The following is a 113592-nucleotide window of genomic DNA, read 5'->3' on the forward strand; positions in this document are numbered from 1 at the left end:
GTCTTCAACGTCTTCATCGACAACGGCTTCCTGCTGGTCGTCGCGGTCGGCATGACGTTCGTGATCCTCACCGGCGGCATCGACCTGTCCGTCGGCTCGGTGGTCGCGATGACGGCGATGATGTCGGCGTCGCTGCTGCGAAGTGGCATGCATCCCGCGGCGGTACTGGTGATCGCGCTGCTCGTCGGGCCGACGCTCGGCTTGCTGATGGGCTGCGTCATCCACTTCTTCGACATCCAGCCGTTCATCGTGACCCTGGCCGGCATGTTCTTCGCCCGCGGCATGTGCACGTTCATCAGCGACTCGTCGATCCCGATCACGGATCCGTTCTGGACCACCATGGCCCAGGAGCGCATCGGCGACCCGAAGGGCACCTTCGTGTCGACCAGCGTGCTCATCGCGCTGGTCGTCGTGCTGGTCGGGGCGTTCGTGCTGGCGTACACCCGGCTGGGCCGCAACGTCTACGCCCTGGGCGGCAACCAGCAGTCGGCGCTGCTGATGGGCCTGCCCGTCGGCCGCACGAAGGTCGCGGTGTACGTGATCAGCGGCCTGTGCTCGGCGATCGGCGGCATCCTGCTGTCGTTCTACACGCTGTCCGGCGCCCCGCTGATCGCCGTCGGCATGGAGCTCGACGTCATCGCCGCGGTCGTCATCGGCGGCACGGTGCTCACCGGCGGCTCCGGGTACGTCTTCGGGACCGTGCTCGGGGTGCTCGTCCTCGGCGTGATCAAGACCCTCATCACCTTCGACGGCAGCCTCAACTCGTGGTGGACCAAGATCGTGATCGGTGGGTTGCTGTTCGCGTTCATCCTGCTCCAACGCCTCATCGGCATCCGCAAGAAGTAACCCCGACCCGTATCGCGGAAGGCACGCACATGACAACGCATCCCCAGCCCGAGGTCTGGTTCCTCACCGGCAGCCAGGGCATGTACGGCGAAGAGACCCTGCGCCAGGTCGCCGGCCAGTCCCGGGAGATCGCCCGCATCCTCGACGAGTCGCCGGGCATCCCGGCGCGGGTGGTCTGGAAGCCCGTCCTGACCTCCAGCGGCGAGATCCTGCAGGTGTGCCGGGAGGCCGCCGCACAGGGCGCCGTCGGGGTGATCGCCTGGATGCACACGTTCTCCCCGGCGAAGATGTGGATCTCCGGGCTGGATGCGTTGACCACGCCGCTGCTGCACCTGCACACCCAGGCGAACGTGCTGCTGCCCTGGGACGAGATCGACATGGACTTCATGAATCTCAACCAGGCCGCGCACGGCGACCGCGAGTTCGGGTACATCCAGACCCGGCTCGGGGTCGCCCGCAAGACCGTCGCCGGCCACGTGTCCGACCCGCGGGTGGTTGCCCGGGTCGGCGCGTGGACCCGCGCGGCGATCGGCTGGTCGGCGATGCGCTCGCTGCGCCTGGCCCGCTTCGGCGACAACATGCGCGACGTGGCGGTGACCGAGGGCGACAAGGTCGAGGCCGAGCTGCGCTTCGGCGTCTCGGTCAACACCTACGGCGTCAACGACCTGGTCGACGCCGTCGGGGCGGTCGCCGACGCGCAGATCGACGAGCTGGTCAAGGTGTACGACGACACCTTCCGCGTCGCCGCCGAGCTGCGTCCGGGCGGCGAGCGCCACGACTCGCTGCGCTACGCCGCCCGCATCGAGGCCGGCCTGCGCAACTTCCTGGAGGCCGGCGGCTTCCGCGCGTTCACCACCAACTTCGAGGATCTCGGCGGCCTGCGCCAGCTACCCGGCATCGCGGTGCAGCGGCTGATGGCCGACGGCTACGGCTTCGGCGGTGAGGGCGACTGGAAGACGTCGGTCCTGGTCCGCACGCTGAAGGCGATGTCGGTCGGCACCAGCGGCGGCACCTCGTTCATGGAGGACTACACCTACGACCTCACCCCTGGCCAGGAACTGGTGCTCGGCGCGCACATGCTGGAGGTCTGCCCGACCATCGCGGCCGACACCCCGAACGTGGAGATCCACCCGCTGAGCATCGGCGGCCGGGAGGACCCGGTCCGGCTGGTCTTCGACGCCCAGCCCGGCCCGGCTGTGGTGATGGGCCTGGCCGACATGGGCGAGCGGTTCCGCCTGGTCGCCAACGAGATCGACGTCGTGGCCCCGCCGCAGCCGCTGCCGAAGCTGCCGGTCGCCCGTGCGGTCTGGCGTCCGCGGCCGTCGCTGGCGGGCTCCGCGGAGGCGTGGATCACCGCGGGCGCCCCGCACCACACGGTGCTGTCCCAGGCCGTGGGCGTCGAGGAGCTGCACGACCTGGCCGAGATGGCGCGCACCGAACTCGTCGTGATCGACGCGGACACCACCACCCGCCGTTTCGCCGACGAGATCCGCTGGAACCAGGCCTACTACCGGCTGGCCCGAGGATTCTGACCCCGCCCCGCAGACGACGGATGCGCCCGCCCATCTCGGTGTGCGCATCCGTCGACCTGTCGGCCGTCCGCGACGAAAGATGATCAACATGCGATACGATGTGCCGTCAGGGGAGCAGCAGCCATGAGCCAGCAGCCGGCCGCCCGCGCGGCGGTGATGAACGACGTCGCCCGCCTCGCCGGGGTGTCGCACCAGACCGTGTCCCGGGTGCTCAACAACCACCCGAGCGTGCGCGACGAGACCCGCGAACGGGTGCTGGTGGCCGTCCGGCAGCTCAACTACCGGCCCAACGCGCTGGCCCGCGGCCTGGCCGGGCGGCGCTCGCGGGTCATCGGCGTGGTCAGCTTCGACACCATCCTGTACGGCCCCGCCGCCACCCTGCTCGGCGTCGAACGGGCGGCCCGCCACGCCGGATACGGCATCAGCATCGTCGCCTTGGAGAAACTCGACCGGGCGGGCGTCACCGAGGCGGTCAACCGGCTCACCGAGCAGTCCGTGGCGGGAGTCGTCATCATCGCGCCGCTGCTGACGGCGGCCGCGGCGGCGCACAGCCTGCCGACCGGCGTACCCGCCGTGGTCGTCGAATCCGACACCGCAGGGGATCTGCCGACCATCTCCGTCGACCAGGTCGCCGGGGCGCGGCTGGCCGTGGAGCACCTGCTCGCACTCGGCCACGAGACCGTCTGGCACCTGACCGGGCCGAAGGACTGGCTGGAGGCACGCGACCGCGTCGACGGCTGGCGGCAGGCCCTGGAGGCCGCGGGCCGCCGTGTCCCGGCGGCGATCGTGGGCGACTGGAGCCCGCGCTCGGGCTACGAGGCCGGGCACCGGATCGGCTCCGACGTCACCGCCGTGTTCTGCGCCAACGACCAGCAGGCCCTGGGCATGCTGCGGGCCCTGCACGAACGCGGCATCCGGGTGCCGGAGGACGTCAGCGTCGTCGGCTTCGACGACATTCCTGAGGCGGAGTACCTGTCCCCGCCGCTGACCACGGTGCGGCAGGACTTCGACGAGGTCGGCCGCCGCTGCCTGGCCGCCCTGTTGGACCTGCTCGACCCCCAGGACACCCCCGACGCGCCCCCGCACCCCCGCGTCGCCCCCACCCTCATGGTCCGCGCCAGCAGCGGCCCACCCGCCTGACCCCGCCCCGCCACCCGCCCCCGCCCGCCGCCCCAGCCGCCGGCCGCGCGATGGCGGCCCCGCCAGGGGGTGGGGCGGGCGGGTGGGTGGGTCAGAGGAAGCGCCAGAGGCGGTCGGTGGCGGTGGAGTCGTCGGCGGTGACGATCTGGGCGCCCTGGGACGTTGAGCTGCCGGTGACGGCGAGGACCTTGCCGCCGTTGGCGCACTGGATGCGGAAGGTGCCGTTCGACGCGTGGCGCAGGCGCCAGCGATGGTCGGCGGTGCCGTTGTCGGCCCACTGCATGATCCGCGCGCCGGTCGCGGTGGACATGTTCTCCACGCCGAGCACCTTGGCGCTGTTGCCGTTGCGCAGGCGCAGGTAGCCGCCGGTGTCGACGATCGCGGTCCAGAGGTGGTCGGCGGTGCCGGTGTCGCCCCACTGCAGCACCAGGCCGCCGTCGGCGGTGGACATGTTCTGTACGCCGAGGACCAACCCGGAGGCGACGTTCTGGATGCGCCGCGCGCCCTCGGGTACGAAGCGCCAGAGGTTGTCGGCGGTGCCGTTGTCGGGGTCCTGCACCGCCTGCGCACCCTGGGCGGTGGAGCCGTTGAGGATCGCCAGCAGCTTGCCGGTGTGCACGTTGCGCAGCTTGTGGGAGCCGTCGCCGTTGTCGACGACCGTCCAGCGGTGGTCGGCGGTGCCGTTGTCGGCCCACTGCATGACGCGGGCGTTGTCGGCGGTGGACATGTTCTCGACGCCGAGGACCTTGCCGCTGTTGGCGTTGCGCAGCCGCAGCGCCGAGCCGTCGACGATCAGCTCCCAGTTGTGGTCGGCGGTGCCGTTGTCGGCCCACTGCACGGCGAGCCCGCCGTCGGCGGTGGACATGTTCTGCACCCCGAGGACCAGCCCGCTGGCCGCGTTGGCCAGCCGGAACACGGCGCCGCCGGTGCCGCCGCCCTGGCCGGAGGCGTTCCAGTAGACGGTGTAGTTGTAGCCGTGGGCGTCGTGGAAGGGCGCGAGGTTGACCGTGGCCCCGTTGGCGGTGGCGGTGAACGCCAGCGAGCTGGTGCTGGTGCGGGTCACCGTGCTGGTGGTCAGGCTGGGCAGCGCGGACAGGCTGGTGTTGCCGTAGTTGCCGGCGAGCACGACCGGGCCGTAGGTGACCGCGGAGACGTTGGCGTTGTCGTTGGCCGCCCGCATGACCACCCGCATGGGCAGCTTGACGGTCACGACGTCGCCGGAGGTCCAGGACCGGGTCAGGGTGGCGTACGTGCCCGGTGTCGCGGTGATGCTCTGGACCGTGCCGTTGACGCTGACGGTGGCCCCGGTGGTCCAGGACGGGATGCGCAGCCGCATCGACCACGATCCGCTCACGCTGCCGGTCACCGTGAGCGTCGTGGTGTCGCTGACCGGGTACGTGGTGGACTGGGTGACCGTGATGCCGCGGGAGGCCCACGTCAGCACCGACGGCGTGTACAGGTTCACGGTCAGCGTGGTGCCGTTGTAGAAGTAGATCGAGTCGGCCAGTTTCGTATTGGTCTCGATGCCGGTGCCCTGGCAGCACCAGAACGTGCCGTAGTCGGTGCTCCAGGTGCCGCCGCCCCAGGCCGGGCCCACGCCGCGGCGGCCGCCCGGCTTCAGCGGGGTGAAGTACGTGAAGTGCCCGTGGCTGTCGGCCGGGTTCTGCTGGCCGATGAGGTGGTTGAGCAGCGCGCGCTCGTAGAAGTCGAAGTATGCGGCGTTGTCGGGGTTCAGCAGCCACAGCTCGCGGGTCAGCTTGAGCATGTTGTACGTGTTGCAGGCCTCGGCCGTGTCGCTGTTCAGGTATGCGGCGATGGCGTTGGGGGCGCGGAAGTGCTCGGCCTGGCTGTTGCCGCCGATGACGTAGGTGTGCGCGTTGACGGTGATGTTCCAGGCGTTGGTGGCGATGTCGCGGTAGCGGGTGGTGCCGGTCGCCTTGTACTCGCGGGCCGCGCCGATCCACTTGGGCACCTGGGTGTTGGCGTGCAGGCCGTTCAACGAATCCTGATTGGCGGCCAGCGGGTTGAAGACCGCGGCGTGGTCGAAGCGCTGCGCGACGGTGAGCCAGCGCGAATCGCCGGTCTGCTGGTAGAGGTCGGCCAGCACGGCGTTCATGCCGCCGAACTCCCTGCCCAGCACGGACTGCATCTGCGAGCTGCTCAGCCGGCCGGTGCGCCAGTCGACCCAACCCGCGAAGCTCAGCAGCACGTCGCGGGCCTGGGTGCTGCCGATCAGGCGCCACACGTCGAGCAGTCCGGCGAGGGTCTTGTGCAGGGCGTAGTAGGGCACGTTGCCGTTGTTCAGATTGCCCGCTTCCAGGGCGGTGAAGTCGGACTCGGGAAAGCCGGACAGGTATCCGGAGGTGAACCCGGCGGCCGAGTTGTTGGCCTGGCAGGCGGCCAGTGCGGCGACCATCTGGGTGGCCTTGTCACGGCACGTGCTGTCGCCGAGCACGGCCCAGGCCTGCGCCCATGCGGTGAGGAAGTGGCCTTGGCTGTGGCTGCGGAACGGGAAGTCGGGGGCCTCCCAGCCGCCGGTGGCCGCGGCTCCGTTGGTCGACAGCCGATGGTTGGCGCGGAACACGTAGAGCAACCGGTCGACGCTGACGTCCCGGAGGTAACTGAGCGTGCGGTTCTGGTTGTCGAGCCAGCGGCCGGTGGTGAGCCGCACCTCGGAGAGATCGAAGGGGTAGGCCGAGACGCCGAGGTCGGCGCGAGCAGGGGGTATCGCCGCGGCGGCGGCCTCGGTGGCGGTGAGGGCGGGTGCGGCCGCGGCCGCGGTGGCGACGCCGGCGGCCTGCAGCAGCCGCCGGCGGGACAGGGACGGTGACCACATAGGAGCTCCTTGACGTGGAGGAAGGGACCTGGGCGGCGTGACCGATCACATGGGTGTCCTGTGGGGCGTTGCCGGGACGGCAGGACGGTGCCATGCAGTGCAGGTTGAAGCGGTCATATCGCGTGCCTTCGATCCCGCCCCATGAATGTGACCGATAACAATCGAGGCGTCAAGACGTTCCGAAAATGTTTCCGTCGGGTTGCTGGTGGGCGTGGGGTTCGAGGATGAAGCCGAAGATCGTGCGTGGGGTACGATGCGCCGACAGGGGGTCACGATGAGTCAGCAGCCGGCCGCCCGGGCAGCGGTGATCAAGGATGTCGCGCGCCTCGCGGGCGTGTCGCACCAGACCGTGTCCCGGGTGCTGAACGATCACCCGAGCGTGCGCGACGAGACCCGCGAGCGGGTGCTGCGCGCCGTGAAACAGCTCAACTACCGCCCGAACGCGCTGGCGCGAGGGCTGGCGGGGCGGCGGTCGCGGGTCATCGGGGTGGTCAGTTTCGACACCATTCTCTACGGCCCCGCCGCGACCCTGCTCGGCATCGAGCGGGCGGCCCGGCATGCCGGATACGGGATCAGCATCGTGGCCCTGGAGCGGCTCGACCGCAGCGGCGTCGTCGACGCCGTGAACCGGCTGGCTGAGCAGTCCGTGGCCGGCGTTGTGATCATCGCGCCGCTGCTGACCGCGGCAGCGGCGGCGGGCAGCCTGCCCAGCGGCGTGCCGGCGGTCGTGGTCGAGTCGGACATGGCCGGCGACCTGCCGACCGTCTCCGTGGACCAGGTCGCGGGCGCCCGGCTGGCCGTCGAGCACCTGCTGGACCTGGGACACGAGACGGTGTGGCACCTGTCCGGCCCCAAGGACTGGCTGGAGGCCCGCGACCGGATCGACGGCTGGCGGGCGGCCCTGGAAGCGGCGGGCCGCCGCGTTCCGCCGGTGCTCGCCGGAGACTGGAGCCCGCGCTCGGGCTACGAGGCGGGTCGGCAGCTGGCCGATCGCGGCGACGTGACCGCGGTGTTCTGCGCCAACGATCAGCAGGCGCTGGGCATGCTGCGGGCGCTGCACGAGCGCGGCGTGCGGGTTCCGGAGGACGTCAGCGTCGTCGGCTTCGACGACATCCCCGAGGCCGCGTACCTGTCGCCGCCGCTGACCACCGTGCGGCAGGACTTCGACGAGGTCGGCCGCCGCTGCCTGGCGGCGCTGCTGGAACTGCTCGGTGTCGACCGGCCGTTGGGGGTCGCGCGCCACCCGCGGGTGCCTCCGTCGCTGGTCGTGCGGGCCAGCAGCGGCCCGCCGCCGGTGAACTGACGGCGCTCAGCGCCGGTCGACCAGCCGAACCTCGGCGACGCCGATCGCATCCGCGTCGTCCAGGCGGGTGGTGCCGTCGAGGGAGAAACCGGCGCGCTCGTAGAAACGCACCGCGTTCGCGTTGGGCCGGTAGGCGTACACGCACACGGGTCGCCGGCCCCGGGCTCGCAGATCCTCGACGGCATGGCTGAACAGCTGCCTGCCGAGCCCCGTGCCGATGTGGCCGGGATCGACATACAGCCCGTACACCTCACCGGCGCCCGTACCGAGATCCGGATCGTGGTCGGCCGGCCCCGTGCGGCAGAAGCCGACGACGGCGCCGTCGCCTTCGGCCACCCACAACCTGTGCCCACCCGGCATGGTCGTCACGTACTCGGCCCAGTCGGCGGCTTCCTGGACCGGATCGAGCGCGCCGAGCAGCGGCGCGGCCATGAACTCCGCGTACGCCGATCTCCATGAGCGGACCTTGATCCGGCCGATGGCGGCGGCATCCTCGACAGTGGCAGAACGGATCACCACCACAGGGTACGGATCGTCGGGTGGGCGGGCGCGCGAGTTGTCTTCGCCATATTCATGCACTGGGGGTGCTGAAACATCGGCCGATCCGCTACGGTGACGCCGTGACGGATTCGTGGACCCTGGCCCTCGCACGTGACGACCTGTCCCGCACCGAACTGGTGCGGCACCCGGTGCCCGCACTCGCCGACGGCGAGGCCTTGCTGCGGGTGGATCGGGTCGGCATGACCGCGAACAACGTGACCTACGCCGTGCTCGGCGACGCCTACCGCTACTGGGACTTCTTTCCGGCCGCCACCGCCGGACTCGACGAACGGTGGGGCCTGGGCCCGCTGTGGGGGTTCAGCGAGGTGGTCGACTCGCGAGTGGACGGCGTCCCGGTCGGGCAGCGGCTGTACGGATACCTGCCGCCCGCCGGGCACCTGATCGTCCGGCCCGGCCGTGTCGACGAGCGCGGGTTTCGCGACGCCAGTCCACACCGCGCGCAGCTGCCGTCGCCGTACAACGCCTACGCCGCGACCACCGGCGACCCGTCCTACGACGCCGACCGGGAGGACCTGCTGATCCTGTTCCGGCCCCTGTTCGTGACCTCGGCGATGCTCGCCGACCGTCTGCAGGACAACGACTTCTACGGGGCCGCGACGCTGGTGCTGTCGTCCGCGTCGAGCAAGACGGCGTACGCCGCCGCGTTCGAGCTGCGCGGCAAGGGGCCGCGCCTGATCGGCCTCACCTCACCCGGCAACGTGGCCTTCACCCGCGAGCTGGGCTGCTACGACGACGTGCTGCCGTACGACGGCATCGGCGAACTCGACCCGGCGACCCCGACCGCGTACCTCGACCTCTCGGCGAACCCGGCCACCCGCGCGGCGCTGCGCGCCCACCTTAGCGACCGCCTCGTGCACGACGTCGCGGTGGGCCTGACCCACCAGGAGCGCGCGACCGAGGCGACCGCCGTGTTCTTCGCCCCGGACCAGATCCGCAAACGCACCCTCGACTGGGGCCGCCCGGAGCTGGATCGGCGGCTCGCCGAATCCTGGCGCCGCTTCGCCGCGGTCGCCGAGCAATGGGTCGACATCACGGTCAGCCACGGCCCGGACGGGCTCCGCGAGGCCTGGCTCGGCATGCTCGCGGGCACGACCCCGCCGCGCGTCGGCCACGTCATCGCCTGCTGACGGCGGCGTGCGGCTATGGCCTCTTGCCGGAGGCGAGGTCGGTGATCGCCTTGCCGAGACGGGCCGCACGGGTCTCGGGGTTCACGGCCTTCAGCAGCGGAAGCATCACCAGGTACTGGTCGGTCTTGCCGAGCTGCGCGAAGAAGTCGCCTGCGGCTGCGTTCGCGGCCAGTGCCGAGGCGAGGTCCGGGGGCACGGTCGCTTCGCTCTGCTTGACGTATGCGGCGTCCCAGCGCCCGTCGGCCTTGGCCGCCTCGACCTCGGCCAGGCCCGGCGCGCGCATGCGCTCCTGCGCCATGAGCGCTTCCACGCGCTGCACGTTGACCCGCGACCACGAGCCCTTGGGCCGGCGGCGGGAGTAGCGCTGCAGGAAGTGGTCGGCGTCGAGGGACTTGCGGACGCTGTCGATCCAGCCGTAGCAGTGGGCCACGTCGGCTGCCTCGGCCACGCTGATCGCGGGCTGCCGCGAGTTCTTCTTGCGGACCTTCAGCCACGCGCCGTCGGGGCTGCCGTGGTGCTCGGCCAGCCATGCCTCCCACTGATCGGGGTGTTCGAAACTCAGGATCTCCACACCGGCGACTCTATGCACCACCACTGACAGTGATCGAGATCGCCGCCGCTGCCGGGGACCCGTCCGGCCGGCCATACACAGGGCCGACCGGACGGTGCGTGTTAACAAGGTGCCCTTCCTCTACGTAATCCGTTAAGAAGGTGCCCTTCCTTGCATCAGCGGGTGGTGCAGAGGTTGCCGTTGAGTTTGAACAGTGGGGGGAGGATGTTGGGGCCCTGGTAGTTGCCGACGTAGCCGACGTTCACCGTGGCCCCCGGCGCGATGACCTTGTTGAAGTCGGCGTTGGACACGGTGACCGACGACCCGGTCTGCGTCCAGGTGCCGTTCCAGCCGCTGCCGAGCTGCTGCCAGGCGGTCGGCCAGCTGAACGCCAGGGTCCACGTGTCCACCGGGTTGGCGCCGGTGTTCGTGATGTCGATGCTGCCGACGTAACCGTTGCCCCAGTTGCTCGCGTCGGTCAGCGTGACCGCACACGGCGCGGCCGTGGGCGTGCCGGTCTGGAACGTCACCGGCGGCGACGCCCAGGAGACCCGGCCGGAGCCGTCCCGCGCGATGATGTTGGCCGTGTAGCGGGTGCCCGGGGTGAGGTTGTGCACGGTGAATGTGGTCCCCGTGGTCTCGCCCCACTGCTCGCTGATCGTGCCGAGCTGCCGGTGGATCTCGTACTTGAGCCCGGCGGCCCCGGCCGGCCAGGTGAGCGTGCTGCTGGTGGCCGTGACGGCGGACGCGACCGGGCGACCGGGCGTCGCCGGGCGGGTGCTCGCCGCCGCCGGGCGCAGGACCAGCGTCGTGAGCGAGTTCGGCGCGAGCGTCACCGAGGTGGCGCTGCCGGTGCCGGTCGTGATGGCGGTGTCGCCGTTGCCGAAGGTGTGCACCTGGGCGGTCGCGGCGGGGGAGTATCCGGCGTAGTTCAGGCTGACCTGCTTGCTCGCGGCCTCGTCGGTGTTGACGAGCAGCACCGCGAGGTCGCCGTTGGCGCGGCGGGCGGCATGCGCCCTGATCGCCGGGTCGGACGCGCCCGCGCGGATCAGCTGGTCGCCCGCCTTGACGAAGCGTGAGGTCATGGCCAGCCCGAAGTACGGCGCGAACGGGGTGTTCAGCGCGGGCTCGCAGACGCTGCCGTCGGCGGTGCAGGTGCCGCTGGAGAGCAGGCCGAAGTCGCCGTAGTCGGTGTGGCCGCCCACCGTGGACACGGTGCCGATGCCGTTGTGCACGTTCCACCAGTCGATGTTGAACACGCCCGCCGCGATCAGGCTCGCGTAGGCGTCGGCGGCGAACAGCGCACCGGGCTGGGTGTTCTGGCCGTACCCGGTGTTGATCTCGGTGAGCGCGATGCCGAGGTTCTTGCCCGCGTACCGGTCGATCTGCCGCCGGGCCAGCCACACCGCGTCGGTCACCTGCGCGGTCTTGGACAGCGCCTCGGCCGACGAGGAGCCGCCCGGATACCAGTGCAGGATCGCGAAGTCGACGGACGGGCCCGCGATGGAGAGCACGACCTGGTTCCAGGTCCCGGCGTCACCGGAGCCGACGATGCCGTCGGGCCAGTTGCCGGGCGTGGTCAGCACGATGCCGATCTTGATGGTGGGGTCGACGGCCTTCATCGCCTCGGCGTACTGCTTGGCGACCGTGGCGTAGCCGGCCGGGCTCTTGTCGGCGTGGTCGTCGGCCTCCCAGTTCGCGCCGTAGTGGCCGTTGCCGTACAGCTCGTTGCCGATCTCCCAGTACTTCACGCCGTAGCTCTTCTCGATGTTGGCGTAGCGCACCCAGCCGGCGGCCTCCTCCGGCGTGCCGGTGCCGTAGTTGGCGATCACCATGGCCTGCGCGCCGGCCCGTTGAACACCGCCCATGAAGGTGTCGAAGTCGGTGTCGGGGGCGACGTAGCCGCCGGGCGCGGTGTGGGTCTCCCAGTGGTAGATGTCGGAGTAGGACCCGCCGGGGTAGCGCATGGTCTGCACGCCGGCGTTCTTCATCAGGTCGGCGACGGCGTCGGTGCCCAGCTGCGAGTCCCAGACGGCGTGGTTGACGCCGATGGCGGCGTCGCCGGCGGATTCCAGGCCGGCGCGGGCGTTGACGGTCACGGTCACGGCGGGCTCGGCGCTCGCCGGGGTCGGGACGGTGAGGGTGACCGCTGCCAGCGTGCACGCCAGCAGGGCGATGCGGCTCTTTCTCATCGTCGGACCTCCTTTCGGAAGTGGTGATTGGAAGCGCTCCCAAGAGTCGTACGACCATCGACCGATGTCAACCGTGCGGCCCGGACGACTGTGCTGGCAGATCAACGTCGCTGCATCGAAAGCGGGCGAGGCGAGCATTAGATTGACGGCACCCTATCCCACCTCGTCGGAGGTATCCCGTGAAACTCCGTCGCACCCTCGTGGCGCTGCTCACCGCCGTCGCGGCGATCGGTGTCACGGCCGTCGCGCAGGCCCCGGCCGCGCACGCCGCCACACCCGACCGCTGGGCGTTCGCGTTCATGGACAACCCGGTCCCGCCCGCCGGCTACCTGATGGACCCGACCCGGCAGTGGAAGAGCGACAACATCCCCAACAGCACGGTCAGTCCGCTGGTCGTCGGCCGATACCGGGTGAAGTTCCCGAGCATCGCCTCGGCCAACGGCGTCGCCCACGTCACCGCCGTCGCCGGTGATCCGCGCTGGTGCCAGGTCTGGAACTACTACGCCTCCGGAGCCGACCAGATCGTCGAGGTGCAGTGCTACAAGTACACCGGGGCGGTGATCAGTCCCGACTGGTCGGCGTTCACGGTCATGTACTCGACCAGCTCCGGCCTGCTGGCCGGCCCCGGCACGTACGCCTACGTGCAGGGCAAGTCCACCGGCGGCACCAACACGTCGTACAACCCGGTCGGCGGGGTCAACACGGTCACCCACGGCGGCATCGGCACCGGCGTCTACAAGGTCTGGCTGCCCGGCGTCAGCACCGGGGTGCAGGACGGCAACCTGCAGGTGACCGCGCAGCACCCGAACAGCCCGCGCCGCTGCAAGGTCGACAACTGGATCCCCGGCGGGGCCGGGCTGGACGTCGTCGTGCGCTGCTACGACCACACCGGCGCGCCCGCCGACAGCTGGTTCGACCTGACGTACCACCGCGAACGCTCGGTCTACGGGGCGTTCAACCCGCCTAAGTACTTCGCCTACCTGTGGAGCAACGGGTTCCCCGGCCCGTCCACCTACAGCTCGGTCGGCTCGGTCGTCGTCTCGACCCCGGCGGGCCCCGGGCTGCAGTACAACGAGTTCCACAAGGTCGGTTTCCGGGAGGGACACGTGCAGGTCACCGGTTACCGCAGTGGCGCGAGCTACTGCAACCTGCAGAACATCTGGCTGATCTCCGGCACCGTCGTGATCGTCCGCAACGTCATCTGCTGGACCGCCGCGGGCGCTCCGGTGACCCCGGAGTACTTCATCAGCTACAGCTCCCGGGTCTGAACCCGGGCGGTCGTCCGGTGGCGGGCCTCCTCTCCTGCCACCGGAGGGCCGTCACCGGCTATCCGTTCGTCTTGGAACCCAGCACTGCGCGCAGTGCCCAGAGCACGCCGATGGTGATACCGCCGATGGCGGCGAACTTGCCCACGAAGTCCGCGCCGGAGATCGCGAGAATCGCGATGGTGGCGCCGTACACGATCGACAGCGCGATGAGCGCCTTGGAGGTGATGTTCTGCATGCCCGGCACTGTCTCATATCGATGCCAGGTAGCGCACTACCCGATCTAGCTCCGGTTCAGGTGCGGGACGGGGTCGGCGTCGGCGCGGCGGGCGGCGGAGCCGGGCTGGCGGGCGGTGCGGCCGGCGGCCTGGTCGGCACCACCGGCGGGACCGGAGCCGGTGGCGGGGGGAACTGCCGGTCGCGGTCCCACCACTCGGGGCGATCGTGCCACCGGTCGCGGTCGTGGTGCCAGCGGTCCTCCATCCGTTCATGGCGTACGTGGTGAGCGGCCGCGACCAGGGCCGCGCCGACGCACCCGGTCAGGCAGGACCCGGCCAGGAACGCCCCGACCAGCGCGAGAGCGAACCTGCCGGAGGACTCCCGCCGCACCGGCCGCGGCGCGACAGGCTCGTCGACGGTCGTGTCGGCCTCATCGGTCATCAGATTCCTTCCGCTGATACTGCGGCCTTCAGGCCCGAGAGTAAACGGAACTCCTGCGGAGCAGGACAAGAACAGCCGATCCGCCGCCGAGACGGACTGGTGTCCACTCGTACGCCAGTACGAAGATCAGTGGCCATCCTGTTAGGATTCTGGCCGTGGCCAGGGTGGTGAAGCGCGCGTTCAAGTACCGCTTCTACCCGACCGGCGAGCAGGCTGCGCAGCTGTTGCGGACGTTCGGGTGCATCCGGCTGGTCTACAACATGGCCTTGCAAGCCCGCACCGAGGCCTGGACCCGGCGGCAGGAGCGGATCAACTACAACGCGACCTCGGCCCTGCTGACCGGGTGGAAGAGGACCGACGACCTGGCTTTCCTCAACGAGGTGTCCTGTGTGCCGTTGCAGCAGGCGTTGCGGCACCTGCAGAACGCGTACATCAACTTCTGGGCCAGACGCGCCAAGCACCCCACGTTCAAGTCCAGGAAGCGCTCGCGGCACTCGGCCGAGTACACGGCCAGCGCGTTCCGGTGGCGTGATGGCACGCTGACCCTGGCCAAGATGGCCGAGCCCCTGGACATCGTGTGGTCGCGGCCGCTGCCTGACGGTGCGTCGCCGTCGACGGTGACCGTGTCGTGCGATCGGGCCGGACGCTGGTTCGTGTCCCTGCTCTGCGACGACGTCATCACCCAGACCCCGGCCACGGGAATGGTCGGGATCGACGCCGGGCTGGACAGTCTGCTCACTTTGTCCACCGGCGAGAAGATCACCAACCCGAGGCATGAACGCGCCGACCGGCAGCGGCTGGCCCGCGCCCAGCGCGGCCTGGCCCGCAAGCAGAAAGGCTCGGCCAACCGGACCAAGGCCCGGGTCAAGGTCGCTCGTATCCATGCCCGGATCGCCGACCGGCGGCGCGACCACCTGCACCAACTGACGACTCGGCTCGTTCGCGAGACTCAAGCGATCGTGATCGAGGACCTGGCCGTGGCGAACATGGTCAAGAACCACCGTCTCGCGCGTGCGATCAGTGATGCGGCGTGGCGGCAGTTTCGCACCATGCTGGAGTACAAGGCCGCCTGGTACGGCCGGGACCTGATCGTGGTGGACCGCTGGTTCCCCTCGACCCGCCTGTGCTCGGCCTGCGGTGCACTCGCGCAGAAGATGCCGCTGCGCGTGCGGGAGTGGACGTGCCCGTGCGGGGCCGTCCACGACCGCGATGTCAACGCTGCACGCAACATCCTGGCCGCCGGACTGGCGGTGACAGCCTGCGGAGACGATGTAAGACCTCAACGAGGAACCTCTCGGACGGGGCAGTCGTCGGCGAAACAGGAAACCCCGAGGGCGACCAAGGGAATCCCCGTCCTTTAGGACGGGGATGATGTCAAGCCTCCATCGTGGGCCAGATCGCCCGCCCGGTCAGGCGGCGCATTTCAGAGCCTCCCGTGACGCGATACCACCACCGTGACGACCCGGCCGCGCCGCCAGGCGCGCAACTTCAGGGCTACGCGGCGGTCCGGCGGCGCTTCTTGGGCCGGCCGGTGGGGAGCGGTCCCGCGGCGGGCAGGCCCAGGGCGGCCCACTCCTCGGCCGTCATGATGCGCTTGCCGGGCGCGGCGGGCGGCGGCTCCGGTGGCGCGACCGGTTCGGCTGCGGGGGTGCTCTTCGGCTGCTTGGACTTGGCCGGCTTGGCCGCGGCCGCGGCGGCCCTGACCCGTTCGGTCTCCCCGGCCAGGGTGATCAGCTTGCGCACCTTCGGCACGGTCGCCAGGTTGGTCTTCTTGGCCGCCTCGTCGAGTGGCATGCCGGAGACGGCGAGGTCGGCCAGGGCGCGGCCGCGTTCGCGCTGGAGCGCCGCGACGATGCCCTCGAACAGGACCTGCTGGTGGGTGAGGTCGGCGTAACGCTGCAGCGGGTCGGGCTCGCTCAGCGCGTACGCGCAGAGGTTGCGCACCATGCCGTTGATCTCGGCGCTGGTGACGGTGTATCCCTCGGTCGTCGGGTCGGTCATCGACGGCTCCTTTCACCGCGCGACGACGAGCGCTCGTCCGGCGGCGATGGGACTGTATCGGCACCGGGCGACCACCGGCGAGCGACGGCGGGGCTCAGCGCGCGATCATGCCTGCCGACAGGTCGATGTCCGCGCCGGTCAGGCCCGGCATGCGCAGCATGGCGACGGCCGCCGCGCCGACCTCCTCCTCGGTCACCATGCGCTGCAACGCGGCCCGTGAGACGAAGGCCTGCTCGGCCTCGGCCTCGGTGACGCCGGTGCGCTGCGCTTCGAGGCGGAAGTTGCGGGTCATACGCGGGCCTGCGACCGGTCCGGGGGACAGGCTGTTGACGGCGACGCCGAGCGTGCCGACCTCGTGCGCCAGGGTCACGGTGAGCCCCAGCACCGCCATCTTCGACGCGGTGTACGGCGTGCGCCGCGCCAGTGGCCGCTTGCCGCTCACGGACGCGACGTTGATGACGTCGCCCCGCCCGGCGGCGGTCATCGCGGGCAGGAACGCCCGGCACATCAGGTACACCCCGCGCACGTTGACGGCGAAGACCTCGTCCCAGTCGGCGGGCTCGACGTCGACGAGCGCGTCCACCGGCCCGGCGATGCCGGCGTTGTTGACCAGGATGGACACGTCCTCGTCGGACAGTTCGGCGCGCAGCGCCGCGACGGACTCCGGCGACGACGTGTCGCAGACCGCGACCCGCACCCCGGCGGCGGCCGAGGCCAGCTCCTCCGCGACGGCGTCGAGAGTGGCCCGGGTGCGCCCGGTCAGCACCACCCGCGCCCCGGCGGCCGACAGCGCGTGCGCGATCGCCCGGCCGAGGCCGTTGCCCGCCCCCGTCACCAGCGCCGTGCGCCCGGCGACCCGGTCGGCGCTCACGCGGCGGCCTGCGCGGGCGACCACGGCAGCGGGTCGCCGGCGTACTTCGCGGCGCGCACGTCGCCGGAGCGCGCGTGGCCCTCGAACAGCTCGACGCGGCTGGCCCGGCCGCACAGCCGGCCGAGTTCGGCGCTCGCGGCCGGATCGACGACCTCCTGATAGGTCACCGTCTTGAGGTAGCGGCCGACCCACAGCCCGCCGGTGTAGCGAGCGCCGCCCCGGGTGGGCAGTGTGTGGTTGGTGCCGATGACCTTGTCGCCGTACGAGACGCAGGTGCCCTCGCCGAGGAACAGCGCGCCGTAGTGGCGCATCCGGTCGAGCGCCTCGCGGGGCCGCCGGGTCAGGATCTGCACGTGCTCGCTGGCGAAGTCGTCGGCCAGCGCGTACGCCTCGGCGAGGTCGCCGACGACGATCACCTGCCCGTGGTCGCGCCAGGCCGGACCCGCGAAGTCGCGCGTCGGCATGTCGGTGAGGATGCGCTCGACGTGCCCGATCACCTCGCGGGCGAGCGCGTCCGAGGTCGTGATGAGCACCGCGGGCGAGTCGGGGCCGTGTTCGGCCTGGCTGAGCAGGTCCACCGCGACGACGAACGGGTCGGCGGCGTCGTCGGCGACGATCAGGATCTCGGTCGGCCCGGCGAGCAGGTCGATGCCGACCTCGCCGAACAGCTGCCGCTTGGCCTCGGCGACGTAGGCGTTGCCGGGTCCGGCGAGCAGGTCCACGCGGCCGATGGTGTCTGTGCCCAGCGCCAGCGCGGCCACCGCCTGCACCCCGCCGAGCAGGTAGATCTCGTCCGCGCCGGCCAGGTGCATCGCGGCGACGGTGGCCGCGGGCACCTGCCCGCGGATCGGCGGCGTGCACGCGGCGACCCGGTCCACCCCGGCGACCTTCGCCGTCACGATGGTCATGTGCGCGGACGCGACCAGCGGATACCGGCCGCCGGGGATGTAGGCCCCGGCCGCGGACACCGGGATGCTGCGCTGGCCGAGCAGCACGCCGGGTGCGGTCTCCACCTCGAAGTCGCGCAGCGACGCGCGCTGGTGCTCGGCGAACGTGCGCACGTTGCCCTGCACCGTGCGGATGTCGTCGAGGACCTGGTCGGGCACGGTGCGCACGATCGCGTCGACCTGGTCGGGGTCGAGGCGGAACCGGTCGGGTTCCCAGCCGTCGAAGCGGCGGGAGTAAACGCGTACCGCGTCGTCGCCTCGGGCGCGCACGTCGGCGATGACAGCGGCGACGGTCGCGGCGACCTCGGGGTCGACCGTGCCGGTCGGCGGCTTCACGGCATGTTTGAGGTGGACCGGCATGGTGGCGCTCCCGCACGGACGGTCGGCATGGCAAGGCGAGTCTGTGGCGGCCGCGCGAGAGCGTCAATCAACCGTTGTCCCGCTTGTACCGCCACCGGCGATGCCGCATTATGGAAACGCTGTTTCCATCGGGCCCGAACGGGGGCCCGCCCTCCCGGTTGCCGTTGGTGGCGTTGTCGTGGTCCGCGCGGGTGACGGTGAACCCGGCGTGCAGCGTCCATCCAGGACGTGGTACATATCAATAAGTTTCGAAACTTCTGGATGTTTCAGGGCCGGTCGTGGGCCAGCCGCTGGAACAGGATGTGGTCCTGCCACACGCCGGCGATCTGGATGTACTTCTCGGCCAGGCCGAAGCGCACGAAACCGTTGCGCTCCAGCACCTTCTGCGAGGCGAGGTTGTCCTTCAGCGTGCCGGCCTGGATGCGGTGCAGGCCCTGCTCCTGGAACGCCACCTCGATCAAACGCGCCACCGCCGCCGAGGCGACACCCCGGCCGTTGACGTCCTGGCTCACCCAGTAACCGAGGTGGCTGTTCAGGAACGGGCCCCGCACGATGTCGTTGAGCGTGATCCGGCCGACGACGCGGCCGTCTAGCAGGATCACGTGCGGGACGCACTCGCCGCGCGCGTGGCGGTCGAGCGCGCTCGCGAGCACCTCACGCTGGCCTTCGGGGCCGAACCAGCCCTCGGGCCGCACCGGTTCGAACGGCAGGAGGAACTCCATGTTCGCCTGGTAGAGCGCGCTCACGGCGGCTGCGTCGTCGATGGTCACGAGCCTGGTGCTGACGGTCATGCTTCCATGATCGCAAACTTGCGGCCGCCGCCCGGTCCCGGAGGGATGATCGCCGCCTGCGTCGAGGCCTTCGGTCGCACAAATTGGCCGATTGATGTCGGGGATAGTGGGCATCATCGAAGGATGCTGGAAAAGCTCGACACCGTCGGCTGGGGCGGGCTGACGCACGCCTTCGGCACGGCCGAGGAGATCCCCGCCTTCATCACCGCGCTGCGCGCCGAGGACCCCGAGGCCCGCGGCGACGCCCGCGACGAGCTGTGGAGCAGCCTGCTGCACGAGGGCAGGCGCTACCAGGCCGACGTCTACACGGTGCCGTTCCTCGCCGACCTGGCCGCCGACCCGCTCACCTTCGACCGGGCCGCGATCGTCGACCTGCTCACCGCGATGGCGATCGGCTCCGACCACCCGTACCTGCTGACGGGTTTCCCGATCGAGCGGCTGCGGCCCTCGCCGGATGCCGTCGACGAGTCCTGGCACCTGCTCTACAGCGAGTGGAGCGGCCACGCGGCCGGTGACCCGCCGGCGGCCCCAGGAGAGGTCGACGAGCTGCGGGTGTACGACGCGGTCCGGGCCGAGCTGCCCCGCATCCTGCGGCTGCTCGACGACAGCGACGGCGACGTCATCGAGGTGGCGGCCTACCTGCTGGCCTGGTTCCCGGAGGCGGCGGGTGACACCGTCGCGCCGCTGCTGGCCGTGGCCGGACAACTCCGTTGGCGGCGTGACCTGCGGGTGACCGCGCTGCTCGCGGCCGGGCTGGCCGCGCGCGGTCCGGTGGCCGAATCGGCGGTGATCGCGAGCCTGGCGCACGACGAGGACCCGGAGGTCCGCTGGGCGGCCGCGGTCGCGTGGACGCTCACCGCGGGCGCGACCGTGCCCGAGGAGCCGCGGGCCGAGCTGCGCGCGCGGGCGGGCGGCGGGCTCGGCTTGGACGAGCCGGTGCTCGCGCCGTGGGGGCTGACCCGGGCCGAGTGGTCGGTGCGGCTGCTGGAACACCTCGGCGATCCCGGAGCGGCTGAGGCCAGGGCGGCGCTGGTCCGGTCGGAGGCGACCCGGCGAGCACACGGGCCGTGGGCGCAACGCCTCGGCGAGGCCTTCTACCTGGCGTTCGGGGACGACGGGCGGAGCAGCCCGCTGCGGTACGCCGACCTCACCGCCGCCCAGCGCTGGCTCGTCGACCACCTGGTCCGCCACCCGGACGCGCTGGTCGCCGAGCCCGACGAGGTCACCGAGCTGCTGCGCTGGTACGGGCTGCCCGACAGCCACCCGGCGCTGACCGCGTACGCGGCCTGAGGCCGGGTCAATCGCCGCCGGTCAGGTGCTCGTACACGGCGACGATCTCCAACACCTCGCGGACCGCGCCGGACGCGCGGGTGATCCGGAAGGACCCGCCGTGCCGCTGCGCCGTGGCGTGCGCGTGCAGCAGCACCCGGATGCCGCTGGAGTCGATGAAGCCGACGTCGTGCATGTCGACCTCCAGCGGGCGGCCGGGGTTCGCCTCGATCGTGTCGACGAGCCAGCTCGTCAGAGCCTGCTCGTTCGCCAGGTCGAACTCGCCGGCCAGGACCATCCGGATCCGGTCCGGCAGGGCCTCCACCTCGTGTGTGGCCTGCGGCGTGTTGCTTGCACGATCCATGGGGGCAGCCAATCACAGACGCCGGACGGCGACAACGGCGACGTCGTCGGCGTGCGGTGGGTTGGTCAGCTGCCGGAGCAGCCGGTCGCAGTAGCGGTCGAGATCGGCGTCCACGGGCGCGGCGAGGCGGCCGAGGTCGGCGATGCCGCCACGGATCGTGATGTCGCGGCGCTCGACGAGGCCGTCGGTGTACAGCAGCAGCGTGCCGCCTTCCGGGATGGTGAACTCCAGATCGTCGGGCCGGGGGTGGTTGACGCCCAGCAGCGGGGCGCGCTGCCACACCTCGGTGACCTGGCCGTCGACGACGAGCAGCGGCGGCAGGTGGCCGGCGTTGGCCAGGCTGGCCCGGCCGGTCCGGGGGTCGAGGAACAGCAGGCACAGGGTCGCCATCTCGCCCGGGAGCAGCCGGACCATCAGCTCGTCGATCAGGGCGACGATGCGGCCGGGGCAGTGGCCCTCGACGGCGTACGCGCGCAGGGCGTGGCGGATCTCGGCCATCACGGTCGCGGCGTGCAGGGAGTGCCCGACGACGTCGCCGATGGCGATGAGCAGCCGATCGCCGAGGGCGGACAGCTCGTAGAAGTCGCCGCCGATCTCGGCCTGCGGGCTGGCCGGCTCGTAACGCACGGCGAGACCGATCCCGGGCACGGTGGGCAGGTGGCGGGGGAGCAGGCTGCGCTGCAGGGTGACCGCGATCCGGTGGTCCTGGTCCTGTGCCCGCTGGGCCTCGGCCGCCGCGCCCAGCGCCTGGGTGAGCTGGGTCAGCAGCTGGGTCTGATCCTCGTCGCCGAGCACGCCGGTGAACAGGTAGAGCGACGGCCGCGCGGCGCGGAACCGGGCCGTGGTGAGAGTGACCTCGCCGGGGTCGGGCCAGTCGGCGGGCAGCTGCCATCGGGTGGCGTCACCGGTGAGCCGGTGCGAGCCGACCGGCACGTCCTCGCCGGGCGGTTCCCAGCCGGTGACGGTGAGGTCCCCGGACACGGTGGCCTGCGCCAGGGTCCAGCCCGCGTCGGTCTCCGTGGCGACCGCCGCGGCGGTGCCGAACAGCCGGACGGCCCCGGCGGCGGCCCGGGTCAGCAGCTCGGTGAAGTCACGCGCCGTGGTGACCGCGAGCGTCGTCTCGGCGAGCCCGGCCAGGCCGTCGGCGAGCTGTTCGGCCTTGCGACGTGCCTGGTAGTAGCGCAGCACGGCCTGCGCCGTGGCGACCAGCTCGTGCGGGTCGATCGGTTCGACGAGGTAGGCGTCTGCGCCGCCGACCAGGCCCAGGGTCCGGTCGGCGGCGTCGACCGCATGCGCGGAGACGTGCACGACAGGGGTGCTGGAGGTGGCCGGGTCCGCCTTGATCCGCCGGCAGACGTCGAGTCCGCTCATGTCGGGCAGTTTGACGTCGAGCACGACCAGGTCGAACGGACGCTGCCGGAGCTTGTCGAGGGCGTCCTGGCCGTCGACGGCCTCGGCGACCGCGAAGCCGGCCCGGGTGAGCCAGCTCTTGAGCAGGTAGCGCTTGGGGGCGCGGTCGTCGACCACCAGGATGGTGGTCTCGCCAGGGTTGCTCATGAGGCCCTCGCGACCGGAAACGTGACGGTGAAGGTGCTTCCCCGGCCGGGCTCGCTGTCCAGGTGCATCTGCCCGCCGAGGATGCCGGTGAGCCGGCGGGCGTACGGCAGCCCGAGTCCCGTGCCGTGCACCTTGTGCCGACCGGGCAGCTGCACGAACTCCTCGAAGATGCGCTCGTGCTGGGCGGCGGGGATGCCGACCCCGGTGTCGGCGACGGTGATCGTGCAGTGGCCGCCGTCGCAGGCGGCCCGCATGGTCACCGAGCCGCGCTCGGTGAACTTCACCGCGTTGTGCAGCAGGTTGCGCAGCACCTGCGACAGCAGCGCCTCGTCCGACTCGATCCACGTGCCGTCGGGGACTTCCACCACCAGCTCGACGTCGGGACTGGTCAGGACCGCCTTGACGGTGCCGCGCAGCTGCTTGAACAGGCCGCTGAGGTCGACCTGGCCCCACACCGGCTCCAGGTGCCCGGACTCGGCCTTGGCCAGGTCGAGCAGGTCGTTGACCAATGACAGCAGGTCGGAGGCCGAGCCGCGCATCAGCGACATCTGTTCCGCCTGCGCGTCGGTCAGCGGGTCGGAGTCCGGATCGGACAGCAGCCGGATCAGCCCGATGATCGCCGTGACCGGAGCGCGCAGCTCGTGGCTGACGTTGGCCAGAAAGCGCGTCTTGGCCTCGCTGGCGGCGCGCAGCTGCCCGGACTTCTCGTCCAGCTCGGCGTACAGCGCCACCACGCCGCGGTTGGTCTCCTCCAGCTCGGAGCTGAGCTGCAGGTAGAGAGCCATCACGCCGCGGTTGGTCTCCTCCAGCTCGTCGTTGAGCGCCCTGAGCCGGTCCTGCTGCTCGCGGGCCTCCTCCAGCGCCGCCATCAGATGCTCGTTCTGGGACGCCAGTTCGTCGAGCGGGCCGGCCACGGCCGATGCTGCGAGTTCACGCCGGGCCTGCTCGACCTGTTCGGCGGTGAGCTGGTCCGGTGCGGGCAGACGGCGTGACAGCATGATGACTGTCTCCTGCCCACGTTCGCTGACTTGCAAAACATCGACCAGGCGGCCGGCCGGTCGCAGCGCATCCCGGTTCACCGGGCCCGCGACGGCGAGGTCGATGCGCAGGTGCGGGGGCCGGCCGTGGACCCGGAAGGCGACCTCCACGGGGCTCGGCCCGGCCAGCAGCTGGCGGCTGATGTCGCTGAGGGCGGTGGCGATCCGGATCTGGTCCTGGTGTTCGAGCCCGAGGGCCGCCGCGGCCTCGCGCCCGCGCTGCCGGATGGCGAACACGTCCTGTTCACGGCGTAGGACCAGCTGCAGCAGGAGGGCGTCGGTCATGGCCGGATCCTGGCGGCCAGCACGCAGGCGTCGTCGCGGCGTACGCCCGCGTCCCGCAGGATCGCGGCGGCGATCAGCAGCGGCGGCCGGGTGATCAGTCCCGGGTCGGCGGTCAGCCGCCACTTTTCGCTGACCCCGTCGGTGTGCATGACCAGCAGCGACTCCGGGCCGAACGGGTGCTCGAACTCCCTGACGGCGGCCTTGCCGTGGCCGACGATGCCGGGCATGGACACCATGCTGCGCCGCGCGTCGCCGGTGAGGACCGTCGCCGTGACGTTGCCCATGCCGCAGGTGCGCACGACCCCGGCGCCGGAGTCGATCTCCGCGATGGTCAAGGCGGCCCCGCGGGTGTGGGACATGCCCCGGTGCAGCCGTTCGACGACCACCGCGGGCGGCGCGTCGGGCGCGGTGTGGAACAGGTGGTACGCGGCCTGCGCCGCGGCGGCGGCGAGCGGGCCGTGGCCGAGCCCGTCGCACACCATGACCTGCCGCCGTTCGCCGATGGTCCGCACGGCGTGGCAGTCGCCGCTGACGGTCTCGCCGGTCAGCGGTCGGGTCAGCCCGTCGGCCCAGGCCGGCGGCGGGACCGCCGCGCGCCACAGCTGGACGGTGAGGATCGAGCCCCGTCCCGGCGTCGAGTGGCCCTCCATCCGGTCCGCGAGCCTGGCCACCGCGCCCAGCCCGATGCCGAGGGTGCCGGTCGTGGAGCGGCCGTCCTCGTACATGGCGGCCAGGTCAGCCATGCCCGGCGCCGAGTCGATGCTGACGATCTCGACGCCGACGCTGTCGTCGTGCCGGATCGGGCGGACCAGCAGCGTCCCGTCGTCGGCGTGCTTGACCAGGTTGGAGGCCAGCTCGGTGGCGATGATGGCGAGGTCCGCGCGCTTGCGCTCGCCGAGGTCCACCGCGCCGGCCAGGTCCACGGCGAACCGGCGGACCGCGCCCACGGCGCTCGCCTCGTCCAGCCGGAACCAGGACGCCGTCGGCGTCGGCGAGTTCAGCGCGCCCACTTGACCACCGCCACGGTGGTCCCGGCGCCGACCGCGGTCTCCAGCTCGAACTCGTCGACGAGCCGGCGCGCGCCGCTGAGTCCCAGCCCGAGGCCGCCGCCGCTGGTGTAGCCGTCGGTCAGCGCGAGGTCGAGGTCGGCGATGCCCGGTCCGGAGTCGCTGAACACGACCCGCACCCCGCGCCGCTTGCCGTTGTCGACGGTGGAGACCTCGGCCTGGCCGCCGCCGCCGTACACGAGGGTGTTGCGGGCCAGTTCGCTGGCCGCGGTGACCACCTTCGTCTGGTCGACCAGCGACAGCTTCGCCGCGACCGCGACGGTGCGGACCAGCTGGCGCACCCGGACGACGTCCTCGTCGTTGCCGATGGCCTGCACCTGGAGGTCGGCTCCTGCGCTGCCCGTCACGGCGAGGTCGTCTCGGGTTCGCCGAGGAGGTCCAGGTCGTCGATCGGATCCGGGTCGGCTCCGGCGGCCAGCAGCTCCAGGCCGCGCTCGACGTTGAGCGCGGTGCGGATGCCGTTCAGCGACAGCCCCAGCTCCACCAGCGTGATCGCGACGGCCGGGCGCATGCCGACGACGATCGTCTCGGCGTCGAGGACCCGCGAGATCGACGCGATCGTCGACAGGGTGCGCCCGACGAACGAGTCGACGATGTCCAGGCCGGTGATGTCGATGACCACACCCTTGGCGCCGGTGTCGACGATGCGCTGGCCGAGGTCCTCCTGCAGCTGCAGCGCCATCTGGTCCTGCATGTCGACCTGGATCGAGACCAGCAGGACCGCACCGATTTTGAGGATCGGCACCCGTTCCATCACGCCTCCCGCTTGGCGGCCCGCAGCTCGGCGCCGCCGCGCCGGACGGCGTGGCGCAGCGCGTCGGCCAGGGTCGCCTTGGTGGCGATGTCGCCGAACTCGATGCCCAGCGTCACGATGGTCTGCGCGATCTGCGGGCGGATGCCGGAGATGACGCACTCCGCGCCCATCAGCCGGGCCGCCATGACCGTCTTGAGGATGTGCTGCGCGACCTGCGTGTCCACCGCCGGCACGCCGGTGATGTCGATGATCGCGTACGGCGAACCGGTGTCGACCAGCGCCTGCAGCAGCCGCTCCATGACGACCTGGGCACGCGCGGAGTCCAGGGTGCCCACCAGCGGGACGGCGACGATGCCCTCCCAGAGCTTCACGACCGGCGTGGACAACTCCAGCAGCTGCTCGCTCTGCTCGGTGATGATGTGCTCGCGGGCGCGGGAGTATGCCTCGAAGGTGAACAGCCCCAGCTCGTCGACGAGCTCCGACCAGGCCACGTAGTCCCGCAGCGCGGTCTCGCCGGCCGCCTCGACACCGCCCGCCTCGTACAGCGCGGTCTTGAGGGCGAAAACGCTGGTGGCGGTCTCGGTGGCGGTGAAGCCCTGGCGCGCGCGGCTGCGCGACAGCTCGGTGAGCACCGCACGCAGTTCCGCGGTCTTCGCATCGGCGAGGTCGATCACGCCTTCGCTGAGCGACTTCTGCAGCTGGGTCAGCAGTTCGGCCGTCTGGCGGCCCGACTCGGCGACGGTCAGGCGGCCCTTCAGCGGCGCGGCCGCGACCTCCGCCCAGCGCTTGGAGATCTGCTCCGACCGCTCCGAGAGCAACCTGCAAAGTCGCTCGCTCTGCTCTGCTTTCAGCGCCATGGTCATCCTTCACCGTTCACCAGTCTGTTCGGCCGCGCCGGGTGAGCGAACCGCTCCGCGAAGCCGTGGCACGCGGCCGCCGATGGCCGCGTGCCACGGCCATGTACCCGAACCGGCGCGGCCCAACCATGCGGGTTCGCCGATGGCTGGTCCCTGGTGTCGGAGCCGATCTCGATCGGTGGTTTCGGCGGCCACCCGGCGGGGCAGTCAGTGGCCAGGTGGCCGGTGGGACCGCCACCCGAGAACAGGAGAGCGGGAATACCACGCCGGTTCAGGCTGTGGCACTCTTCGCGTCAGCGTCGCAGGACCGCGTTCGGAGGGAAGGCCGCCCGCACGGCACGCACATCGCACATCATCCCGGGCCGCGGAGGAGACTTGCGCCAGGTAGTCAGACCGTTCGCCCAGCCGCCGTCGGGTGCGGCCGCGATCTCGTTCACCACCGCAGACGACCTCGCGGCGGTCCGGGAGTTCGCCGGTGCGCACGCCCACGCGTCCGGGCTCGCCGCCGGGCGGGTGCCCGGGCTGAAGCTCGCGGTGAGCGAACTGGTCACCAACACGTTGCGGCACACCGCGGGCGGCGGCGTGGTGCGGGTGTGGGCCGACGGCGGCGCGGTCGTCATCGAGCTCACCGACGGCGGCACGTTCCGCCGGACCGCCCCGGAGCAGCCGGCCGCGCGGCCTACGGCGGCCGGCGGCTGGGGGCTGTACATCACGGGCGAGGTCTGCGACGAGTTCTCGTACTACACCCGGCCCGGTCGCACGGTGTGGCGGCTGGTGTTCAGGAACCCGGTCGCCACACCGTGAAGGGGTGACCCCTATCGCGGGGTGTCGTGCTTGCTGGACGGCTTGCTGCGCGGTCCCGGCAGCAGTTTGCCGCCGTTGCGCTTGCGCAGCAGGTTGGTGAGATACATGAGGGCCAGCGCGAGCACCCCCATGTCGTCGAGGTAGATCGGGTCGGGGAGCAGGTCGACGGGCAGGATCGTGTAGATCAGGGCGCCCCAGAAGGCGACCTTGCCGCCCGTGCCCAGCTCACCGAGCATCCGCTTGGTGACGAACAGGCGCCTGCCCAGTTTGATCGCGCCGATCAGCGTGATGATGCCGACGATCGCGACGGCGATGCCGATGATGATCCAGGTATCCCGAGACACGCACGAGTTCTACCCTGCCGCCGGGTGCTTAATCCAGCGTCCGGCCCGGCGGCCGGTCAGTCGACGAATCGCTCCGGCAAGGATGCCAACCCCGGTATCCGTTGATGTTGATAGATCCCGGATCACCCGATCGGGCCACCCGCGCCCGGTTCGCCGTTTCCCGGTGCCGACGGCGGGGCATGGGCCGGCTGACACCCCTCGTCTCCGCTGGAAAGGAGAAGCCCATGGACTTCGGAGAGGTGCTGACCGACGCGCTGCGCTCGGTCGCGCTGTTCCTGCCCAAGGCGCTGGCCTTCGTGGCGATCCTGCTCGTCGGCTGGCTCGTCGCGCGAGGCATCCGTTTGCTCGCCGACAAGGGCCTCGAACGGGTCCGGTTCGACCAGCTCGCCGCCCGCGGCGGGGTGACCGCGGCCCTGGCCCGCGGCGGCGTCGACCCGTCCGACCTGGTCGCGCGGCTGGCGTACTACGCGGTGCTGCTGTTCACGCTGCAGCTCGCGTTCGGCATCTGGGGGCCGAACCCGGTCTCCGACCTGATCAACGCCGTGGTGTCGTGGCTGCCCAAGGCGTTCGTCGCGATCGTCATCGCGGTGGTGGCCGCGGCCATCGCCTCCTGGGTCCGGGACCTGGTGACGGGCGCGCTGGGCGGGCTGTCGTACGGCCGCTTCCTGGCCACGACCGCGTGGGCGTTCATCATCGGCCTGGGCGTGATCGCGGCGCTCAACCAGATCGGCGTCGCCACCACGGTGACCATGCCGATCCTGATCGCGGTGCTGGCGACCGTCGCCGGCATCCTGATCGTGGGCGTCGGCGGCGGTCTGGTCCGCCCGATGCAGGCGCGCTGGGACACCTGGCTCGACCGGGCCGGGCAGGAGTCGACCCGGGTCGCCGAGCACGCCCGCGCCTACGCCGCCGGGCAGGCCGACGCGACCCAGGTGCTCGCGGACCGGTCCACCGGCACGGTGTACCCGTCGCAGCGGGCCGGCTCGGCCGCCCCGAGCCCGGTCGTGCAGAGCCCGGCCGACCCGAACCTGTACCAGGCTCCGGCCGAGCCGGACGAGTACCCGGAGCCGCTGGTGCCGGGCTTCGACAGCGACCAGACGCAGCCGCTGCCGGACTCCGCGCAACGTCCGGCGCCCCGGCGGGGCTGACCGCCGCGATGGGCGCGACCTTTCCGGTCGCGCCCATCGGCCGGTGTCGACCCGGCTGTCCCTCCGGCGGGTGGAGCCGGTCGGGCAGCGTTGTCCTCTGTTCGGTCATAACGGACGTCAGGCCGCATTCAAGACCCCGATGCTGCCCTAATCTCGCGGCATGGACAGTGGCCCCACCAGCCCCGAGCAAGCCCGCCAGGTGCTGGCGCGTTACGCCCGCGTCGTCGGCGACGCCGGCCGCGCCGCCGCCGCGGCCGACCCGGGCGTGCTCGCCATCCTCGACCAGGCGACGGCGAGCGTCGGCGACGCGCTCGACCCCGAGCGCCGGCCGCCCCTGCTGGAGCTGGCCTGCTACGCCGACGGGCTCACCGACAAGGCCACCGCGCTGGGCTGGAACCTGCCCGACGTCACCAGCCTGGACTGGCGGCGCGCCGACCAGATCACCTGGCGGCTGGTGGCGGTGTGCGAGATCGCCGCGGCGGTGCTGGGCAGGGACGTAACCGCTGGCTGAGCAGGCAGAAGGCGGTCGCGTAGGCATTGTTTGCCTGCTGTTCTCCTGATCTTGGCGCGGTGCGCGCGGGCTGTTCCCGGTCGAGGGCTTGCATGTCACGGGTAGACATGAAGGCCCATCGAAAGGCAGCTATCCGTGCACACCCCTCTCTCCCGCCGTAACCTGCTGCGCACCGCCACCCTCGGCGGCCTCGGCATCGCGTTCGCCGGCAGCGCGCAGGCGATCGCCGGACCCGCGTACGCCCACCCGGCCGTCGCCGGCTACGGCCCGCTGATCCCCGACCCGGCCGGCATCCTCGCCCTGCCGAAGGGCTTCTCCTACCGGATCGTCGCCGAGGCCGGCAAGACCCTCCTGTCGACCGGCGAGCCGACCCCGAGCGACCCCGACGGCACCGCCTGCTTCGGCACCCGCCGCGGCTTCACCCTGGTCAACAACCACGAGGTCGGCGGCGACGAGCCGTTCCGGGTGCCGACCCGGCCCGGCTTCACGTTCGACCCGGGCGCGGGCGGCGGCACCACCAACATCGAGGTCGACCACCACGGCAACCGGGTCCGCCAGTACGTCAGCCTGGCCGGCACGCACAACAACTGCGCCGGCGGCATCACCCCCTGGGGCACCTGGCTGACCTGCGAGGAGACCGAGCAGCGCAAGGGCGGGCAGTTCCAGCAGGACCACGGCTGGGTGTTCGAGGTCGACCCGTTCGATGCCGAGGCCAACCTCGACCCGGTGCCCCTGAAGTTCCTCGGCAGGTACTCGCACGAGGCCGTCGCCGTCGACCCGAAGACCGACGAGATCTACCTGACCGAGGACGCCAGCGGCCCCAACGGGCTCTACTTCCGCTGGGTGCCGCCAAAGGGCTTCAAGGGCCGCGACGGCGCGCTGCGCAAGCTCGCCCTCAGCGAGGGCGGCGACACCGCCGGCCGCCTGCAGGCGCTGAAGGCCACCCTCGACGGGCTGCACATCACCGACCTGTCCGCGGCCACCGAGCCCGGCACGAAGTACAAGGTGAGCTGGGTGGACGTGCCGGACCGGCTGGCCGCGACGGTCTCGGTGCGCAAGCAGTTCACCAACGACCAGGTCACCCGCGCTCGCAAGCTCGAAGGCCAGTGGTACGGCGACGGCGGCGTGTACTTCGTCTCCAGCTACGCCCGGATCACCGACGGCAGCGTGCACGAGCACGACGGCCAGGTCTGGTTCTACGACCCGAAGCGCGAGACGATCGAGCTCAAGACCATCTTCGGGGTGAACCCGGACCCGAAGGCGGAGGGCCACTACGACGGCCCGGACAACATCACCGTCTCTCCGTACGGCGGCATCATCCTCGCCGAGGACGGCGAGGGCCTGTCGCACCTGGTCGGCGTCAGCGACAAGGGCGTCACCTACCCGCTGGCCCGCAACGAGATCAGCGACAGCGAGTTCACCGGCCCGACGTTCAGCCAGGACGGCCGGATCCTGTTCGCCGGCATCCAGGCCGACGGGCTGGTCGTCGCGATCACCGGCCCGTGGGGCAAGGGCCACGGGCACGGTCACTGACCTTCCCGTATCCAGTGCCGCGCCCGCTCCGGATGTGCCGCCGGGGCGGGCGCTCCCATGTGCGGGCGGGATACCTTGTCAGCGGATCTTCGGGAGAGGTGTGGACGATGGCATTGGTGGCAGTGACGGGCGGCAGCGGCAAGCTGGGCCGGGCAGTGGTGCGCGACCTGCTCGACAACGGGTACGAGGTGGTGAACCTCGACGTGGCACCGCCTCGCGAGCAGCTGTGCCCGTACACCCGGATCGATTTCACCGACTACGGCCAGGCGGTGGAGGCGTTCAGCGCGATCGACAGCCGGTACGCGAAGGTGGACGCGGTGGTGCATCTGGCGGCGATCCCCGGGCCGGGGGTGACCGGCAACGCGGCGACGTTCGCCAACAACATCACGGTCAGCTACAACGTGTTCGCGGCGGCGCGGGCGGCGGGTGTGCGCAACATCGTGTGGGCGTCGAGTGAGACGGTGCTCGGGCTGCCGTTCGACACCCCGCCGCCGTACCTGCCGGTCGACGAGGAGTACGCGGGGCGGCCGGAGACGGCGTACTCCCTGGCCAAGCACCTCGACGAGCAGATGGCGGCGCAGTTCTGCCGGTGGGACCCGGACCTGAAGATGATCGGGCTGCGCTTCTCGAATGTGATGGAGCCGGGTGACTACGCGAACTTCGCGTCGTGGCAGGACGACGCGCGGGCGCGGATGTGGAACCTGTGGTCGTACATCGACTGCCGCGACGGTGCGCAGGCGGTGCGCCGGGCGCTGGAGTACCCCCAGCCTGGCCTGGAGGTCTTCATCATCGCCAACGCCGACACCGTGATGCACCGCGAGACCGTCGACCTGGCCGCCGAGGTCTTCCCCGACCTGCCCTGGCAGCGCCCGGTCTCCGGCAACGAGACCCTGCTCTCCATCGACAAGGCCCGCCGCATCCTCGGCTACGACCCGGTCCACGGCTGGCGCTGACCCCGCACCGGCGGCGGGCCCGCACCGTCATCCGGTGTGGGCCCGCCGCTTTCCTGCGTTGATCATGAAGTTGTGTCAAGGACACGCCGTCGAGCCGTGCCATAAGTTCATGATCAACGCGTTAGGGGAGGGTCCAGATCTGGTTGCCGGAGGTGGCGCAGGTCCAGATTTGGAGGCGGGTGCCGTCGGCGGTGCCCAGGTCCTTGGCGTCGAGGCACTTGGCGGACTGGGGGTTGCGGAGGTTGCCGTTGGACTGGGGTTGCCAGACTTGGGCACCGCTGCCGTTGCAGTCGTAGAGCTGGATCAGGGCGCCGTTGGCGGTGGAGCCGGCGGTGATGTCCATGCACTTGCCGAGGGCGCGGACGGTGCCGTCGGTGCCGATGGTCCAGGTCTGCGCGTTGGTGCCGTTGCAGGTGTAGAGCTGGATGGCGGCTCCGTTGGCGGTGCTGGCGGCGGCGACGTCGACGCACTTGCCGGAGGCCTGGCCGACGATGCGGCCGGTGCGGCCGCCCGGGGGCGGCGACGACGGCGGGGTGGTGCCGCCGATGGCGACCTCGTAGATCGCGCTGACCAGCGAGGTCGAGCCGGTGGTGTCCTGGGACAGCTCCCAGTTCATGATGCCGCCGGCGTTGGCCTTGGCCCACGTGGTCTTGCTGCGGATGGTGGGCAGGCCGTTGTAGCACTGCTGCACGCCGCTGACCGTGGTGCAGTCGCGGTTGGCGTTGGCCGGGTCCATCGCCACGAGCTGGCTGTACGTGTAGTACGTCGGGCGGCTGTAGAACGGAACGCCCAGCACGGCCTTGCTCGCGGGCAGGCCGCGGGACTTCCAGGAGTTGACCGCGTTGATCGACCAGTTGTAGTTGGCGTGCGGGCTGCCGCCGTCGTACGCCATGATGTTCAGCCAGTCGACCGCGCTGAAGACCGCGGGCTGCACGAAGTTGGCGGTGCTGCCCTCGGACACCACGGCGGCGGTGAGCAGCTTGCCGCGCGTGTGCATGGCGGTGCTGAGCTGGCTCATCAGCGCCGTGAAGTTGTTGCTCTCGGCGGTGGTGTCCGGGTACTCCCAGTCGATGTCGACGCCGTCGAGGTTGTACTGGTTGACGAGGTTCACCAGGTTGTTGACGAACGCGGTGCGGGCCGTGGCGTTGGCGGCCAGGTCCTCGAAGGCCTGGTCGTTGCCGTCGTTCCAGCCGCCGACGGCGATGGAGACCTTGACGTTGTTCGCGTGGCCGAGCGAGACCAGCGAGGACAGCTTGGACGGGTTGTCCAGGCCCTGCAGGCTGCCGTTGGAGTTGGGCAGGATGAACGCGTAGTTGATGTGCGTCAGCTTGCCGTACTGCACGGTGTTGACGTTGCCGGCCCACGAGGGCATGTAGCCCACGCTCTTGAAGCCGTTGGGCAGCACGACCGCCTGGGCCGTCGTGGCCGGGGCCAGCGCGACGGCGACGCCGGCGGCCGCGACGACCAGGGCGGCCGCGGCGGCGGCCCAGCGGCCCCGCCAGGTCTTGGGGGTGTCGGACATGGGGATCCCTTCGGTGTCCGGTGCCGTGGCAATCTGACGTCACGGCACGTCGACTGACCGGACAGGCAGGTGCGCCCCTCCCCGGCGCGGCCTGATGGCAGGCGGTGGCCGAGGGCACGCGGCAGCCCGATCTGGTGCGGGTTCGGACGAGGAAGCGGCTCGCTCCGAGTGGAACGCCTGGAGTTTAGTAAACTTAACTATCTAATGCAATGAATGAGGATGCCACGCTCGGCGGGAGCGTCGGCGGCGGGTGTTAGTGTCCGTCGTCCCAGCACCGATGCGGCCCGGCGGAGGCAGCGCATGACGATCGGCTCCCACATCACGACGTTCGCCGGACTGCCCGTCGCGGAATACCCCGCCGACCTGGGCAAGGCTTCCCGCGCCGGCAGCGCGTGGCGGCTGGAGGACCCGGACTACGACCACACCGGTCAGTTCGAGGAGCGGCTCGAAGCCCTCGCGGCGCAGGACTGGGCCAACCAGGTCACCGCGCTGGTCATCGGCAACTGGGGCGGCGCGTACGACACCGCCCCGCCGATCGGCCTGCTCGCCGCGACGCTGCCGCGGTTCACCCGGCTGCGGGCGCTGTTCCTCGGCGAGATCACGTTCGACGAGTGCGAGATCTCCTGGATCCAGCAGGCCGACATCACCCCGCTGCTGGAGGCGCTGCCGAAACTGGAGATGCTGACCGTGCGCGGCGCGACCGGCCTGGGCCTCAAGCCCGTGCGGCACACCGGGCTGCGCGAGTTCACCATCGAGTCCGGCGGCCTGCCCGCCGACGTGGTGCGCGCCGTCGCCGAGTGCGACCTGCCCGCGCTGACCCACCTGGAGCTGTGGCTCGGCACCGACAACTACGGCGGCGACGCCGACGTCGACGACCTGGCCCCGATCCTGGCCGGCACCCGGCTGCCCGCGCTGACCTCGCTCGCCCTGCGCGACGCCGAGATCGCCGACCTCGTCGCGGTGGCGCTGGCCGGGGCACCGGTCGTCGCCCGCCTGCGCAAGCTGGACCTGTCGCTCGGCATGCTCAGCGACACCGGCGCGGCCGCGCTGCTGGCCGGGCAGCCGCTCACCCACCTGGACAAACTCGACCTGCACCACCACTTCATCGGTGCGGCGGTCCTCGAACGCCTGACCGCCGAACTCGGCGAGGCCGGGGTCACCCTGGACGTGTCCGAAGGCAGCGACGCCGGCCGCGACGACCGCTACATCGCGGTGTCCGAGTAGTGCGCCTCACCGTCGTCGGCAACCCCGGGCACCGCCGCGTCGGCCTGTTCGCCGCGGCCGCCGTCCGGGCCGGGCTGCCCGAACCCGACCTGCTCGCCTGGCACGACGTGCTCAGCGGAGCCCCGCTGCGGCTGGCCCCCGGCACCGCCGTGCGCATCGAGTCGCCGGGCGAGGACGCCGAGGTGGACCGGCTGCTGCGGGGCGCCGCGAGCCCGGCCGCGCACGGCGAGATCGTGGGCGGCCGCGCCTGGTACGCCGGACTCGCCCGCGGCCTGGCCCGCATCGCCGACGCCGCCCGCGAGTCCGACGCCCGCCTGCTGGCCGACCCCGCCGAGATCCTGACCATGTTCGACAAAGCGGCCTGCCACGCCCGGCTGCTCGCGGCGCGCATCCCCGTGCCACCGGCGCTGCCCGGCTCCCCGTCCGGCTGGGCGCAACTGCGGTCCTGGCTGGACGAGGCCGGCTGGCGGCGGGTGTTCGTCAAACCGTGCCACGGCTCGTCGGCCTCCGGCGTCATCGCGCTGCAGCTCGGCAGCGGCGGCCGCATCCTGGCCACGACCTCGGTCGAGCTGTCCGGCGGGCGGCTGTTCAACTCGCTGCGGGTGCGGCACTACCGCGACGAGCGCGACGTCGCCGCGATCGTCGACCAGCTGGCCCCCGACGGCCTGCAGGTGCAGCGCTGGCTGCCCAAGGCCGGGCTCGACGGCCGCGTCGTCGACCTGCGCGTGGTCACCGTCGGCGGCGAGCCGTCGCACGTCGTGGTCCGCGGCAGCCGCTCCCCGATGACGAACCTGCACCTCGGCGGCGTACGCGGCGACCTCTGCGCGCTGCGCGCCGCCGCCGGCCGGCACTACGCTGAAGGCCTGGCCACCTGCCGGGCCGTCGCCGCCTGCTTTCCCGGCAGCCTGCACACCGGCGTCGACCTGATGTTCGCGGCGGGCTGGCGCTCGCATGCCGTCGCCGAGGTCAACGCCTTCGGCGACCTGCTCCCCGGCCTCCTGGTCGACGGCCGTGACACCTACGACGCCGAGGTCGCCGCGCTGCTGGCGAGCGAGCGAGCCGGCGTCGCGGCGTGAGCGTGGACATGGCGTCCCTGGTGGGGACGTACGACATCGCGTTGGTAACGCTCGACACGTTGCGGTATGACGTGGCGGCGGAGGAGGCCGCGGCTGGGCGCACACCGCACGTGGCGCGGGTGCTGCCGGACGGGCGGTGGGAGGCGCGGCACACGCCGGCGAGCTTCACCTATGCCGCGCACCATGCGTTCTTCGCGGGGTTCCTGCCGACGCCGGTGACGCCGGGGCGGCATGAGCGGCTGTTCGCGGCCCGGTTTCCCGGCAGCGAGACCACCGCCGACGGCACCTGGGTGTTCGACGCCCCCGACGTCGTCACCGGGCTGGGTCGGGCCGGGTACCACACGCTGTGCCTGGGTGGGGTCGGCTTCTTCAACCGGCGCTCGCCGCTCGGCAGCGTGCTGCCGGGGCTGTTCGCCGAGGACCACTGGCGGCCCGAGTTCGGGGTGACCGAACCGGACTCGCTGCGCCACCAGCTCGACCAGCTCGCCGTCAGCAGCGCGGCCGTGCCCGCGGCCCGGCCGCTGTTCACCTTCCTCAACATCTCCGCGCTGCACCAGCCCAACCGGCACTACCTGCCCGGGGCGGCCGAGGATGGGCGGGACAGCCACGCGGCCGCGCTGCGCTATGTGGACACCGTGCTGCCGCGCCTGTTCGCGCTGCTCACCTCGCGCGGGCGGCCGTGCTTCGTGGTGCTGTGCGCCGACCACGGGACCGCGTACGGCGAGGACGGCCACCAGGGGCACCGGGTCGGGCACGACGTGGTGTGGACGGTGCCGTACGCCGAGTTCACGCTGGTGCCGGGGGAGTGGTGACGGTGCTCGACGGCTCGCCCTACCAGGGCTACCTGTACGCGTACCCGCACAAGACGGCGTACCGGCCGCTGCGTCCGCGTCCGCACCTGCGCGACGTGTGGGCGGGGCAGGACCGCGACAATCTGTTCCTGTACCTGCACATCCCGTTCTGCGAGATGCGGTGCGGGTTCTGCAACCTGTTCACCCGTGCGCAGCCGCCCGCCGAGCAGGTCGGCGCGTACCTGCGGCAGTTGCGGGTGCAGGCCGAGCAGGTCGCGGCGGCGCTGGGCCCGGCCCGGTACGCCCGTGCCGCGATCGGCGGCGGCACCCCGACCCATCTGACCGCCGACGAGCTGACCGAGCTGTTCGCGATCACCACCGGCGTGCTCGGCCTGGACCCCGTCGCGGCACAGCTGTCCGTGGAGACCTCGCCCGCGACGGCGACCCCCGACCGGCTGGCGGTGCTGGCCGCGCACGGCACACACCGGGTCAGCATGGGCGTGCAGAGCTTCCTCGACAACGAGGCGCACGCCGCCGGGCGACCGCAGCGCCGGGCCGACGTCGACCGAGCCCTGACCGCGCTGCGCGACGCGGCGTTCCCGCTGCTCAACGTCGACCTCATCTACGGCATCCCCGGCCAGACCCGCGACACCTGGACCTACTCGCTACGCGAGGCCCTGGCCTGGCGACCCGAGGAGATCTACCTCTACCCGCTGTACGTGCGCCCGCTGACCGGCCTCGGCCGCCGGGGCGACGGGCCGCTGCCGTCCGACCTTGCCGCCGCGCCGGATCGCGATGCGCGCTGGGACAGCCAGCGCCTCGACCTTTACCGGCAAGGCCGTGACCTGTTGCGGGAGGCCGATTACCGGCAGCTGTCGATGCGCCAGTTCCGCCGCGCCGACGTGCCCGACCCCGATGGGGCGGACTACTGCTGCCAGGACGACGGCATGGTCGGCATCGGCTGCGGGGCGCGCTCCTACACCGCCGACCTGCACTACTCGTTCGACTACGCGGTCAGCGTGCGCGAGGTCCGCGCCATCATCGACGACTACCTGTCCCGGCCCGCCGAAGACTTCGCCTACGCCGAGTTCGGGTTCGCGCTCGACGGCGGCGAGCAGCGGCTGCGCTGGCTGGTGAAGTCGCTGCTGCGCGCCGAGGGCGTCGACCTCGCGGGCTACGCGGACCGGTTCGGGTCCAAGATGGATGACGACTTTCCTCATCTGGCGGAGCTGGTCGAACGCGGCTGGGCGGTCGGCGAGGGAGACCGCCTGGTGCTGACCGACGAGGGCCTGGCGCACGGCGACGCGATCGGGCCGTGGCTGGTGTCGGGGCCGGTGCGGGCGGCGATGTCGCGGGCGGTGCTGCGGTGAACCTGCTGCTGCTCTACCGGGGGCCGCTCGCGAGCTGCAACTTCGACTGCCCGTACTGCCCGTTCGCGAAGCGGCGCGACAGCCGGGCGCAGCTGGCCGAGGACCGGGCCGCGCTGACCCGCTTCGCCGACTGGGTCACCGAGAACCCCGCCGGGGACACGCTGTCGGTGCTGTTCACGCCGTGGGGCGAGGGGCTGACCCGGTCCTGGTACCGCGACGCGCTGGTGCGGCTGTCGCACCTGCCGCACGTCGAGAAGGTCGCCATCCAGACGAACCTGGCCGGGCGGCTGGGCTGGGTCGCCGACGCCGACCCGGCCCGGCTCGCGCTGTGGGCGACCTACCACCCGGGGCAGGTGCGCCGGGAGCGGTTCCTGGCCGCGTGCGCGACGCTGCGCGGGCACGGGATCCGGCACTCGGTCGGCATGGTGGGCCTGCCGGAGCACCACGCGGAGGCGGTCGCCATGCGGGCCGAACTGCCGGTGTCGACCTACCTGTGGATCAACGCCGCCGACGGGCACACCTACGACGCAGACGCCGAAGCGGCGTGGACGGCGATCGACCCGCTGTTCGGATACAGCGTGCGCCCGCACGCCTCGGCCGGGCACGAGTGCGGCGCGGGCGAGACCTCGCTGTCGGTGCTCGGCGACGGCACCGTGCGGCGCTGCCACTTCCTGCCCGAGCCGCTCGGCAACCTCTACGACGGCAGCTACCGCGCCGCGCTGCGGCCCCGCGCCTGCGGCAAGGCCACCTGCGACTGCCACATCGGGTACGTGCACCTCAAACGGCTCGGCCTGCACCAGGTCTTCGCCGGCGGCGTGCCCGAGCGGATCCCCGCCGGGCCGCCGCCGACCTGGGGCGTGCCGAACGCGCTGCTCACGTCTGCTGCAGGGGCGAGTACTCCTCGGGTGTGAGGCCGAACGTCCATGCCACGCCCTCGCGTGCGGTGCGGGTCGACGGCGGCACCCGCAGGAAGTACGTCCGGAAGCTGCCGTCGGGCTCGGGGCTGGAGTTCAGCACCTCGACCATCACCAGCGGCTCGTCACCGGGCAGCGTGACCCGCCACAGCGTGCCGCACTCGTCGGACTGCGTCTTGGCCGCCCCGGACTCGCGCAGGTAGCGGTCGAAGCCGAAGTGCTCCAGCATGACCCGGCGCATCTCGGCGTTGCCCTCGCCGCGGATGCGCGCGACGGTCAGCGTCGGCAGCTCCGCGGCGATCTCGGCCGGGATCGGCATGCCGCTCCACGCGTGCAGGCCGAAGCCGTCCGGGTAGGACAGTGCCGGGCCGTCGCCGTGGTGCAGCCGGCCCAGGTTGTCCCGGTGCACCTCCCGCGGGCGCTCGGTGAGGATCGCGACGTGCTCGAACGCCCACCACCAGCCCGCGCTGCAGGCCACCCGGGCCAGGCCGTCGACGTCGGGGTGGCTGTCGAACGCGCCCAGCCAGGCCGCGTCGTGCTGGCCGTGGATCACGTCGAGCAGCGCGTCCTGCCGGGCCTGCGCGAACTCGCCGCTCTGCTCCGCGAACTGCTCGGCCAGCCGGGTCCGCAGCGGCGCGGCGAGCTGGTCGACGAGCTGCTGCCAGGGACGGCGGGCGGTGGCGGCCCAGTGCCTGGCGAAGCCCACCGCGCCGAGCCGGTCGGTGAGCGCGGTCCGGGCCTGCGCCCAGGGGCGCGTGCGCACCCGGGGCCGCACGCTGCGGCCGAGCTGGAGTTCGCCCGGCCGGACACCCTGCGCGGCGAGCGCCTCGCGGACCCGCGGGTCGCCCGCCAGGCCGGTGCGCAGCATCGCCACCGCCGTCGCGCCCGCCGCGGGCGAGCCCAGCCACAGCATCCGCCGTGGCACGGGCAGGCCCGCCAGGGTGTACGCGATGCGCACGCCCGCCTCAGCACCCGCCCGGTCGGCCGGTTCGGTGCTCAGACCGGTCGCCATCCACCGCTCCGCCCGCGCGGCCAGCGACATGTCCTCGTTCCTGCGCGCCTCGCGGCGGTTCGGCCGCTGCTCGCCGGTGCTCGTGCTCGTGATCTCGCTGCTCGTCGTCATCGCCGTGTTCCCGCCGCGCTCAGTCCGCGACCGGGCGGATCGCGCCGGGGAAGTACTCGCGCTGCCGGACCACCCGGTAGGCGCCCGCGGCCAGCGCGATCGGCCCGTGCTCCTCGTGCACCAGGCGGCCGTAGCCCTCGATCAGCAGGAACAGCCGGCCCGGGTCGTCGGGCGGGCACAGCATCGCCACCCGCTCGCCGGTGATCACGTGCGCGTGCCCGGTCGCCTCGCCCAGCGCCAGCACCATGCGGTTGCGCCGGTCGCGTGGCGCGGGCATCAGATCCGGCGGCAGCTCCTCCCGCGCGATCGGGACCACCAGCACATCGCCCTGCCGAAACATAAGCACACTCCACAGCCGACCGTCGTGTCGCGGGCGACGCTAACGGGCGGGTACGACACCGTCGCCGGCGGGGAACAGCTCCTCCAGGACCGCGGCCACGCCGTCCTCGTCGTTGCTCGCGGTGACCCGGTCGGCCCCGGCCAGCGCCTGCGGGTGGGCGTTGGCGACGGCGACCCCGATCCCGGCCCAGCGCAGCACGGGAACGTCGTTGGGCATGTCCCCGAACGCGATCACCTGCGCGGCGTCGACGCCCCAGGTCGCGCAGAGGCGGGCCAGGGTGTCCGCCTTGGACACGGTGGCGGCGCTGATCTCCAGCATGCCCTTGCCGCCGGAGTAGGTGACCGCCACCTCCGGCACGAGCGCCTGCAGCCGGTTCAGCAGCTCGTCGGTGACCGGAGCCGGTGACCAGGCCAGCAGCTTCACGCAGCTCTCGGCCTCGGTCCACAGCTCGGCCCGGGTGCGCACGGGCACCCGGACGATGCTGCGGCGGCTCACGTGGTCGAAGCCGGGGCCGGTCAGCGCCCGGTGCCCGGTCTCCACCGCGAACGCGATGCCGTCCAGCGCCGGGGTGAGCACGTCGGCGACCCGCTCCGCCAGCGTCAGGGGCAGCGGGCCGGTGATGGTGACCTGGCCGCTGGCCAGGTCGTACACGACCGCGCCGTTCGAGCACACGGCCACTCCGGCGATACCCGCCGCCGCGGCGACCTCGTGGACCTCGCGGGGCGGCCGGGCGGTGCCGATCACGATGCGCGCGCCGGCCTGCGCGGCGCGGGCCAGGGCGGTGACCGTACGGGCCGAGACGGTGTGGTCGGAGCGCAGCAGGGTGCCGTCGAGGTCGACGGCGACGACGTTGATCACCGCCGGACCCTACCTTCCGCCGCCACGACCTCCACCGACGGCCACTCGGCCGCACCGGGCCGCCGCGCGGCCCATGATCGCCGGACTTGCCAGGCAACCGGGCGTACGGGCGGTCAAGATACGCACACCTGCCTGGCAAGTCGAACGATCACGGAAGGCCGGCCCGGTCCAGCAGGCTGCGCATCGACGTCACCGGCAGGCGCGGATTGGCGGCGGCCTGCGCGGCGACGGACGGTTCGGGATCCATGAGCAGAGCGGCGATGACCTCGGCGGGTGACCCGGGGTCGGCCGCGACGGCATGCCGTACGACCGCGCTCGCGTCGGTGGCGAGCCGGGCCAGGACCTCCGGAGGCAGCTCGGGGTCGCGCGGCGCGTAGCTGCGTACCCGCTCGTCAGGGTGGCCGGCGTAGGTGTGCAGGACCTCGGTGGGGAAGTTCGGGTGGTCGGACCACCGCCACCGCGACTTGCGACTGTCCCCGCGCTCGCGCAGCATCCACTCCAGCAGCGCAGGCGGGGCGTCGGGCCGTTTCGCCGAGGCTGACCGGACCCGGTGCACGGGGTCGGCGTCGAGCCGGGCGTACGCCTCCGGCGGCAGGTCCCGCGACCACGCCACCACCTCCCGGAACGCGGCGAAGGGTGAGTCCAGATAGGCCAGTCGGCGTTCCAGCGGGGCGGCGCGCAGCCAGTCCGGGCCGAAGAGATCGAAGAACTCGACCACCATCTCGGCCACCTCGTCGCCTGCGGCGGCGGCTGCCTTGCAGACGTCGTACCGCCGGGTGCGTTCCTCCTCGGTCAGCGACGGATGCTGGAGGATCGTCACCTGGACCAGCTCGTCGGGATCCGTGAAGAGCACTTCGCGGGTCGCGGGCGGCAGTGCCGGATGGTGCGCCAGGCCGCCGCGGACCTCGGGGTCCGGGTCCTGTGCCAGGGCCAGCGACTGCTCGGCGGTGAGTTCCGCATAACGGGCGAGGACCGGCCGAGTGACCGGGTCGCGCAGGAACTCCGGTTGCAGGTCCACGGGCACCTGGGGGTGCCGGGGCGAGACGGCCGCGGTGCGCACCGTCGGATCACGGTCGCTGAGCAGCGCGCGGTGCACGTCAGCGGGCGGGTCGAACCAACAGCGCGCGGCGACGGCACGGACCACCGGGTCCGGGTGGGCGGCCGATGCGGATCGGGTGATGCCGAGCAGTCGCTCCAGTTCGACGATCGTGAGGTAGCGGTCGTCGACGAGTTGTCGCCGCGGTGCGCCGAGCCAGGCCTGCCGTATGGCGGCGACCGGATGCTCCGCGAGCCGGTGAGCCATGGCCGCGGACACGTTGTCGCGACGGCTCAGTGACGTGATCAGCGCCGGGTCGTGGTGGTCGGCGATCGCGTCGACGACGGCGTCGGGCAGTTCGCCCTCGCGCACGCCCACCATGCCGGCCAGGTGGCGATCGTGGCATAGCCGTACCAGCACGTCCTCCGGCGCCGCGGGATTGCCGGCGAGGCTTTGCAGTACCTGCTGGTCCACGGGCCCTCCACACGGTCACGTCGTCACGCGGGCAAGACTAGCGGCGTCGAGGGCCGGGAGCGTCCCGCGCCATCCATGGCAGACTCGGGGCATGCAGATATCCGGGCTGCGGATGGCCGTGTTCCTGTGCGCGGGGGTGGCCAGCGCGGCGGTCGGCCTGCTGGCCCTGGTGACGCACGTCGGCATCGGCTACTACACGGTCTTCGGCATGGTGCTCGGGTGCGCCGGCGCGGTGCTGGCCTGGCTCGGGCTCGCCGACCTGCGCCCCGGCCCGATCGTCTGGGCCGGGGTGGCGGTGCTGGCGATCTGCGGTCTGCTGGCAGGCCTGCTGGTGGTACGCGAGGACGTCTGCTGCATGTTCGGCTACCGCCGCGGCCTCGGTTATCCCTGGTCGTGGCTGAACAGCGGGGCCGACGCGTCCACCCTGGACGAGATCGAGGAGATCGCGGCCACGCCCGAACGTCTGCCCCTGCACCTCGACCCGGTGAAGCTGCTCCTGGACGCCCTGTTCTGGACCCAGGCCGCGATCCTCGCCGTGATCCCGGCGGTGCTGGTGCTGCGCCGCGCGGAGACCGACACCCGAGGTGATCATGAGGTTATGCCGCCGACACGCCGCCGAGCCGTGCCATAGGTTCATGATCACCCCGGGTGGGGGTGGTTACCAGTCCGAGTTGGCGGCGCCGAGGCCGAGGCGGATCTGGTCGAACTGGTTGCCGTCGTTGTCGTCGGTGAAGGTCAGGGCGATCTCGCCCCAGGGGGAGACGGCGACGGCGGGCTGGTCCTGGCGGCCGGTGGTGAGGTCGCTGTAGAACTGGGCGGGCAGGCGGGCGGCGGTGGTGCCGTCGGGGTTGAAGCCGCGGGCCCATACGTCGCCGGTGTTCGCCGGGATCGACCAGGCGACCACCACGTTGGCCTGGTCGTCGATGCCGGTCGAGGGCGCGGTCGCGCCCGGCTGCGGGGAGACCTCGACGTCGGCGTGGCGGGGGTTGCCGGCCGAGGTGAACGAGCGGGTCCAGACGGTCGGGACGCCGGTGTGGTCGGACTCCCAGGCCACCGTGAACTCGCCGGTCATGTTCGCCGCCACGGACGCGTTACGCTGCTGGCCGTCGCCGGTGGCGTTGGCGGTGCGCCGGGACAGGGTCACCGCGCCGTTGGCTTTGGCGAGCCGGACCAGGCCGATGTTGTCGAAGCCGTTGCCGTCGCCGTCCTCGTTCCACACCACGACCGCGTCGCCCGCAGCGGACACCGCGACGTCGGGGCGGTGGTGCGCGCCGGTGGTCTGGCTTGCCGTGACCTCGTACGCCTTGGTGGTGACGTTGGTGAAGCCCGCCGCCTTGACCGTGGCCGGGTTCGGGTCCTGGACGTCCTCCCAGACCACGGTGAACGCGACCGCGCTCGGGCTGCTCGGCGTGCCGTCGGGGTCGACGGCCACGGCGGGCTGGATCTGCTGGCCGGCGGCCGAGGCGTTGGCGTTGCCGGAGCCCAGGATCGTGCCGGTGGGGGAGACGACCCGGTAGGGGATGTTGTAGAAGCCGTTGCCGTCCGGGTCGTCGGCCCAGACCACCACGGCGTTGCCCTTGTCGTCGAGGCCGACGTCGGGGGACAGGTGCCGCCAGGTGGTGCCGGCGGTGCCGCCCGCGGAGAGCTTCAGCTCGTACACGGCGACGCCGTCGCGGAACAGGCGCAGGTAGATCTCGGAGTGCGTGGCGTCCTCGGGCGCGGTGGTGTCGCGGTCGTCCTCCCAGACGACGGCGACGTGGCCGGACCGGTTCGTGGCCACCGCGGAGACGTCCTGGTCGCCGGTGGCGGTGCTGTTCGCGGTCGTCCAGGTGACGGAGACGGGTGTCAGCGCGGCCAGGGCGCGGGCGGCGGGGACCGGGGAGGCGGCGGCCGGGGTCGCGGCGACGGCCACGACCACCGCCGCGGACAGGGCCAGGGTGGTGAGGGCTCTCATGTGTTTCTCCTAGACCTGCTGCAGGCCGGGCAGGCCGTCCTGGATGACGTACGAGCGCAGCGTGGACACCGCGGCCCCGTGCTCGGTGACCGCGCCGACCGCGCGGAAGTCGGCGCGGACCTGCGCCTGGCTGATCGTGGTGCGCACGTAGCCGCGCCGGTCGGAGTAGAACTTCAGGTGCGGGTTGGTGGCCACGTTCGGGACGGTTGTGGTGGCGCTGCCGTCGCCGCCGGAACTGATCGACGTGCACACCAGCTCGGTGCCGATGGTCGCCGAGTTCGGGTTGGCGTAGTCGGCCTTGAGCTCGTTGGCCCAGGACTTGTGCACGTCACCGGTGAGCACCAGCGGGTTGCGCACCGCGCGGTCACGCCAGCCCTGCTGGATACGGGCCCGCGAGCCGCGGTAGCCGTCCCAGGAGTCCATGCTGGCGGCCCCGGCCGCGTCGAACTGGCGGGCGAAGAACACCTGCTGGCCAAGCACATCCCAGGTGCTGTGGTGCTGGGCGAGGCCGTCGAGCAGCCACGCCTCCTGCGCCGCGCCGGTGAGGCTGCGGGCGGGCAGGTCGGCGTCGGCGCACACCTTCCAGCCGTCGCCGCAGGCCTGGTCGTCGCGGAACTGGCGGGTGTCGAGCATGTGGAACGTGGCCAGCTTGCCCCAGCGGATGCGGCGGTACAGCGGGATGCTGTTGCCGTTCGGCGTCGAGGCCGGGCGCAGCGGCATGTTCTCGTAGTACGCCTGGTATGCCGCGGTGCGCCGGGCGATCCACTGGGCCGCGGTCAGCGCCGGTGAGCTGTCGGCGCGCACGTTGGTGGCGTAGTTGTTCTCGACCTCGTGGTCGTCGGGCACCACCAGCCAGGGCGCGGCGGCGTGCGCGGCCTGCAGGTCGGGGTCGGACTTGTAGAGCGCGTACCGGCGGCGGTAGTCGGCCAGCGACACGATCTCGGCGCCGACGTGCTCGCGCACCGAACCCGCGGTCGCGCCGCCCTCGTAGATGTAGTCGCCCAGGTGCAGCACCAGGCCGGGGTTGTCCTCGGCCAGGCGGCGGTACGCGGTGAAGTAGCCGGCCTGCCAGTTCGAGCACGACGCGAACGCCATCACCAGGTCACGGCCGAACGTGGTCGGCGCGGGCGCGGTGCGGGTGCGCCCGACCGGCGAGAGGTGGCCCTGCGCCCGGAAACGGTAGTAGTAGTCGGCGTCTGCGGCCAGCCCGCCCGCGATCACGTGCACCGAGTGCGCGTCGGCGTACCGGGCGGTGACCGAGCCGGACGCGGCCAGCGTGCTGAACGAGCTGCTGGTGGAGACCTGCCAGTCGACGACGACGTCGGCGTCGGCCATGCCGCCCTGGCCGTCGGCGTTGAGCGGCGTCGGCGCGAGGCGCGTCCACAGCACGACGCTGTCGGACTCGGGGTCGCCCGAAGCCACCCCGAGCTTGAACGGGTACGGGGCGGCGGCGAACGCGCTCGCGCCGGTCAGCGCGGTCCCCGCGATCGCGAGTCCGCCTAGGACGAACGTGCGGCGATGGAGTGATCTCATGCGCCGGACATTCACGGACGATGATGAATGTGATCCGTTGTGGCGTTGAACCACGGATTACGGGCGGCCGTCACTCCGTCGTGTCATGCCGTGCTGTCCGACCCTTCTGCGAGGATGCTGCGTGGACTGCGCACAATCCGGCGAACCATGACGATCAAGGAGGATTCGAATGGCGTCCAGGCTCAACCCGTATATCAGCTTCAACGGCAACGCCCGCGAGGCGATGGAGTTCTACCAGGGCATCCTCGGCGGCAACCTGACGGTGAGCACCTTCGGCGAGTTCGGCGACAAGGACGTGCCGTACGCGAACCAGATCATGCACGCGCAGCTGGAGTCCGACGCCGGCTACACGCTGATGGCCTCGGACACCCCGCCCGGCATGGCCTACCACCCCGGCGACAACATCGCGATCAGCCTCAGCGGCGACGACGGCGACCGGCTGCGCGGCTACTGGGAGAAGCTGACCGAGGGCGGCACCGTCGGCGTGCCGCTGGAGAAGCAGATGTGGGGCGACGAGTTCGGCGCCCTCAAGGACCGCTTCGGCGTCAACTGGATGGTCAACATCGCCGGCTCCTGACCGCGATACGAAGGAAGGGCACCTTCACAACGCATAGCGTTGTGAAGGTGCCCTTCCTTCGCTTTCGGAGGGGGTCAGCTGGTTTCGCCGGCTACCGAGAAGGCGCGCAGGCGCTGGGTGGCCAACCAGGTGCCCAGCACGGTGAAGACGACGGTCATCACCGCGGCCACCGCCGTGGACACGGTGCTCGGGAACAGCGTCGAGCCGGACAGCGCGCTGGCGAACTCGATCACGTAGTGCTGCACGGACACCGTGCGGGTGCCCGTCACCACGTTGCTGAGCAGGCCCTCCCAGATCACCACGTAGAGCAGGCCGACCAGCACCGGCCGCCGGGTCACCACGCTCAGCGCCAGGAACAGCGCGCTGTACACGATCGCCCCGGCCACGCACGCCACCGCGAACCCCAGACCCAGCCGCACCCCGCCGACCATGGTGGCGGCGACGAACATCGGCGCCGCGGTCGTGACCGCGCTGACGAGCGACGCCACCACCAGTTTGGCCAGGATGATCCGGCTGCGTGGGATGGGTTTGGTCAGGATGTGCACCACGGTGCCGTCGTCGATCTCCGAGCCGAGCACGCCGGTGCCGACGATCAGCGACACCAGCGGCAGGATCACGGCCACCCCGAGCCCGATCAGCACCCCGTCGGCCAGGTCGACCGCCGGGGCCGCGAAGGCCAGGCCGATCGCGGTGATGCCGACCAGGATGACCGGCATGGGCAGCAGCAGCCAGGACCGGCGGCGGCCGAGCAGCCCCCGGGCGGTGATCCAGGCAATGGTCATGTTCATCGCGGTGCTCCCTATGCCGAGACCAGGTAGGAGAAGACGCTTTCCAGCGACTCGTCCGAGGGGATGAGCTGGCGCACCCGTACGCCCTGGTCCAGGGCGATGCGCGGCAGGGCCCGGGTGAACGTGCCGTAGTCGCCGGCGTGCACGGTCAGGCCGTCCTTGCCCAGCGTGACGCCCGCGACCGAGTCGGACGCCATCAGCGCGACCGCGAGCCGCCGGTCGTCGCTGGACCGGATCGCGAACACGTGCGGCCGGTGCGTCATCAGGCGGCGGATGGTGCGGTAGTCGCCCGACGCGGCCAGTCGGCCCGCGACGATCACCTGCACGGTGCCGGAGACCTGCTCGACCTCCTCCAGGATGTGCGAGCTGAACAGCACCGTGCGGCCCTGCGCGCCGAGCCGGTGCAGCAGCTCCATCATGTGCATACGCTGGCGCGGGTCCATGCCGTTGAACGGCTCGTCGAGCAGCAGCACCGCCGGGTCGTGCACCAGCGCTGCGGCGACGCGCATCCGCTGGCGCATGCCCTTGGAGTACGTGTCCATCCGGCGGTCCTGCGCGTCGGCCATCTCGACCAGCTCGATCGCGCGCCGGGTCGCCGCGTCGGCGTCGGGCAGCCCGTGCAGCTTCGCGCTGGCCCGCACGAACTCCTTGCCGGACAGGAAGCCGTACACCGCCTCGCGCTCGTTGACCAGGCCGAGCTTGCGGTAGATCGCCGGGTTGCGCCAGGTGGCGTCGCCGTCGATCAGCACCTGCCCGCGCGACGGCGCGAGGAAGCCGGCCATCATGTGCAGCAGGGTGGTCTTGCCGGCCCCGTTCGGGCCGAGCAGGCCGGTCACGCCCGGCCCGAGGGTCATCGTGACGTCGTTGACGGCGACGACGTTGCCGTACCAGCGGGACACCCCGCGCAGGTCGAGGTCGCTCACAGGGAAACCTTCCGATAGCGCAGGAGCAGCAGCAGGGTGCAGGCGGTGATGCTCAGCACCGTCACCAGGCCGTACACCGGCCCGTACGGCCCGACCTCGAACGACGTGCCGTACAGCCAGCTGCGTACCCCTTCGGGTAGGGAGAACGGGCTGAACATCGGCGCGATCTGCGACAGCGCGCCGCCTTCGCCGAGCGCGGCGAGCAGGCCCACCACCGGGGAGGTGATCATGAAGACGACGACGATCGCGCCCGCGGCGAACGCGCGGCGACTCGCGATCGAGGCGATCAAGACGGCGAGGCTGCTGAACACCAGGGCGTAACAGGTGGCCACCACCCAGCCGCCGAGCATGCCGCGGGCCTCCGCCGCGACCCCCGACGCGTCCTGCGCGGTGAACGCCGCACCGAGGAACATCAGCAGCTGTGGCCCGGCCATCAGCAGCCAGACCACCGTCGCCAGGGCGGCGAGTTTGGCCAGGGCGTAGTCCGACCGTGCCAGCGGGCGGGAGAAGTACAGCGGCAGCGTCTGGTTGCGCAGGTCCCGCGAGACCAGCTCGGGCGCGACCACGGCGAGGAACACCATCACCAGCACGCTGGCCGTGCTCGGCAGCTGCTGGTACGTCAGGATCATCTCGCCGGTCTGCGCCTTCACCGCGACCACGATCAGGGCCAGGGACGTGACCAGGCCGATCACGATCCAGGGGAAGATCTTCGCCTTGGCGCTGCGGCCCAGCCCGAAGGCGACCCGCACGCCGTGCTCGAACAGCGAGCGTGCGACGTAGCCGCGGCCCAGCCGGGTGCCGGTGTAACGCTGGTAGCCGATGTCGTGGATGACACTCCGCTCAGACATGGCTCACCTCCAGGGAAGCTGACGGGGCGGCGGGGGAGAACAGCTCGGCCACCCGGTGGCGGCGCTGGTCGAGGCGGTGCAGCGGCAGATCCAGGTCGGCCACGGTACGCAGGATCAGGTCGTAGGTGTCCTCGTCGGCGAGCGGGACCAGCAGCATCCGGCCCTCCGCGGTGGCGGTCAGCCCCCGCTGCGCCAGCGCCGCCGACAGCTCGGCGGTGCCCTCGGCGACCTCGATGGCCAGCACGTCCGTGCCCGTGGTCATCGCGTCGATCCGGTCGGCGCGCAGCAGCCGCCCGCCCTCGATGGCGATCAGCGAGTCGCAGATGCGCTCGATCTCGCCGAGCAGGTGCGAGCAGACCACCACCGAGATGCCGAACTCGGTGCCGATGCGGTGGATCAGCGTCAGCATCGCGTCGCGCCCGGCCGGGTCCAGGCCGTTGGTGGGCTCGTCGAGCAGCAGCAGGTCCGGGTCGTGCACCAGGGCCTGGGCCAGCTTCACGCGCTGCTTCATGCCGGTGGAGTAGCCGCCGATCTGGCGGTAGCGCTCCTCGTACAGCCCGACGTGGCGCAGCGCCTCCGACGCCCGCTCGCGGGCGACGGTGCGCGGCAGGCCGGTCATCCGGCCCATGTGCGTCACGAACTCCGCCGCGATCATGTCCGGCGGCAGGCAGTCGTGCTCGGGCATGTACCCGACGCGGGCGCGAACCTGCTCACCGTCGGTGGTCGGATCCAGGCCGAGCACCTGGGCGCTGCCGGTCGTCGGCGTCAGCAGCCCGAGCAGGGTCTTTATCATCGTGGACTTGCCGGCGCCGTTGGCGCCGACCAGGCCGATGATGCCCGGCTCGACGGACAGGGTCAGGTCGGACAGGGCGGTCACCCCGCCCGGGTAGGTCTTGGTCAGCGACTGGGTCGCGATGAGGGCCACGCCGCCAACCTAAACCTCCCGCCGCGCCGGGCAGATCCGGTGTCAACCCTGGTCTCGACCCTGAGACCAGGTCAGGTGGCCCGCGACCCACCGGGTATGGCCGTCGGTCCGATCTGGATGGAAGAATGCGCACCGTGACCGAGCAGCTCAGCGACGCCTCGTCCCCGGTTCCGTCGCCCCGCACCCCGGAGGCTGCCGCCCCGGCGGTCGCGGCGGGGGAGCGGCACGGCTTCTACCTGGGCCTGGTGTCGGCGGCGTTCCCCGCGATCCTGGCCGGGGTGCGGCTGTTCGTGCTGTCCAACGGTGACGACGCGACGCTCAAGGCGCTCGCCCAGCACACCAGCATGCAGGCGCTGCTCATCGGCAGCTACGTCCCGTTCCTGCCGCTGATCCTCATCCTCGCGGCCTACCTGGCGCTGTCGGAGCGGCGCGCCGCCGTCCGGGGCGCGGTGTTCCAGCCCACGGTGCTCGCGAGCCTGCCGCCGCCGGTGGCGCTGATGCTGCTGGTCGTCGGGCTGCTCACCGCCCCGGTGTACCTGCTGCTCGTGCTCGCCGGGGCCGCCGCGCTGCTGTCGCTGACGCTGCTGCGCCGCCGGGGGCGGCCTGTCATGCCGCGCGCCGGCGAGCGCCCGCCGAGCCCGCTGCTCGGCGGGCGGGTGCCCAACCGCTGGGTCGACGGGCTGACGCTGGTCCTGGGCGTGGTGCTCGCCGGCATGGTCACGCTGCAGGGCATGTGGCTGCCCGCGACCGCGCTCACCGTCGACGGCACGACGAAGGTCGCCTACATCATCGGCCAGGACGAGGACCTGGAGACCGTCCTGTACCGCGACGGCGGCGGCCCTCAGCAGCTGAAGTCCGACGAGATCACCTCGCGGCGGATGTGCAGCGAGCGGGAGGCCGGTGTGCTGCGCCGCCCGCTCGCCGCGCTGATCTTCCCGCCCGACGTGCGGACCTCGGACGTGCCGCTGTGCCGTGACCTGCTGCGCTCGGGTGGTTAGGCCCGCACCGGCACCGGGTGCGCCAGCACCTCGCTGATCCGCACACTGCCGATCTCGGCCCAGCCGGCCTGCTCGGTCAGCGCGCTGGTCAGCTCTCGGTCGAGGGCCGACCTGCTGGTCATCGCGGCCTCCAGCGGCAGACCCGCGATCAGGCGGCGCAGGATGGCCGCCGCCAGGTCGTCGATGGCCAGGCCGGGGCCGTTCGGCTGGTACGCCGCCCGCACCGGGTCGGTGATCCGCCACAGGATGCGCATCCTGATCTCGACCTTGCCGCCGTCCTGAGCGGTGAACACGTCTCCCGCCGGCACGTCGACGCTGCCCTCCCGTGGCGCCGGGGGCCACAGCAGCATCTGCTGGGTGAGCTCGACCCTGGCCTTGACCTGGTCGAGCAGGGGTACCGCCAGCCGCCGGCCGGCGGCCAGCGCGCGGTGGAAGCGCCGGTGGCGTTCCACGATCCACACCTCGTCCTCGGGCACCTGCCACAGTGCGGTCCGCGCCGCCAGTGGCAGGAACGCGGAGAGGGCCATGAAGGGGGCGTAATCCATACGGCACAGCGTGGGTCATCCGCGCGAATTCCGCTCGCCTCGACAGTAGCGTACGACGTACGGTACGGTGTACTCGAACTGAGCGGGAGGAGTCTGCGCATGGCAGAGCCGGCGATATCGGCGCACGGGGTCCGCAAGACCTACCGGGGAGCACAGGCCCCGGCACTCGACGGATTCGATCTCGAAGTGCCTCCGGGCACCGTGTACGGGCTGCTCGGCCCGAACGGCGCGGGCAAGACGACCGCCGTACGCATCCTGGCGACGCTGATGCGCCTGGACGCGGGACGCGCGGTCGTGGCCGGGCACGACGTGAGCACCCAGGGGGCGCAGGTGCGGCAGCGCATCGGTCTGGTGGGCCAGTACGCCGCGGTCGACGAGATCCTCAGCGGCCGGCAGAACCTGGTGCTGTTCGGCCGCCTCAACCACCTGGGCCGGACACACGCGGCCAGACGCGCCGACGAGCTGCTGGAGCGGTTCGGCCTGACCGAGGCGGGCGGCAAACCGGTCGCGAAGTACTCCGGCGGCATGCGCCGCCGCCTCGACCTCGCGACCAGCCTGATCGTCGCGCCCGAGGTGCTGTTCGTGGACGAGCCGACCACCGGCCTGGACCCGCAGGGCCGCCAGGAGGTCTGGTCCGCGCTGCGCGAACTCGTCGCGGGCGGCACCACCGTCCTGCTGACCACGCAGTACCTGGAGGAGGCCGACCAGTTGGCGAGCCGGATCGCGATGCTGTGGCACGGCCGGGTGGTCAGCGAGGGCACCCCCGACGAGCTCAAGGCCACCATCGGCGAGGACTGGATCGACCTGGCGTTCGCCGACGCTGAGCAGGCCGGGCGGGCGCTGCCCGCGGTGGTGGCGCACGCCGACGGCGAGCCGCGCACCGAGCAGCACCGGATCAGCGTGCCGGTGCGGCAGCGCACCAAGGCGCTGATCGCGATCAGCACGGCGCTGGCCGCCGAGGGCGTCGAACCGGTCGAGGTCAACCTGCGGCGGCCCACGCTCGACGAGGTGTTCCTCGACCTTCACCGCAAGCAGGCCGACAAGCAGGAGGTGGCGGCGTGACTGCCGTGCTGGAGGAGACCTGGGTGCTCGCGCGGCGCGAGCTCACCCACTGGCGGCAGCAGCCTGTCGGCGTGATCGTGAACTGGCTGTTCACCGTGATGATCGCGCTGATGTTCGGCGGCCTGTTCGGCGGGGCGATCGGGGAGGACTACTTCGACTACCTGATGCCGGGCATGTTCGCCCTCACCATGTTCTTCGGCGTGGAGGCGACCATGACCGCGGTGTCCACCGACGCCGCCAAGGGGGTCACCGACCGCTTCCGGTCCCTGCCGATCAACTCGGCGTCGGTCGTGCTCGGCCGCTGCCTGGCCGACCTGATGAACTCGACGGTCGGCCTGGCCGTGCTCGCCGCCGCGGCCGCGGCGCTCGGCTGGCGCTGGCACGAGGGCCTCGCCTCCGCGATCGCCGCGTTCGGGCTGCTCCTGCTGCTGCGCTTCGCCCTGCTGTGGGTCGGCATCTTCCTCGGCCTGGTCGTGAAAGGACCGGAGTCGGTGACCATGGTCCAGATCCTCGTCTGGCCGGTCGGTTTCCTCTCCGGCGTCTTCGTCGACCCCGAGACCATGCCCGCCTGGCTCGGCACGATCGCCCAGTGGAACCCGCTGTCGGCCACCGCCGCCGCCTCCCGCGACCTGTTCGGCAACCCCGGCCTGATCCCCGACCACGCCCTCCTGCTCGCCATCCTCTGGCCCCTCCTCCTGACCGCGATCTTCCTCCCCCTCTCCGTCCACCGCCACCGCCGCCTCAACTCCTGACAAACCAAGCCCCCGAGCGAAGGAAGGGCACCTTCACATCGGAATCCGATGTAGAAGGTGCCCTTCCTGTCACTGCTGTAGCGGTGAGCTGTGGTTTTCTGCGGGGCAGCGGGGAGAGTGGCGCGGTGCGACGATGGCGGGCATGACGATCGCGGGGGTTTTCGCGGAGTTCGCGCAGATGGAGGCGCACGGCGTCTCGCCGGTGTACGAACGACTGGGCGCGGCGGTCAGCCAGGACGACGAGGTCCTGGCCCTGCTCGGCACGCTGCCGCCGGAGAAGTGGCACCCGCAGCTGCTGTTCGGCGTCGTCCGCCTGCTCGGCGGGCCGGTGGCCGACCCGGCCGCGTGCTGCGCGTTCATCGTGCGGAACTGGCCCGCCGTCGCGGCCGAGATGACCGTTAGGGCCACGCAGACCAACGAGGCCGGCCGGTGCGCGGTGCTGTTGCCGGTGCTCGCCGCGCTGCCCCAGCCGCTGGCCCTGCTTGAGGTCGGCGCGTCCGCCGGCCTGTGCCTCTACCCGGACCGGTATGCCTACCGCTACGGCGAGCACCTGCTGGGCGAGCACGGCCCGGTCCTCGACTGCACGGTCACCGGAACCGCCCCGCCGGACCGGTTGCCCGAGGTCGTCTGGCGGGCCGGCATCGATCTGAACCCGCTCGACGTCACCGACCCGGCCGACGTCGCCTGGCTCGACGCGCTCATCTGGCCCGAGCACCAGCACCGCCGCGACCGGCTGCGAGCCGCGGCCGTCGTCGCCGCGGCCGACCCGCCGCTGCTGGTACGCGGTGACCTGAACGAGGCCCTGCCCGCGCTCGCGGCTCAGGCTCCAGCCGGCGCGACCCTGGTCGTCTTCCACACCTCCGTGCTGTACCAGGTGCCCGCACCGCAGCAGGCGACGTTCGTCGAGCTCGTGCGTGGGCTGCCCGGCCACTGGGTCTCGAACGACTCCGCCGACGTCCTGCCGGCCGGTGCGGCACCGCCGCCGCCCGACGGCGCGGCGTACAACCTGCTCGCGCTGGACGGCTGGCCGCTGGCCTGGACCCGTTCGCACGGCCAGGCGATGACCTGGTTCGGGGACCGGCTCGGGCAGGGCGCTTGAGTGCTGCCCCGTTTGCATTGGCTGCTCGCGGGACGGTCGCGTAGGTCGACGAGGCCGTCCCGCGAGCAGGCTGACCGGATCAGCGGCGAGCGGCTGCCGGAGCAGTTTCGTCCGCCGTCAGCGCGGCGTCGAGGACCTGCTGGTATGTGGTCGGGGACGGCAGGTGGGTCAGCAGGTGCCGCATGTTGCGGTCGGCGTACCGCTGGTCCTGCTCACCCTGTGCGGCCAGCGCCACGTCGGCCTGCCCGGCGACGTAGTTCAGCAGCCCGGTCGCCGCGCCACGGAACGAGTCGACGCTCAACGACGGCAGCGAACCGGCCCGCGCACGGTAGCCGTCGACCAGGGCACGGGCCGCGGCGACGTTGATTCCGCCGCGAGGGTCCACCGCCCACGCGGCCAGCGCATTGCACAGCTCCCACGCCGGTGGCAGCCCGGCGGCATGTTCCCATCCGGTGAGGATGAGGCAGCCACCCATACCGAGGCGTACGTTGCCGGGAGTGACGTTGTTGTGGCACAGCACTGGCTCCGGTACGGCCGAGCCCTCGCCGACCTTCTCCAACTCGGACAGCAGGGGCACTGCCGCGGCCAGGGCCGGGGCCCAGCCGACGCCCTTCGCGGCGACCGTGTCGGCGAGTTCCGCCCAGCTCGCCGTCCCGAGCCGCACCGAACTCCACGGGCAGATCTCGTTCGCGGGCAGGCGGAGGCCGTGGAGAAGCGCGAGCGTGTCGCCGACAGCGTGCGTGATCGACGCGCTGACCGGCGCGGCCAGCGGCGGACCGGAGTGCCGCCACTCGTAGACCCGCCAGCGGTTTCCCTCGATCGACTCGATCGACGCCCCGGACCGGCTGCGGACGGGGGCCGGCAGGGCCACGCCCGCCCGCGCGGCGGCTTCCTGGAAAAGGGTGTTCGCCTCGCCGTCGGTCACCGGGAACACGTCGTCGACAGTGCGCGGTGCCCACCGGCCGCGATCGGTCTCCAGTGACCAGCGCCGGCCCATCTCGTCCGGCCGGGCCACCGACCGCATCGGACCGGTGACCTCATCCAGGCCGAACCGGGCGGCGAGCTGCCGCGCCAGCGCGGGATCGGCGATCTCGGCTCGGCCGCGGCGGCGGTCGACCTCGGCTTTGAGGTCGGCCCAGGTGCGGAACCCGTACTGCTCGGCCAGGGAGGCCTGTGCGCCGGCCAGCGTGACCCGCCGGTCGGTGTCACGCAGCCCGGCCAGCAGATCTTTGGCCTGCCGGCGCAGGTGACCGAGGTCGGGATTGTCGGGCAGCGTCTTCATGTGAGCACCTCGCTCCACGCCCGGACTCGCACGGGCGGATGAGAGCGTCGGTGAACGTCGCCCAGCCTGACAACAGGCGGGGTGGCTTCGAGCCTTCCGGCGAGTCTCGGCGCGTACCCGAACGCGCTGGGATCGAGCTAACCGAACGGACCGGGGCGCTGTCAAGCGCCCGCGGTCACGGCCTGACGGTCGAGATGGTGACGTGCTCGCTGCCGGTCGAGCCGCCCAGCCGCCGCCCGATCGACCCGGCGATGCGGCCGGCCTGCGTCTTCGCCAGCTCGGCGAGGGGGCCCGCGTGGCGGTCGTCGACGGTGGCCCGCCACAGCGTCAGCCAGCGGTCGAAGTGGTGCTGCTCCAGCCGGACCAGCCGGTTGAGGTCGAAGTGCGACTGCAGCGCGTTGCGGCGGTAGCTGCCCGTGCGCAGCAGGACCGTCTCCCAGAAGTCGCTCATGATCGGCAGGTGGGCGGGGAGATCCATCTTCGCGACGTCGATGAAGATCGGGCCGAGCAGGTCGTCGGCGTACACCCGGGTGTAGAAGTCGGTCACGACCCCGGTGATGTCGGCCCGGTCGGTGATGTCGGTGCGCACAGGCTCCTCCTTTTTTACTATCGCCATCGTATATATTCGGTCCGTGGCTGACGATATGACCTACGGCGCACTCGCGGTGGCCAGCCGCCGCCGGGTGCTGGAGGTGCTACGCCAGGCCGGCACGCCGCAGGACGCGACCGCGCTGGCACAGGCGACCGGCCTGCACCCGAACACGGTGCGTTTCCACCTGAAAGTCCTTATCGACGCCGGGTACGTGGTGCAGAGCAGCGTTTCCCGCGGCGGCCCCGGCCGCCCGCAGGCGGTGTACGCCGGTGTGACGCCCGCCGTCGAGGCAGGCGGCTACGCGCTGCTCGCGGAGGTGCTCGCCGGTCAGCTCGACGAGGTGCGGGGCGCCGACCTGGCCCAGCGCGCCGGCCGGCGCTGGCTGCGGCGGACAGGCGTCGCCGGGGTGGACTCGGCTGCCGGGCCGGTGGGCGCGACCGCCACGCTCGACGAAGCGACCGCGCGGGCCATGGCGCTGTTCACCGAGCTCGGCTTCGACCCCGTGCGTACGCCACAGGACGGAGCCGGCCGGATCGAGCTGCACGCCTGCCCGTTCCTCGACGTCGCCCGGCGCCACCCCGACGTGGTGTGCGGTGTGCACCTCGGGCTGCTGCGCGGCACCGTGGACGGGCTGTCGCCGCAGGCGTTCGACGCTGACCTGCACCCGTTCGTGCGGCCCGGCGTGTGCGCCGCCGAGATCCGGGCGGCCCGGTGAGCAGGGTCCGTGCGGTCGCGCAGGTGGCGACGCCGTTCGTGTGGTTCGGGATGGTCGCCGCGATCTCGCTGCTGCGCAGGTACTGGCCCGTGCGCTCCACGATGGCGGCCGGCGGGGCCGACGTGGACTGGCTGTATGAACACAACTCGGCCGGGGTCCGCAGCCACTTCGACGCGAACGTCACCGTGGAGGAGATCGAACATCTCGCGCAGCTGCTCCGCGGTCCGCAGACGATCTCCTGACTCCCGGGGACGTCGGCGCGGGGCGAATGCGGTCGCCCCGGCCCGGCCGCGGCGGTTAGGTTGCCGGGATGGCACGTGAGGTTCCCGCTCCGGAGGTACTGGCAGCGTTCGGTGCTCGCGGCCCGGCCGTCCCGCTGCCGGGCGGTCAGGGCCGGACCTGGTGCGCCGACGATGTCGTCCTCAAGCCCGGCGGGCTGGAGGCGGAGACGGCATGGGTCGCCGAGGTGTTGTCGGGACTTCCCGGGAGCCGGCGTTTCCGGGTCGCCCGACCGGTGCGGGCCGGCGACGGCAGCTGGACGGTGCTGGGCTGGCAGGCATGGCGGTTGACGCCCGGCAGCCCTGACCCGCGGCGGTGGGACGACGTCCTCGCTGCGGGGGAGGCGTTCCACGAGGCGCTGGCCGGGCTCGCGCGGCCGTCGTTCCTGGACGAGCGGGACGATCCGTGGAGCTTCGGCGACCGCGTCGCCTGGCAGGAACTGCCGCTGCGCGGCGGCGAGGTGATGACGGAGGTGTTGGAGCCGCTGGCTCGCGTACGACGGCCGGTGCACTCGCCGTCCCAGGTGGTCCACGGTGATCTGCTGGGCAACGTGATGTTCGCCGACGGGCTCGCCCCGGCGGTCATCGACTGGCCGGTCTATCACCGGCCGGCGTCGTGGGCGCTGGCGGTAGCCGTCGTGGATGCCATGACCTGGCACGATGCGTCTGAAGCGCTACCGGATCGCTGGGCCGACCGCGCCGAGTGGGATCAGATGCTGGTGCGTGCGCTGATGTATCGGATCGCCACCAACGAGGGCCGCCGCCGGATGGGGCTGCCCGTGACGGAGCGTGTCGAGCACTACCGGTCAGTCGTGGATCTGGTGCTTGCCAGGCTGGAGTAGGTGTGTGGGTGACTCGCCCGCCGATCTCCGCCGCCGGCGAGACCCTGTCGCCGGGCGCGAGCCGGGCGAGCGGCGGCTGTACGTGCCGCTGAGGTTCTGCGGGTCGCCGTCGCGCCCCGGCACCAATAGGCTGCTGGTGTGGATCAAGATGAACGGTTGCTTTACTCCTCGTCGTTCGGCGCAGCCGCGGCCGCCTACGCAGAGCACCGCCCGGATTACGCGCAGGCCGCGGTGCGCTGGGCCCTGGAGCCCGCCCCCGGCCCGCGGGTGCTCGACCTCGGCGCGGGGACCGGCAAGCTGACCGCGACGCTGGTCGCGCTGGGCATCGACGTCGTCGCCGTCGAGCCGGATCCGGCGATGCTGGCGCAGCTGCGCGGTACGTTGCCGAGCGTCCGTGCCCTGCAGGGCAATGCCGAGATGATCCCGCTGCCGGACGGCTCCGTGGACGCCGTGCTGGCCGGCAACGCGATGCACTGGTTCGACATGGCGGTCGCGGGGCCGGAGATCGCCCGGGTCCTCGCGCCCGGCGGTGTCCTGGCCGGACTGTGGAACGTCCTGGACGACCGCGTCGACTGGATCGCCGGACTGGAGCGGGTCGGCGGCAGCGCCGTCGTCGGCCCGCGCGACACGCTGCGCAACTGGCGCGCCGCGACGGCAGGCCTGCACCTGCCGCACACCGGCCTGCCCCGGTTCGGCTCACCCGAGCAGGCCGAGTTCCCGCACGGCCAGCACCGCACCGCCGACTCCCTTGTCGCCACCCTCGCGACCCGCGCGGGTGTGCTGGTCATGCCGGAACCCGACCAGCGGGCCACCGCGGACCGGCTCCGCGCCTACCTCGCGGCCCAGCCGGATACCGCCGGCGGCGACTTCACCCTCCCGATGCTGACCGGCGTCCTGCGCACCCACCGCCACTGACCTTCGCTCACCCTCCGCGACCCCGAAACGAAGGAAGGGCACCTTCTACACGGACGTCCGTTAAGAAGGTGCCCTTCCTTTGGTTTCAGTCGGTGGTGGCGCCGGCGAACTGGGCCTCGTAGAGGCGGGCGTAGGCGCCGCCGGAGGCGATCAGTTTGTCGTGGGAGCCGTGTTCGACGATCGAGCCGTGCTCCATGACGAGGATGACGTCGGCGTTGCGGATGGTGGACAGGCGGTGCGCGATGACGAAGCTGGTCCGGCCGCTGCGCAGTGAGTTCAGCGCCCGCTGGATGAGCACCTCGGTGCGGGTGTCGACGGAGCTGGTCGCCTCGTCGAGGATGAGGATGCTCGGCTCGGCCAGGAACGCCCGCGCGATGGTGATCAGCTGGCGTTCGCCGGTGCTGAGGTTGGTGCCGTCCTCGTCCAGCACCGTCTCGTAGCCGTCGGGCAGCGTGCGGACGAAGCGGTCCACGTGCGCGGCCTTGGCGGCTTCGACGATCTGCTCCCGGGTGGGGGAGTTTGCGCCGTACGCGATGTTGTCGGCGATGGTGCCGCCGAACAGCCAGGTGTCCTGCAGCACCATGCCGGTCTTGGACCGCAGGTCCTCGCGGTCCATCGCGGCGATGTCGACGCCGTCGAGCGTGATCCGCCCGCCGGTCACCTCGTAGAAGCGCATCAGCAGGTTGACCAGCGTGGTCTTGCCCGCGCCCGTTGGGCCGACGATGGCCACGGTCTGGCCGGGTTCGACCGCCAGCGACAGGTCCTCGATCAGCGGCTTGTCCTCGCTGTACCGGAACGACACATGCTCGAAGCCGACCCGTCCGCGCAGGTCCGTCACCCGGGCCGCGGGGACCGGCTCGGGGCTCTGCTCGGTCGCGTCGAGCAGCTCGAACACCCGCTCGGCGGAGGCGACACCGGACTGCACCAGGTTGGACATCGCGGCGACCTGGCTCAGCGGCTGGCTGAACTGGCGGCTGTACTGGATGAACGCCTGCACGTCGCCCAGCGACAGCGAGCCCGACGCCACCCGCAGCGCGCCGACGACCGCGACCAGCACGTAGTTCAGGTTGCCGATGAAGAACATCGCGGGCTGGATCATGCCGGAGATGAACTGCGCCTTGAAACCCGCGTTGTACAGCGCCTCGTTGTGCTCGCGGAACGTCTCGGCCGCCTCCTGCTGCCGCCCGAACACCTTGACCAGCGAGTGGCCGGTGTACATCTCCTCGATGTGGGCGTTGAGCTTGCCGGTGACGGCCCACTGCGCGATGAACTGCGGCTGCGCCTTCTTGCCGATCCGCATCGTCACCCACACCGACACCGGCACGGTGACCAGCGCGATCAGCGCCAGCAGGGGCGAGATCCAGAACATCATCGCCAGTACGCCGACGATGGTGAGCACCGAGTTCATCAGCTGGCTCAGCGACTGCTGCATCGTCTGCGCGACGTTGTCGATGTCGTTGGTGGCCCGGCTGAGCACCTCGCCGCGCTGCTGTCCGTCGAAGTAGCTCAGCGGCAGCCGGGACAGCTTCGTCTCCACCTGCTCGCGCAGCGCGAACACGGCGCGCTGCACCACGGTGGTGATGATCCGGAACTGCATCAGGGAGAACAGCGACGCGGCGACGTACACGCCGAGGGCGACCAGCAGCACCCGGCCGAGCGCGTCGAAGTCGACGCCGCGGCCGGGGACCAGGTCCATCGAGTTGAGCATGTCGGCCAGCGTGCCGTTGCCCTGGGCGCGGACCGCGTCGACGGCCTGCGCCTTGGTCGCGCCCTCGGGCATGTTGCCGCTGATGATGCCGGTGAACAGCACGTCGGTGGCGTGGCCGAGGATGCGCGGGCCGATCACCGACAGGCCCACGCCGATGACGCCGAGCACCACGGCCGACCAGACGGCGACGCGGTGGGGCACCAGCAGTTTCAGCAGGCGGCGGCTAGACTGCTTGAAGTTGAGCGACTTGCCCTGCGGCGGGCCGGCCATCATCGCGCCGGGTCCGAAGCGAGGCCCTGAATCACGGCGTACGGGGGTCTGGGTCACGCCGCCTCCTCCTCGGTGAGCTGGGACAGCACGATCTCGCGGTAGGTCACGTTGCTGTTCATGAGTTCGCTGTGGGTGCCGGTGCCGACGACCTGCCCGTCGTCGAGGACGAGGATGCGGTCGGCGTCGCGGATGGTGTTGACGCGCTGGGCGACGATCACGACCGTTGCGTCGGAGGTCTCCCGGGACAGCTCCCGCCGCAGCGCGGCGTCGGTGGCGTAGTCCAGGGCCGAGAACGAGTCGTCGAACAGGTAGATCTCCGGCCGGCTGACCAGCGCGCGGGCGATGGCCAGGCGCTGGCGCTGGCCGCCGGAGACGTTGGTGCCGCCCTGGGCGATCGGCGCGTCCAGGCCCTCGGGCATGGCCTGCACGAACTCCTTGGCCTGCGCGACCTCCAGGGCCCGCCACAGCTCCTCGTCGGTGGCGTCGGCCTTGCCGTAGCGCAGGTTGGACGCGACGGTGCCGGAGAACAGGTACGGCTTCTGCGGGACGAAACCGATGGCCCGGGACAGGGCCTGCGGCTCGATGTCGCGCACGTCGACGTCGTCGACCAGCACCCTTCCGCCGGTGGCGTCGAACAGCCGCGGCACCAGGTGCAGCAGCGTCGACTTGCCGCTGCCGGTGCTGCCGATGATCGCGGTGGTCTCGCCGGGCCGGGCGCTGAAAGCGATGCTGCGCAGCACCGGCTCCTCCGCGCCCGGGTAGCTGAACTCGACGTCGCGCAGCTCCAGGTGCCCGCGCAGCCCCTCCGGGGTGACCGGCGCGGTCGGCGGGACGACGCTGGAGTCGGTGCCGAGCACCTCCTCGATGCGCTCCGCGCACACCTCGGCACGCGGCAGCATCACGAACATGAAGGTCGCCATCATCACGGCCATCAGGATCTGCATCAGGTAGCTGAGGTACGCGGTCAGCGCGCCGATCTCCATGCCGCCGCTGTCGATGCGGTGCGCGCCGAACCACAGCACGGCCACCGTCGAGATGTTGATGACGAGCATGACGAACGGGAACATCGAGGCCATCAGCTTGCCGACGGCCAGCGCGACGTTGGTCAGCTCGGTGTTGGCACCGGCGAAGCGCTCCTGCTCGTGCCGGTCGCGAACGAACGCGCGGATCACCCGGATGCCGGTGATCTGCTCGCGCATCACCCGGTTGACCTCGTCGATGTTGGTCTGCATGGCTCGGAACAGCGGGCGCATGCGCCACACGATGAAGCCGATGCCGAGGACCAGCGCCGGGATCACGGCCAGCAGCAGCCCGGACAGCTGCACGTCGAGCTGCAGCGCCAGGACGATGCCGCCGACCATCATGATCGGCGCGCTGACCATCATGGTGAAGGTCATCAGCGCGAGCATCTGGACCTGCTGCACGTCGTTGGTGGTACGCGTGATGAGCGACGGCGCGCCGAAGTGGCCCACCTCGCGGGCGGAGAACGACTGCACCCGGTCGAAGATCGCGGCCCGGACGTCGCGGCCGAGCGCGCTGGCGACCTGCGCGCCGACGTAGACCGCGCCGATCGAGCAGATGATCTGCACCAGCGAGACGCCGATCATGGCGGCGCCGATGCGCATGATGTAGCCGGTGTCGCCCTTGACCACGCCCTGGTCGATGATGTCGGCGTTGAGGGTGGGCAGGTAGAGGTTCGCCACCGTCTGCACGAACTGCAGCAGCACCACGAGCGAGATGTGCCGCCGGTAGGGCCGCAGCTGGCGGCGTACGAGTGTGATCAGCATGCGGGCTCTTTCTTGGCCTCGGGGGAGAGCACGCCGTCCAGGACGACGTCGACGATCTGGTCTTCGGGGAGGACCTCGTTGCGGTTGTTGAAAAACACCATCGAGATGAGCAGGGACGCGACGGTCTGCGGCGGCAGCCGGAACCGGTCGGCATCTTCGGAGATCAGCTCGGCGACCGCATCCGAGATACCGGTCAGCGCCTCGCGGGGGTCGAACACGGGCGTGGTGGTGACCACGGCGAGTCCGCTGCCGCGCAGCGACATCATCAGCGGGGCGTTGTCGCGGAAGCGGCGGGTCAGGATCCGCACCGCGGTCTTGAGCCGGAACCGGACATCGGGGTCGCCCGCCACCGCCTTGATCGACTCGATGGTGGGGGCCGGGTCGAAGGCGTGGGCGAGGGTCGCCGCGATCAGGGCGTTCTTGTCGGGGAAGGCGCGGAAGATGGTCCCCTCCGCGACACCCGCGCACTCGGCGATCTGCTTGCTGCTCACGTGCACACCTTCGGCACGCAGCAAGGGGAGGGTCGCCGCGATGATCGCGGCGCGCCGGTCCTCGGGGGTCAACGGGGAGACCCGGCGCCTGGGGGAGGCGTCAGTCACGGTGGCGACTCTAAATGAGTGAGCACTCACTCCGCAACACGATTATCCCGCTGTACGCCCACGGCGTAGCGCGTGCGCCTGGCGCGACATGGCCGACGGCCAGAACCGGCGCGGCGGGTGACTCTGGGTAGCGCCGACGCGAGGGACCACTCGTCGAGCGGCTACATCTTTTTTGATGTGCTCACATCAAAAAAGATGTAGCCGAAGACCGAGCGACTGCCGCTAGAGGCAGCACGAAACGTGCACGCATGATGACCGTCCGTGTGCTGTGACCTGGTCGGCCGTGGAGCCGATGCCGGGCGGGGAGCCGCTCAGGAGGCGACGAAGATCAAGGAGGTCTGGTCGTTGAGCGCCTTGCCGACGGTCGCGTGGTCGCCGGCAGTGAACAGGCGGCAGTCGCCGACCTCGCCCGGCGCGGTGGCGTCGTGCTCGCAGAGCACCGCGCGGCCGCCGTCGGCCAGGGTCAGCGAGCTGATCGCGTCGTTGCCGACCGTGCCGAGGTCGGTGGCGGCGAACATGCCCGCGCCGAACGCCCCGGACGAACCGGTCAAACCACCGTCGGCGTACGCGGTGAGGACCTGGCCGGTCGAGGGCCCCGCCGACACGGCCAGCAGGGAGATGCCGTCATCGAGGCCCGTTCCGGCCAGCTCGTGCACCCCGGAGCCGAACAGCGTGCACTCACCCAGCACAGCCGGCGCGACCTGGTCGTCGGCGCAGGCCAGCACCCGCTGACCGGCCGCCACGCGCAGCGAGCTGATCGCGTCGTTGCCCACCGCGGCCAGCTGCGCGGCGGCGGCCTGGTGCACCCCGGGGCCGAACGACTGCACGGCTCCGCCGAACCCGGGTTCGCTCGTCGCGGTGACCGCCGGGCCGCCGACCGCGACCAGGGAGACCGCCCCGTCCAGGCCGTCGCCGACCGTCGGGTGCTCGCCGGGTCCGAAGACCTGGCACAGGCCCGGGTTGCCGCTGGCGGTGGCCGTGGAGCGGTCGCTGTCGCAGAGCACGGCCTGGTGACCGTCGGCCACGGACAGGGACCGGACGGCGTCGAGGCGATCCAGGTCGCCCGCGGCCGCCTCGTACCGGCCCGAGCCCAGGTGCAGCTTGCCGCCGGACAGCGCGGGCTCGCCGTACACGGTGACGCCCTGGCCGGTCTCCTTCGCGGCGACCACGGTCAGCAGCGAGATCCTGTCGTCGAGGCCGCCGCCGACCCGGTCGTACCAGCCGGCGTCGAAGTAGCGGCAGGAGCCGAGACCGTCGACCGCGTCCGCGCTCTGGGCCGCGGTGCGGTCGCAGGCCAGCACGCGGAAGCCCTCGGCCACGCGCAGCGACGACACGGCGTCACCGCCGACCGCGCCCAGGCCGCCGGAGTCGGCGTCGAACACGCCCGCGCCGAACGCCTGCGACGCCCCGCCCAGGTCCGGTTCGGCGTACGCGACCAGCGGGTACACCGCGTCCGGCACCACCGGCTCCGGTGCCCCGGGCACCGGCGCGCCCGCGGCGGCGGTCAGCGGCAGCAGCGCGTACGCCGTGCCCGCGGCGGCCAGCAGCGACGTGCGAATCCACATGTCCAAAGCTCCCCGTGTCACCCGATGTGCTCCCACCGGTACCAACTGGCGGCGGGCCCACCGGTGATGGACGTGACACGATCGGGCGGTCTCAGCGGCGGCGCAACGTCATGAGCATCGCCGGGTACGGCCCGGCGGCGATCTCGGCCGTGGCGTGCTCGGCGGGGATCACGTTGTCCATGCGCAGCTGGAGCGTCGCGCCGGTGGCGTCGATGATGATCCGCCAGCGCCAGCCGCCGCCGTAGTCGGCCTCCAGCTCGACGACCCCGTCGTCGCGTACGGTGCCGGGCATGGTCCTGGCCGCAGGCTGCTGGTGCCATGAGTCGCTCCACAGCCCGACCACCGCGCCCGGCTCCTCACCCGCGCCGAGGGCGAGCAGGCCCTGCTGCGGACCGTCCGCCGGGTGCGCCCAGGTGTAGGCGACCGTCGTCATGTGGCCGCCTGCCGCCGTGGCCAGCGTCAGCGTGGCAGGCGACTCGGCGAACGGGTCCTGGGGCATCAGCCGGAAGCCGTTGGCCCCGGTCCAGTCACCGGTCACGTCCGCGAGAATCGTCATTGCCGGATGCTAGCCCGCGGGTGCGTCATCGGCCGGTGACGCGCCTGCGCGGCCACGTGTGAGCGGGGTGTGAGCGTTCGCGCTCACGTCCACGTCGCAGCCGACCGGGTGGACTGTGTGCCGTGACCGACCTGATTAGCGAGGCGGCGGCATGATCCTGCTGTCGGACCGCCGGATCTCCGCCATCGCCCTCGGCGACAACGGCGAACCCATGATCGACCTGCGGGAGGTGCCGGAGCTGCGCATCGACTCGCGGCTGGCCGATCCCGCCGGGGCGTACGCCCATCTGCGTGAGGGTGTCGCCCAGCGCCTGCTGGACGCGCAGCGGGCCCTGCCGGACGGGCTGCGGCTGCTGGTGATCGAGGCGTACCGGCCGCTGCGCCTGCAGACCGAGTACTTCGAGGGCTACCAGGACGAGCTGCGGGCCGCCCATCCGGGATGGGACGCCGAGCGCCTGCACACCGAGGCGAGCAAGTACGTCTCGCCGCCCGACGTCGCGCCGCACAGCACCGGCGGCACCGTCGACCTGACCCTGTGCACCGAGCAGGGCTTGGAGCTGGACATGGGCACCGCCGTCAACGCGAGCCCGCTGGCCAGCGCGGACGCCTGCTTCACCGCCTCGCCGCACGTGTCGGCGACGGCCCGCGAGCACCGCGACGCGCTGTCACTCGCGCTGTCGGGCGTGGGCATGGTCAACTACCCCACCGAGTGGTGGCACTGGTCCTACGGCGACCGCTACTGGGCCCTGCAGACTCGCGCCGTGCAGACCCGGTACGGCCCGGTCGCCTCGGCCGGAGCGGAACAAGCGGGTCGGGTCCGGGGTTGATCCAGCCGACGACCTTCGCGATCACCGAGGAGTACCCATGACCAGCTCCGCCGACGCCGCCATCGCCGCGCTGCGGTCCGGCCACGACACGCTCGCCGCGCACGTGCGCGACCTGCCGGCAGCGGACCTCACCGGCCCGTCCGGCGCGTCCGAGTGGGACGTGTCCCAGGTGCTCAGCCACCTGGGCAGCGGCGCCGAGATCCACCTCGCGACGGTGGAGGCGGCGCTGGCGGGCGAGCCCAACCCCGGCTTCGAGTTCAACAAGGGCGTCTGGGCGCGCTGGGACGCGATGGCCCCCGCCGAACGGGCCGAAGGCTTCCTCGCCGCCAACGACGCCCTGCTGGCCAAGTACGAGTCGCTGGACGCGGGCACGCGCGCGGACCTGCGGATCGACATGGGCTTCCTGCCCGCGCCGGTCGATGTGGCCACCGCGGCGACCCTGCGGCTGAGCGAGTACACCTTCCACTCGTGGGACGTACGGGTCGGCGGCGACCCGCGGGCCGTGCTCGCCGCCGAGGCGGTGCCCCTGCTCACGGGCACGCTCGGCGGCATGTTCGGCTGGCTGGCCAAGTCCGAGGCGCTCGACGGCCGGACGCTGACGCTGCGCGTCGAGACCACCGGCCCCGACGCGGTGCACGGCCTGCGGCTGGCCGACAAGGTCGAGCTGACCGACGCGCCAGCCGACGCCGACGGCGTGCTCCGGCTGCCCGCCGAGGCCTGGCTGCGCCTGATCGTGGGCCGGCTGTCGCCGCAGCACACCCCGGCCGCCGTGGAGACCGCGGGCGAAGCCGACCTCACTCTGCTCCGCCAGGTGTTCCGCGGCTTCTGACCGCCGCGCACCCGTCCCGCCCGCGTCACCTCGGGCGGGACGGTATGAGCAGGTTTCGACCGATCAGCCGCGCCGGAGCTGTGACACTACGGTGGTGACCGGCGTAGACGACCGTGCGGGACTGCTCGAAGGGGTCGACCTGCGCGCGCTGGTGCGCCGATACGAGCCGGTGCTCTGCTTCACCGCGGGTGAGATGTTCTTCCCGATGCCCGTGGACACCTACCTGGCCGGAGCGGCGCTGTGGGCCTCGCACCACACGTCGCGGGGCGCGCCGACGCTGCTGGTCGACCACGGCGAGCTGAACCCCGAGCGGCTGGCCGAGACGGCCCGGGAGCATCCCGAGGCCGCGCTGTTCCTGCGCTACGCCCCACGCGGCCTGGGGCATCGTGAGCTGCGGGAATGGCGGCGCAGGCCGGACCGGCCGAAGTTCACCGGGGTGTCCCGGCTGGCCGCGGTCGGGCTACTCGGCCGGTTCATCGACTCGCTGCTGCGCCTGTCGCTGACCCTGCGCGGCCGGGTCCCGGGCGGGCTCACCGCCGCGGTGCAGCGCCAGTACGCCGCCGCCGGACCGCAGACCGACGCCTACCACGCCCACGTCAGCTCCGACGGCGGCTACGTCGTCATCCAGTACTGGTTCCTGTACGCGATGAACGACTGGCGGTCCAGCTTCAGCGGCGTCAACGACCACGAGTCCGACTGGGAGCAGCTCACCCTGTACCTGGTGCCGTCACCGGAGGACGGGTTCTCCCTCGCCTGGGTGGCGCTGTCCTCCCACGACGAGGTCGGCGACGAGCTGCGCCGCCGCCCCGACGACCCCGACCTGACCTGGGTCGAGGGCACGCACCTGGTGGCCAACGCGGGCGCGGGCTCGCACTCGGGGGCGTACCTGCCGGGCGACTATCTGGTGCGGGTGCAGCCGCCCGCGCTGGAGGGCGCGCTCAACACGCTGACCCGCGTGCGGGCGGTGCTGTTCCCGTGGACCCGCGGCAAGGTCGCCGAAGGCCTCGGCATCCCGTACGTCGACTACCGCCGTGGCGACGGGGTACGGATCGGTCCCGGCACGTCCCGGCCGTGGACCCCGATCCTGATCGACTCCGCCACGCCCTGGGTGCGCGACTACCGCGGCCTGTGGGGGCTGGACACGGCCGACCCGTTCGGCGGCGAACGCGCTCCCGCCGGTCCCCGCTACGAGCGCAGCGGGGCGATCCGGACCTCGTGGGGCGACCCGGTCGGCTGGGCGGGCCTGGACAAGGTGCCGCCGACGCCCGCCCGCGCGCTGCGCGCCGGGGCCGACCGGGCCCGCGAGCTGGCGGAGACCATCGCCGAACTCGACGGGCGGATCGCCGACGGCCAGGACGAGCTGCGGCGGATGTCGGCCGGGCTGGAGCTGCTGCCGCCGACGGTGACCGCGAGCCGCCGCGGCGGTGACGGCGCGGCCGCCGCCCTGACCGCGCAGGAGCAGGCCGTGGCGCAGCTGCGGACCCGCCGCCGCGCCGCGGTGAACGAACGCGACCAGCTCCGCGCGGTGGGCGGCGTGCCGCCGCTGCCGCCGCCGCACGCGCACCTGCGCAACCGCGTCGTGCCCGACGTCGCCGCCCCGGCCGGCGCGCTGCTGCGGTTCTGGGCCGGGGCGTCGCTGTCCGTGCTGCTGCTCCTGCTCGGCTTCGCGCTGCTGCTGGAGCAGGGTTCGCTGCTGCTGGCGTGCACGCTGGCGGTGCTGGCGGTGATGGCCGTCGAGGCGGTGCTGCGCCGCCGCTTGCTGCTGTTCCTGGCGAGCCTGGCCATCGTCGTCGGGTTGGGCTGGCTGACCTGGCTGCTGGTGACGAACCTGCGGATCGCGTTCGGGGTGCTCGCGGTGGCCGCCGCCGTCGCGATCGGTGTCTCCAACCTGCGCAACCTGTTCAGCCGCCGCTGACGCCGCCTAGATCCGGACCTGGATCAGGCCGTGGGTGCCGTCCAGCCGCCAGCCGGGGCCGGCGGCGTCCAGCGCCCCGACGTCCGGTGCGCCGACCAGCACCTCGGATTTGAGCGTACGCAGCGCCGCGACCGCCCCGGGAAAGTGCGCGGTCACCGTGTCGAACGGGGTGTGCGCGGGCCAGTGGCGGTCCCCGACGAGGCGGCGGTAGTTCAGGTCGCCCTTCACGATCGTCAGCTTCGCCGCCCGGAACCGTGCGGCCAGGTCGCCGGGCAGGTCGTGATAGCTCAGCGGCTCGCAGTAGAACGCGTCCGTGACCACTTCCAGCGACCCGCCGTCCAGCGCCGACCACAGCCGTTCCCGCAGCGGCGGGGTCGCCTCGGCCAGCCGTCGCAGGCAGGACAGCAGGTCGTGGAGCATGGCGTCGGAGACGAAGTACGGCTGGGGCTTGAGGTGCAGCTCGACCCGGTCGGCCAGGCCCTCGCGCAGCAGAACGTCGATCAGGGCCAGGTCGGGCATCAGTTCGCGCCCGGCGTTGTCGGCGACCAGGCACACCGTGCCGCCGCTGCCCGGCGCGAGCAGCCGCCGCAGCGCCGCGCTGTCGTCGGCGACCAGGTCGGACGCCTGCTTGCGGTGCTCGGCCTCCGGGTTGGACACGCGGGTGGCCAGGTCGGCGCGGTTACCCCAGAGCGCGGCGTCCACGGCCGCGGTCAGCTGCTCCTCGACGGGACGACCGGCCAGGTCGGCCAGCGCGGCGAGGTCGGCGTCGAGCGCCGGGTCGGCCAGCTCCGCCGACTTCTGCGGGGTGAACGGGTCCAGCCCGCGCCACGGGCCGGGCCGGAAGTACTCCACGGCTTCGAGCAGCCGCCGGTAGAAGTAGTTCTCGGCCCACAGGAACGGCACGTCGTACCAGGCCATGCCCAGGTAGGGCGCGCTCCAGCGGGCCCAGTCGGCGGCGTCGTGGGCGTCGGCGGGCAGCGGCTCCACGACACCGGACACGGCGTCCTCGGCCAGCCGTGCCAGTGCCGCCCGGATGCGCGGCGGGTACGGGAACGCCCCGGACACCTGCTCGATGATCGCCGGATGCCGGTCGTGCAGCACCCGCCAGGTGAACGAGCCGGGCACATCGCTGAGGATCGGCGGCGCGTCGGCAAGCCCCTGGTCAGTCTCGGACACTCGTCTCGCCCCCCGCGTCGCCGTCACCCGATCACGGCGAAGTCTATGCGCCCCCGCCGCCGAGCCAGTCGTCGAGCAGGCGGTGTCGGTCCGGCACGACCTCGTCCGGCTCGCGGCCCTGCGGCCGGCCATACTTTCGGATCTCGGCGGCCCACCGCGCGGCGAGCGCGTCGGCGGCGGCGCGGCTGTGCACGACCTCGTGGTAGTGGTAGCCGGACTGGTCCGCCATGCCCAGGGTGTACGCGACGACCGGCCAGCGGCCGGCGCACCGCCGCCACGGCCAGACGACGACCGTGGCGGCCAGCGCGGGCACCCATTCCAGCGCCTGCCCGACCAGCCGCCCGGGCAGGTCGGGGAACGGCCCCGGCTCCTGCGAGGCGCTGCTCGCCGACCGCGGCCGCCACGCCAGACGGCGTCGGCCCACTCGCCACAGCTGCAGCGCCCCGTCAGGATCACGTCCGGTCACCACCATGTGCTCCATCATGGAGCGTCCGGCCAACCGAGCCGCCGAGGCCGGTCCGATCAGTCGACCTTCGCCGCTGTGATCGCGTTGCCGCCGCCGAGCTTGCCGCCGTCGACGGTGAACGTCCAGTTACCCGAGCCCAGCGGCAGGCCGGTCACCTTCACGGTCCAGCTGCTGCCGTTCTGGGTGGCCTCGGTCTGGCTGCCGGTCGGTGGGGTCTTGCCGGTGAACATGTTCGCGATGGACGAGCTGGAGAAGCGGGTCATCCGCTGCTTGTTGCCGTCGCCCCAGGCCGCCATGAAGTAGCCGACGTAGCCGGCGGCGTCTGCCGGGTACTGGGTGCGGTTGACGAACACGTCGACGACCGCCGTCGGGTGGCCGAGCTGGGTGTCCTCCATGGTCAGCCGGGTGTCGTCGCCGTGCGCGTTGCGGTAGTCGCAGGCGGTGCGCCCGCTGCCGGCGGCCGAGCAGTTGAGCGTGGTCCACTGGCTGTTGGGCTTGCCGTGGCCCATGAACTGCGACACCGCGGCCTGGACGGCGTACAGGTCGAGCTTGGACTTGCTGCCCGACGCCCAGGCGGCGAGTGCGGCCAGTCCGTAGTCCTTGGCCGTCTTGGGGAACGTCGGCGTTCCGCTGCCGTTGCCGCTGCCACCGGTCGCCGACGGCGTCGCCGCGGCGGAGCCGGACGGCAGGGCGCTCGCGCTGGTCCCGGGGCTGTCCGTGATCACGGTGTTGGCGCTGGCGCTGGCCTGCGGCTCGCCCTTCTTCCCGCAGGCGGCGGTGCCCAGCAGAGCGAGGACGAGCACACCGGCGACAGCGACGGCGCTGCGGTACGGACGAACGGGGTTATGGGTACGCGCGACGTCGTCGCCGGGGGCGGCGTGGCGCAGCGGAGAGGCGGTCATGGCGCACACGGTAAGTTGATCGCTCCACCTTGCCTAGGACCCGTCACAAATCCGACCCCCGCCTCGGTGAGATCGCAGATCCGCTCCGGACCTCGGCCCGGCACCCCGCTCCCCGCCAGACCAGAACACACCCTGGCCCGTCCCTCCCCGACCACCCCCGCTGCCGGTGCCCACCGACTACGGGCACCGGCGGATCTAGAAGAGTTGTTGTCGCTCTGGCAGCCACAACTCTTCTAGATCCGGTTCGCGCAGGCGGGTTGGCAGGTGCAGCGGCGTGAGATCGCCGTCTGGGGCCGGAACATGCGACCGCGGGCGTTGATCGAACCATGCCCTTCCTTCGAATCGGCTGGGTCAGGCGTAGGCCTTGGCCTGGAGGGTGAACAGGTCGTGGTAGAGGCCGCGGCGGGCCATCAGGTCGTCGTGGCTGCCCAGCTCGGCGACCGTGCCGTCGCGCAGCACGACGATCAGGTCGGCGGCGCGTACGGTCGAGAAGCGGTGCGAGACGAACAGGGTGATCGCGCCGGAGCCGCGCGCCGCCCGCCGGGCCGCCGTGGCGAAGCGGGTGAACAGCGCGTTCTCGGCGTGGGCGTCGAGCGCGGCGGCGGGCTCGTCCAGGGCCAGCAGCAGCGGCCGGGGCCGCATCAGCGACCGGGCGAGGCCGAGCGACTGCCACTGGCCGCCGGAGAGTTCGGTGCCGTCGGCGTACCCCCGGCCGAGCAGGCCCTCCAGACCCCCGGCCTGGTCGACGGCCCGCCCGGCGCGGGCGCGGTGGATCGCGGCCTGCAGTGCCGTGTCGTCGTCGTGCAGGGTGAGCTCGCCGACGCCGACGTTGTCGCGGACCGTCCAGTGCAGCCGCGCGAAGTCCTGGAACAGCATGGCGATCCGCCGGTGCCACGACGCGGCGGGGATGCGGCGCAGGTCCGTGCCGTCGACGGTGAGCGTGCCGCCGGTCGGGGCGTACAGCCCGCAGAGCAGCTTGACCAGGGTGCTCTTGCCCGCGCCGTTCTCGCCGACGAGCGCGACGGTCGCTCCGGCGGGCAGGGTCAGGTCGACGTCGCGCAGCGTCGGCTCGGCCGCGCCCGGGTAGGCGAAGGTGACGCCGTCCAGGCGGATGCCGTGCCGCAGCCGCCGCGGGGCTGCCGCGGTCGCGGATTCCGGCCGGGGTGCGGCGGCGGCCAGTTCGGCGAAGCGGCCCGCGGTGCGCGCGGCGGCGGCGACCGTGGCGTGCAGCCCGATCGCCCCGGCCACCTGCACGCTGATCTGCACGGCCAGGGTCACCACCAGGATGACCTCGCCCACGGTCGCGGTGCCGTCCACGGCGCGGCCGAGCACCAGCAGGATCGCCCCGCCGTACGCGAACGCGAACAGCAGCTGCCCGCACCCGCGCAGCAGCGCGGCCCGCCAGTACGCCGCCCACAGCGTGTCGGTCATGCGGGACCACGTCTCGGCCTGCCGGGCGAGCAGGAACTCGTCCGCCCCGCAGAGCCGGATCTCCTTGACCGCGTCGGCGTCGGCGGCGAGCGTGAGCAGGTGGCTGGACAGCCGCCCCGCTTCGGCGGTGTGCTCGCGGGCGCGTTCGGCCAGCTTCGCGGCGCGGCGGGCGACGAGCACCGGCGGCACCGCGGCCAGCGGCAGCAGGGCGAGCCACGGGTCGACGGCGGCGAGGATGACAATGGTGATCGCGGCCCGCAGCACCAGCCCGCCCAGGTGCAGCAGCCCTTCCAGGGACTGCCGGGTCTGAGCGGCGTCCTGGGCGGCCAGCGCGAGCGTGTCGGCGAAGCCGGGGTCGTCGAGGTGGGCCACGGTCGGCTGCCCGTTGGCCAGGGTCATCAGCCGCCGGTCGAGCACGGTGCCGGCCTGCTCGCCGACCTCGAAGTAGTACAGGTGCGCGAAATGGCCGAGCATCAGCTCCACGACCAGCAGCGCCGCGACGCCGACGGCCAGCGCGGTGGCGGGACCGGTCGCCCCGGCGAGCGCCGCGTCGGTGAAGTCGCGCAGCAGGAAGCCGATGAACGGGGTGGCCAGGTAACCGCCGGTGATCAGGCCGACGCCGATGGCGAGTTTGCGCCGGTCGGCGGCCCAGGCCAGGCCGAACACGAAGACGAGCGCCGTGCGCAGGGTGCTCATGCGGCGGCCGCCAGGTCGTCGCGGAACCGGCTGGCCTGCAGCGCGAACATCTCGGCGTAGTGGCCGCCCGCGGCGATCAGCGTGTCGTGGTCGCCGTGTTCGACCACGTGCCCGTCGGAGAGCACCAGGATCTGGTCGGCGCGCCGCACCGTGGAGAAGCGGTGCGAGATGATGACGCTGGTCAGGCCCTCGGTCTGGGTGAGGAAGCGGTCGAAGAACTCGACCTCGGCGCGTACGTCGAGGGCGGCGGTGGGTTCGTCGAGCACCAGCAGGCGCGCGCCGCGGTCGACGGCGTGCAGGGCACGGGCCAGGGCGACGCGCTGCCACTGGCCGCCGGACAGGTCGCGGCCGCCGGTGTAGCGGGCGTGCAGCGGGGTGTCCAGGCCCGCGGGCAGGTCGTCGAGCAGGTCCAGGGCCCCGGCGCGGGCCGCCGCGGCGCGCCAGGCGGCCGGGGTGCCCGTGCCGAGGCCGATGTTCTCGCCCGCGCTCAGCTCGTAGCGGTTGAAGTCCTGGAAGACGACGGCGAGCTGCTGCTGCCACGAGCGGGCGTCGAGGTCGCGCAGGTCGTGGCCGTCGACGGTGACCGCGCCGCGGTCGGGGTCGTAGCAGCGGGTCAGCAGTTTGACCAGGGTGGTCTTGCCGGACCCGTTGAGGCCGACGATCGCGGTGCACCGTCCGGCGGGGATGGCCAGGTCGAGATCGGTGAACACGCGGCGGCCGCCGGGATAGGCGAAGCCGACCTGCGTGAACCTGATCTCGTGCTGCGGGGCGGGCGCGGGGGCGGTCCCGGGCAGGGCCGCACCGCGTACCGCATGCTCGAAGTTCATCAGCGCGGCCAGGGCGCGGCCGCCGAACTGGGTCTGCACGTCGGCCTCGGGGAAGTAGACGCCGAACCGGATCGGCACCAGGACCGCCTGCACGGCGACGGCGTAGCCGAGCAGGTCGAGTTCCCCGCTCGCGGTGGCCTGGGCGACCGCGGCCAGCGCCAGGGTCGCGCCGACGAGCCCGGCCAGGGCGAAGCCGAGGAACGGGCGCAGCAGCAGCCGCCTGCGCATGGTCCAGATCGGATCGAGGTAGCCGCGGTGCTCGGTGTCCAGGCGTGCGGTGAGGAAGCCGAGCAGCCCGAGCACCCGGATCTCCTTGGCGGCCGCGGTGCCCGTGGTCAGGGTGCGGGTGTACGCCAGGCGGCGGCGCTGCGGCGACAGCGCGTCCCACGCCGCCGCGAAGCGGCCCAGCGAGCCGCGCTGCCCGAACCGGATGACCAGCGCGGTCGCCGCGACGACGAGGCCGGCGAGCGGCGACAGCACCACCGCGATGAGCACGACCGCCCCGGCGAGCCCGGCGTAGCGGGCCAGCAGCGCGGGCAGCGCCGCGGCGGCCTGGCCGGGCGACGGGCTGGCCCGGTCGATCGCTGTGCGCACGTCGGTGAGCAGGTCCAGCGTGCCGGGGCGCTCCAGGGCCGCGACCGGCGCGTCGGTGTACGCCGCTCGCAGCGCCCGCTGCACGCAGTGCCCGTCGATCCGCCGCGCGAGCAGCTCGGCCAGTGCGAACTGCAGTGGGCCGAGCAGTTGCTGCGCGACGAGGGCGGCGAGGGTGAGGCCGACGGCGGCGCCGAGCGCGGCCTCGCCGCGGGCCACCGCGGGCACCCGGGACAGCAGCACCGCCATGCCCACCATGAACACGATCGGGGCCAGCCCGAACGCGGCGCTGACGAGCAGCGCGACCGTCACGGGCAGCGGGCCCGCGCCGCGGAGCAGGCGCGCGAGGTCGAGCCACCGGCGCAGTCGGGGCCTCATCGTGACGTCCTCTCGACAGCCGGTAACATCAACAAACTTAACAGTTAAGATACTTAAATGCACGCGTCGATTTCGGCCGCGGTGACCGCGCATCCGCGCCGCCGCCCGGAGGCCGAAGCCCTGGCCGCGAGCCAGCCTGGGCTGGACTTCGAGGTGGTCGAGGACCCCGAGCCCGGCGGGCCGCGCAGCGCGCTGCGCACCGCCCGGCTGGCCTGGCGGACCGCCGACCCCGGCCGCACCCACCGGCTGCTGGTGCAGGACGACATGCGCCTCGCCCCCGGGGTCGACCGGCTGGTGGGGGCGGCGGTGGCGGCGCAGCCCGACCGCATCCTGTGCCTGTTCACCGAGTGGGGTTCGCGCACGTCGCCGGCGGTGCGGCTGGCCGCGCTGGCGGGCGCGGGCTGGGTGCCGCTGCTCGACCCGTACGTGCCGACGACCGCCGTGGTCCTGCCGACCGCGGTCGCGCACGCGCTCGCCGAGTTCCCGGCCGAATCCGGCGAGCCCGACGACGTGCTGCTGCTGCGCTTCGCCCGCGAGCACGGGATGACGCCGCTGGTCAGCTCGCCGAATCTGGCCGAGCACGAGCAGGGCGACTCGCTGATCGGCAACGACGTGCTGCAGGGCCCGCGCCACGCCGCGCTGTTCGGCGGGCCGCCCGGCGACTGGGCCCGGGTGCTGGTGCCGCCGGTGGTGCCGCACCTGCTGCTGTTCGACGGCGTGGTGGTGTGCCAGGTGCCCGACGGCGACGGGTGGCGGGCGGTGCTCGCCGACGCCTTCCTGGCCCCGTCCGGCCTGACCCTGCCGGACCTGCTCGAACGGTATGCCGCCGCGGTCGGGGCGTGCGACCCGGCGGGCCGGATGCGCCGGGTCGTGGCGGACTCGCTGCTGCTGCAGCTGTGGCTGGCCGCGTTCTGCTACGGCGTCGCGGCGTACCTGGTGTTCGGCGACGTCGCGACGGTGGACCGTGCCCTGTGGACGGTGCGCGGGGCGGCCGCGCTGCGCACGATCGCGCCGGGCGCGCTGCGCCGGTTCGTGCCCGGTCACCGGCTCGCCGGGCTGCCCGCACTGGTCACCCCGCTGCTGCGACATGCCATATCGGACGGATGCGTACACGCTGGTCAGGCCGGAGATCAGTTCTGGAAGGAATATTTACAGTAAGGATCAACTGTGCTATCAGTTATATGCCCATGCGTGGATGACCTCCGGCGTGGGCCGTACCGTGCGCCCACCCGGCGTGCCGTGTCACCCGGTCTCACCGCAAGACAGGCAGGCGTCGATGGATCTGCAAGCACCGTCTGGTGACGAGGAGGTGGGCTGAGTGCAGGTCGTCCCCCGCCGCGCCACCCCCGCCGCCACCGCCCCGCTGTCCCTGCTGCAACGGCGGATGTGGCACCTGTGCACCGCGTACCCGGGCACCGCGTCGCCCATCGTGGCGATCGCCAACCGGATCACCGAGCCGCTCGACGTGCCCGCCTTCACGGCCGCCGTCGCGGCCCTGGCCGACCGGCACGACGCGCTGCGCACCACGTTCGCCGTGGACGCCGACGGGCCGCGGCAGGTGATCGCGCCCCCGGGCGGCTTGGAAACCGAGGTCGTCGACGTGTCCGGCGAGCCCGATCCTGCCGCGCGCGCGCAGGACATGGTCGCGGAGCTGGCCGGGGCGCTGCTGGACCTCGACGGCGGCACGCTCGTGCGCTCGCGGCTGATCCGGCTCGGCCCGGACGACCACGTGTGGTGCCTGGCCGTGCACCACCTGCTCGCCGACGGCGAGTCTGCGATGGTGCTGCAGCGCGACATCGCGGCCCTGTACCGCGGCGTCCCGCTGCCCGAGCCGCCCATCGGATACGCCGACTTCGCCGCCTGGCAGTGCGCCGGCGGCGGCGACGACGCCGAGCTGCGCTGGTGGGCCGAGCGGCTGCGCGGCGTGCCGCCGCTGGAGCTGCCCACCGACCTGCCCCGCCCGCCGGTGAAGAGCACCCGCGGCGGGCAGCTCGACGTGCGCCTGGACGCGCCGGACGCGCAGGCCCTGGAGCGCTTCGCCCGGCAGATGCGGGCCACGCCGTTCATGGTGCTGGTCACGGCGCTGCTCACGGTGCTCGCCCGGCGCTCGGGCCAGACCGACCTCTGCGTGGGCACCCCGGTCTCCGGCCGGCTGCTGGAGGAGACCGAGGACGCGGTCGGCCTGTTCAGCAACATGATCGCGTTGCGGGCCGACCTGTCGGACGAGCCGAGCCTCGGCGAGCTGCTGACCCGGGTGCGGGCCGTCACCATCGACGCGCTCGCCCGGCAGGCGGTGCCGTTCGGGCAGGTCGTGGCCGCGGTCAACCCGGCCGAGGACCGCTCGCGCACGCCGGTGTTCCAGGTGATCGTCTCGCTGCACACGCAGACCTCCGGCGGCACTGCTGCCGACCTCGACTGGCGGCCGTTCGGACAGGCCACCGCGCAGATCCTGCACGACCTGGTGCTCGACGCGTGGCGCGGGCCGGACGGGCTGTCGCTGACACTGCGCTACGACACCGGGCTGTTCACCGCGGACACCGCCGCCGCGCTGGCGGGCGAGGTCGTCGCGCTGCTGCGGGCGATGCCCGACGACGCCGAGCTGCCGGTCCTTCCCGTGGCGGCCCGGCATGGGTAGCCACATCGCGTTCTTCAACATCCCGGCGCTCGGGCACCTGTTCCCGACCCTGGGCGTGGTCGCCGAGCTGGTGCGGCGCGGACACCGGGTCAGCTACGCCGCCCCCGACGATCGGGCCGCGTACGTGGCGGCGGCGGGGGCGCGGGTGATCTCGTACACCTCGACCCGGCCCGGCGACACCGATCCGCAGGCGCGCACCCCGGCCCGCGCCGAGCACATCGGACGCAGCCTGCTCAACTTCCTCGCCGAGACCGAGCACACCCTGCCGCAGCTGGAGCCCGCCCTGCTGGCCGACCCGCCGGACCTGGTGCTGTTCGACCGGATGGCGTTCGCCGGGCACGTGTTCGCGCACACCCACGGCATCCCCGCGATCCAGCTCTGGCCGATGATCGTCTCGGCGGGCCCGTGGTCGCTCAACGAGGCGGTCCCGGTCGACTTCACCCATCCCACGCTGGCCGAGTACCACCTGCGCCTGGAGCGCTTCCTCGCCGAACGCGGCCTGACCGGGCTGCCCGCGGACGAGTTCCTCGCCCCGCGGGTGGTGCGCCACCTGGCCTTCCTGCCGAGGGCGTTCCAGTACGCGGGCGAGGCCTTCGGCGAGGAGTTCGGCTTCGTCGGGCCGTGCACGACCCCGCGCGCCGGTGACGTGCCCTGGTCGCCGCCGGCCGACGGCGCGCCGGTGGCGCTGGTGTCGCTGGGCACGCTCAACAACCACTGGCCCGACTTCTACCGCCTGGTGTTCGAGGCGTTCGCGGGCACACCCTGGCACGTGGTGCTGGCCGTGGGCCGCCGCCTCGACCCGCGCTCGCTGGGCACGCCGCCGCCGAACGTGCAGGTCATGCCGGTGGTGCCGCAGCTGGCGGTGCTGGCGCACGCGCGGGTGTTCATCTCCCACGGCGGGCTGGGCGGGGTGATGGAGGGCGTGCAGGCCGGCGTCCCGCACCTCGCCGTGGCCCGGACCCTGGAGCAGGACCTCAACGCCGCCCGCATCGTCGACACCGGCATCGGCGCGTCGCTGGACCTGACCGGGCTCACCCCGGCCGGGCTGCGCGAGGCGGCACGGCGGGTGGCCGCTGACCCCCGCGTCGCGGCGGGCGTCGCCGCGATGCGGGCCGAGGTGCTGGCCGCGGGCGGTGCGGCCCGCGCCGCGGACATCGTCGAGTCGTGCCTGCGGGAACCCGCCCAGCGCGGCGCCGCGGGCGTCAGGACCCTGGCCCCTCAGGGATAGGCGGCGGGTCGCCCGGCGCCCCCCGGGCGGCCCGTCGCCTAGGTGCCATCGATAGATGGGGTCATTTAAATCATCCGAACCGGCAACCGTGATCACAGCTTTGTACCTAAGAAACTTAACTATTTATTGGCATCGTGGTCGCGTCGGCGGGACAGCCCGCCACATCCCCCTCGGGAATCGACGGAGGTTCCACAAGTGATCACAGAATCGACGCGCGGCGTATCGCGTGCCGGGACGGGCCGGGTCCGCCGGCGCGTCGCCGCCGGCCTCGCCGGACTCGGCCTGCTCGCGACCACCCTGGTCGCGGGGGCTGGCCCGGCTTCCGGCAGCCTGCCCGGCCGCTGGGTGGGGACCTGGGGGACCGCACTCACCGCGCCGAGCCTGGCCAACACCGGCAGCTCGCTCAACGGCTTCACCGACCAGTCGATCCGCCAGCTCGTGCGGGTCTCGCTGGGCGGCGAGAAGGTGCGCCTGCGGATCACCAACGCGTACGGCACCGGCCCGCTGACCATCGGCCACGCCAGCGTCGGCCTGCCCGCCACCCCGGGTTCGCCGACCCTGCAGCCCGGCAGCATCCGCGAGGTCACCTTCAACGGCAGCGAGTCCGCGACCGTCTACAAGGGCGCTGAACTGCTGACCGACCCGATCGACCTGCCGGTCTCCGCGACCGGGGAACTCGCGGTCACCCTCTACCTGCCGACCGCGACCGGCGCGACGTCCTGGCACTGGACCGCCCGCCAGACCTCGTACGTCTACGCGGGCGACAAGGCCGAGACCGCCGACGGCACCGGCCAGACCGCGGCCTACAACCACTTCTACTACCTGGCCGGGATCGAGGTCCTGACGAAGACCGGCCTGGGCACGGTCGTCGTGCTCGGCGACTCGATCAGCGACGGCTCGGGCTCCACGCTCGGCGCGAACACCCGCTGGCCCGACTACCTCGCCGGGCGCATCACCGGCACCTGGCCCGCGCTGGCCGACCCCGGCGTGCTCAACGTCAGCCTCGCCGGAAACCAGGTCACCCGCGACGGTCTGGCCATCAACTCCCCGGCCCTGGGCGACAGCGCCCTGGCCCGCCTCGACGACGACGTGTTCAGCCAGCCCGGCGTACGCACCGTCATCGTCGAACTCGGCATCAACGACGTGCACCTGTCCGGCTTCCCGGCCGCTCAGATCATCGACGGGCTGCGCCAGCTCACCCTGCAGGCCAAGGACCGCGGCCTGCGGGTGGTCGTCGCCACGCTCGGGCCGTTCGAGGGCTACTCGACCTGGACGCCGGAGAAGGAGGCCGTCCGCCAGGCCGTGAACACCTGGCTGCGGGCTGACAACGGCTTCGACGGGCTGGTCGACTTCGACCAGATCCTGCGCGACCCCGCCAACCCCAGCAAGGTCCTGCCCGCGTACGACAGCGGCGACCACATCCACCCGAACGACACCGGCGCGCAGGCGCTCGCCGCGGCCGTGCCGCTCTGGCTGCTGTGATCCGATGACGCCCCGCACCCTCCCCGAACTGCTGGCCGCCCTCGCGGCGGCGCGACCCGGACATGTCGCGCTGCAGCTGGCAGCCGGGGAGGGCGCGGGGCAGCCGGCGCTGACCGCGGCGGCGTGGCACGCCCGCGCCACCGCGGTCGGGCACGGGCTGCTCGGCAAGGGCGTCGCGCCCGGCGACCGGGTGGGCCTGGTGTTCGCGGGCACGGACTGGCTCGACTTCGCGGTCGCGTACGCGGCGGTCACCGGCGTCGGCGCGGTCGCCGTGCCGCTGTCGGCGACGTCGCCGGAGGCCCGGCTGCGGGAGCTGCTCGACCACGCCGGGGCCCGGGTCGTCGTCGGCGCGGGCGGCTGGGCACTGTCCGAGCTGGACTCGGGCGACCGGACACCGCTGCCGGTCACCCTCGATCCTGGACAGACCGCACAGATCGTGTACACCTCCGGCACCACCGGCACACCCAAGGGTGTGGCCGCCAGCCACGCCAGCCTCACCCACGGACTCGACCCGGCGCGACCGCCGCTGGCGCACTCGCGGCACGCGCTGCACGCCTTCCCGATCGGCACCAACGCCGCGCAGACGATGCTGGTCACCGCGCTGGTCGCGCGACCCACGGTGGTCACCGTCGCGGCCTTCGACCCCTGGGTGTACGCCCGCACGGCGCGGCACCTGGGCGTCGGCACGCTGTTCCTGGTGCCCGCGATGGCGAGCGCGCTGCTGGAGGCGGGCGTGTTAGCCGAGTGCGACCTCGACGAGGTGCAGCTGGTGTCGTGCACCGCCGCGGCCCTGCCGCCCGCGGTCGCCCGAGCGCTCGCCGAGGCGATGCCGGAAGCCGTGATCGTCAACAACTACACGTCCACCGAGGCCGCTCCGGCCCATACCAGCATGGTCTTCGATCCCGGGCGGCCCGCCTCGGTCGGGCGCGCCGAGGGCGGGGCGGAGCTGCGCATCCTCACCGCCGACGGCGGTGTCGCGGGGCCGGGGGAGACCGGTGAGGTGTGGCTGCGCGCGGGCGACGCCGTGCGGGCGTACCACGGTGATCCCGGCGCGAGCGCCGCCGTGTTCCGCGACGGCTGGGTGCGCATGGGCGACCTCGGCTACCGCGACGCCGACGGCTACCTGTTCCTCGTCGACCGCGAATCGGACCTGGTCAACGCGGGCGCGTACCGGGTCTCCACGCTGCGGGTCGAGGCGGCGCTGCACGAGCACCCGGCGGTGTCCGGCGCGGCCGTGCTCGGGCTGCCGCACCCGGTGATGGGCGCGACGGTCGCCGCGGCCGTCGAGTTGCGCGACCCGTCGGCGCTGGCGGGGCTGCGGGCGTTCCTCGCCGAGCGGCTCGCGCCGTACGAGCTGCCGACCCGGATCGTCGCCGTGGCGGCGCTGCCGCGCAACGACGGCGGCAAGGTGCGCAAGGGCGCGCTGCGGGAGGTGTTCGCGGCGGCCCCGGCCCGGGTCGCCCCTCGCACGGCGGCCGAGGTCGCGCTCGCCGGACTGTGGCGCGAGGTGCTGGGGGTGCCCGAGGTCGGCGTCGGCGACGACTTCTTCGCCCTCGGCGGTGACTCGATGCGCGCCACCCACCTGGCCGTCCTGGCCGCGGCCCACTTCGGCCGCGACGTGCCCGTCTCGCTCGTCTTCGACACCCCGCTGCTCGCCACCCAGGCCGACCGGCTCACCGCCGCGCCCGCCGCCGCCGCGCCGCCGGCGCAGGCGTCGTCACCGGCTCCGGCTCCGGCTGTGGCTCCGGCCGTGGTTGCGGCGGATGATCGCCGTTTGTGGACAGAAAGTGGGGTCGGACCACAGGTTTCGTCCCGAAACGGCGATCATCGCCCGGCTGCCGAGTGGCGCTCGTCTGCCGGGGGTGCGGACGGCGGGGTGGCGGCCGGGGAGGTGCCGCTGGCGTCCACTCAGGAGAGCATGCTGGCCTGGATGTGGGCGACGGGGGAGCCGCGAGACGTCGGGCCGATCAGCGTCGGCATCCGGGTGTACGACCAGCTCGATCCGGTGCTGCTGGAGCGGGCGCTGACCGCGGTCGCGGACCGGAACGAGGCGCTGCGCACCGTGTTCGACCAGGACCCGGCCGGGCGGCACCGGGCGCGGGTGCTCGACCACTGCCCGCCCGTGGTGACCGCCGTCGCGGCCCGCGACCTCGACCACGCCGGGCAGCTGTGCCGGGCCGACCGCGAGGGCGGCTTCGACACCAAACGCGGGCCGCTGGTGCGGGCGATGCTCGCCACCGTCGGCCCCGACGACCACGTGCTCGGGCTGGCTGTGCACCACCTGGTCTGCGACGGCGCGTCGATGGGGCCGCTGCTGCACGAGATCGGCGCCGTCTATGCGGCATTGCGCAGCGGCAACCCGCTGCCGGGGACGCCTGCGCGCGGCGGTGACCGGTCGGCGAGCGCGACGCCGCTGCGTGACTTCGTGGCGTACACCCGGCAGCGCTGGCAGACGACCGTGCCGCACTGGCGGCGGGTGCTCGACGGCGCGCCCGCCCACCTGGAGCCGTTCCGCGGCCGCCGGGAGGCGGTCCGGCTGCGCAGCGCCGCGCTGGAGTTCCCGCTGCCCGGCCCGCTCGGCGACGGGCTGCGCCGGGCCGCCGCGGCCCAGGGCGCGACCCCGTTCATGCTGATCGCGTCGTGCTGGGCGGCGGCCCTGTCCGAACGCACCGGAACCCACGACATCCTGCTGATGTCGCCGGTGCCCGGCCGCACCCGGCCCGGCAGCGAGACGCTGATCGGCTGCCTGAGCCAGTCCCTGCTGCTACGCGTCGACACCTCCGGCGCGCCGTCCACCGCCGAACTGCTGGCCCGGACCCGGCGCACCGTCCTGGACGCGCTGGACCACCAGCACTACCCGTTCGCCGAGTTCTACCTGCGGCACACCGGCGCGGCCTGGCTGCGCGTGGAGACCTGGGGCGGCCAGGCGCACCTGCCGGGGCTGGAGTCCGAGACGTTCGAGCTGCCCCGGGCGCTGGACGCGGACTGGCCGACGCCCGGCGGCCTGCCCGACCTGCAGGCACCCGAGCTGGCCGTCGTCGAGCACCCGGACGGCAGGCTGGTCGCGCACCTGCTCTGGAACCACCACGCCTTCGACCGGTCCGAGATGGACACCCTCGCCGGGCGGGTCACCGAGCTGTTCGAGCACGCGGCGCGCGAGCTCGCCCCCGCACCACCGCAGGAGGTACCGCGATGAGCACCGCCACCCCGGCCCAGCACGGCATGTGGCTGACCGAGCGCCTCGGGCTTGCCGCCACGGCGTACCACATGCCGCTGCCGGTATGGCTCGACGGCCCGCTCGACCCGGCCCGGCTGGCGGAAGCGGTCGCGGCGGCGCTCGCCCGCCACCCGGTGCTGTCGTGCGCGTTCGCAGAGGACGACGGGGAGCTGCGCGTGGTCCCGGCGTCCCGGACACCGTCGCTGCAGGTGGGAGCGGCTCCGGTCGACCTGGCGGAGTACGTCCAGGAACGCACGCTCGCGCCGTTCGACCTGGCCGCCGGACCGCTCATCCGCTTCGACCTGATGCCCGCCGGATCTGACCGGCATCTGCTCCTGATCGTCGCCCACCACCTGGTCTTCGACGGCGAGTCCAAAGAGATCCTCCTCACCGACCTGGCCACCGGCTACTCCGCCCTCACCCCATCGACCTCTCCCGGCGCGGCTCACGCCGCAGCGGGCCCTGCGGTTTCCGGGGAACTGCACGAATCCGGTGCGGGATTGCTGCAGTTTCCGCGAAAGTCGGGGAATCCGGCGGCGGGGAACGACTCCCGAGGGGAACGGGCCGGGGAGGCAGGGCTGGGCGGGGAGGTGCTGGCGTTGGCCGGCGAGCGCTGGGCGGGGTATCGCGCTCCTGGTGAGCCCAGCCTGCCGGGGTTGCGGGGGACCACGGGGCCCGGTGCGACGGCCGGTGTGGTCGTGCCGTTCACCCTGGACGCGGTCGCGATCCGAGCGGCCGCCGCGGAGCTGGGGGCGACGACGTTCGAGGTGGTGCTCGCCGGGCTGCTTTCGCTGCTCGACCGGTACGGCGACCCGGCTCCCGTGGTCGGCGTCGACCTCGGCACCCGCCCCGCCGACGGACATGACGCGGTGGGGCTGCACGTCAACGAGCTGCCCGTCGGCCTGGCCGTCACCGATCCCGCCGCCGCGCCGGTCACCGTGCGGGAACGCGTCGCACACGTGCGGCGGCTGCTGCGGGACACCTACCCCGTACGCGCCGTGCCCCTGTCGCGGGCCGTGTCCGGGCTGGCACCGCGAGCCGCGCTGACCCCGGTGTCGATCAGCTACCGCCGCCGCGTCCGGCCCACGCCGGAGTTCGCCGGGCTCGGCGTGCGGGTCGAGTGGACGGCGTTCCACCACGCCGCCCGCAACGCGCTGCACGTCCAGCTGCTGGACGACCCCGCCGCCGCGGACCTGCCCGTGCTGCTGCACGTCGACCCGGCCCGCCTGGACCCCGCCGTCGCGGCCCGCATCGGCGTTCACCTGCGTAATCTGCTCGACGGCTTCGCCCGGCGACCCGACACCCCGCTGCACGACCTAGACCTGCTCGACCCGTCCGAACACGAGCTGCTCGCCACCTGGAACGCCACCGTCCGGCCCGTTCCTGGCCCGCAGACCCTGCACGAACTCGTCGACGCGCGGATCGCGGCGGAGCCGGACGCGCTCGCGGTGGTCGCCGCCGACAGCGCGATGACGTACGCCCAGCTCGACGCCGAGGCCGGGGCGGTCGCGGAACAGCTGCGTGCCCGCGGCATCGGCCCCGGCGACCTCGTCGCGGTGTGCCTGCCCCGCACGTCGCGGCTGCTGCCCGCGCTGCTCGGGGTGCTCCGCACCGGTGCGGCGTACCTGCCACTGGACCCGGAGCACCCGGCGGCCCGCCGGGACTCCCTGATCGCCGACGCGAGCCCGGCCGCGCTGCTGGTCGCCGACGCCGACGGCGTGACGGTGCTCGGCGAGGCCACGCCGCCGGCCCCCGTCGGTGACCCGGCCGTGGCACAGCGGCACGAACCCGGGCTCTGCTACGTGATCTACACATCCGGCTCGACCGGACGGCCCAAGGGTGTGGCCGTCGAGCACGCGAGTGTGGTCAACCTGCTGCACGCGCTGCCCGAGGTGGTGCCGACCGGGCCGGGCGACGTATGGCTGGCCGTTGCGTCGGCGGCGTTCGACATGTCGGTGCCGGAGCTGTGGCTGCCGCTGGTCACCGGCGGCACGGTCGTGCTGGCCACGGCCGAGCAGGCCCGCGACGGCGAGCTGCTGCTGAAGCTGCTGCGGTTGACCGGGGTCACCCACGCCCACCTCACCCCGTCGACGTGGCGGCGGCTGATCGACGCCGGGTTCGCCGAGCGCGGTGTCGTCGCGGTGTGCGGGGCCGAGGCACTGCCCGCGCCGCTCGCCGCCGAGCTGCGGGCGCGGACGAAGCGCCTGGTCAACCTGTACGGACCGACCGAGACGACGGTGTGGTCGACCGCCGCGGACCTGACCGGGGGCGGCCCGGTGACCATCGGCCGCCCGCTGGCCAACACGACCGCGTACGTGCTGGACGCCGGGCTGCGCCCGCTGCCGCACGGCGTGGTGGGGGAGCTGTGCCTGGGCGGGGCCGGGGTCGCCCGGGGTTACCTGGGCCGTCCCGAGCTGACCGCGGCGCGGTTCGTCGACACGGACTGGGGGCGGCTGTACCGCACCGGCGACCGGGCGCGCCGGCTGCCCGACGGGTCGCTGGAGTTCCACGGCCGCGCCGACGACCAGCTCAAGGTGCGCGGGCACCGGATCGAGCCGGGGGAGGTCGAGGCGTTTCTGCGGGCGGCGGAGTCGGTCGTGGACGCGGCGGTGACCGTGTCGGCGGACGGCGACGCGCTGGTGGCGTACCTCGTCGGCGCGCCCGACCCGGCCCGGCTGCGCGAGCAGCTGGCCGCCGGGCTGCCCGGATACCTGGTGCCGTCGGTGTTCACGCTGGTCGAGCAGCTGCCGCGCAACGCCAACGGCAAGCTCGACCGGGCCGCGCTGGCCGGGCTGGCGGGGGCGCCGCTGGTGCCGGAGGTGTCGGCGCAGCCCTACTCAGGGCTGGCGCTGCAGGTGTACGAGATCTGGCGGGAGGTGCTCGGGCACGGCGAGATCGGGCCCGACGACGACCTGTTCGACCTCGGCGGGCACTCGCTCACCGTCACGAAGATCGCGGCCCGGTTGCGCCGCCGGCTGGGCGTCGACCTGCCGCTGCACGTCTTCTTCGACACCCCGACCATCAACGGCATCGTCGCCGCCGCGGACCGGTGACGGCTCAGGTGTCGTAGGTGCCGTCCCACGGCGGCGCGAACATGATGTCCATCGGGTAGAAGCTGACCAGGGGCATGCCGTGCTTCGCGGTCTGGTCGACGAGTTCCCAGGCGATGTCGCCCTCGCGTACGGAGAACGGGCGGACCGCGATGTCGCCGTACGCGACGTCGGGCAGTTCGGCGATGAGCCGCTCGCGCAGCTCGTGTGCGTCGCCGAGCGGCACGTCGTTGTGGATCCGGGAGCCCGTGTACGTCCCGGTGTGGTCGAACAGGAGCAGCGCCACGCCGATGTCGCCGAGCGCGTTGCGGCGGGTGCCGTGGACGATCGCGAAGAACTGGCCGTCGGCGTACCGGCCGATCCGGTTGGTGCGCGAGTGGTCGGGCTCGTAAGCGATCCGGATCAGCGCGGGCGGCGTGTCCGGCTCCGGCGGCCACGACACCGGGCGCCAGTCGCAGGCGGTGCGCCAGGTGTCGTGGCCGAGGTTCCAGGCCAGCAGCGCCTCGAAGGCGGCGTCGAACCCCAGCTGATGGGCCAGCGCGGGCGGCGAACCCTCGCGCTGCTGCACGAGCAGCCGGTATCCGTCCGCCATCCGCCAGACCTGCATGAAGTCGCTTTCGGACTCGTCGCGCCCGAGCCACATCGAGGTGCGGCCCGGCACGTCGTCGAACTGCTTGAGCAGCACCCAGAGCAGTCCGCCCGACGGCTGCGCGTGGGTGTTGCCGTCGTGGTCGTACAGGGTGACACGAGGTGCGCTCATCGCTGCTCCGGTGAGGTCGGCGGTGGCCGGGCGGGCCATCACGATCTCACGTCGGGCCGACAGGTCCCGCCCGGTGGACGCACGGGACCTGTCAGGCCGCGATCACGGCGTGTAGGGCGCGTCCGTGTGCGACTCCTCCTTGAGGATGCTGCCGTCGGCGACGTACACGGCGGTGCGCCGGACGCTGACCACGGCGGACCCGCCGTCGGCGGGGCGGGTCAGGTAGACCAGGGTGAGCTTGCGGTCGGCGACGGCGACGGACTCGATCGGGTCGCGGTCGCCGAGCACGAAGTGCACCACGCACTGCGCCCGGTCGGCGGGCTTGGCGCACACCATGACGCCCCAGTACCGGCCGGTGGTGTCCACCACGCTGCTCATGATCGTGCCGACGGTGACGGTGCCGAGCTCGCCGCCCAGGTCGCCGGTCGCGCACGGCTTCTGCACGGCCAGCACCAGGCCGTCCTCGCCGGAGAACATGCCCTCGGCCAGCGGGGCGCCGTCCTTGCCGAACGCGTAGTAGGGGTCGATCAGGCCGCGCACCATCGCGTCCTTCACCTCGGCGCAGGTCGGCGTCGGCACGGCCGGCGGCGCGGCGCTGGCGGGAGCGTCCGGCGACGGGGTCAGCACGGTGACCGCGCTGGGCGCGGCCGACGGCGACTCTCCGCCGGACTTGCAGGCGGCCGCCAGCCCGGCGAGGGCGAGGACCGGGATCATCAGCAGGGCGGCACGGCGGGGGTGGAGCGGCATGGAGTGGTCCTTCTTCGGCAGCGGAATTCTGGCATTGGCCACTGCACCATAGGGGCGACCGGGCCGGACGCACGACGCCTCGTCGAGAGAACGACAGTGGGACGGCTGGTCAGCGGTCGGCCGCGGTGCGGCGGTCGCGCCACAGCCGGTCGAGCGACGCCCGGTCGTCGCGGCGTGCGTGGTCGCCGGCCACGCGGATCGCGCTCGCGCCGTGCACCGTCTCCGCGTACGGGTCCGCGCCCGCGTCGAGCAGGGCGCGGATCAGCGCGATGTCGCCGCCGTTCATCACGGCGACGTACAGCGGGGTGCGGCCGATGCGGTCGCGGGCGTCGACGGGCAGGCCCGCCGCGTCGAGCAGCGGCAGCAGGCGCGGGTGGTCGACCCACATCGCCATGTGCCGCAGCGACCAGCCGCTGCCGTCGCGCATCAGCGGATCGACGACGCCCCTGGCCAGGCCGTCGAGCAGCCAGTCGGTGTCGCCGTCGAGCAGGCGCTCGCGGACTCGGGTGCGCTGCGCGGCGAGGGCCTTCGGCAGCCGGCCGGCCCCGGTCAGCCAGGTGTCGCGTACCGCGAAACAGCCGGCGCTCGCCCCGCCCATCACCCGCAGCGCCTGCTCGCGGCGTAACTCGTTCGCGTCGTGGTTGTGCAGCCGCAGCGCTCCGTCGCGTACACCCACGATGTGCCACTCGCCCCGGCACCGCACCCGCACCGGCGCGCCGGGCTCACCTACCGCCGACTCCGCTGGCAGTTCGCGACCGGGCGGCCCGACCACGCCGGTGGTCGGGGAGCGGAGGTCGGTCGCCGACCGGTGGTCACCGCGGTGCCGCGCGGGCGGCAGCGTCGGGAACAGCGCCGAGCGCAGCAGCGGGTGCAGGTCGTCCGGGGTCGACAGGCCCGCGTGCAAGAGTGCGAGGTCGGCCGGGATCGGGCCGCTCGCGACCTGCGGCGGCCCCTCGTTGTAGTCGTGCGGATCCGACTCGGCGGCGACGAGGCCGTCCCCGACGCTGATGTTGAGGTGCGCCCCGAACAGGGTGTCCACCCGCTCGGCGGGAAACCGGGGACGTTCGGTGAACGTCGCGGCGGCGGCCCGGATCTCGGCGGCGAGGCCGACCGGGCAGGTCGGGGTGGCGGGGTCGCGGTGCAGCGCCTTGGTGTCGGTGAACGGCAGCTCGATGCCGCAGGCGCGCCAGGCGGCGGTGTGCTCGCCCGCGGCCAGCAGCAGGTAGACGCGCTCGGTCGCGGCCGCCGCGTCGTCGCCGGTGCCCAGCGCGGACCAGGGCAGGGGTGTGCCGTCGGGCGCGAGCAGCGGCGACCGGTCGGCCGAGCAGCACCACGCGGCCCGGATCGCCGCGGTCTCGCGGATGTCCCAGGTGTGGCGGGGTGCGACGTACCAGCGGTGGTCGTTCAGGTCGGCGAGCGTGGCGACGGTCAGCCGCAGCCGCTGGGGGCCGGTCGGCGACAGCGGCAGCCGCACTCGCAGCAGTGGCGTGCCGTGGTCGACGGCTTGCGGGGCGAGCACCGCGCTGGTGCGTGCCCGCAGCGTCGTCATGCCGCCGTGGTGCCGCGGCAGGTGCCAGAGCAGCAGGTCCAGGGCGAGGTGGCGCAGGTCCTCGGCGATGGCGGCGGCCGCCTCGGTGCCGAACCGGTCCCGGACGTCGTCGAGGTCCACGTCGACGACGGTGTCGGCGAGCGCCGCGGCCGTGCGCCAGTCACCGGCGGCGCGGGCGTCGGCGGCCGCCGCGACGGCCTGCGAGGTGGGCATGCGGGTGCGGATGCGCCGCCACTGCGTCAGATCGCCGCGCAGCAGCGTGATCATGCACACACCTCCAAAACGGGTGGGTGGCAGGCCGGCCGGATTCGAACCGGCGTCCTCCAACTGCGCGAAGTGGCGCGACGACCTCTGCGCTACAGCCTGCCGCGGGCAGCCTAACGGACCACCTCGACAGCGGGCCGGTCGCGTTTGCCGTGACAGGCGGGCCTATGGTGTGCGCTGTTCGCGAAGCAGGTTCGCACCCCGGGTATCGAGAAGGTCATGAGCAGCGACACCACCACCGGCGCGGCAGTCGAGTACGCCGTTCCCGCCGTCGTCGACAGCCCCGAGGGCATGCACCCGCCGGCCGGGCGGCTGGGCAGCTGGCTGCTGCAGCACCGGGTGCAGCCGGTCGGGCCGGAGGCCGACGAGAGCCACGCCAAGCCGCAGTCCTGGTGGAAGGTGATGTGCCTGACCGGCGTCGACTACTTCTCCACCCTGGCCTACCTGCCCGCGATCGCGGCGACCGCCGCCGGGGCGCTGTCGCCGCTGGCGACGCTGCTGATCGTGGCGCTGACGCTGCTGGGCATGCTGCCGATGTACCGGCGGGTGGCCAAGGAGAGCCCGCACGGGCAGGGCTCGGTGGCGATGCTGGAGGACCTGCTGCCGTTCTGGCGGGGCAAGGTCTTCGTGCTGGTGCTGCTCGGCTTCGTGGCCACGTCGTGGATCATCACGATCACCCTGTCGGCGGCCGACGCCTCGGTGCACCTGCTGGAGAACCCCCTGGCCCCGCACTTCCTGGAGGGCCACGCGGTCACCATCACGGTGGTCCTGCTGCTGATCCTGGGCGGGGTGTTCCTGCTCGGCTTCAGCGAGGCCGTCGGTGTCGCGATTCCGCTGGTCGCGGTGTTCCTCGGCCTCAACGCGATCATCGCGGGGTACGGCCTGGTCGAGGTGTTCACCACGCCCGGGGCGTGGTCGGGCTGGACCGACGCGCTGACCAGCGGGGGAGGCGGGTTCGGCGGCGTGATGGGCCCGGCGATCCTGGCGTTCCCGCTGCTGGTGCTGGGCCTGTCCGGCTTCGAGACCGGCGTGAGCATGATGCCGCTGGTCGCCGCCGAGGGCTCCGACGGCCGTGCCCGGATGGCGTCGCGGGTCCGCAACACCCGCAGGCTGCTCACCGTCGCCGCGCTGATCATGTCGGTGTACCTGCTGCTCACGAGCTTCGTCACCACGGTGCTGATTCCGGCGGAGGAGTTCGCCGAGGGCGGCGCGGCCAACGGCCGGGCCCTGGCCTACCTGGCGCACGAGCACCTGGGCGAGGGCTTCGGCACGGTCTACGACATCAGCACGATCCTGATCCTGTGGTTCGCGGGCGCGTCGGCGATGGCGGGCCTGGTCAACATCGTGCCGCGCTACCTGCCCTCCTACGGCATGGCGCCGGAGTGGGCCCGCGCGGTCAGGCCGGTGGTGCTGGTCTACACGGTCGTCTGCGTGGGCGTGACCATCGCCTTCGGGGCCGACGTCGAAGCCCAGGCCGGGGCGTACGCCACCGGCATCCTGGCGATGATGGTCTCCGGCAGCGTCGCGGTCACCATCTCGGCCGCGCGTTACCGGCGTAGGTGGGCGACCGCCGGGTTCGCGGTGCTCACCCTGATCCTGCTGTACGCCCTCGGCGAGAACATCCACGAGAAGCCCGACGGCATCGCCATCTCCGCGATGTTCATCCTCGCCATCGTGGTGATCTCCCTGATCTCCCGCGCCGCCCGCACCACCGAGCTGCGCGTCAAGCACATCGAGTTCGACACCCGCGCCCGGCGGTTCGTCACCGACTCCATCGACCACGACGGGCAGCTGAACCTGATCGCCAACCGCCGCCAGGCGGGCGACGTCGCGGAGTACGCGGCCAAGGAGCGCGAGCAGCGCGGCATGAACCCGGTCCCGGGCCGCGCCGACGTGCTGTTCCTGGAGATCGACGTGGTGGACCCATCGACGTTCTCCGACGTGCTCCAGGTGACCGGCGTGCAGGTCGGCGAGTATCGGGTGCTGCGGGCGTCGGCCCCGGCCGCGCCGAACGCCATCGCCGCCATCCTGCTCGCGCTGCGCGACACCACCGGGGTGCGCCCGCACTGCTACTTCGAATGGTCCGAGGGCTCGCCGCTGACCCACCTGCTGCGCTACCTGTTCCTCGGGCGCGGTGACACCCCGCCGGTGGTCCGGGAGATCCTGCGCGAGCGCGACACCGACCCGGCCCGGCGGCCCGGCATCCACGTCGGCGGCTGACCTCGCCCGAGCGCCCGCGCGGGCAGGTGTGCTACAAAGCTTCGCGTGAGCCTGCCACCACCCCAGCTGAGCCACCACGTCGTCGCGACGGACGGCGTGGTGCGCGTCGCGCTGAGCGGCGAGGTGGATCTGGCGGTGGCGGACGACCTGCACGGCTGGCTGTCGACGGCGGCGGCCGCGCACCCGGGCCTGCCGGTCGAGGTGGACATGACCGCGGTCACCTTCATCGACTCGTCCGGCATTCGGGCCTTCGTGCGGGCCCGCAACGACGCGGTCGGGGCGGGCCGGGGCCTGCGCCTGGTCAACACGGCCGGCATGGCGCTGCGCGTGCTGCAGGTGGCCGGGGTGTACGCCCATCTCAGCGGCGAACCGCTGGACTGACGCCGGGCCGGCAAACCGGAGCCGATCTCACGTGCCCGTGTTAGGTTGGGCGGACACGTCGGGGGTACCTGCCTGGCGTGCGGGGAGTCGATGATGCACGAGCAGGTGTCGTGAGGACGGGCGCGGCCGCGGGACACCGCGGCTTCTTCCACGAGACGGCGTTCTACGCATCCGACGACGAGTTCCTTTCGGTCGTCATCCCCTTCCTCGCCGACGGTGTGGCCGTGGGCGAGCCCACGCTGGCCGTGTTCGCCGAACCCCATGAGCGGCTGGTCCGTGACGCCCTGGGCGCCGACAGCGGGGTCGTCTTCGTCCGCGGCGACGCGCAGTACCAGCGGCCGGCCGGTGCGATCAAGCGGTACCGGGAGATGCTGGCCGAGCACGTGGCGGCCGGTGCCGCGCAGATCCGGGTCGCGGGTGACGTGCCGCATCCGGGCGTGGGCGTGCCGTGGGAGTGGTGGGCGCGCTACGAGGCCGCGGTGAACCACGCCTACGACGACTTCCCGCTGTGGGGCCTGTGCCCGTACGACACCCGGACCACGCCCGACGAGGTGCTCGACTTCGTGCGGCGCACCCATCCGCACATCGCCACACCGCTCGGGCACACCGCCAACCTCGCCTTCCAGGACCCGTTCGCCCTGCTGGCGGACGGGGTGACGCCGTGGCGCGACCCGCTGGAGGACACCGCGCCCACGATCGAACTGAGCGCGCCGACGACCGCGCAGGCCCGCGGCGCGCTCGTCGCGCTGCAGGCGACCGCGGGCCTGGCCGACGACGACCTCAGCGGCCTGCTGCTGGCGACGACGGAGACGGTCACCAACGCGATGCTGCACGGCCGGCCGCCGGTGCTGCTGCGGCTGTGGGCCGCTGCGGGCCGCATCGTGGTCACGGTCACCGATCACGGGCCCGGCCCGGCCGACCCGCTCGTCGGCCTGGTCCCCGGGACGAGTCCGGGCGGCTGGGGCCTGTGGCTGGCCCACCAGATCTGCGCGTACGTCTCCCTGCAGCGCGAGCCGGACAGGTTCACGGTCCGGTTGCTCGGCGGGGAGCTGCCTCGCTGAGCAGCGCCGATCCGCCGGGAGGGCGACGCGCTCGGCTGCGGCTGGTGCTCGGCGGCAGGCTGGGCGACAATCTTGCGGTGGGGAGACCCGTCGATCCGGGCGGCGCGGTGCCCCCGACCCCGGTGCCCGGTGCCCGCTGGTGGCGGGCCGGGTCGCCTGCCCGTTCCCATACCTCAGGAGCAGCTTCGTGTCCGATGTAGACGTCGAGCCGAAAACCGCGAACCCGGATGACGCCCCGCCCGCCGTCGCGGCCGAGCCTGCCGCCCCGTGGCGGCGTGGGCGGCTGCCGCACCTGCTGCTCGGCGCCCTGCTGCTGGTGATGTCCTGGTTCACCGTTGCGCAGGGCCGCTTCCACGGCCGCACCTACGACGAGTACATGCAGGACGACTACGGCGCGCGGGTGCTGAAGTTCTACCTGTCGGGCACCACCGACCGCTCGTTCCTGGACTTCCCGGACTACCTGTACATGCCTCAGCACGGCGCCGGGTTCGAGCTGATCGTGGCGTTCTTCCAGCACCTGACCGGGGAGATCTGGAACACCCGCACGATCGTCAACGGTCTGTTCGGCGTGCTCGGCATGCTGATCACCGCGCTGGCCGCCCGGGAGCTGGCCGGACGCGGCCGCCTCGGCGCATGGGCGGGGCTGGCCGCTGCGGTCGGCCTCGCGCTGTACCCGCGCTACACCGGCCAGATGATGAACAACTCCAAGGACATCCCGCTGGCCGTGGCGATGGTGCTGGTGCTGTGGCTGGTGCTGCGGCTGATGCGGCGCTGGCGGCAGCCCGACCGGCGGTTCGAGGTACTGGAGCTGGCCGGGGTCGGCGCGGCGATCGGCTTCGCGGGCTCGATCCGGGTCAACGCGCTGCTGTGGTTCGGGCTGCTGGCGTTCGTCTCGCTCGGCTTCTGGGCACGGCACGGGCACAAGCTGCGCGGGCGAGAGCTGCGCACCGAACTGACCAACCAGTTCACCGCGATGCTCGCCATCGGCACCACGGCGTACCTGGTGATGTCGGTGTTCTGGCCGTTCCTGCTGACCAACCCGACCGACGGGCTGCTGTCGTCGGTCGAGTCGATGGCGAAGTACGACTGGGACAACGAGATCCTGTTCGGCGGCGAGATGGTCCGCTCCACCCAGCTGCCCTGGTACTACGCCCCCTGGTGGCTGGTGATCGGCTCGCCGCTGCCCGTGGTCGCGCTGACCGTGGCCGGCGCGGTGGCCGCGGTCGTGGGGCTGGTCCGCCGGCAACGACTGGACGGGCGGATGCTGCTGGTCGGGGCGTACATCCTGCTCCCGCTCGCGCTGATCATCGGCGCGCACTCGACGCTGTACAACAGCCTGCGCCAGTTCCTGTTCGTCGCGCCCGGCATGATCGTGCTGGCCTCGGTGCTGCTGGTGCGCTGGGCGCGGGAGTCGTTCGACTCCGGCCGCACGGCGCTGGCCTGGGCGCTGATCGGCGCGGCGGTGCTCGGCCAGGGCGAGGCCCTCTACGCCTCCGCCCGCATCTACCCGTACGAGTACTCGTACTTCAGCCCGCTGGCCGGCGGCTACACCACGGCCCGGCACGACTACGAGAGCACCTACTACGGCTCCTGCACCCGGGCCGCCGCGGTCTGGCTGGGGGAGAACTACCAGCAGTACACCGCCGACACCGCCCCGACGTTCCGCGACGAGCACCAGTGGAACTCGCTGGCCGAGGTGGACCTGCCGGACAACTTCGTGTCGGTCGGCGACGGCCAGCCGTACTTCCGGATCACCACGAAGGAGCCCGGTCCCAGCTATCGGGAGATCCACGCGGTGGTGGTCGAGGGCGAGCCGGTGTGCCGGGTCTCGGTGATGGACCTCGCGCCCGTCTCGTGACCGGTTAAGGGGCAGCCGGCGCGGGGTATCGCGCCGGCATGACCCTCAACGAGAACGCGGACATCGATACCAGCCAGGTGACCGACGCCCGGGGATCCGGGGGCGGCGGAGGCGGCGGAGGCCTCGGCGGCATCCCGATCCCGGTCGGCGGCGGCATCGTCGGCACGCTGATCGTGATCGGGCTGGCGCTGGTGGGCACCTTCCTCGGCCCGCAGATGTTCGGCGGCGGCGACGACGGCGGCCCGGGTGTGAGCCAGACCTGCTCGACGGCCAACCCCGACCGGCTCGACAAGGCCGAGTGCCGCAACACGCTGTACGTGAACTCGATCCAGGCGTACTGGCAGCAGGCGATGCCGCAGACGTTCGGGCAGCCGTACGAGCAGACCGACACCGTCTTCTTCTCCCAGGCCGTGAACACCGGCTGCGGCGCGGCTGACAGCGGTGTCGGCCCGTTCTACTGCCCGCCGGACAAGCAGGTGTACATCGACCTGTCGTTCTACGACGAGCTGGCCAGCCGCTTCGGCGCCGACGGGCAGTTCGCCCAGCCGTACGTGCTGGCCCACGAGTACGGCCACCACCTGCAGAACCTGCTCGGCATCTCGGCGGACGTGCAGCGGCAGTCCGAGCGCGACCCGGGCAGCGCCAACGCGCTGTCGGTGAAACTGGAGCTGCAGGCCGACTGCCTGGCCGGGGTGTGGGCCAAGCACGCCGTGGAGACCAAGGACAACAAGGGCACCGCGATCTTCAAGTCGGTCACCCAGCAGGACATCGACCAGGCCCTGGAGGCGGCCGCCGCGATCGGCGACGACAAGATCCAGGAGAAGTCGGGCGGGCGGGTGGACGAGTCCAAGTTCACCCACGGCACCGCCAAGCAGCGCAGCGACTGGTTCAACACCGGCTACCGCACCGGCGACGGCCGCCAGTGCGACACCTTCACCAAGGGCGTCTGAGGCTCCGCCCGCGGCGGGCGGGAGGGGACGGCCGGGTTCGGGACGTGTCACGTTCCGGGCCCGGCCGCTGCTTGCCGTACCAGTAAACGGTTCCTATAGTGGCCGGGACCGGGAACCGATCTTCGGGAGTGTCCTCGTGAATCCTGTGCGTCTGGCGCTGATCGGCGCGGGTGACCGCGGCAACGCGTACGCCCGCTGGGCCCTGGCCCATCCCGACCGGGCCCGGTTCGTCGCCGTCGCCGAACCCGACCCCGAGCGGCGCGCCCGCTTCGCCGCGGCGCACGGCATCGACCCCGCCGGGCAGCACGACGACTGGCGGCAGCTGCTCGCCGACGGGGACCTCGCGGCCGACGCGGTCGTCATCGCCACCCAGGACGCCGGGCACGCCGACCCGGCCGTCGCCGCCGCCGCGCGCGGGCTGCACATCATGCTGGAGAAGCCGCTCGCGCCGACCCCGCAGGAGTGCGTGCGCATCGTCGACGCGGTCCGCGCGGCCGACGTGATGCTCGCCGTCTGCCACGTGCTGCGGTACGCCCCGTACACCCGGCTGGTCAAGCACCTGATCGACGGCGGGGCGATCGGGGACGTGGTGTCGGTGCAGCACCACGAGCCGGTCGGCTTCTGGCACCAGGCGCACTCGTTCGTGCGCGGCAACTGGCGGCGCGAGGACCTGTCCAGCTTCATGCTGCTGGCCAAGTCCTGCCACGACATCGACTGGCTGCAGCACATCGTCGGCCGCGACATCGCCCGCGTGTCCAGCTTCGGCGGGCTGCGCCACTTCCGCCCCGAGAACCGGCCCGCCGGAGCCGCCGATCGCTGCCTGGACTGCGCCGTCGAGCCGGACTGCCCGTACTCGTCACCCCGGCTCTACCGCGACCGCCTGGCCCGGGGCGAGCACAGCTGGCCGCTGTCGGTGGTCACGCCGGTCTTCACGGAGGAGGCGCTCACCGCGGCCCTGCGCGAAGGACCCTACGGGCGCTGCGTGTACGCCTGCGACAACGACGTCGTCGACCACCAGGTGGTCGCGATGGAGTTCGACGGCGGGGTGACCGCGTCGTTCACCATGAACGCCTTCAACACCGGCGGCCACCGGCGCACCCGCGTCTTCGGCACCCGCGGCGAGCTGGTCTGCGACGGCGTCAGCGTGACCGTGCACGATTTCACCACCGGCGCCGCGACCAGCCACGACCCGGCGACCGGGGGCGGCGCTGACGCCGCGGGCGGGCACGGCGGCGGCGACGCCGGGCTGATGGACGCGTTCACCGCCGCGGTGGCCGCCGGCGACCCGGCGCGCATCCTGTCCGGCCCGGCCCAGACGCTCAACTCCCACCTGGCCACCTTCGCCGCCGAGCAGGCCCGGCACGAGGGCACCGTGGTCACCGTGGCCCGCCCGGCCGCGCTCGCGGGCTGAATCCGCCGGACACGAACCCGCGTCGCGTCCCGCCGGTGCAACACCAGGTTCCCCGGACCGTCGTTTGCCGGATAGGCACCCCGGCCACCACGGCCGGGTCCGCCGCACCGGGGATGGGTGAGATGGCTGAGGGTGTTGCGCTGCGCGTACGCGCACGCGAGTTCGCGACCGGCGACGTGGAGGTGGCCAACGAGGTCCTCCGCGAGTCGTACATCGAGCACCGGCCGCGGCTGTTCGGCGGCGCCGAGGACTTCCGGTTCCGCCAGCACGTGGTGCAGGCCGGCGAGCTCGGCATGGACAGCCTGCGGCACACCGCGACCGTGGAGACGGTGACCGACCCGCTGCCGTACCTGATGTTCGTGGTGTCGCTGAACTCCGACCTCGTCGTCCGGGCCGGGCGCGAGGAGCTGCGGCCGGGGCGCGGCGGGGCCTACCTCTACCCGACCGGCATGCCGCTGACCGTCCGCTGGAGCGACTTCGACCTGCGGCTGCTGCGCCTGCCCGTCGACCGGGTCGCCCGGGTCGCGGCCCGCGCCGGCATCGCGCTGGCCGACTTCCGCTTCGACGGCATGGCCCCCGTCTCCGCCGAGGCGGGCCGGCACTGGCGCGACACCATGGCGTACCTGTTCCACACGCTCAACACGCCGGACACGCCGCTGGCCAACCCGCTCGTGCACGCGGCCGCCGTCGACCTGGCCGCCACCACGGCCATCGCGACCTTCCCGAACACCGCCACCGCCACCGGGTACGTCGGCGAGCCCGGCCGGGTCGCGCCGGCGGCACTGCGGCGCGCGGTGGCGTTCATCGACACGCACGCGCACGAGCCGGTGACCGTCGAGGACATCGCGGAGGCGGCCGGGATCTCCTCGCGCGGGCTGCAGGCGGCGTTCGCCCGGCACGCCGACAGCACGCCGATGGCGTACCTGCGCCGGGTCCGGTTGTCCCGGGCCCACCGCGACCTGCAGACCGCCGACCCGACCCGGGGCGACACCGTGGCCGCGGTCGCCCGCCGCTGGGGTTTCACCAGCCTGAGCCGCTTCGCGGCCGTCTACCGGGAGGAGTACGGCCGCTCACCCCGGCAGACCCTGCGCACCTGACCGGGTCACGGCAGCAGGTGCCGCACGCCTTCCCAGCCGTGATCCGGGCTGACCTTGACTTCGCCCGGCTCCCCGGCCCTTCGGGCTGGAACACCGCCGCGAACATCTCCGGGTCGGCCTGCCCGGTGTCGCGCACGCCCTGGACGGCGTCCGCCGTGGAGTGCTCGGGCTGCGGCTTCCCGGGGAAGGTCATGGTGCGGGAGCACAACCGGTATGGCGTGAGCCCGGCTCGATCCGATCGGTGTGGGCCTGAGGCCAACCCCGACGAGGGCTCGCCGCGTACCTCCCTCAGGACGCCATACGACGACGGGGGAGGGCGCTGTGCGCCGCCGGACTGCGATCATCGCTGCGGGGCTCATCATGCTGGCCGGATGCGGCTCGCCGCCCGCGCCGGAGACCATGCCGTCGACGGTGGTGCGGCTCGACCTCGCCAGGGGCCCGGGCTGAGTCCGTTCTTCACCGCTCGGTGAAGAACGGGCGAAACGGATGCTGCGCTCGTGATGATCCGTTTTTGTGGACGCCAGGTGCCCCCATAGGGGCGTCCAGCGTCCACAAAAACGGATCATCGGAGGCGACGGTTCCGGCGTGTGCTCGCGGGGCTGTTACGGTCGGCCGGTGGTGAGGTGGGAGGAAGGCAGGCCGGGGGTGTTTCGGCTGCCGTCCGGCCGGTGGCTGCGGGGGCGCGGCCTGCGCCGCCCGCTGCCCGAGGGAGCGCCACCGGAGTTCGCGTTGTACCTGCTCGGCGGGCCGCCGCCGGAGACGCCGTGGGCGGCGCGGTGGGTGCGCTGGCGGGACTTCTGGCTGCCCGCCGACCGGGCCGCGTTCCGGGAGGCGCTGGTCGACGTGTTGGAGCGGGCCGGGGACGAGCGGGTCGAGGTCGCCTGCGGCGGCGGGATCGGGCGCACCGGCACCGCGCTGGCCTGCCTCGCGGTGCTCGACGGGGTGCCCGCGGACCGGGCCGTGGCGTACGTGCGCGCCGGCTACCACCCGCGGGCCGTGGAGACGCCCTGGCAGCGGCGCTTCGTGGCGGGGTTCAGGGCGAGCTGATCGCAGGGTGTCGTACGCATGATCGAGGCAGTACATTGCCTGCCAATCGATCACCCTCGCACCGAGTGAGGACACCCCATGAGCGCCAACCTGCCCCTGCGCGAACGCCGGATCGACATCTTCTTCGCGGTCGTGTTCAGCGTCTTCACGATCACGTCGCTGATCGCCGACCTGATGCCGACGCTGGGCTTCGACTTCAGCGAGCCGTCGGACAACTTCATCCTCAACTCCAACTACTGGTACGCCCACGACACCGACCCGCTGTTCATGCACCCCCCGGTGTGGATGCGCATCGTCACCGGCCTGTCCGCCCTGGTCTACATGCCCTTCTACCTGGTACTGGTGTACGCCCTGATCCGCGGCCGCAACTGGATCCAGCTCCCGGCGGTCGTCTACGCCACGATGATCTCGACGATCACCGGGATCATCGTGTTCGGTGTGGAGTTCTTCGGCGAGCCGCAGTGGCAGACCCCCAACCCGGTCAAATTCCTGTCGTTCAACCTGCCGTATGTCCTGTTGCCACTGCTCCTGCTGGTGCGGATGCGCAAACCGGAACCGTTCACCCGGCGGTTCTGACCACGACTCGGCGTGCGCGCGGCGGCCATCCGGCATACGGTGAAGACATCGACCTGATCCGATCCGGGAGGAAGTCCATGAGACTGCGCCACCGCCGTGCGCTCGCCGGCATCGCCGTCGCGACCCTGGCGTCGACCGCCGCCGCCGGGCCCGTCCAGGCGAGCCCGAGGCCACCTGACCTGGACAAGGTCCCGGTGGCGACGGGATACGGCGGCGCGGTCGCGACCGTCGATCTCGACGCGACCAAGGTCGGCCTGGAGGTGCTGCGCAAGGGCGGCAACGCGGTCGACGCGGCGATCGCGGCGGCGGCGACGCTGGGCGTGACCGAGCCGTTCTCGGCCGGTATCGGCGGCGGCGGCTTCCTGGTCTACTATCGCGCCAAGGACCGGAAGGTGTACACCATCGACGGCCGGGAGGCCGCGCCGATGTCGATGGGGGAGACCGCGTTCGTCGACCCGGCGACCGGGCTGCCGTACGCGTTCCAGGAGGCGCGGGTCAGCGGCATCGCCGCGGGCGTGCCCGGCACCCTGGCCACGTGGGACAAGGCGCTGCGCAAGTGGGGGACGACCGACCTGGCCGACGCGCTGCGCCCGGCGGCGAAGGTCGCCGACCGCGGTTTCGTCGTCGACACCACCTTCCGCACCCAGATCAGCGACAACGCGGCCGCGTTCGGGCAGTTCTCGTCCACGAGCGCGCTGTACCTGCCGGGCGGGCTGCCGCCCGAGGCGGGCACCGTGTTCCGCAACCCGGACCTGGCCGACACCTACCGGGAGATCGCCCGGCACGGCACCGGCGCGTTCTACCGGGGCGCGATCGCCCGCGACATCGTCGACACCGTGCAGCACCCGCCGGTGGCCGACGTGCCGATCGGCACCTGGGCGTACCCGATCCGCCCCGGCACCATGGCACTGTCCGACCTGTCCGCCTACCAGGTGCGCACACCGCAGCCGACCCGGGTGTCCTACCGCGGCTACGACGTGTACGGCATGCCGACCCCGTCCAGCGGCGGTCAGGCCGTCGGCGAGGCGCTGAACATCCTGGAGCAGACCGACCTGAGCGCGCTCACCCGCACCGAGGCGCTGCACCGGTACCTGGAGTCGTCCGCGCTGGCGTTCGCCGACCGCAACCGGTTCGTCGGCGACAACACGCCGCGCCCGCTGCTGGAGCAGCTGCTCTCCGACGGGTTCGCCAAGGAGCGGGCTTGCCTGATCAACCCGGCGCAGGCGCTGGTCAAGCCGGTCGCGCCGGGTGAGCCCGACGGCTCGTACGGCGGCTGCGCGGCGGCCGCGCCGAGCCCCGCGGTGACCGAGGGCCAGTCCACGACCAACCTGACCGTGGCCGACCGCTGGGGCAACGTGGTCGAGTACACGCTGACCATCGAGCAGACCGGCGGCAACGGCATGGTCGTGCCGGGCCGGGGCTTCCTGCTCAACAACGAGATGACCGACTTCAACTTCACCCCGACCCAGGGCAGCGCGCCCGACCCGAATCTGCCCGGCCCCGGCAAGCGGCCGCGCAGCTCGATGTCGCCGACGATCGTGCTCGCCGACGGCAGGCCGTTCCTCGCGGTCGGCACCCCCGGCGGCTCGACGATCATCACGACCGTGCTGCAGATCCTGGTGAACCGCCTGGACCTGGGCATGACCCTGCCGGAGGCGGTCGCCGCCGCCCGCGCGACCCAGCGCAACACGGCGGCCGTGCTGGCCGAAGCGGACTTCGCCCCGGACATCCCCGGCCTGACGGCGCTCGGCCACACGTTCGCGGCCAGCCCGGAGATCGGGGCCGCGACCGGCATCGAGTTCCTCGGCCACGGCCGCCTGCTCGCCGCCGCCGAACCCGTCCGCCGCGGCGGCGGCTCGGCGGGCGTGCTCTGGCCCCTCCCCACCAACTGACCCCCTCACCCGCACCCGCCCCCGCCGCGTCTCCAAGACGCCGCGGGGGCGCTGCACTTTCGGGGAAACTGCACGAATCCAGCGCTTCTTTCCTGCACTTTCCGCGAAAGTGCAGCCCCGAAAAGGGCGGGTTGGAGCGCCGGCACGCGGGATCATGGGAAGCGTGACAAAACACGCGGATGGGGCGCGGTGAGCGCGCAGAACACCGAGCCGCGGCCGCCGCGGCCCGGTCCTCGTCCGCGGGTGCACATTCCGGTGCCGCACGTGTCGTACCCGCTGCAGCGCTTCCTGGCCACCGAGGCCGGCGGCGGCCTGCTGCTGCTCATCGCGACGGTGCTGGCGCTGATCTGGGCCAACCTGCCCGGCGGGGGGTACGAGGCGTTCTGGCACACCCAGGCCTCGGTCCGGATCGGCGACATCGGGATCGACCTCGATCTGCGGCACTGGGTCAACGACTTCGCGATGGCGCTGTTCTTCCTCACCGTCGGCCTGGAGATCAGCCGCGAGCTGACCGTCGGGGAGCTGCGCCGCCCACGGGCCGTGCTGGCGCCGGTGCTGGGCGCGCTCGGTGGCGTGATCATGCCGGCGCTGATCTACCTGGCGTTCAACCCGTCGCCGCCCGCCCTGCACGGCTGGGGCATTCCGATCTCGACCGACACCGCGTTCGTCGTGGGGGTCCTCGCCCTGTTCGGGCCGCGCTGCCCGGACCAGCTGCGGCTGTTCCTGCTGACGCTGGCCATCGCCGACGACATCGCCGCGATCGCGGTGATGGCGATCTTCTACACCGGCGGAGTCTCGACGCCCGCGCTGGTGGCGGTGCTGGTGCTGACCCTGGTGCTGGTCGGCCTGCGCTGGGCGCGGGTCTGGCAGTTGCAGGCGTACGTCGTCGTCGGCCTGCTGCTGTGGGTGGCCGTGTTCGCCTCCGGCCTGCACCCGACGCTCGCCGGGGTGATCGTCGGGCTGCTCGTGCCGGCCACGCCGGTGGAGCCGGAGCAGGTCGACCGGCTGCGCTTCTACGGCCGGGCGGTCATCGAACGCGCCGACGCCGTCCGAGCCCGGCTGGCGGCAGCCGCGGCGCGGGCCACGGTGCCGCCCAACGACCGGCTGCAGGACGCGCTGCACCCGGTCAGCGCGTTCCTGGTGATCCCGGTGTTCGGCCTGGCCAACGCGGGCGTGCGGCTGGACGCCGAGACGCTGCGCCGGGCGGCCACGTCACCGGTGACCATCGGCATCGTGGTGGCGCTGGTCGCGGGCAAGACCATCGGCATCAGCCTCGGCGCGGCGCTGGCCCTGCGCACCGGCTGGGGCGAACTGCCCGGCCGGGTGCGCTACGGGCACCTCATCGGCGGCGCGGTGCTGGCCGGCATCGGCTTCACCATCTCCCTGTTCATCGCCGACCTGGCCTTCAAGGACCCGCTCCTGCAGGCCGAAGCCAAGATCGGCGTACTGGCCGGCTCGCTGCTGGCTGCCGTACTCGGCTCCGTCGCCCTGCGCTGCCTCGGCGAGCGCCTGCCCCTGTGCACCGTCGACGACTCCGACGGCATGCCCGAACTCCCCACCGGCCCCTGGCGCGACCCCACCCTCAGCGAACGCTGAAAAGCGAAGGAAGGGCACCTTGTTAACGGACGTCCGTGTAGAAGGTGCCCTTCCTTCGTTTCGGTCAGTGGCGCAGGCCGAGGGAGCTGCGGAGGGCGGCTAGTTCGACCTTGCCCTGGTAGAGGTTGCCGTCGGCGAAGAGGGTCGGGGTGCCGCGGACGCCGGCGGTGACGCCGGAGCGGTAGTCGGTCTCGACGGCGGGGCGGTACGGCTGGGCGGCTTCGCCGGTCACCGAGTCCAGGTCGAGCATCTGCGCGTAGTTCTCCAGGTCGGGGTCGGTGAGCCGGCTCTGGTGGGCGAACAGCAGGTCGTGCATCTCCCAGAAGCGGTCGCCGGAGGCCTCGGCGGCCAGCGCCGCGGTCAGCGCGAACGGGTGCACCGTGAACAGCGGGAAGTGCCGGTAGACCAGCCGCACCACGCCGTCCGACTCGTCGATCAGGCGGCGCAGCACCGGCGCGGCCGCGCCGCAGTACGGGCACTCGAAGTCGCCGTACTCCACCAGCGTCATCGGGGCGTCGGCCGCCCCGTAGACGTGCCGGTCGAGGTCCACCGCGCCGGACTCGGTCACCCTTGCAGCGTAGTTGCCCGGGGTGCTCAGCCGTTGGCGATCAGCGCGGCGTAGTCGGCGGCGCGCAGCGGGTCCTGGCTCAGCGAGGCGTCGGGCAGGGGCACCCCGATCCGCGCGCCCTGCCTGGTGAACACCACGCCGGTGACGTCGCGGCGGCTGGTCAGCGTGCACACGATCTGCCCGAAGGCGAGCACGTCGTCGTTGCGGCCGGTGTTCTCGATGCCCGCGGGCAGCTCGACGTGCGCGACACCGTCGATCAGCCGCACCGACGCGACGACGTCGCGTCCGCCGAGCGCGGTGCCCAGGCCGCGGTCCTGCTCCGCCTCGGTCGGCCCGGCCAGCAGGTCGCCGAGCAGGCGCTGCGGGTCGGGTTCGGCGGCCAGCCGGCGCTGCACCGGGACCAGCGAGCCGTCCCGGATCAGGTACAGGCTCTCCGCGGCGGGCCCGGACGCGGCGGCCGAGGGCGCGCCCGTCGCCACCCGGGACGGCGGGCCCGCCTCGATCACCCGCGGGGTGTCCTCGACCGGCACCCCGCACCCGGCGGCGAGCACCACCAGCAGCGACGGCAACACCAGCATGGACCCGAGCACGCGCCCGGACGACCGCCCCGGCAGCGGCCGCCGGGCGGGCCGGGACGGTGCTGGACGCGGGATCACTGGGCCACCTTCGGCAGGTCGATACGGAAGCGGGCGCCGCCGCCGGGGCGGTCGGTCACGTGCACGCGGCCGCCGTGCGCCTGCACGTGCTGGGCGACCAGGGACAGGCCGAGGCCGGTGCCCTCGCTGTCGCCGCGGGCTCCGGCGGTGCGGCCGCGCACGAACCGGTCGAAGATCGACTCCCGGTCGGCCGGGCTGACGCCGGGGCCCTCGTCGTCGACCTCGACGTAGTACCCGAGCATCCGGCGGCCGCCCAGGCGCACGGCGACCGCGCCGCCGCCGTGGCGCTGCGCGTTGTCGATGAGGTTGACCAGGATCTGTTCGAAGCGCCGACGGTCCACCTGCCAGATCGCGTCGCTGCCCTGGGCGACCGACACCAGGTTCACGTTCAGGCCGCGGGCCCGGCACAGGCGGCGCGCCAGCGCGGGCACGTCGACCGAGGTGCGGTCGGCGGCCTGGTCGCTGCGGGACAGCTCGATCAGGTCCGTGACCAGGTCCTGGAAGCGCTCGACCTCCTCGGTGAGCAGCGCCGCGGCGGTCGCCGTACGCGGATCGAGGTGGGCGCGGCGGCGGGCCAGCACGCTCGCGGCGGCGGACAGGGTCTGCAGCGGCGAACGCAGCTCGTGGCTCACGTCGGCCGCGAACCGGCGATCACGCTCCATGCGCCGCGACAGCTGGTCGACCATCAGGTTGAACGAGGTGGTGAGCCGGGCCAGCTCGGGCTCGGCGGCGGGGTCGAGCCGGGCGCTGTGGTCCCCGGCGGCGATCTCGCTGGCGGCGTTGGCGACCGTGGTGAGCGGACGCAGCACCCGCCGGGACGCGTACGAGCCCAGCAACGCCCCAGCCCCCGTGGTGCCGATCGCGACCAGGGTCAGCACCAGCGCGAGCACCTTCAGCGACCGGTCCAGCTCGCGCATGAAGTCGACCTCGTAGAGGGCCGTGCCGTCGTCGAGCGGCACGGCGATGACCATGGCGGGCACGCCGTCGACGCGTACCCGCTGGATGCCCGGCTCGCCCCGCTCGACCAGGCGGACCAGTCCGTCGGGGATCTCCGCGGCGGTGTTGGCGGTGTCCACCTGGGCGGAGAACCATCGGCTCCCCCGGCGCAGGAAGGCGCGCCGGTCCGCGCCGGTGTTCAGGGCGCTGAGCGCGCTCAGCGCGTCGGGGTTGTCGTCGTCGAGACCGGACGCGACGATCGCGGCGTCCAGCGCCACGGCGCGCACCGCCGAGTCCTCCCGCTGCGCCAGCAGGAAGCGCTCAGTGAGCTGGTAGGACAGCGCGCCCATGACGGTGGACACGCCCAGCGCCCCGACGGCGAAGCCCGCCGTCACCCGCGCGCGCAGCCCCGGCCTGCGGATCATCGCTGGAGCTTGTAGCCGAGGCCGCGGACGGTCACCAGGCGGGCCGGGGCGCCGGGGTCGTCCTCGACCTTCTGGCGCAGCCGTCCGACGTGCACGTCGACGAGCCGCTCGTCGCCGAAGTCGTACTCCCACACCCGCTCCAGCAGCTGCTGGCGCGACAGCACCTGCCCGGCGTGCTCGGCCAGCTCGCACAGCAGCCGGAACTCGGTGCGGGTCAGCGCCAGCTGGTTGCCGCGCAGCAGCACCTCACCGGCCTGGGGGCGGATCTCCAGCTCGCCGACCACGGAGGTGCGCGGGCCTGCCGCGGTGGCGGCGCGGGCCCGCCGTCGCAGCGCCCGCAGCCGCGCGGTGAGCTCCTTGACCGCGATCGGCTTCACGACGTAGTCGTCGGCGCCGGCTTCCAGCGCGGCGACGATGTCGTGCGTGTCGTCGCGGGCGCTGACCACCACGATCGGCACGTCGTCGGCGCGGCGCAGCTCCCGGATGCACTCGAACCCGTCGATGCCGGGCAGCATCAGGTCCACGAGCACCGTGTCCGCGGGCTCGCGGCGCTGCCGGACGAGCCCCTCCTCGGCCGTCGCGGCGGCCGAGACCGTGTATCCCTCGTCCTCGAGCGCGAGCGTCAGCGACAGGCGGATGCGGTCGTCGTCTTCGATGACCAGTACAGCGACCATCGCCGCATCATCGCCCAGAAACCCGGCGTACGGCCAGTGGCGGGCCGCCGACCTCGTAGCCGCCGGGCCGGGTGTGCCGGGTGTGCCCGCCGCTGGACAGCCGCCGGGTGCGGCGCTCCGGGGTCGTTGACTGCCCACTGATGCGCGCCCCTACCAGCGTCATCAGGTGTTCGGCCCAGCTGTCCAGCGTCGGTGGGGTGTCGGCGTGGCGGGCCCGCGGGGCCGGGCCGTGGCGGCCGGTGGCCGCGGCGATGGCGTCGGCGAACGCGCCCGTGTCGTGCGGGTTGACCGCGATCGCCCCCGGCAGGTCGGCGACGCCGCAGGTCAGTTCGCTGACCACGACGGACGCGCCGAGTTCGCCCCGGGCCGCGATGAACTCGTGCGCGGCGGCCACCGTGCCGTGGTGGGTCGGCGTGACCAGGATCCCGTCGCAGGCCAGGTACAGCGCGGCCAGGTCGCGGCGGTCGGGCTCGGCGCGTACGTAGTGCACGACCGCCTGCCCGACGCCGGCGTGCGTGCCGTTGATCTTCGCGATCAGCCGGTCGACCCGTTCGCGCTGCGCGTCCTCGGCCGGGGTGCGCGGATCGCCGCAGGCCACGTGCAGCAGCGCGACCTCGCCGAGGGCCGGCCGGTGCTCGGCGAGGAAACGCTCGAAGGCGTGCAGGCGCTGCTCGACGGCGTCGGCGGGATCCCAGCCCGCGACCGACAGCAGCACGGTCCGGGTCACCCGCATCGCGGCGCGGATCCGCCCGCCCGCCGCGCGCACCGGGGCCAGCCCGGCCAGCCGCCGGGCCCCCGCGGTGTCGGCCGGCAGCGGGTACGCGATGACGCGTACGCCCCGGTGGCCGAGGGTGATGCGGCCCTCGCGCACCGGCAGGCCGTGCACCCGGTCGGCGAGGTCCAGCAGGTTGTCGACGGCGCGCTGGTGCGGCAGCGCGATCACGTCCGCGCCGAGCAGCCCCGACAGCAGCGCCCGGTGCTCGGGCAACCGCGCGAACGACTCCGCGGGCGGGAACGTGGTGTGCAGGTGCATGACGACGGCCAGGTCGGGGCGCATCCGGCGCAGCACCCGCGGCAGCAGCTGGAGCTGGTGGCCGTGGGTCCACACCGTCGCCGAGGCCGACGCCGACGCGGCCACGGCGGCGGCGACCCGGCGGTTGACCGTCAGGTAGCTGTCGAACCAGCCGCTCGGGAAGTCACCGGGCTGGTGGTGGCAGAGCGAGCGGAGCAGGCTCGCGCCGAGTGCGGCGGCACCGGCCCGCGCGGGCGGGAGCGCGCAGCCGTCGCCGCCGGCCGCGGCCCATGCCCCGGACGACGCCGCGACGAGCGGCCGCAGCGACGCCAGCGCGGCGTCGACCTGGCTGCGGCTGTCGTCGGGATCGGCGGCGGGCAGGCGGTCCACGGCCATGACCAGGCCGTACCGCCGCCCGCGGCTCACGGCAGCACCTGCTGCGGGTCGGGCTCCGCGGTCAGCACCTGCAGCACCCGGTCGACGCGGGCGAGTTTGAGGTTGCGCCGCGCCCGTGCGGACGGCGAGCGCAGCGCCACGGTGCCGCCGTCGCGCATGGCCCGGCGGTGGGTGTCCAGCAGCAGCAGGATGCCGGCCGCGTCGATCAGCTCGCAGTCGGCGAGATCGATGACGAGCTGGCGCGGACGCAGCGCCAGCGCCTCCTCCAGCACGTCGTTCACGCTCGGCGCGGACCGCACGTCCAGATCGCCGCGCACCTGCACCTCGACCAACGGCACGACCTGCGTCGCGCCGGCGGGGACCACGTCGTCCACCGTCACCTCCCTGGATGGACTCCGAGCCTTACCCGCCGGTACGGCGATCATCCGGCGGAACCATGACAGTTGTGTGACAGTTCCGCCGTTTCGCGTCAGCCGCCGGGGCCGGGCCCGTCCGGGCCGAGCGGTGGGCCGGTCCACCTGCGCGAGTAGGCTCGTGATTCGGAACACCGACGGGGAGGGCCTGTTCATGAGCGAGCGTCCGCATCGGATCACCGCGCCGGAGCAGCTCCGCGCGCTGCTGGGGGAACCCACGGCGGCGGCCGCCGGCAAGACCCGCACCAGCCTGCACGAGCACGACCGGGCCTGGCTGGCCGCTGCTCGGTTCTGCCTGATGGCGACCTCCCACGCCGACGGCAGCTGCGACGTGTCGCCCAAGGGCGACCCGGCCGGGTTCACGCTGGTGCTCGACGACACCACGATCGCAATCCCGGAGCGGCCGGGCAACCGTCGGGCCGACGGGTTCTTCAACATCCTGGCCAACCCGCAGATCGGCCTGCTCTACGTGGTCCCGGGCCGGACCGACACGCTGCGGATCAACGGACGCGCCGAGCTGGTGTCCGACGCGCCGTTCTTCGACGACATGGTGGTCAAGGGCCACCGGCCGCAGCTGGCCGTGATCGTCTCGATCGACGAGGTGTTCTACCACTGCTCGAAGTCGTTCCTGCGCTCGTCGTTGTGGAAGCCGGAGACCTGGCAGCCCGAGGCGGCCCCGTCGCGACCGCAGATCATGCGGGCGCTGGAGGGCTCGACCAAGTCCGTCGAGGAGCTGGAGGCCTACTACGGGCCCGGCTACGAGGAGTCGATCTACCAGGGCTGAGGTACGCCCGGCGGGTGATGTCGGCCGGGTGATCAGGCAGGTAGCGTCGGGGCCGATCCTCAAATGGGAGGTGTCGGACATGTCAGGCTTGCACCTTCACGACCTGCGCCAGGTGCCCGACGAGACGCTGTATCTACGGCTGATCGTGCTGCGCAAGCACTTCCCGGCCGACTACGAGGCCGAGGACTACGACTACCGCCGCAACGTGTGGGAGGCGGCCAACCGCGCCGTGCAGTCCGAGATCCGCCGCAGGCGTGCCGCACCTCCGGCATGGTGGGTCCTCGAACGCGGGGAGCCGCCGGAGGTCCGGCAGCGCCGCTTCGGCGCGATCGCCGCGTACCTCGTCGGAGGCGGGCTGGCGGTGGCGCTGTCGGGCATCCCTTATCTGGCCGTGCCGCTCATGCTGACGGTGCTCGCCAGCGGTGCGACCTGGCTGGTGCCCGAGGTGCTGCGCAACCAGCGCCAGCCGTTTCTGCGGCCCATCCCGCGCCCGCGTACGCCCCGCGACTGAGTCAGCCGACCGGCTGCCGGAAGCTGTACACGGTCTGCCAGCGCTGCCCGGCCACCACCCGGACCTGCCCGGTGGCCAGGTCGTAGGTCACCGACCACCGCGTGTGCGGCTGCGCCACGGAGCGCAGCAGGTCCATCGCGCCGACCTCCGTCATTCTGCCGCCTGAGGCGTCGAGCGCGTCGGCGAGCAGCCGGTAGCGCCGGTCGTGCCGCCGTTCCTCCTCCCCGACCCCGGCCAGCGGCACGTTCGTCAGCGCCCGCCACGGGGTGGTGCCGCGCTCGACCCGCTGTTGGCCGTCCGTGTACTCGACCAGCGCCGACGCGCCGGACGCGTCCGCGAGCAGGTAGTGCAGCGGCGGGCCGCCGGTGAAGTCGAGGTTGTGCCGGGCGAAGATCGCGAGCGCTTCGTCGACCGTGGCGGCCTGGTCCAGCACCAGCCGCAGGATGCGTACGCTGCCCACGGCCGGTTTGCTCGGGTCCGGCACGGAGCGCGCGCTCTCGTCGGCGGCCATGCCCACGGCGAGACCGCGCTCGTTCAGCCCGTCGAACGGCAGCAGCGGCGCGTCGAGCAGGCGGCGGTCGCCGCGCGGGTCGTCGGCCGCCGAGAAGCCGAGGTAACGCAGGTCCACCAGGGAGATCGAGGCGTGCCCGTCGGGCGGGTCGGCCCGCAGCACCAGCGCGGGGTTGGGGTCCCAGTCGAAGTTGCGCCCGAAGACCGGGTGCGACCGGTCGCCTAGCGCGGCGAACAGCGAGCACCCGAACGGGGCGGCGGCCGTCGGCGCCGGGCCGGACACGGCGGTCTCGTAGTCGCCGGTGTAGGTCATCTCGTACAGCGGCAGATCGTCGACGCGGCGCAGGCTGGCCAGCGTCGCCTCGGCCTCGGCCGCCGACTGCCGCGACGCCGTGCCCCCGGCCGACGGTGCGGGCGTGGGGGAGCTTGCGGGCGTGCAGGATGTCAGAACGAGCAGGAGGACGAACCCGAACCGTCGCATGGGTCCACGGTCGCACGACCCACGTCGATGGGACAGGGTCCGGACGGTCGCGCCTCAGGCCAGGGCGTTGCGGTTGGCGGGGCGCATCGGCAGCCGCCGCCGGGCGCGGCGCGGGGGCAGCACCACCCGGTCGGCGTGGTGGCGCAGGCCGGTTCGCAGCACCCGGACCGGACGGCTCGCGCCCCGAATGAAGGCCCGCGCGGGCAGCCGCACCGCGGACGGGGCCCGCTCGATCCGGCGCTGCCGGGCGGCGGCCCGCCGGCGCAGGGCGAGCAGCAGCAGGTATGCCCCGGCCAGCGCGCCACCGAGCATCACGTCCGCCGCCGTCATGGTTCCGCCCTCCCGAAGCCGCCGCGTGAGCCAGGTCCTCACCGCACCAACGACAAACGTGAGTGGGCCGTTATTACTTCCCGTAGTCGCGTACCTCACGTTTCGGCTCCGGCCTGGGTCCTTCCGATGTGGCCGGGATCGCGCCGGGGTTTGCCGCCGCCGCGCGCCGGGCAGTCCAGAAGGGCACGAGCAGCGACGGAAGGGATGAACCGATGGGAACGGTCGACTCTGCCAAGCACCACCTGCAGGACCTCAAGGGCAAGGTGAAGGAGCACGTCGGCGACGTGACCGACAACCACAGCCTGCAGGCCGAGGGCATCGCCGAGCAGGTTGAGGCGAAGGCGGCCATGGCCGCCGACGACGTGCGTGACGCGGTGCGCGGCCGCGACGACGACCGCGACGACGCCAGGAACTGACGGCGTACGCGGGCGGGCCGGTCCCTGCGCGGGGCCGGCCCGCCGCCGTGCTCGTCAGGCCGCGGGGGTGCCGGTGCCGCCGTCCAGGCGGGCGTCGTGGACCAGGATCGCCGCCTGCACCCGGTTGGTCAGGCCCAGCTTGGCCAGCGCCCGGCTCACGTGGGCCTTCACCGTCGTCTCGGCCATGTCCAGCTCGCGGGCGATGTCGGCGTTCGACAGGCCGCGGGCGACCGCGCGCACCACGTCGCGCTCCCGGTCGGTCAGCACCGCCAGGCGGGCCCTGGCCTGGTCGGCCACCGATGGGCCGCGCTCGGCGAACGAGCTGATCAGGCGGCGGGTGACCGTCGGGGCGAGCATCGCGTTGCCGGCCGCCACGGTGCGCACCGCCTCGGCCAGGTCACGCGGCGGGGTGTCCTTGAGCAGGAAGCCGACCGCTCCGGCGCGCAGCGCGGCGTGCACGTACTCGTCCTGGTCGAACGTGGTCAGCATGACCACGCGGGGTGGCTCCGGCAGCCGGGCGACCGCGGCCGCGCCGGTCAGCCCGTCGGTGCCGGGCATGCGCACGTCCATCAGCACCACCTCGGGCCGGTGCCGGCGGGCCGCCTCGACCGCCTCCGCGCCGTCGCGGGCCTCGGCGACCACGGCGATGTCACCGGCCGCCTCGAGGATCATCCGCAGCCCCGAGCGCACCAGCGCCTCGTCGTCGACGACCAGCACCCGGATCACGCCGCCACCTCCCGGCTCGCCGGCTGCTCCGGCGGGTCGGCCGGGATACGCGCGTGCAGCAGGAAACCTCCGTCGAGCCGGGGCCGGGCCTGCACGGTGCCACCGGCCAGGACGACCCGTTCGGTGAGCCCGACCAGGCCCAGCCCGCTCTGCGGCACCGGCGGGGCCGGGTGCGGCGGCGGCGCGTTCTCCACCGCGACCACCAGCCCGTACGGCTCGTGCCGCAGCGTCACCGTGGTCGGCGCGGCTCCGGCGTGCTTGGCGACGTTGGTCAGCGCCTCCTGCACCACCCGGTAAGCGGTGCGCTGCGCGGACAGTGACACCTCCTGGCGCTGCCCCACGTCGACCAGGCGCACCGGCAGCCCGGCCGCGCGGCTGGCGTCCAGCAGC

Annotated in this window: 107 protein-coding genes and 1 tRNA gene (2 of these 108 running past the window's edge); 52 read left to right on the forward strand and 56 right to left on the reverse strand. The window is 72.6% G+C overall.

All coding sequences use genetic code 11. The annotated features are described in order from the left end of the window. From yjfF to ACFQO7_RS05545, 3 genes are all read left to right on the forward strand, one after another. Positions 1-846, forward strand: the 3' portion of a protein-coding gene (gene yjfF, locus ACFQO7_RS05535) for a galactofuranose ABC transporter, permease protein YjfF (protein WP_376805378.1). Its footprint begins 144 nt before the window's first position; the window shows 846 of its 990 coding nt (coding positions 145-990); the start codon falls outside the window, past its left edge; it ends in the stop codon at positions 844-846. Positions 847-875: 29 nt separating this feature from the next. Continuing rightward, positions 876-2378, forward strand: coding sequence for an L-arabinose isomerase (araA, locus tag ACFQO7_RS05540; RefSeq protein ID WP_376805379.1), 1503 nt, complete (start codon positions 876-878; stop codon positions 2376-2378). A 123-nt stretch (positions 2379-2501) separates the two neighbouring features. Then, positions 2502-3518, forward strand: a complete 1017-nt coding sequence (locus tag ACFQO7_RS05545; protein WP_376805380.1) for a LacI family DNA-binding transcriptional regulator — start codon at positions 2502-2504, stop codon at positions 3516-3518. Between the two features lie 91 nt (positions 3519-3609). On the opposite strand, the gene ACFQO7_RS05550 is transcribed toward ACFQO7_RS05545, so the two are convergent. Further along, positions 3610-6354 (reverse strand): beta-L-arabinofuranosidase domain-containing protein, encoded by a 2745-nt coding sequence (locus tag ACFQO7_RS05550; RefSeq protein ID WP_376805381.1) that lies wholly within the window; start codon positions 6352-6354, stop codon positions 3610-3612. A gap of 274 nt (positions 6355-6628) precedes the next feature. Between ACFQO7_RS05550 and ACFQO7_RS05555 the strand changes: the two genes are divergently transcribed. Then, positions 6629-7657 carry a LacI family DNA-binding transcriptional regulator gene (locus ACFQO7_RS05555; RefSeq protein WP_376805382.1) on the forward strand — a complete coding sequence of 343 codons (1029 nt, stop codon included), beginning with the start codon at positions 6629-6631 and terminating at the stop codon, positions 7655-7657. A gap of 6 nt (positions 7658-7663) precedes the next feature. On the opposite strand, the gene ACFQO7_RS05560 is transcribed toward ACFQO7_RS05555, so the two are convergent. Further along, positions 7664-8179 carry a GNAT family N-acetyltransferase gene (locus ACFQO7_RS05560; protein WP_376805383.1) on the reverse strand — a complete coding sequence of 172 codons (516 nt, stop codon included), beginning with the start codon at positions 8177-8179 and terminating at the stop codon, positions 7664-7666. A gap of 98 nt (positions 8180-8277) precedes the next feature. Between ACFQO7_RS05560 and ACFQO7_RS05565 the strand changes: the two genes are divergently transcribed. Then, positions 8278-9345, forward strand: coding sequence for a DUF2855 family protein (locus ACFQO7_RS05565; protein WP_376805384.1), 1068 nt, complete (start codon positions 8278-8280; stop codon positions 9343-9345). A 13-nt stretch (positions 9346-9358) separates the two neighbouring features. On the opposite strand, the gene ACFQO7_RS05570 is transcribed toward ACFQO7_RS05565, so the two are convergent. Both ACFQO7_RS05570 and ACFQO7_RS05575 read right to left on the reverse strand, forming a co-directional pair. Then, positions 9359-9916 (reverse strand): YdeI/OmpD-associated family protein, encoded by a 558-nt coding sequence (locus tag ACFQO7_RS05570; protein WP_376805385.1) that lies wholly within the window; start codon positions 9914-9916, stop codon positions 9359-9361. A gap of 155 nt (positions 9917-10071) precedes the next feature. Continuing rightward, positions 10072-12087: a cellulose binding domain-containing protein gene (locus ACFQO7_RS05575; RefSeq protein ID WP_376805386.1), complete on the reverse strand. Its 2016-nt coding sequence runs from the start codon at positions 12085-12087 to the stop codon at positions 10072-10074. A 179-nt stretch (positions 12088-12266) separates the two neighbouring features. Between ACFQO7_RS05575 and ACFQO7_RS05580 the strand changes: the two genes are divergently transcribed. Beyond that, complete coding sequence (locus ACFQO7_RS05580; RefSeq protein WP_376805387.1) at positions 12267-13355, forward strand: hypothetical protein; 1089 nt, start codon at positions 12267-12269, stop codon at positions 13353-13355. Between the two features lie 58 nt (positions 13356-13413). Here the strand turns inward: ACFQO7_RS05580 and ACFQO7_RS05585 are convergent, their stop codons facing one another. Both ACFQO7_RS05585 and ACFQO7_RS05590 read right to left on the reverse strand, forming a co-directional pair. Next, positions 13414-13590 carry a hypothetical protein gene (locus ACFQO7_RS05585; RefSeq protein ID WP_360532612.1) on the reverse strand — a complete coding sequence of 59 codons (177 nt, stop codon included), beginning with the start codon at positions 13588-13590 and terminating at the stop codon, positions 13414-13416. Positions 13591-13646: 56 nt separating this feature from the next. After that, positions 13647-14012 carry a hypothetical protein gene (locus tag ACFQO7_RS05590; RefSeq protein ID WP_376805388.1) on the reverse strand — a complete coding sequence of 122 codons (366 nt, stop codon included), beginning with the start codon at positions 14010-14012 and terminating at the stop codon, positions 13647-13649. A gap of 155 nt (positions 14013-14167) precedes the next feature. Here ACFQO7_RS05590 and ACFQO7_RS05595 point away from each other — a divergent pair, with 155 nt between their 5' ends. Then, a complete protein-coding gene (locus ACFQO7_RS05595) occupies positions 14168-15373 on the forward strand; it encodes an RNA-guided endonuclease InsQ/TnpB family protein (RefSeq protein ID WP_376805389.1) in 1206 nt (401 codons plus the stop codon). 133 nt (positions 15374-15506) lie between these two features. On the opposite strand, the gene ACFQO7_RS05600 is transcribed toward ACFQO7_RS05595, so the two are convergent. The 4 genes from ACFQO7_RS05600 to ACFQO7_RS05615 all read right to left on the reverse strand — a co-directional run bounded on the left by ACFQO7_RS05600 (position 15507) and on the right by ACFQO7_RS05615 (position 18982). Next, positions 15507-16013, reverse strand: a complete 507-nt coding sequence (locus tag ACFQO7_RS05600) for a hypothetical protein (protein ID WP_376805390.1) — start codon at positions 16011-16013, stop codon at positions 15507-15509. Between the two features lie 94 nt (positions 16014-16107). Continuing rightward, positions 16108-16884: an SDR family NAD(P)-dependent oxidoreductase gene (locus ACFQO7_RS05605; protein WP_376805391.1), complete on the reverse strand. Its 777-nt coding sequence runs from the start codon at positions 16882-16884 to the stop codon at positions 16108-16110. Beyond that, positions 16881-18191 carry a histidinol dehydrogenase gene (gene hisD, locus ACFQO7_RS05610; protein ID WP_376805392.1) on the reverse strand — a complete coding sequence of 437 codons (1311 nt, stop codon included), beginning with the start codon at positions 18189-18191 and terminating at the stop codon, positions 16881-16883. Before hisD ends, ACFQO7_RS05605 begins: the two co-directional genes overlap by 4 nt. 266 nt (positions 18192-18457) lie before the next feature. Next, complete coding sequence (locus ACFQO7_RS05615; RefSeq protein ID WP_376805393.1) at positions 18458-18982, reverse strand: GNAT family N-acetyltransferase; 525 nt, start codon at positions 18980-18982, stop codon at positions 18458-18460. A gap of 123 nt (positions 18983-19105) precedes the next feature. On the opposite strand from ACFQO7_RS05615, the gene ACFQO7_RS05620 reads away from it, so the two are divergent. Continuing rightward, the gene (locus ACFQO7_RS05620) at positions 19106-20272 is read left to right on the forward strand and encodes a hypothetical protein (protein ID WP_376805394.1); all 1167 of its coding nucleotides are present in this window, start codon (positions 19106-19108) and stop codon (positions 20270-20272) included. A 7-nt stretch (positions 20273-20279) separates the two neighbouring features. On the opposite strand, the gene ACFQO7_RS05625 is transcribed toward ACFQO7_RS05620, so the two are convergent. Genes ACFQO7_RS05625 through ACFQO7_RS05655 form a run of 7 tightly spaced genes read right to left on the reverse strand, consistent with a single transcriptional unit; the run spans position 20280 to position 26172 of the window. Then, positions 20280-20615, reverse strand: a complete 336-nt coding sequence (locus ACFQO7_RS05625; protein ID WP_376805395.1) for an STAS domain-containing protein — start codon at positions 20613-20615, stop codon at positions 20280-20282. A 12-nt stretch (positions 20616-20627) separates the two neighbouring features. After that, positions 20628-22172, reverse strand: a complete 1545-nt coding sequence (locus tag ACFQO7_RS05630; protein ID WP_376805396.1) for a SpoIIE family protein phosphatase — start codon at positions 22170-22172, stop codon at positions 20628-20630. Further along, positions 22169-23494, reverse strand: coding sequence for a sensor histidine kinase (locus tag ACFQO7_RS05635; RefSeq protein ID WP_376805397.1), 1326 nt, complete (start codon positions 23492-23494; stop codon positions 22169-22171). The genes ACFQO7_RS05630 and ACFQO7_RS05635 overlap by 4 nt, the downstream gene beginning before the upstream one ends. Beyond that, a complete protein-coding gene (locus ACFQO7_RS05640; RefSeq protein WP_376805398.1) occupies positions 23491-24504 on the reverse strand; it encodes an ATP-binding protein in 1014 nt (337 codons plus the stop codon). Before ACFQO7_RS05640 ends, ACFQO7_RS05635 begins: the two co-directional genes overlap by 4 nt. Further along, positions 24492-24908, reverse strand: a complete 417-nt coding sequence (locus ACFQO7_RS05645; protein WP_376805399.1) for an anti-sigma regulatory factor — start codon at positions 24906-24908, stop codon at positions 24492-24494. The genes ACFQO7_RS05640 and ACFQO7_RS05645 overlap by 13 nt, the downstream gene beginning before the upstream one ends. Beyond that, on the reverse strand, positions 24905-25315 hold the full coding sequence (locus ACFQO7_RS05650; RefSeq protein WP_376805400.1) for an STAS domain-containing protein: 411 nt from the start codon (positions 25313-25315) through the stop codon (positions 24905-24907). The genes ACFQO7_RS05645 and ACFQO7_RS05650 overlap by 4 nt, the downstream gene beginning before the upstream one ends. After that, a complete protein-coding gene (locus ACFQO7_RS05655; RefSeq protein ID WP_376805401.1) occupies positions 25315-26172 on the reverse strand; it encodes an STAS domain-containing protein in 858 nt (285 codons plus the stop codon). Before ACFQO7_RS05655 ends, ACFQO7_RS05650 begins: the two co-directional genes overlap by 1 nt. A 375-nt stretch (positions 26173-26547) precedes the next feature. Here ACFQO7_RS05655 and ACFQO7_RS05660 point away from each other — a divergent pair, with 375 nt between their 5' ends. Then, positions 26548-26976: an ATP-binding protein gene (locus ACFQO7_RS05660; RefSeq protein WP_376805402.1), complete on the forward strand. Its 429-nt coding sequence runs from the start codon at positions 26548-26550 to the stop codon at positions 26974-26976. A gap of 11 nt (positions 26977-26987) precedes the next feature. Here ACFQO7_RS05660 and ACFQO7_RS05665 read toward each other — a convergent pair whose 3' ends face one another. Next, positions 26988-27320 (reverse strand): YkvA family protein, encoded by a 333-nt coding sequence (locus tag ACFQO7_RS05665; protein ID WP_376805403.1) that lies wholly within the window; start codon positions 27318-27320, stop codon positions 26988-26990. Positions 27321-27544: 224 nt separating this feature from the next. Between ACFQO7_RS05665 and ACFQO7_RS05670 the strand changes: the two genes are divergently transcribed. The 4 genes from ACFQO7_RS05670 to ACFQO7_RS05685 all read left to right on the forward strand — a co-directional run bounded on the left by ACFQO7_RS05670 (position 27545) and on the right by ACFQO7_RS05685 (position 31465). Continuing rightward, entirely contained in the window at positions 27545-28468 is a 924-nt protein-coding gene (locus ACFQO7_RS05670; protein ID WP_376805404.1) for a mechanosensitive ion channel family protein, read from the forward strand. A 160-nt stretch (positions 28469-28628) separates the two neighbouring features. Then, positions 28629-28979, forward strand: a complete 351-nt coding sequence (locus ACFQO7_RS05675; protein ID WP_360532552.1) for a DUF6401 family natural product biosynthesis protein — start codon at positions 28629-28631, stop codon at positions 28977-28979. Between the two features lie 135 nt (positions 28980-29114). Further along, positions 29115-30512: an alkaline phosphatase PhoX gene (locus tag ACFQO7_RS05680; RefSeq protein WP_376805405.1), complete on the forward strand. Its 1398-nt coding sequence runs from the start codon at positions 29115-29117 to the stop codon at positions 30510-30512. Positions 30513-30619: 107 nt separating this feature from the next. Beyond that, the gene (locus ACFQO7_RS05685) at positions 30620-31465 is read left to right on the forward strand and encodes an NAD-dependent epimerase/dehydratase family protein (RefSeq protein ID WP_376805406.1); all 846 of its coding nucleotides are present in this window, start codon (positions 30620-30622) and stop codon (positions 31463-31465) included. Between the two features lie 121 nt (positions 31466-31586). Here the strand turns inward: ACFQO7_RS05685 and ACFQO7_RS05690 are convergent, their stop codons facing one another. Beyond that, the gene (locus tag ACFQO7_RS05690; protein ID WP_376805407.1) at positions 31587-32987 is read right to left on the reverse strand and encodes a glycosyl hydrolase family 18 protein; all 1401 of its coding nucleotides are present in this window, start codon (positions 32985-32987) and stop codon (positions 31587-31589) included. Positions 32988-33287: 300 nt separating this feature from the next. Here ACFQO7_RS05690 and ACFQO7_RS05695 point away from each other — a divergent pair, with 300 nt between their 5' ends. Genes ACFQO7_RS05695 through ACFQO7_RS05715 form a run of 5 tightly spaced genes read left to right on the forward strand, consistent with a single transcriptional unit; the run spans position 33288 to position 38359 of the window. Beyond that, positions 33288-34211, forward strand: coding sequence for an STM4015 family protein (locus ACFQO7_RS05695; protein ID WP_376805408.1), 924 nt, complete (start codon positions 33288-33290; stop codon positions 34209-34211). Then, a complete protein-coding gene (locus ACFQO7_RS05700) occupies positions 34211-35287 on the forward strand; it encodes an STM4014 family protein (protein ID WP_376805409.1) in 1077 nt (358 codons plus the stop codon). The genes ACFQO7_RS05695 and ACFQO7_RS05700 overlap by 1 nt, the downstream gene beginning before the upstream one ends. 8 nt (positions 35288-35295) lie before the next feature. Beyond that, the gene (locus ACFQO7_RS05705) at positions 35296-36099 is read left to right on the forward strand and encodes an STM4013/SEN3800 family hydrolase (protein WP_376805410.1); all 804 of its coding nucleotides are present in this window, start codon (positions 35296-35298) and stop codon (positions 36097-36099) included. Continuing rightward, positions 36096-37448, forward strand: coding sequence for an STM4012 family radical SAM protein (locus tag ACFQO7_RS05710; protein ID WP_376805411.1), 1353 nt, complete (start codon positions 36096-36098; stop codon positions 37446-37448). The genes ACFQO7_RS05705 and ACFQO7_RS05710 overlap by 4 nt, the downstream gene beginning before the upstream one ends. Further along, the gene (locus ACFQO7_RS05715) at positions 37445-38359 is read left to right on the forward strand and encodes an STM4011 family radical SAM protein (RefSeq protein ID WP_376805412.1); all 915 of its coding nucleotides are present in this window, start codon (positions 37445-37447) and stop codon (positions 38357-38359) included. Before ACFQO7_RS05710 ends, ACFQO7_RS05715 begins: the two co-directional genes overlap by 4 nt. On the opposite strand, the gene ACFQO7_RS05720 is transcribed toward ACFQO7_RS05715, so the two are convergent. The 4 genes from ACFQO7_RS05720 to ACFQO7_RS05735 form a co-directional block, all read right to left on the reverse strand. Next, positions 38322-39485: a DUF6745 domain-containing protein gene (locus ACFQO7_RS05720; RefSeq protein WP_376805413.1), complete on the reverse strand. Its 1164-nt coding sequence runs from the start codon at positions 39483-39485 to the stop codon at positions 38322-38324. The two genes, ACFQO7_RS05715 and ACFQO7_RS05720, sit on opposite strands and share 38 nt — an antisense overlap. Positions 39486-39504: 19 nt before the next feature. Beyond that, positions 39505-39825: a hypothetical protein gene (locus ACFQO7_RS05725; RefSeq protein WP_360532519.1), complete on the reverse strand. Its 321-nt coding sequence runs from the start codon at positions 39823-39825 to the stop codon at positions 39505-39507. Positions 39826-39864: 39 nt separating this feature from the next. Next, positions 39865-40683 (reverse strand): HAD family hydrolase, encoded by an 819-nt coding sequence (locus ACFQO7_RS05730; protein WP_376805414.1) that lies wholly within the window; start codon positions 40681-40683, stop codon positions 39865-39867. Between the two features lie 148 nt (positions 40684-40831). Then, the gene (locus ACFQO7_RS05735; protein ID WP_376805415.1) at positions 40832-42193 is read right to left on the reverse strand and encodes a hypothetical protein; all 1362 of its coding nucleotides are present in this window, start codon (positions 42191-42193) and stop codon (positions 40832-40834) included. Positions 42194-42284: 91 nt separating this feature from the next. Between ACFQO7_RS05735 and ACFQO7_RS05740 the strand changes: the two genes are divergently transcribed. After that, complete coding sequence (locus tag ACFQO7_RS05740; RefSeq protein ID WP_376805416.1) at positions 42285-42824, forward strand: hypothetical protein; 540 nt, start codon at positions 42285-42287, stop codon at positions 42822-42824. 27 nt (positions 42825-42851) lie between these two features. Here the strand turns inward: ACFQO7_RS05740 and ACFQO7_RS05745 are convergent, their stop codons facing one another. Next, complete coding sequence (locus ACFQO7_RS05745; protein WP_376805417.1) at positions 42852-44147, reverse strand: hypothetical protein; 1296 nt, start codon at positions 44145-44147, stop codon at positions 42852-42854. A gap of 9 nt (positions 44148-44156) precedes the next feature. After that, on the reverse strand, positions 44157-45680 hold the full coding sequence (locus ACFQO7_RS05750) for an alkaline phosphatase D family protein (protein WP_376805418.1): 1524 nt from the start codon (positions 45678-45680) through the stop codon (positions 44157-44159). A gap of 169 nt (positions 45681-45849) precedes the next feature. Between ACFQO7_RS05750 and ACFQO7_RS05755 the strand changes: the two genes are divergently transcribed. Continuing rightward, positions 45850-46257, forward strand: a complete 408-nt coding sequence (locus ACFQO7_RS05755) for a VOC family protein (protein ID WP_376805419.1) — start codon at positions 45850-45852, stop codon at positions 46255-46257. A 74-nt stretch (positions 46258-46331) separates the two neighbouring features. On the opposite strand, the gene ACFQO7_RS05760 is transcribed toward ACFQO7_RS05755, so the two are convergent. The 4 genes from ACFQO7_RS05760 to ACFQO7_RS05775 are packed head-to-tail and all read right to left on the reverse strand — an operon-like array spanning position 46332 to position 49741. Further along, entirely contained in the window at positions 46332-47045 is a 714-nt protein-coding gene (locus tag ACFQO7_RS05760; RefSeq protein ID WP_376805420.1) for an ABC transporter permease, read from the reverse strand. A gap of 11 nt (positions 47046-47056) precedes the next feature. Beyond that, positions 47057-47968 (reverse strand): ABC transporter ATP-binding protein, encoded by a 912-nt coding sequence (locus ACFQO7_RS05765; protein ID WP_376805421.1) that lies wholly within the window; start codon positions 47966-47968, stop codon positions 47057-47059. Then, a complete protein-coding gene (locus ACFQO7_RS05770; RefSeq protein WP_376805422.1) occupies positions 47965-48816 on the reverse strand; it encodes an ABC transporter permease subunit in 852 nt (283 codons plus the stop codon). The genes ACFQO7_RS05765 and ACFQO7_RS05770 overlap by 4 nt, the downstream gene beginning before the upstream one ends. After that, positions 48809-49741: an ABC transporter ATP-binding protein gene (locus ACFQO7_RS05775; RefSeq protein WP_360532488.1), complete on the reverse strand. Its 933-nt coding sequence runs from the start codon at positions 49739-49741 to the stop codon at positions 48809-48811. Before ACFQO7_RS05775 ends, ACFQO7_RS05770 begins: the two co-directional genes overlap by 8 nt. 125 nt (positions 49742-49866) lie before the next feature. Here ACFQO7_RS05775 and ACFQO7_RS05780 point away from each other — a divergent pair, with 125 nt between their 5' ends. Continuing rightward, the gene (locus ACFQO7_RS05780) at positions 49867-50739 is read left to right on the forward strand and encodes a hypothetical protein (RefSeq protein ID WP_376805423.1); all 873 of its coding nucleotides are present in this window, start codon (positions 49867-49869) and stop codon (positions 50737-50739) included. On the opposite strand, the gene ACFQO7_RS05785 is transcribed toward ACFQO7_RS05780, so the two are convergent. After that, positions 50736-51284, reverse strand: coding sequence for an SPFH domain-containing protein (locus ACFQO7_RS05785; protein ID WP_376805424.1), 549 nt, complete (start codon positions 51282-51284; stop codon positions 50736-50738). The genes ACFQO7_RS05780 and ACFQO7_RS05785 overlap by 4 nt on opposite strands. A 99-nt stretch (positions 51285-51383) precedes the next feature. Here ACFQO7_RS05785 and ACFQO7_RS05790 point away from each other — a divergent pair, with 99 nt between their 5' ends. The 3 genes from ACFQO7_RS05790 to ACFQO7_RS05800 all read left to right on the forward strand — a co-directional run bounded on the left by ACFQO7_RS05790 (position 51384) and on the right by ACFQO7_RS05800 (position 54197). Next, the gene (locus tag ACFQO7_RS05790) at positions 51384-52346 is read left to right on the forward strand and encodes an ATP-binding cassette domain-containing protein (protein ID WP_376805425.1); all 963 of its coding nucleotides are present in this window, start codon (positions 51384-51386) and stop codon (positions 52344-52346) included. Further along, positions 52343-53098 carry an ABC transporter permease gene (locus ACFQO7_RS05795; RefSeq protein ID WP_376805426.1) on the forward strand — a complete coding sequence of 252 codons (756 nt, stop codon included), beginning with the start codon at positions 52343-52345 and terminating at the stop codon, positions 53096-53098. The genes ACFQO7_RS05790 and ACFQO7_RS05795 overlap by 4 nt, the downstream gene beginning before the upstream one ends. 142 nt (positions 53099-53240) lie before the next feature. Continuing rightward, complete coding sequence (locus tag ACFQO7_RS05800) at positions 53241-54197, forward strand: DUF2332 domain-containing protein (protein WP_376805427.1); 957 nt, start codon at positions 53241-53243, stop codon at positions 54195-54197. Between the two features lie 79 nt (positions 54198-54276). On the opposite strand, the gene ACFQO7_RS05805 is transcribed toward ACFQO7_RS05800, so the two are convergent. Next, positions 54277-55479 (reverse strand): aminoglycoside phosphotransferase/kinase family protein, encoded by a 1203-nt coding sequence (locus ACFQO7_RS05805; protein ID WP_376805428.1) that lies wholly within the window; start codon positions 55477-55479, stop codon positions 54277-54279. Between the two features lie 175 nt (positions 55480-55654). Then, a complete protein-coding gene (locus ACFQO7_RS05810; RefSeq protein WP_376805429.1) occupies positions 55655-56068 on the reverse strand; it encodes a group III truncated hemoglobin in 414 nt (137 codons plus the stop codon). A gap of 43 nt (positions 56069-56111) precedes the next feature. On the opposite strand from ACFQO7_RS05810, the gene ACFQO7_RS05815 reads away from it, so the two are divergent. The 4 genes from ACFQO7_RS05815 to ACFQO7_RS05830 all read left to right on the forward strand — a co-directional run bounded on the left by ACFQO7_RS05815 (position 56112) and on the right by ACFQO7_RS05830 (position 58821). Beyond that, a complete protein-coding gene (locus ACFQO7_RS05815) occupies positions 56112-56786 on the forward strand; it encodes a helix-turn-helix transcriptional regulator (RefSeq protein ID WP_376805430.1) in 675 nt (224 codons plus the stop codon). After that, positions 56783-57028 carry a hypothetical protein gene (locus ACFQO7_RS05820; RefSeq protein ID WP_376805431.1) on the forward strand — a complete coding sequence of 82 codons (246 nt, stop codon included), beginning with the start codon at positions 56783-56785 and terminating at the stop codon, positions 57026-57028. Before ACFQO7_RS05815 ends, ACFQO7_RS05820 begins: the two co-directional genes overlap by 4 nt. Before the next feature lie 68 nt (positions 57029-57096). Beyond that, positions 57097-57906 carry a TIGR02569 family protein gene (locus tag ACFQO7_RS05825; RefSeq protein ID WP_376805432.1) on the forward strand — a complete coding sequence of 270 codons (810 nt, stop codon included), beginning with the start codon at positions 57097-57099 and terminating at the stop codon, positions 57904-57906. 138 nt (positions 57907-58044) lie between these two features. Next, positions 58045-58821: a class I SAM-dependent methyltransferase gene (locus ACFQO7_RS05830; RefSeq protein ID WP_376805433.1), complete on the forward strand. Its 777-nt coding sequence runs from the start codon at positions 58045-58047 to the stop codon at positions 58819-58821. A gap of 85 nt (positions 58822-58906) precedes the next feature. Here the strand turns inward: ACFQO7_RS05830 and ACFQO7_RS05835 are convergent, their stop codons facing one another. The 5 genes from ACFQO7_RS05835 to ACFQO7_RS05855 all read right to left on the reverse strand — a co-directional run bounded on the left by ACFQO7_RS05835 (position 58907) and on the right by ACFQO7_RS05855 (position 65306). Continuing rightward, positions 58907-60802: an ABC transporter ATP-binding protein gene (locus tag ACFQO7_RS05835; RefSeq protein WP_376805557.1), complete on the reverse strand. Its 1896-nt coding sequence runs from the start codon at positions 60800-60802 to the stop codon at positions 58907-58909. A 50-nt stretch (positions 60803-60852) separates the two neighbouring features. Next, positions 60853-62586: an ABC transporter ATP-binding protein gene (locus ACFQO7_RS05840; RefSeq protein ID WP_376805434.1), complete on the reverse strand. Its 1734-nt coding sequence runs from the start codon at positions 62584-62586 to the stop codon at positions 60853-60855. Further along, positions 62580-63185, reverse strand: coding sequence for a TetR/AcrR family transcriptional regulator (locus ACFQO7_RS05845; protein ID WP_376805435.1), 606 nt, complete (start codon positions 63183-63185; stop codon positions 62580-62582). Before ACFQO7_RS05845 ends, ACFQO7_RS05840 begins: the two co-directional genes overlap by 7 nt. Before the next feature lie 311 nt (positions 63186-63496). Next, positions 63497-64750 (reverse strand): hypothetical protein, encoded by a 1254-nt coding sequence (locus ACFQO7_RS05850; RefSeq protein WP_376805436.1) that lies wholly within the window; start codon positions 64748-64750, stop codon positions 63497-63499. 91 nt (positions 64751-64841) lie between these two features. Next, positions 64842-65306: a hypothetical protein gene (locus tag ACFQO7_RS05855; protein WP_376805437.1), complete on the reverse strand. Its 465-nt coding sequence runs from the start codon at positions 65304-65306 to the stop codon at positions 64842-64844. A 151-nt stretch (positions 65307-65457) separates the two neighbouring features. Here ACFQO7_RS05855 and ACFQO7_RS05860 point away from each other — a divergent pair, with 151 nt between their 5' ends. From ACFQO7_RS05860 to ACFQO7_RS05870, 3 genes are all read left to right on the forward strand, one after another. Next, positions 65458-66132, forward strand: coding sequence for a M15 family metallopeptidase (locus ACFQO7_RS05860; protein ID WP_376805438.1), 675 nt, complete (start codon positions 65458-65460; stop codon positions 66130-66132). A gap of 37 nt (positions 66133-66169) precedes the next feature. Then, positions 66170-66961, forward strand: a complete 792-nt coding sequence (locus tag ACFQO7_RS05865; protein WP_376805439.1) for a maleylpyruvate isomerase family mycothiol-dependent enzyme — start codon at positions 66170-66172, stop codon at positions 66959-66961. A gap of 94 nt (positions 66962-67055) precedes the next feature. Further along, on the forward strand, positions 67056-68876 hold the full coding sequence (locus ACFQO7_RS05870) for a hypothetical protein (protein ID WP_376805440.1): 1821 nt from the start codon (positions 67056-67058) through the stop codon (positions 68874-68876). A 6-nt stretch (positions 68877-68882) separates the two neighbouring features. On the opposite strand, the gene ACFQO7_RS05875 is transcribed toward ACFQO7_RS05870, so the two are convergent. The 5 genes from ACFQO7_RS05875 to ACFQO7_RS05895 form a co-directional block, all read right to left on the reverse strand. After that, complete coding sequence (locus ACFQO7_RS05875; RefSeq protein WP_376805441.1) at positions 68883-70052, reverse strand: damage-control phosphatase ARMT1 family protein; 1170 nt, start codon at positions 70050-70052, stop codon at positions 68883-68885. Positions 70053-70095: 43 nt separating this feature from the next. Continuing rightward, positions 70096-70524, reverse strand: coding sequence for a hypothetical protein (locus ACFQO7_RS05880; protein WP_376805442.1), 429 nt, complete (start codon positions 70522-70524; stop codon positions 70096-70098). Positions 70525-70574: 50 nt separating this feature from the next. Then, a complete protein-coding gene (locus tag ACFQO7_RS05885; protein ID WP_376805443.1) occupies positions 70575-71420 on the reverse strand; it encodes a hypothetical protein in 846 nt (281 codons plus the stop codon). Between the two features lie 351 nt (positions 71421-71771). Then, positions 71772-73547 carry an ABC transporter ATP-binding protein gene (locus ACFQO7_RS05890; protein ID WP_376805444.1) on the reverse strand — a complete coding sequence of 592 codons (1776 nt, stop codon included), beginning with the start codon at positions 73545-73547 and terminating at the stop codon, positions 71772-71774. After that, positions 73544-75343 carry an ABC transporter ATP-binding protein gene (locus ACFQO7_RS05895; RefSeq protein ID WP_376805445.1) on the reverse strand — a complete coding sequence of 600 codons (1800 nt, stop codon included), beginning with the start codon at positions 75341-75343 and terminating at the stop codon, positions 73544-73546. The genes ACFQO7_RS05890 and ACFQO7_RS05895 overlap by 4 nt, the downstream gene beginning before the upstream one ends. Positions 75344-75400: 57 nt before the next feature. Between ACFQO7_RS05895 and ACFQO7_RS05900 the strand changes: the two genes are divergently transcribed. The 6 genes from ACFQO7_RS05900 to ACFQO7_RS05925 all read left to right on the forward strand — a co-directional run bounded on the left by ACFQO7_RS05900 (position 75401) and on the right by ACFQO7_RS05925 (position 86958). Continuing rightward, a complete protein-coding gene (locus ACFQO7_RS05900) occupies positions 75401-76501 on the forward strand; it encodes a hypothetical protein (RefSeq protein ID WP_376805446.1) in 1101 nt (366 codons plus the stop codon). A gap of 160 nt (positions 76502-76661) precedes the next feature. Continuing rightward, complete coding sequence (locus tag ACFQO7_RS05905) at positions 76662-77978, forward strand: condensation domain-containing protein (RefSeq protein ID WP_376805447.1); 1317 nt, start codon at positions 76662-76664, stop codon at positions 77976-77978. After that, positions 77971-79206 carry a macrolide family glycosyltransferase gene (locus ACFQO7_RS05910; RefSeq protein ID WP_376805448.1) on the forward strand — a complete coding sequence of 412 codons (1236 nt, stop codon included), beginning with the start codon at positions 77971-77973 and terminating at the stop codon, positions 79204-79206. The genes ACFQO7_RS05905 and ACFQO7_RS05910 overlap by 8 nt, the downstream gene beginning before the upstream one ends. Before the next feature lie 195 nt (positions 79207-79401). Next, entirely contained in the window at positions 79402-80688 is a 1287-nt protein-coding gene (locus tag ACFQO7_RS05915; RefSeq protein ID WP_376805449.1) for an SGNH/GDSL hydrolase family protein, read from the forward strand. Between the two features lie 4 nt (positions 80689-80692). Beyond that, on the forward strand, positions 80693-83884 hold the full coding sequence (locus tag ACFQO7_RS05920) for an AMP-binding protein (protein WP_376805450.1): 3192 nt from the start codon (positions 80693-80695) through the stop codon (positions 83882-83884). Continuing rightward, positions 83881-86958 (forward strand): non-ribosomal peptide synthetase, encoded by a 3078-nt coding sequence (locus ACFQO7_RS05925; protein WP_376805451.1) that lies wholly within the window; start codon positions 83881-83883, stop codon positions 86956-86958. Before ACFQO7_RS05920 ends, ACFQO7_RS05925 begins: the two co-directional genes overlap by 4 nt. Before the next feature lie 4 nt (positions 86959-86962). Here the strand turns inward: ACFQO7_RS05925 and ACFQO7_RS05930 are convergent, their stop codons facing one another. The 4 genes from ACFQO7_RS05930 to ACFQO7_RS05945 form a co-directional block, all read right to left on the reverse strand. Beyond that, positions 86963-87715, reverse strand: a complete 753-nt coding sequence (locus ACFQO7_RS05930; RefSeq protein WP_376805452.1) for a hypothetical protein — start codon at positions 87713-87715, stop codon at positions 86963-86965. Between the two features lie 102 nt (positions 87716-87817). Then, positions 87818-88462, reverse strand: coding sequence for a hypothetical protein (locus tag ACFQO7_RS05935; RefSeq protein ID WP_376805453.1), 645 nt, complete (start codon positions 88460-88462; stop codon positions 87818-87820). 109 nt (positions 88463-88571) lie between these two features. Beyond that, entirely contained in the window at positions 88572-90278 is a 1707-nt protein-coding gene (locus tag ACFQO7_RS05940; RefSeq protein WP_376805454.1) for an ankyrin repeat domain-containing protein, read from the reverse strand. 26 nt (positions 90279-90304) lie between these two features. Further along, a tRNA-OTHER gene (locus ACFQO7_RS05945) sits at positions 90305-90377 on the reverse strand. A 117-nt stretch (positions 90378-90494) separates the two neighbouring features. Between ACFQO7_RS05945 and ACFQO7_RS05950 the strand changes: the two genes are divergently transcribed. The 12 genes from ACFQO7_RS05950 to nhaA all read left to right on the forward strand — a co-directional run bounded on the left by ACFQO7_RS05950 (position 90495) and on the right by nhaA (position 104364). Then, entirely contained in the window at positions 90495-92495 is a 2001-nt protein-coding gene (locus ACFQO7_RS05950) for an APC family permease (RefSeq protein WP_376805455.1), read from the forward strand. A gap of 45 nt (positions 92496-92540) precedes the next feature. Then, positions 92541-92876: an STAS domain-containing protein gene (locus tag ACFQO7_RS05955; protein WP_361047018.1), complete on the forward strand. Its 336-nt coding sequence runs from the start codon at positions 92541-92543 to the stop codon at positions 92874-92876. A gap of 110 nt (positions 92877-92986) precedes the next feature. Further along, entirely contained in the window at positions 92987-93937 is a 951-nt protein-coding gene (locus ACFQO7_RS05960; protein WP_376805456.1) for an anti-sigma factor RsbA family regulatory protein, read from the forward strand. Between the two features lie 187 nt (positions 93938-94124). Beyond that, positions 94125-95795 (forward strand): hypothetical protein, encoded by a 1671-nt coding sequence (locus ACFQO7_RS05965; RefSeq protein WP_376805457.1) that lies wholly within the window; start codon positions 94125-94127, stop codon positions 95793-95795. Between the two features lie 38 nt (positions 95796-95833). Continuing rightward, positions 95834-96745, forward strand: coding sequence for a KPN_02809 family neutral zinc metallopeptidase (ypfJ, locus tag ACFQO7_RS05970; protein WP_376805458.1), 912 nt, complete (start codon positions 95834-95836; stop codon positions 96743-96745). Between the two features lie 136 nt (positions 96746-96881). Then, entirely contained in the window at positions 96882-98156 is a 1275-nt protein-coding gene (locus ACFQO7_RS05975) for a Gfo/Idh/MocA family protein (RefSeq protein ID WP_376805459.1), read from the forward strand. Positions 98157-98278: 122 nt separating this feature from the next. Beyond that, positions 98279-99253, forward strand: a complete 975-nt coding sequence (locus ACFQO7_RS05980) for an AraC family transcriptional regulator (protein WP_376805460.1) — start codon at positions 98279-98281, stop codon at positions 99251-99253. A gap of 321 nt (positions 99254-99574) precedes the next feature. Continuing rightward, positions 99575-99700, forward strand: a complete 126-nt coding sequence (locus tag ACFQO7_RS05985) for a hypothetical protein (RefSeq protein WP_376805461.1) — start codon at positions 99575-99577, stop codon at positions 99698-99700. 168 nt (positions 99701-99868) lie between these two features. Continuing rightward, positions 99869-100300: a protein-tyrosine phosphatase family protein gene (locus ACFQO7_RS05990; RefSeq protein WP_376805462.1), complete on the forward strand. Its 432-nt coding sequence runs from the start codon at positions 99869-99871 to the stop codon at positions 100298-100300. A 78-nt stretch (positions 100301-100378) separates the two neighbouring features. Continuing rightward, the gene (locus ACFQO7_RS05995) at positions 100379-100876 is read left to right on the forward strand and encodes an EXPERA domain-containing protein (RefSeq protein WP_376805463.1); all 498 of its coding nucleotides are present in this window, start codon (positions 100379-100381) and stop codon (positions 100874-100876) included. An 83-nt stretch (positions 100877-100959) separates the two neighbouring features. After that, entirely contained in the window at positions 100960-102768 is a 1809-nt protein-coding gene (gene ggt / locus ACFQO7_RS06000; RefSeq protein ID WP_376805558.1) for a gamma-glutamyltransferase, read from the forward strand. Positions 102769-102957: 189 nt separating this feature from the next. Continuing rightward, positions 102958-104364 carry a Na+/H+ antiporter NhaA gene (gene nhaA / locus ACFQO7_RS06005; RefSeq protein WP_376805464.1) on the forward strand — a complete coding sequence of 469 codons (1407 nt, stop codon included), beginning with the start codon at positions 102958-102960 and terminating at the stop codon, positions 104362-104364. A gap of 64 nt (positions 104365-104428) precedes the next feature. Here nhaA and ACFQO7_RS06010 read toward each other — a convergent pair whose 3' ends face one another. The 6 genes from ACFQO7_RS06010 to ACFQO7_RS06035 are packed head-to-tail and all read right to left on the reverse strand — an operon-like array spanning position 104429 to position 109405. Beyond that, entirely contained in the window at positions 104429-104932 is a 504-nt protein-coding gene (locus tag ACFQO7_RS06010; RefSeq protein WP_360534265.1) for a DsbA family protein, read from the reverse strand. Positions 104933-104958: 26 nt separating this feature from the next. Continuing rightward, complete coding sequence (locus ACFQO7_RS06015; RefSeq protein WP_376805465.1) at positions 104959-105588, reverse strand: GerMN domain-containing protein; 630 nt, start codon at positions 105586-105588, stop codon at positions 104959-104961. After that, the gene (locus ACFQO7_RS06020) at positions 105585-106946 is read right to left on the reverse strand and encodes a sensor histidine kinase (RefSeq protein ID WP_376805559.1); all 1362 of its coding nucleotides are present in this window, start codon (positions 106944-106946) and stop codon (positions 105585-105587) included. Before ACFQO7_RS06020 ends, ACFQO7_RS06015 begins: the two co-directional genes overlap by 4 nt. Next, the gene (locus tag ACFQO7_RS06025) at positions 106946-107623 is read right to left on the reverse strand and encodes a response regulator transcription factor (protein WP_376805466.1); all 678 of its coding nucleotides are present in this window, start codon (positions 107621-107623) and stop codon (positions 106946-106948) included. The genes ACFQO7_RS06020 and ACFQO7_RS06025 overlap by 1 nt, the downstream gene beginning before the upstream one ends. A gap of 7 nt (positions 107624-107630) precedes the next feature. After that, positions 107631-109061 carry a trehalose-6-phosphate synthase gene (locus ACFQO7_RS06030; RefSeq protein WP_376805467.1) on the reverse strand — a complete coding sequence of 477 codons (1431 nt, stop codon included), beginning with the start codon at positions 109059-109061 and terminating at the stop codon, positions 107631-107633. Further along, a complete protein-coding gene (locus tag ACFQO7_RS06035; RefSeq protein WP_376805468.1) occupies positions 109058-109405 on the reverse strand; it encodes an STAS domain-containing protein in 348 nt (115 codons plus the stop codon). The genes ACFQO7_RS06030 and ACFQO7_RS06035 overlap by 4 nt, the downstream gene beginning before the upstream one ends. Positions 109406-109598: 193 nt before the next feature. Here ACFQO7_RS06035 and ACFQO7_RS06040 point away from each other — a divergent pair, with 193 nt between their 5' ends. Both ACFQO7_RS06040 and ACFQO7_RS06045 read left to right on the forward strand, forming a co-directional pair. Next, entirely contained in the window at positions 109599-110228 is a 630-nt protein-coding gene (locus tag ACFQO7_RS06040; RefSeq protein ID WP_376805469.1) for a pyridoxamine 5'-phosphate oxidase family protein, read from the forward strand. Between the two features lie 79 nt (positions 110229-110307). Continuing rightward, entirely contained in the window at positions 110308-110739 is a 432-nt protein-coding gene (locus ACFQO7_RS06045; RefSeq protein ID WP_376805470.1) for a hypothetical protein, read from the forward strand. Position 110740: 1 nt separating this feature from the next. Here the strand turns inward: ACFQO7_RS06045 and ACFQO7_RS06050 are convergent, their stop codons facing one another. Together ACFQO7_RS06050 and ACFQO7_RS06055 are read right to left on the reverse strand one after the other, a co-directional pair. Continuing rightward, positions 110741-111730 carry a linear amide C-N hydrolase gene (locus tag ACFQO7_RS06050; RefSeq protein WP_376805471.1) on the reverse strand — a complete coding sequence of 330 codons (990 nt, stop codon included), beginning with the start codon at positions 111728-111730 and terminating at the stop codon, positions 110741-110743. Positions 111731-111784: 54 nt separating this feature from the next. After that, positions 111785-112060 (reverse strand): hypothetical protein, encoded by a 276-nt coding sequence (locus tag ACFQO7_RS06055; protein ID WP_376805472.1) that lies wholly within the window; start codon positions 112058-112060, stop codon positions 111785-111787. Between the two features lie 212 nt (positions 112061-112272). Between ACFQO7_RS06055 and ACFQO7_RS06060 the strand changes: the two genes are divergently transcribed. Then, the gene (locus tag ACFQO7_RS06060) at positions 112273-112476 is read left to right on the forward strand and encodes a CsbD family protein (protein WP_376805473.1); all 204 of its coding nucleotides are present in this window, start codon (positions 112273-112275) and stop codon (positions 112474-112476) included. A 54-nt stretch (positions 112477-112530) separates the two neighbouring features. On the opposite strand, the gene ACFQO7_RS06065 is transcribed toward ACFQO7_RS06060, so the two are convergent. Further along, entirely contained in the window at positions 112531-113202 is a 672-nt protein-coding gene (locus ACFQO7_RS06065; protein ID WP_376805474.1) for a response regulator, read from the reverse strand. Beyond that, positions 113199-113592 carry the end of a sensor histidine kinase gene (locus ACFQO7_RS06070; RefSeq protein ID WP_376805475.1) on the reverse strand. Its footprint extends 896 nt past the window's final position, so the window shows 394 of its 1290 coding nt (coding positions 897-1290); its start codon lies off the right edge, out of view; the stop codon is at positions 113199-113201. Before ACFQO7_RS06070 ends, ACFQO7_RS06065 begins: the two co-directional genes overlap by 4 nt.

Origin of the sequence: Catellatospora aurea (genome assembly GCF_042663325.1) — a bacterium.
GTDB lineage: Bacteria > Actinomycetota > Actinomycetes > Mycobacteriales > Micromonosporaceae > Catellatospora > Catellatospora aurea.

Bases quoted from the DNA above. Each gene is read 5' to 3' on its own strand.
- ACFQO7_RS05555 (WP_376805382.1), top strand. From the start codon at position 6,629: ATGAGTCAGCAGCCGGCCGCCCGGGCAGCGGTGATCAAGGATGTCGCG.
- ACFQO7_RS05770 (WP_376805422.1), bottom strand. From the start codon at position 48,816: ATGTCTGAGCGGAGTGTCATCCACGACATCGGCTACCAGCGTTACACC.
- ACFQO7_RS06050 (WP_376805471.1), bottom strand. From the start codon at position 111,730: ATGCGACGGTTCGGGTTCGTCCTCCTGCTCGTTCTGACATCCTGCACG.
- ACFQO7_RS05625 (WP_376805395.1), bottom strand. From the start codon at position 20,615: ATGGATCGTGCAAGCAACACGCCGCAGGCCACACACGAGGTGGAGGCC.
- ACFQO7_RS05575 (WP_376805386.1), bottom strand. From the start codon at position 12,087: ATGAGAAAGAGCCGCATCGCCCTGCTGGCGTGCACGCTGGCAGCGGTC.
- ACFQO7_RS05630 (WP_376805396.1), bottom strand. From the start codon at position 22,172: ATGAGCAACCCTGGCGAGACCACCATCCTGGTGGTCGACGACCGCGCC.
- ACFQO7_RS05995 (WP_376805463.1), top strand. From the start codon at position 100,379: ATGAGCGCCAACCTGCCCCTGCGCGAACGCCGGATCGACATCTTCTTC.
- ACFQO7_RS05695 (WP_376805408.1), top strand. From the start codon at position 33,288: ATGACGATCGGCTCCCACATCACGACGTTCGCCGGACTGCCCGTCGCG.
- ACFQO7_RS05850 (WP_376805436.1), bottom strand. From the start codon at position 64,750: ATGTGGATTCGCACGTCGCTGCTGGCCGCCGCGGGCACGGCGTACGCG.
- ACFQO7_RS05940 (WP_376805454.1), bottom strand. From the start codon at position 90,278: ATGATCACGCTGCTGCGCGGCGATCTGACGCAGTGGCGGCGCATCCGC.
- ACFQO7_RS05800 (WP_376805427.1), top strand. From the start codon at position 53,241: ATGACGATCGCGGGGGTTTTCGCGGAGTTCGCGCAGATGGAGGCGCAC.
- ACFQO7_RS05895 (WP_376805445.1), bottom strand. From the start codon at position 75,343: ATGAGGCCCCGACTGCGCCGGTGGCTCGACCTCGCGCGCCTGCTCCGC.
- ACFQO7_RS05860 (WP_376805438.1), top strand. From the start codon at position 65,458: ATGATCCTGCTGTCGGACCGCCGGATCTCCGCCATCGCCCTCGGCGAC.
- ACFQO7_RS05685 (WP_376805406.1), top strand. From the start codon at position 30,620: ATGGCATTGGTGGCAGTGACGGGCGGCAGCGGCAAGCTGGGCCGGGCA.
- ACFQO7_RS05900 (WP_376805446.1), top strand. From the start codon at position 75,401: ATGCACGCGTCGATTTCGGCCGCGGTGACCGCGCATCCGCGCCGCCGC.
- ACFQO7_RS05790 (WP_376805425.1), top strand. From the start codon at position 51,384: ATGGCAGAGCCGGCGATATCGGCGCACGGGGTCCGCAAGACCTACCGG.
- ACFQO7_RS05745 (WP_376805417.1), bottom strand. From the start codon at position 44,147: ATGAGAGCCCTCACCACCCTGGCCCTGTCCGCGGCGGTGGTCGTGGCC.
- ACFQO7_RS05930 (WP_376805452.1), bottom strand. From the start codon at position 87,715: ATGAGCGCACCTCGTGTCACCCTGTACGACCACGACGGCAACACCCAC.
- ACFQO7_RS06025 (WP_376805466.1), bottom strand. From the start codon at position 107,623: ATGGTCGCTGTACTGGTCATCGAAGACGACGACCGCATCCGCCTGTCG.
- ACFQO7_RS05760 (WP_376805420.1), bottom strand. From the start codon at position 47,045: ATGAACATGACCATTGCCTGGATCACCGCCCGGGGGCTGCTCGGCCGC.
- ACFQO7_RS05880 (WP_376805442.1), bottom strand. From the start codon at position 70,524: ATGGTGGTGACCGGACGTGATCCTGACGGGGCGCTGCAGCTGTGGCGA.
- ACFQO7_RS05550 (WP_376805381.1), bottom strand. From the start codon at position 6,354: ATGTGGTCACCGTCCCTGTCCCGCCGGCGGCTGCTGCAGGCCGCCGGC.
- ACFQO7_RS05750 (WP_376805418.1), bottom strand. From the start codon at position 45,680: ATGAGATCACTCCATCGCCGCACGTTCGTCCTAGGCGGACTCGCGATC.
- ACFQO7_RS06040 (WP_376805469.1), top strand. From the start codon at position 109,599: ATGAGCGAGCGTCCGCATCGGATCACCGCGCCGGAGCAGCTCCGCGCG.
- ypfJ (WP_376805458.1), top strand. From the start codon at position 95,834: ATGACCCTCAACGAGAACGCGGACATCGATACCAGCCAGGTGACCGAC.
- ACFQO7_RS05920 (WP_376805450.1), top strand. From the start codon at position 80,693: ATGACGCCCCGCACCCTCCCCGAACTGCTGGCCGCCCTCGCGGCGGCG.
- ACFQO7_RS05835 (WP_376805557.1), bottom strand. From the start codon at position 60,802: ATGATGGCCGGCCCGCCGCAGGGCAAGTCGCTCAACTTCAAGCAGTCT.
- ACFQO7_RS05785 (WP_376805424.1), bottom strand. From the start codon at position 51,284: ATGGATTACGCCCCCTTCATGGCCCTCTCCGCGTTCCTGCCACTGGCG.
- ACFQO7_RS05725 (WP_360532519.1), bottom strand. From the start codon at position 39,825: ATGTTTCGGCAGGGCGATGTGCTGGTGGTCCCGATCGCGCGGGAGGAG.
- ACFQO7_RS05590 (WP_376805388.1), bottom strand. From the start codon at position 14,012: ATGACCGATGAGGCCGACACGACCGTCGACGAGCCTGTCGCGCCGCGG.
- ACFQO7_RS05885 (WP_376805443.1), bottom strand. From the start codon at position 71,420: ATGACCGCCTCTCCGCTGCGCCACGCCGCCCCCGGCGACGACGTCGCG.
- ACFQO7_RS05650 (WP_376805400.1), bottom strand. From the start codon at position 25,315: ATGGAACGGGTGCCGATCCTCAAAATCGGTGCGGTCCTGCTGGTCTCG.
- ACFQO7_RS05890 (WP_376805444.1), bottom strand. From the start codon at position 73,547: ATGAGCACCCTGCGCACGGCGCTCGTCTTCGTGTTCGGCCTGGCCTGG.
- ACFQO7_RS05705 (WP_376805410.1), top strand. From the start codon at position 35,296: ATGGCGTCCCTGGTGGGGACGTACGACATCGCGTTGGTAACGCTCGAC.
- ACFQO7_RS06060 (WP_376805473.1), top strand. From the start codon at position 112,273: ATGGGAACGGTCGACTCTGCCAAGCACCACCTGCAGGACCTCAAGGGC.
- ACFQO7_RS05675 (WP_360532552.1), top strand. From the start codon at position 28,629: ATGGACAGTGGCCCCACCAGCCCCGAGCAAGCCCGCCAGGTGCTGGCG.
- ACFQO7_RS05545 (WP_376805380.1), top strand. From the start codon at position 2,502: ATGAGCCAGCAGCCGGCCGCCCGCGCGGCGGTGATGAACGACGTCGCC.
- ACFQO7_RS05635 (WP_376805397.1), bottom strand. From the start codon at position 23,494: ATGACCGACGCCCTCCTGCTGCAGCTGGTCCTACGCCGTGAACAGGAC.
- hisD (WP_376805392.1), bottom strand. From the start codon at position 18,191: ATGCCGGTCCACCTCAAACATGCCGTGAAGCCGCCGACCGGCACGGTC.
- ACFQO7_RS06055 (WP_376805472.1), bottom strand. From the start codon at position 112,060: ATGACGGCGGCGGACGTGATGCTCGGTGGCGCGCTGGCCGGGGCATAC.
- ACFQO7_RS05670 (WP_376805404.1), top strand. From the start codon at position 27,545: ATGGACTTCGGAGAGGTGCTGACCGACGCGCTGCGCTCGGTCGCGCTG.
- ACFQO7_RS05925 (WP_376805451.1), top strand. From the start codon at position 83,881: ATGAGCACCGCCACCCCGGCCCAGCACGGCATGTGGCTGACCGAGCGC.
- ACFQO7_RS05805 (WP_376805428.1), bottom strand. From the start codon at position 55,479: ATGAAGACGCTGCCCGACAATCCCGACCTCGGTCACCTGCGCCGGCAG.
- ACFQO7_RS05855 (WP_376805437.1), bottom strand. From the start codon at position 65,306: ATGACGATTCTCGCGGACGTGACCGGTGACTGGACCGGGGCCAACGGC.
- ACFQO7_RS05720 (WP_376805413.1), bottom strand. From the start codon at position 39,485: ATGACGACGAGCAGCGAGATCACGAGCACGAGCACCGGCGAGCAGCGG.
- ACFQO7_RS05935 (WP_376805453.1), bottom strand. From the start codon at position 88,462: ATGCCGCTCCACCCCCGCCGTGCCGCCCTGCTGATGATCCCGGTCCTC.
- ACFQO7_RS05585 (WP_360532612.1), bottom strand. From the start codon at position 13,590: ATGCAGAACATCACCTCCAAGGCGCTCATCGCGCTGTCGATCGTGTAC.
- ACFQO7_RS05690 (WP_376805407.1), bottom strand. From the start codon at position 32,987: ATGTCCGACACCCCCAAGACCTGGCGGGGCCGCTGGGCCGCCGCCGCG.
- ACFQO7_RS05600 (WP_376805390.1), bottom strand. From the start codon at position 16,013: ATGACCGACCCGACGACCGAGGGATACACCGTCACCAGCGCCGAGATC.
- ACFQO7_RS05780 (WP_376805423.1), top strand. From the start codon at position 49,867: ATGCGCACCGTGACCGAGCAGCTCAGCGACGCCTCGTCCCCGGTTCCG.
- ACFQO7_RS05910 (WP_376805448.1), top strand. From the start codon at position 77,971: ATGGGTAGCCACATCGCGTTCTTCAACATCCCGGCGCTCGGGCACCTG.
- ACFQO7_RS05980 (WP_376805460.1), top strand. From the start codon at position 98,279: ATGGCTGAGGGTGTTGCGCTGCGCGTACGCGCACGCGAGTTCGCGACC.
- ACFQO7_RS06045 (WP_376805470.1), top strand. From the start codon at position 110,308: ATGTCAGGCTTGCACCTTCACGACCTGCGCCAGGTGCCCGACGAGACG.
- ACFQO7_RS05840 (WP_376805434.1), bottom strand. From the start codon at position 62,586: ATGCTGATCACACTCGTACGCCGCCAGCTGCGGCCCTACCGGCGGCAC.
- ACFQO7_RS05740 (WP_376805416.1), top strand. From the start codon at position 42,285: ATGCAGATATCCGGGCTGCGGATGGCCGTGTTCCTGTGCGCGGGGGTG.
- ACFQO7_RS05620 (WP_376805394.1), top strand. From the start codon at position 19,106: ATGCTGGAAAAGCTCGACACCGTCGGCTGGGGCGGGCTGACGCACGCC.
- ACFQO7_RS05755 (WP_376805419.1), top strand. From the start codon at position 45,850: ATGGCGTCCAGGCTCAACCCGTATATCAGCTTCAACGGCAACGCCCGC.
- araA (WP_376805379.1), top strand. From the start codon at position 876: ATGACAACGCATCCCCAGCCCGAGGTCTGGTTCCTCACCGGCAGCCAG.
- ACFQO7_RS05865 (WP_376805439.1), top strand. From the start codon at position 66,170: ATGACCAGCTCCGCCGACGCCGCCATCGCCGCGCTGCGGTCCGGCCAC.
- ACFQO7_RS05825 (WP_376805432.1), top strand. From the start codon at position 57,097: ATGGCACGTGAGGTTCCCGCTCCGGAGGTACTGGCAGCGTTCGGTGCT.
- ACFQO7_RS05655 (WP_376805401.1), bottom strand. From the start codon at position 26,172: ATGGCGCTGAAAGCAGAGCAGAGCGAGCGACTTTGCAGGTTGCTCTCG.
- ACFQO7_RS05950 (WP_376805455.1), top strand. From the start codon at position 90,495: ATGAGCAGCGACACCACCACCGGCGCGGCAGTCGAGTACGCCGTTCCC.
- ACFQO7_RS05615 (WP_376805393.1), bottom strand. From the start codon at position 18,982: ATGACCGTCAGCACCAGGCTCGTGACCATCGACGACGCAGCCGCCGTG.